We start from the raw sequence: 89,229 nt of genomic DNA on the forward strand, positions 1-89,229 counted from the left end.
GTGGCTGCGCCCTCAGGATTTTGAAAGTAAAGCGGCGCTGCATTCGAGAGTAAACCATATTCTTGAAAATTATGGAAACCAGGTGTTTTCCATCCTGTTCTCAATCAAATAAATGTATGACTAAATATGACCCACTACTTAAATGCTTTTTTTAATACAAAAAGCCAAACACCCATAGCGGTATCGTGCGCCCAATGCCCGAGTCGACATCGTCTTTGGCGACATAGGCATTCGGTATTCCTTCGATTTGTTTTTGCTGCTTGTTCTTGCCTCCTACCTCAAAGGTATAGATACCATCTACCAGAAAATCTGCTGCCTTACTTTGCCGTACCGTATGGCCCTGGACGAGTTGATTATTGAAAAAAGTTTGGCGTAAGTTTCCCTTATCGGGTTGGGAATGCGACAGAGCAAAGGAAAGGTTGGTATTATCCAGGTAGATCTTCTCGGGCTTTTGCAGCGTAGCCACGCTGATTCCTTCGGCGTGGAGCAGCCGGATCAGGCGGGCCTGTTCCAGAAAATGCAGGTAATTGTTTACGCTATTCCTATGGATCTGGCTTTTCTCGGCCAATTGGGTTAGGTTGGGCTTGAAGGGTACGTTTTCTGCCAGAATATACAGCAGTTGCAGCATTTTCCGGGCATTACGGATGTCAAAATCCTGTAACTCGGCCATGTCGTACTCCACAATCAGGCGAATGAGCTGCTGTACCCGTTGGGAGAAGCCTTCCGGGTCTTCCTTGTAGAATGGATAGTAGCCCGAACGGAGGTACGTCGCGAAATGCTGTAAAGGCTGGAAGCCCCCCGATAGTAGCGCCCTCCACGGCCGGGCTTCCGAAAGTATCTCCGACAAAGTGAACGGCTCCGCCTGCAGAATGCCTTCAAATGCCAGGTACTCCCGGTACGACATCCCCGGTAGCTCATACAGCAACGCCCGGCGACTCAGGTCAGCTTCCTGACGCGCTATGTCTATGATGGACGATCCGGTAAAGGCCAACTGCAGGTCAGGATAAAAGTCGTACAGATTTTTCAGGTGCTGTGCCCAATTGGGATACTTATGCACCTCGTCCAGAAACAATATTTTCCCACCCTTTTTATAAAAATCCGTAGCCGTTTCGACGAGTGAATGGGTGGTAAAGTACAGATCGTCCAGTGTGAAGTACGCCGCTTCGCTCGCTGATTTACCCAGAGATTTAAGCCTCTGCAACAGGAGGGTGGTTTTGCCCGTACCCCGTGAGCCTTTCACGCCAATTAAGCGATTGTTCCAATCGATCCTTTCGAATAAACCGCGTGTGAAACGCGTTTGGGTACGGTCAGTTAGTAATTCAGATTTCAGGAGCAGTTGTTCCATATATTGCACATTATAATGTGCAATATAGCTATCTTTATGCACATCTTACTATGCAATTATTATAATTTTGAGGACTATTTTCCATCAGTTAACAGAAATCATTCGTTTAGGTTAAATGAATAAATTCGCTACCAATCCCAGATCCAACTTCGCTTCCCTCAATCCCGCTGCCAGTCGGAGGGCAGCAGATTGACGAAACGGTCCTTGCCCAGGTCACCGACAATTTCGAAAGCTAGGGGCTAAACTTTTTGGATTACAGAATTCACAGGACATAAAGATACAATCCACTAATGCTACGGTGCGGATATTCATTCACGAAGTTTAGGTACAAGGTTTAGGTACAAGTAGAAAATGCTGGTGAAGCAGTTTTGCTTGTCTGATTGTACTCGGTTGGAATACAAAAATATGTACATAAAAAATCATGAAAACGGTTTCAGCCTATTTCCTTTCTCTCCTGGTATTAATTCCTTATTCCTGCACTAAACCGGCTGGTTCCGCAAATACAGATTCCCACAACCAGCCTAATAAAGTCGCCCTGCGGCAGGAAGTCAGTCAGTACGGCATTACTTGGACCTTTGACAAACCCACTCAAACCGGCCAGTTTATCACCGGCGACTGGTGGGTAGTAGGTCCGGTCAGAGTAGTAAAAATTAGCCCGGCTCCCGGTCCGGCGAAGGTTGATACGTCTGCCATAAAGATTAATCACTGGAACGATACCAGCCTGAAAAAGGACACAGCCATGCGCAACGGCTCCATGATTGTTTTGAAAGCCGGCTATACCCAGGGCTACGATTCCCGCAGCGGGTCTTTCCGCCAACATGACGCGATTACTCTCCCCCTGGACCTGGCTACCGATCGGTCGCTTATTTCTTCTATTAGTAATACTACGCTGCCCGTAGACCATTTCAATAAAGATTTGATGTGGGATAATGAAAAGAAAAGTCAGGTGGTGATGAAGGCCGCGGCGGTACTGACCTGTCTGGCGCAGGAGCCACCGGCCGACGCGTTTCGTCCGCCCTATGCCGGTACGGATAAACCCATTTTCAGAGCCCGAGATATTCAGTGGGACCTGCTGCCCCGGCTTCAACCGGCCGGGGAAGTACCTTTCTGGGAAGCAATTGAAAGGTACTTTCAGCGTCCCTGGATTGACCATATTATGAGCTGGTCGCAGCAGGAACTGGTACCCAACGAAAACCAGCCCCCTTACGGCCGCGAGTACGCCCGGTTGGTATCCATGTCCAGTCTGATGGTACTGCTGGATGTACCCCGCGAGCGGAAGGAAAAGCTAACCATTGAGCTAATCCAGCGGGGTATTGACCTCTATGGCATTGCTCAGGTGGGTGGGTATTGGAACGAAGGCGGCGGGCATTCAAGCGGCCGCAAGTGGCCCATCCTGTTTGCCAGTCTTATGCTGGACAATCCTGCCCTGGCGCAGCTACCCGAAACGGCCGTATTCCACGAAGATACCCAAACCTACTACGGGAAGGGCTGGTTTGGACAGACAGTACTGTGGCAGATGATTATCCACCACGGCAACCGGGAGCCTTACGAAGAGAAACAGCCGGAACAGTGGGAGAAGTGGGACAAAACCTCCGAGGGCTACCGTACCTGCTGCAACGCCTCCGCCTGGACCGGTACCGCCCTGGCTGCCCGCTATATGAAAGCCATCAAACTCTGGAACCACGACGCGCACTTTGATTATATAGAACGCTGGATGCGGGAAGACGACCCCTACGCCAGCGCCCGTGGTACCTACCCCCGCCCCAAGGCCGAAACTACTACCTTTGACCCGTTTGTAACGGCCATGTGGCGCGCGCACCGCGCGCAGGCACCCGAGCAGGAGAGGGCGGGTAATCCGCGAAAATGGGCATTGCAAGGCAAAAAGTGGGGCTGGGTGAGTAATCCGAAGTAGCTCTGGGAAATCAGGAATTTGAAATATAAATAGGGGGAGAAGTAAAACTTTCCCCCTGTTTGTATATGAGCCGTATCAGGTACCTTCTATTCTTTCTTTGTCAATAGCGAAGCCGCGCTTTCATCCACCATCCAAAGTACTTCCCCCTCCCGGGGCTGGATGAGCTGAGAAGGATACTGCTCCGGATTCCTTTCTCCTTCCAGTACTTCGTACAAGGCCCCGGCTTTGTTGCTGCCAAACGTCAGGAAACAAATGGTCTTTGCCTGGTTAATCAGCGGTGCCGTGAGGGTAACGCGGTACATCGACTGCGGCTCCAGGTAGTAGGCCTGTACCCAGCGTGACTGTTCGTGCAGTACCTCAGTACCCGGGAATAGTGAAGCCGTATGTCCATCGTCCCCCATGCCCAGCAGGATCAAGTCAAATCGGGGAGCTTCCTGACCGAAATGGTTCCGTAGAAGCTGCTCGTAATGCCGGGCAAACTCCTCCGGCTCAGTACCCCCGGCCCACATGGGATAAATCTGCTCCTGAGGAATAGGTACCTTACCCAAGAGAGTTTCCTGAGCCATTTTGGCATTGCTGCGGTCATCGGTCAGGGGTACCCAGCGTTCATCGCCCCAGAATACGTACGTCTTTTCCCAGGGTACCTGGTCCAGGTAGGGCGACTGTGCCAGCATGGTATGTAGCTGTACGGGAGAGGAACCTCCGGTCAGGGCCACGGTAAAACGTCCGTTTTGCTGCACCGCTTTTTGGGCAGTCTCGACAAAAAGCCGGGCTGCCGCCTCACTAAGCTGCTCCTTATTTTCAAATATCTTTAACATAGTTCTGCTTTAATGGGACATGGTTACCGTCCAGGTGTGACCGTCGCGGGCGATGAGTGCCTCGGCGTTTTCGGGGCCCCACATACCCGCCGCGTAGTTCGGGAACTCCAGCGACTGCCGCGAGCCCCAGGTGGCCAGAATCGGCGTAATTACCTCCCAGGCTACTTCCACCTGATCAGAGCGCATAAACAGCGTTGCATCGCCCTGCATGGCATCCAGCAGCAAGGTTTCGTAGGCCTCCGGCGACTGGGATTTGGTGGTGCCACCGTTGAAGTCGAATACCATTTCTGCCGGAGTCAGAGCCATTTCCAATCCGGTTTTTTTAGCCATAAAGCGCAGACGTATATCCATCTGCGGCTGAATATTGATGACAAGGCGGTTAGGTAAAATATTCTCCGACATCGTCGCCGGGAACGTCAGATGCGGCACCGGCTGGAACTGAATAGTAATGGAAGAACTCTTTTCCTGCATCCGTTTACCGGTACGCAAATAAAACGGGACTCCCTGCCAGCGCCAGTTGTCCAGGTAGAACTTCAAAGCCGCGTAGGTTTCGGTTCCGGAATTGGGATCTACGTCGGGTTCCTCGCGGTAGCCGGGTACCTGTTTCCCTTTCAGCCAACCTGGTCCGTATTGTCCGCGTACGGCGTACTTGCCGACTTCCTCGCGGGAGTACCTCCGGATGGCCTGCAGTACATCGACCTTCCGGTTGCGGATTTCTTCGGCCTCAAACGTCACCGGCGGCTCCATGGCCACCATGCAAAGCAACTGCAGCAGGTGGTTCTGAATCATATCGCGTAGCGCACCCGAGCCTTCGTAGTAGCCACCCCGGTCTTCGACCCCTACCTCTTCGGCTACCGTTATCTGCACGTACTCAATGTAGTTGCGGTTCCAGAGGGGTTCAAAAAGCGCATTAGCAAACCTGAGAGCCAGAATATTCTGGACAGTTTCCTTACCCAGGTAGTGATCGATCCGGTAAATCTGTGACTCCTGAAATGTACGGGTAAGTAGTTGATTCAACTCACGGGCCGTTTCCAGATCATGACCAAAGGGCTTCTCTACCACTATGCGGTCGTGAGATACGTCACTCGCAATGCCTACCTTGGCCAGGTTGACCGTAATTGGCTCAATAAAGTTGGGAGCAACCGACAGGTAAAATAACCGGTTAGCCCGCCCCCCCCACCCCTCTTCGAGTACCTTTATCTTTTCGGCCAGTTCCTCATAGGACGAGGGGTCATTAATGTTGGATTGCAGGTAATAAATGGAGCTACGAAAGGTTTTCCAGGTATCATCAGCAGGTGCCCCGCTGCGCGAAAATTCATTGAGCCCCTCCCGCAGGTGTTTCTGGTATCGGGCATCGTCGGTATCTGTGCGTCCCAGGCCAATCACCGCAAACTGCTCCGGCATCCGGCCTTCCAGAAAAAGATTGTAAAAGGCCGGAATCAGTTTCCGTTTGGTTAAATCTCCGGTCCCGCCAAAAATAACGGCTATGGTAGGTGCGGCTTTATTCGTTGAATTCATAGTACATCAAAAGAAAAAAATGGAGAGAAAGCCAGATCCCTTTCGGCGGGAGCCGCTCTGCTTAATTACTTATAACTACCACTCCGTATGGAAAATACCCTCCCTGTCTACCCGCTCGTAAGTATGGGCTCCAAAGTAGTCGCGCTGCGCCTGAATCAGGTTAGTAGGTAGTACTTCGGTACGATAGGCGTCAAAATAAGCCAGCGAAACCATAAAGGCGGGCATCGCAATTCCTTTGTCAATAGCCATTTTCAGGACGGCACGCATATCCTCCAGACGATCTAACAGGTCACTACCTACCTTCGGGTCAAGCAGCAGGTTGGGCAACTGCGGGTTCTGCTCGTAAGCCGACCGAATGTCCGACAGGCAGGCCGCCCGGATGATACAGCCCCCGCGCCAGATTTTAGCTACTTCCTGTAGCTGCAGTCCAAAATTATAGGCCTCAGAAGCTACTGTAAGCTGCGCCAGGCCCTGCGCATAAGTCGAAATCATGGCGAAGTAGAAGGCATTGCGCATTTGATTGACCAGCTCCTGCTGCTCCGTTTTAATATCTGACTGAAGCGCTTTATTGGGCAGTAGTTTAGAGGCTTCTACCCGCTCCTCCTTATATTTGGATATATCACGCATCAGTACCGCCATATCAATGGTTGGGATAGGTACCTGCAGGTCCATCGCGTTTTGGGAGGTCCATTTGCCGGTACCTTTGGAGCGGGCCCGATCCGAAATGACACTCACCAGACGCTGCCCGGTTTCGTCGTCTACTTTCTTAAGAATCTGGGCCGTAATCTCAATCAGAAAAGACTGTAGCTCCGACTGGTTCCAATCCTCAAAAACAGCCTGAAGTTCGTCGTCATTCAACCCACCTCCCCGCTTCAGCAGGTCATAGGCTTCGGCAATGAGCTGCATAATGCCGTACTCGATGCCGTTATGTACCATTTTTACGTAGTTTCCCGCCGAACCGCTACCCAGATAGGCCACACAGGGTTCGCCATCTACTTTGGCGGCAATGGCTTCAAACACCGGACGCAGCCGTTCGTAAGCCTCCCGGTTTCCGCCCGGCATCATACTCGGGCCAAAACGGGCTCCCTTTTCACCGCCCGATACGCCCATTCCGAAGAAGTGGATACCTTGTGCTTCCAACTCCACCACCCGGCGCTCAGTATCCGGAAAGTAGGAGTTGCCGCCGTCAATCAGGATATCGCCCGGCTCCAGCAGCGGCAACAGGCTGTCTATAACGGCATCGACCGGGTTACCCGCCGGTACCAGCATCATGATTGCCCGGGGCTTTCGGATCGACTGCACAAATTCTTCAATAGAGGTAGTACCACGGGCAGGTTTGCCTTCCCCGGCTTCGGCCTGCACGGCCGCGGCTTTCAGGGGGTCCAGGTCCAGGCCTATAACCGAAAAATCATGATCAGCGATATTGAGCATCAGGTTTCTGCCCATTACCCCCAGGCCAACCATTCCGAATTCGTACTGTAAATTTGCCATAATTAGAGCTTATAGTAGTGTTATATGTCTTTTGGTACTATGAGTAATGTACTAGTAGTGTTGTATAGCTATTGTTCGGGTGCTAAACTACTGCTTATACAACCTTTTTCCAGCAATATATCCCGGTTAAGGCAGCAGGATTAAAGAATCAGTTTAGCCTAAATTTCGTAACTACCTCATTTTCAATACCAAAAACAGCACCAGGTATATAATAAAAAGGCAATGGCTGCCGTAGCCATTGCCTCCCTAAACTTTATTCGAGCCCAAGTATAACTTTCAATTAATTCCTGCTCCACCCAGTACCTCCAGCTCCTGCCCTTTTTCGGGCATACCATCCAGCAGGGGCATGGCCCGGCCGATCAGCTCCCGTACGCCTTCTACTTTCAGGGAATTGTCGTGGTCTTCTTTGCTGTCCCACACTTCCGTTACCCATACCGCCTCTGCCTCCTTTGTATCGCGACTGACGAGGTACAGGTGGCAGCCCTTAGCCGTTGACACTAATTGGGCGGCTTCCAGTAGAATGGAGGCCAGATTATCCCCATTACCGGAAAGTGCCTTCAATTTTCCGTGGAGTCCGTATTTGTTGTTCATGTATTATTGATAATGGTTTTATCCGGAGCTAACCAGCAGCCCGATTCGTTTTGAAAGATACCAAAAGGGAGAAGGAGAAAAAACATTTGTAAAAGATAGCTAGTACCGGATTCACCAGTAGCCAGTGTACACTTTGTCCAAAATAAAAAATAAAGTGTAGTTATCAAGGCGTTACAAGACGCTTATAAAAAGACCCCTCCTCTGGTAATAGTAGAACCTTTTTTTGCTTTTCTTTTCCAGCAGGTGAAAGGTCAGGTAAAAAACAGAACGCCAGATGCAGCTACTCCCCATCAAAAAAACCCTGGACGAGAATCCGGAATTTCGGGATCATTCCGATTGCCAGCCGAACCTCCAGATATCGATTGACTACTTTGAACGGGTCGGCTATGATCCTCCCTGGATTGGATACTACGCACAGGTAGAAGATAAGCTGGTTGGAGCGGGAGGTTTTAAAGGACGACCCATTGGGGGTATCGTTGAGATAGACTACGGTACCTTTCCTGCGTATCAGGGACAGGGCTTTGGCACCGAAATATGCCGACAACTGGTACAATTGGCCTTACAAGCCAACTCCTCCGTCCGTATCACCGCCCGAACCTTACCCGAAAATTACGCATCGGCGGGTATTTTAAAAAGAAATGGGTTCAGCCTGCGGGGAACAGTCCATGATGAGGAGGACGGGGAAGTACTGCTGTGGGAGTACGCCGCTACACCCATCAGTGATTGACCTGGTGCTGGTCTTCGCCGGGTTTGAACACTTTAAAGAGAAAAAAGAAAGCCGGTACTACAAACAGCAGCCCCACAAACAGCGCGATCAGCAATTGAAAGAGGGTGGCATCGGGAGCAGTGGTATTATAAAAAGTAAGGTGATTGCCATTTTTTTCAACCAGCAGGACCGGATACTGAATAGCGAACCAGCCCACTATCACCAGCGCCACCTGCATACTGACAGCCGCCCGCAGAAACAGAATAATGGGGTGGTTTAGCAGGTAAAAAATAGCCGGTACCAGCAGTAGTACCCCCGTAAAAGCCGCGATACTAACCGGAGCGCTGAAAAACTCATCGAACAGGGGATGGTTTTCAAACTCGGCCGCCACAAATACCAGGATACTCATGACAAAGGTCAGGAGCATAAAGAACCGGGACAACCGCAGGTACCTTTCCCGCTCAATCGGTGATTTGGTTTCGCCAATCAGGAATATTGAGGCAATGTACCCAAACAGAAAAGCCGAAAACAAGCCCATAGCCAGGCAAAACAGATTGAACCAGGGCTGCACGTACTGTTCGTAAAAACTCCCAGTGGTTGAAACCAAATCCATTTTTCCCAGAATCATGGCTCCCAGCGTTACCCCCAGGAACACCGGCGTTATAAAACTGGATACTTTAAAGACAGCCGTATAGTACTTGTGGGTACCGCTGTGCCCGATGTCGTAGTGGCGAAAGGTAAAGAACGAACCGCGCAGCACTATCCCGATCAGAACGATCATGAGGGGAATGTGCAGCACGACGCTGATGGTAGAATACACCAGCGGGAAGGCGGTAAACAAGATCACAATAGCCAGGATCAGCCATACGTGGTTAGCCTCCCAAACGGGCGCGAGGGCTTTGGAAATAATTCTTTCGCCCTTTTTGCCCGCAAAGGTTTCCACGATACCGGCGCCAAAATCGGCCCCACCCAGGATGGTGTACAGAATAAAGGAAACGCCCAGTATAAGGATGATAATCTGCAGCATAGCTTACTCTTTGGGATTTCGGGCTGAGGGATAAAAATGGTCAACGGTTTCTATTTGCCGACGCATCATCCATACCAGCAGCCCGGTCAGCAGCAGGTACACCGCCGAAATAAGGTAGAAAGAATACTGCAACCCCGGCATAGCCGACACCGCGTCTTTGGTTTTCATGACGTTATAAATTATCCAGGGCTGTCGGCCTACTTCGGTGACGGTCCAGCCGGCTTCCACGGCAATAAAGCCCAGCGGCGTGAGAAAAGCGATGAATAGCAGCCACCACCGCCTGGACAGGTTATGCTTCCAGCGCCAGCTGAACACCAGAAACAGAAAACCCGCCAGCGCCAGCAATGTACCTATGCCAACCATTAGCTGAAAAGCCAGGTGGGTAATAAGTACCGGCGGGCGCTCGTCCGGCGGGAACTTGTCCAGCCCGGTTACCTCCGCGCCAAAATCGCCGTGCGCCAGGTAGCTGAGCGCGCCCGGTACATGAATGGCGTAGTCAACCCGCTGCTCCTTATCGTTGGGAATACCGCCAATAATCAGGTCGGCGGGTTTACTGGTTTTATAAAGTACCTCCAGCGCCGCCAGCTTGGCCGGTTGCCGCTCCGCTACGTCTTTGGCCGATATATCCCCGCTGATGGGTTGCAAAAATGCCGACACCGCCCCGAAGGACAGCGCTATTTTGACCGCCTGCCGGTGAAAGGTGTTTCCGGGATTTTTAGAAAGTAAAAAGGCATGTACCCCCGCTACCGCGAAGGAAGTAGCCACAAAAGCCGCCAGGGTCATGTGCAGGGCCTGCGAAAACCAGGCGTCATTGAACATCGCCGCTACCGGGTCAATATTCATTGCCTCTCCATTCTCCCAGCTAAACCCGGCGGGACTGTTCATCCAAGCATTGGCCGAAACCACAAATATACCAGACAGTACCCCCGATACCCCCACCACTACCCCCGACAGCCAGTGTACCCACTTATTGAGACGGTCCCAGCCGTACAGGAAAACACCCAGCGCGATGGCCTCAATGAAGAAAGCAGTACCTTCCCAGGAAAAAGGCATGCCGATGATAGGCCCGGCGTGCCGCATAAATCCCGGAAAAAGCAGTCCCAGCTCAAAGGAAAGTACTGTACCCGACACGGCTCCAACTGCGAAAAACAACGCCACGCCCTTTGACCAGGCTTTGGCGAGGTCCAGGTATACGGGCTCAGAGGTACGTATCCACTTCCACTCACTGAACGCCATCAGCACGGGCATGGTCATGCCAATGCAGGCAAACACAATATGAAAGCCCAGCGAAGTTGCCATCTGCAACCGGGCCGCCAATAAATCATCCATATCGATACATGAACATCAGTTCGATTATTAGCTATTTTCTACTAAGGTACGACCCCTCCGGGGCCAATTGAAATTTATTCTAATGAACTGAATTCAGCCCTTTCTACCTCTGACAATCCATACTACGGCACTACCGCAACCCCGCCTCCGCCAGCAGAATCAGCAAGGTACGCTGCATGGCCAGATAGGCCCTGTCATTGATAAACCACTCGTCCAGCGCATGCGCGCCGCCGCCTTTGCCACCCGCCCCAATGGTAATGGCCGGTACTCCTTTGGAGAACGGTGTATTGGCATTGGTAGAACCAACCCGCAGCGCCGGCTCCTGCTGTACCTGACGCGTAGCCGCAATGGCCCGCTGCACCAGGGCGTGGCTCTGGTCGAGGCTGCCCGACGGACGGTCCCCCACCAGCTTTACGTCCACGGTCAGGTCCGGACCCAGGCGCTTCATGGCGTTCTCTTCGCGCAGGGCCCGCTGTACCGCTTCCTGCAATAGTTTATCAATGCCCGCCAGCTGCTCCGGACTCTCCGAGCGCAAATCTACCTGCATCCACGACTCAAACGGTATGGCATTGACCGAAGTACCTCCGCCCACCATACCTACGTTGTAGGTAGTGCGTACACCCTGACGGGTAAACTTATCGGCTTCCTGCGTGAAGTAGTAAATGGCCCGGCCCAGCGCCCCGTGCGGATTCACCAGCCCAAACGCCCCCGACGAGTGCCCGCCCGGCCCCTTAAACGTCACCTCGTAGCGGTGTGAACCCAAACCCCGATGGGTAATGCTGCTGGCTCCCAGGCCGTCAATGGCGATGTAGGAGTCTATTTTCAGGCCGGGGGTGTCGAACAGTTTCTTAACGCCCCGCAGGTCGCCCAGCCCTTCTTCGCCCACGGTACCTATAAAAAGCACATCGGCCTCCGTTTCAATACCCGTCTTTTCCATCACTTCCAGTACCGTAAGTACCATCGCCAGCCCTTGCGTGTCGTCGCCGATGCCCGGTGCCAGCAGGGTATCACCCCGTTGCTTTATTTTTACGTCGGTTTCTTCGGGGAATACCGTGTCCAGGTGCGCTTCCAGTACTACGGTCTTTTTACCGGTTTTGCCCCGGCGTTTGGCTATGACGTTACCTACCTCATCCGTCCATACCGAATCGGCTCCGGCGGCGCGTAGCAACTCGGCGTATTTTCGACCACGTACCTCTTCCTTGAAGGGCGGCGCGGGTATTTCGGTCAGGGTGCGCAGGTGCTGTAGAGTCCAGGGTTCGAGTTGCTGAAAAAGCTGGAAAGCCTGCTGCACTTTGGGCTGCTTCGCCAGTGTCTGTATCTCCTGCGTATAGCGTTGAGCGGCCTGTACGGGTACTTCTTTGCCGGCTTCCTGGGCCTGGGTGGTAACAGGTACCAGACCGGCCATGAGCAGGCCCATGGCACCTATGCGAACTAGTTGATTCATTCGGGTTAATTGCTTGTCTGTTTTGCGATTTCAAGGTAAGGAGAAAGACAGTACATCCGACGCGGGCACGGGTCAAAAGTTGTTTACTACCGTTTCAGCCTAACCGGTACTGTACACAGGTACCTCTCTAAGAATCGTTTTTCACCACTCATACCTTTCCTGTTAAGTACCTATTTGGCACTGCGTATATTTGGTACGTAACACACTATCCCCTATCCCTATGAAAGCGATCATATGTCCCCGGTACGGCACTCCGGATGTACTCCAGCTCCGCGAGGTGCTTAAGCCAGTTCCCAAAGACAATGAAGTACTTATACAGGTACAGGCGGCCTGCATCAACTCCTGGGACTGGGATTTCATACAGGGTAAACCGCTCTTGTTTCGGCTCCTGTTCGGGCTGCAAAAACCAAAATACCCCATACTCGGCTGCGACGTAGCGGGGCGGGTAGAAACCGTGGGTAAAAACATAACCCGATTAAGACCGGGTGATGAAGTGTTCGGTGATCTGTCCGGCTGTACCTGGGGTGGCTTTGCCGAGTACGTCTGCGCCCCCGAGGAGGTCCTGGCCCTCAAACCCTCCGGGATGACCTTTGAGCAGGCCGCGGCCACCCCCCAGGCGGGTGTGCTGGCTCTACAGGGGCTACGCTACCGGGGCACTATTCAGCCGGGGCAGCGGGTCCTGATCGTAGGTGCTGGTGGCGGAGTAGGTACTTTTGCGATTCAGATGGCCAAAAACCAGGGGGCCGAAGTGACCGCCATAGACAGTACCGAAAAACTAGACCGGCTACGCTCCCTCGGGGCCGACCATGTGCTGGACTATACGCGGGACGATTTTGCCGATACACTAAATCTGGACGGCAGCCAGCCCTATGACCTGATCCTGGATGTGGTAGGTCAGCGTTCGGTTTTTAAGTACCTGCAAATCCTGCGTCCCGGGGGCCGGAGCGGCGGCTCCCGATACGTGATGCTGGGCGGTACTCCGGGACGAATTATCGGGGTGGCAAGCCTGGGCGTGATGCTGGCAAAACGGATCGGGCCGGGTACCCACATTGGTATTTTGGCGCACAAACCCAATAGGGCCGATCTGGATGAGTTAAGCTTCCTCTTCGAAACCGGACAGGTAGTACCGGTTATTGACCGAACTTATCCGCTCCACGAAGTACCCGACGCGTTCCGGTACTTTGGAACGGGGGAGGTGCAGGGGAAGGTGGTGATAAGGATGTAGTAATTGCCATTGAATCCAACTCATTAAAACTTCCACGAAGCGGCTCAGATTGAACTTATGGAAGGTTAAGTGAGGAAAATTGTAATTTATTGCGAACTTACCATTGCATAAGTATTACCTGAGTGCCACCACTAAGTAAAGGTCTGGCTAAAAAATACCCGGCGAATGGCCTGCTTATAAAACCCTAGCCCACATATAGTATCCTCTACAAATGAAAAATGAAGCCCACGCCAGAATAAAAATAAATCAGTTGCTCGAAGAGTCAGGGTGGAGGTTTTTCGATAGTGAAGTAGGGCCAGCCAACATCTGGCTTGAAAACCATGTAAAAATCACCCAATCTGAAATTGACGCCTGGGGCAATGATTTTGAGATGACGAAAAGTGGCTCTCTGGATTTTTTACTGGTTGATAATCATAATAAACCTATTTGCGTACTCGAAGCAAAAAAGGAAAGCCTGCACCCCCTGGTGGCCAAGGAGCAGGCCCGAAAATACGCAAATACCGTGGAGGCCCGCTTTGTAATCCTTTCCAACGGAATCGTCCATTATTTATGGGATATACAGAAGGGCAATCCGAAGCCCATCTATAAGTTCCCTTCCCCGGCAGAGCTGGGGGCCATTAAAGTATGGAAGCCCGACCGGAACGTACTAGCCCAGGAACCCGTAGGGATTGACTACATCGTAACCGTCCAGATGCCCGACTATGCCGTACGTCCCGAATGGAAAGGCAGCGTGGCCGCCAGCAGGGATTTCATCTGGGCCAATGGGTTGCGCTTCCTGCGACCGTACCAATTGAGCGCCATTCAGCATTTGCAAAATGCAGTACAGGAAGGCAAAGACCGGTTTCTTTTTGAAATGGCGACCGGAACCGGAAAAACGCTAACCTCCGCCGCTGTTATTCGCTTATTCCTGCGAACACAGAACGCCCGCCGTGTTCTGTTCCTGGTCGACCGCCTGGAACTGGAAGACCAGGCCTGGAAAGCTTTTACCAACTACCTCAAACCCGACTATAGTACCTTCATTTACAAAGAACATAAAAACGACTGGCAAAAGGCCGACATTGTCGTAACGACCATCCAGTCGCTGATGTCTAACGACAAATACCGGTACGAGTTCACTCCCTCTGATTTTGACCTGCTTATTTCTGACGAATCACACCGTTCCATTGCCGGTAATGCACGGGCGGTTTTTGAATATTTTCAAGGGTACAAATTAGGCCTGACTGCCACGCCCAAAGACTACCTGAAAGGGGTTGATCCCGATCAGGTAAAAGAAGACGACCCGCGGGAAATTGAACGCAGAATGCTTCGCGATACCTACGCTACCTTTGGCTGCGAAGGCGGCGACCCGACGTTCCGCTATTCGTTGCTGGACGGGGTAAAAGATGGCTACCTCATCAATCCCAAAGTACTGGATGCCCGGACCGAAATAACCACGCAACTACTTTCAGATAGAGGCTATGCGGTAGCCATACCTACCGAAGAGGGCGAAGAAACGGAAACCTTTGTGTCCCGTGACTTTGAAAAGAAGTTTTTTTCGGAAAAGACCAATCGCGTATTTTGCCAGACTTTTATAGAAAATGCCCTGCGCGACCCCATTACCCAGGAAATTGGCAAAAGCATTGTGTTTGCGGTTAGTCAGAACCATGCCCGAAAACTTACCGAGCTATTAAACGAGATGGCCGAACAGCTTTTTCCCGGCAGGTACCATTCCGACTTTGCCGTACAGGTTACTTCGCAGGTGGGCGAGGCCCAGCAGATGACCATTAATTTTTCCAACAACAACCTGAATGGAAAAACCTTCTGGCTGGAAGGGTACAAATCCGGTAAGTCGCGCGTATGCGTTACGGTGGGGATGATGACTACCGGCTATGATTGTACCGATCTGTTGAATATTGCCATGATGCGCCCGATTTTCAGTCCGGCTGATTTTGTACAAATAAAGGGCAGGGGCACCCGGAAACATACGTTTGAATATAGCTACAAAAATGAATTAGGGGAAGAAGAAACCATTCAGTACGAAAAAGAGGTGTTCAAGCTGTTCGACTTCTTTGCCAACTGCGAGTACTTTGAAGAGCGGTTTGACTACGACGAAAAGCTACACCTGCCCAAGCCCCCAAAAGGTGACGGCGCCGGGGGCAGCACGGGCGTAAACCTCGACAAGTACACCAGCCACCGCCTTGACCCACTGGCTACCCTCAAAGAAGAGCAGATTGGTTACGAAGGCATGAAGATTGACCGCATGCTCTTCAAAAAGTTTGAAGACCGTATCATCATGGACGACATCATTAAGAAGCATGTGGAATTGGGAAACTGGGAACACGTGATCAGTCACATCCAAAATGAGATTTTTGATAAACCAAACGAATATTTCAGCCTGGAAAAACTGAGAAAAGCGGCTAAAATTGACCGTAAAACCTCTATCCGGGAAGTAGTGGAAAAGATATTTGGCATTATCCCCCGATTTAAATCAAAAGATGAGATGCTGGAAGAAGAGTTTGATAAGTTCATTTCTATTTACCCTCCCCACGAAGACGTAAACCTGCGGGCTTTGAAGTACTTCTTTAAAGCGTACATCATAGACCAGGATATTCGCAAAATCATTACGGCCAAAGCCTTTCACGCCCTGCACACCCACCCTACTCTGACCATCTCTCAGTTTAAGGAGGTAGCTCCTGAATACCGTGAGGTAATACCCGTGTATATTAAGGATTATATTAACCTGGATAGATTTGCTGCCTGATGGAAGAAAAATTCAGGAACAAATACCGCATTGCTTCGGCCCGCTGGCAACAGTGGGACTATGGCTGGGATGCGGCCTATTTTGTTACGATTTGTACCAAAGACCGCGCCCCCTTTTTTGGCAATGTAGTGAACGGAAAAATGGTATTGTCCCCGGCGGGGGTTATTGCGGATGTGTTTTGGCACGAAATAAAAAATCACGCCCGGAATATTGAATTGGGAGAATTTGTGGTAATGCCCAATCATGTGCATGGTATTTTGATTTTGAATGGGAACGACCGAAACACCGACCGGTCCCAGGTTGACCAGGACAAAAACGATGAAAACATCAATATACCGGATAACGTGGATAATCCCGGTGGAAACGCCAATACCCCGGATAACGTGGATAATCCCGCCAATAACGGGGATGGAAACGACCAAAATGACCAAAATGACCAAAACGTAGAGACAAGGCATGCCTTGTCTCTACCATTATCATTATCATTATCAATACCATCACCATTACCACCATTGTCGTCACCACCACCACCCCCCTATTCACCACCACCGCCAACCGAAAACATAGGCCGGCAACGGTTTCAAAACCAGGGCAAAAACACCATTTCGTCCATCGTGGGGGGTTACAAATCGGCGGTGACCAAACACGCCAACCGCCTGGGGCTGGAAATGGCCTGGCAATCCCGGTTTCATGACCACGTCATCCGGGACGAACAATCATTTCGTACCATTTCTGAATACATTATCAATAACCCCCAAAATTGGTCAGACGACCGATTCTTTACCTAGAAACTATGCTGGATACCTCCACCAAAAAACGAATTGACGATTGCCGCGATATATTGGTAGGCAAACTACCCGACCCCAAAGCCCAGATAGAGCAGATCACCATTGGCCTCATATACAAGTTCATGGACGATATGGACAAAGAGGCCGTGGAACTGGGCGGAGAGGCCCGGTTCTTCTCCAGCTATACTGTACCTGACCCTGAGTACCCCAACGACCCGGCCCGGGAGGAAGCCCAGATCCAACGGATGAAAACCGCCTAACCATTTTCGTTTATGCCGAAGGTGGAAGGAGACCCGGCGGCTATTACCTCAGACACGGTACTCCCGGACCCGGCCAAGATAGTGGTGCTGATGAACCGGCAGTGCGCCCGCTCGGCGGAAGCCTTTATTTACTAAGCGAAGCAAAGCCGGAAGGTACTTACCCTGGGCGAAAACTCGGGTGGCTTCATGGGCTTTGGCAATGTCATGGAAAGCCAGACGCCCTGCTACCACTATACCCTCCGAAGTACTACCTTTAAGTACAAAAACCTATCGCAGTACGAGTACGTAGGCATTGCCCCGCATATCCGTCTATCTCCCAATCAGGACTGGCTGGCGGAGGCGGTGAGGGTGTTGGAGGGGAGGTAGGTTGGGGTGGTATTATGTTAATAGGTATATTGAAGAAGAGGAAATAAACCAAGAAATCTTAAGTTGAAGTGAAGCCAATAAGATTTATATTGCCTGAAAGAATTTATTGAAGCTGGGAAGATAAAAACATAAATCATAAAAAGTACACACTGGGAGAAACACCCGAAGCCATCCGCTACGGAAAAGCCTGACTTGCCCGAGGAAAGATGGTGAATAAGTTGTAGATACTGTTAAATTCCAAGAAAATTGACAATAACTATAATCTTTCAACCAAGATAAAAAATAAGCATACAATGCCATAGATACATTATTGAATCTTAACCTAGGTAATTACAAGAAATTACACAGTCTTATTAGCTAAATATATGATTATAGATTTTACAGAAATTCCAACTAGGAATTCAAAGTTTGGAAATCAAGATTCGTTTGAATTGTTTGCAAGAGATTTCTTTAAGGAACTAGGATATGAAATTATTGATGAACCTGGCAGAGGGGCTGATGGAGGTATGGATCTTAAAGTAATGGAAGAAAGAATAGGGGTTAGTGGAAGCAAAACTACTGTATATTGGCTAGTAAGCTGTAAGCATTATGCTCAATCTAATAATTCAATAAACCCTACAATTGAACAAAATGTATACGATCGAGTAATTAGTAATGGGTGTATTGGATTTATAGGATTTTATTCTACAATTGCTTCGAGTGGATTAAAAGATATTTTAAATGGAATTTCCAGTAAAATCGCATACCAAATCTTCGACTGTGAAAAAATCGAAAATAATGTTATTAGTAATCCTAAGATGAGGAATATATTTATAAGATTTTTCCCAAAATCTTATAAAAGGTGGATTGAGATACATATATATAAGGAACCTATAAAGCTCTTTTCATATTATTTAGATAATGAACACAAGCAGAAAAATGTTAGAATGATCTTAAATGAAATATATAGTACTACTGAAAGTATGATTTTATCTATTAGGCAACACAATAGCTTTGTAAGTTCATTAAATAATTCTGATAAAAGTTTATTAATTCATCCAAATTTAGCCAACTGTATAATGTTGGATGAATACCATCCAGACTTAAAAATAACTGGCAATTTAACAACAAATAAATTTTTAAGAATATCAAAAGATATAGAATTATATACAGGAGAAAATATTTTGCCGGATATTAATAGCTTCGGTGTTTCATTTAAACCAAATTTTTCAGCATTCTTTATTACAATAAATCATGTTGTATTTGACAATAACCAGCTATCTATGATGGAAGATGTATTTTCAAAACTTAAAGATATATTGGATTAAAATAAATAACCTTTACTTTCAAAGTTATTATTCCATTCAAATATGGTACAAAACATCCACCATGTTTTGAATTTTTAACTCTACCGCCCCCGTCCAATCCACTCAACCTCATTTATCATTAGGGTGTAGTTAGAGCATCCAATCACAACTAAAAAGGTACCTATGGAAGAGTACATGCTGATTTTCAGACACGAAAACGCGCAGAATCAGGTTTCACCCGAGCAGATGGAGGCCTAGATGAAGCAGACAATTTTGAAGAACATCGCCACCTTTGGGTAAGTGAGAAATGCTCGCGCAACTACTCCAAATCCACAAATAGTTCTGACCTCACCTTATGAAACTTTGCGTAGCCCAGACCCGTCCCTATAAAGGCGATATCCAAAGCAATATCGAAAGCCATAAAAAATGGATCGAACTGGCTCTCTCGTACGGAGCTGATACGATTATTTTCCCCGAGCTATCCATCACGGGATACGAACCGGAGTTGGCCGCAGCGCTGGCCATGAGCCCGGACGATAGCCGTCTGGATGTATTTCAGGAAATCAGCGATAGCCGGCAGGTGACCCTGGGCGTGGGAGTACCTACCCCGGCCCCGGCGGGTACCTGCATCAGTCTGGCACTTTTTCAGCCCAATCGGCCCCGGCAGCTCTACTCCAAGCAATACCTGCACGCCGACGAAGTACCTTACTTTGTGAGCGGCCCCAGTACTTCGGGGCTAGCAGGTACCCAGGGGGAAATAGCCCTGGCCATTTGCTACGAACTTTCGGTCCCGGAGCACGCGGAGGCCGCCGCCAAACGGGGGGCCGGTATCTACCTTGCCAGCGTGGCGAAGTCGGTGGAGGGGGTGGAGAAAGCGCATCAGCGGCTGGCCGAAATAGCAAGTACCTACGCCATGACGGTTCTGATGGCCAACTGCGTGGGGCACTGCGATAACTTTGACTGCGGCGGCCGGTCGGCCGTCTGGAATAAGCAGGGGGTACTTGTGGGGGAGCTTACTGGTACTGATGAAGGAATTCTTATTTTTGATACAGAGACGCAGGGAACAACAGAGCTAAGAGTATAAAGTACCTGCTTTGCCACTTCAATAATTATTAATTGAAATGTTCTCAATATAGAATTAGGTATCGGCTATTCCGGATAAAATGGGCCGACACTAAACAAATAAACGATTAGGGTATGAAACACCTGGAAACCCAATGGAAATCCCGTGACGGGCTCACGATTTTGGGCCAGGGCTGGGAGCCGGATGCCCAGCCACCTAAAGCGATAGTTTGTCTGGTACACGGTCTGGGTGAACACAGCGCGCGCTATGCCCACGTGGCGGAGGCCTTTGTCCGGGAGGGCTACGCGCTATTCGCGGCCGATACGCGGGGGCACGGCCGGTCCGAAGGGCCGCGCGGACATATACCCTCCATTGAAGCCGTCATGCAGGATATTGACGGACTCCTGGAACAGGCACGTACCAGCTACCCCGAATTGCCGCTATTCCTGTACGGGCATAGCCTGGGGGGAATTCTGGTCCTGCACTACGGACTCAAGCGCAAACCCGCTGTCCAGGGTGCCATAGTAACCAGTCCGGCCCTGCACACGGCCCTGGAACAACAACCCGCCAAGGTCATGGCCGCCAAAGTACTGGGTACCTTTCTGCCGGGGGTGTCCCTGCCCAGCGGCCTCGACCCCACCCAGATTTCGCGCGATGCCAGCGTAGTGCAGGCCTACACCAGCGACCCGCTGGTACACGACAAAGTAACCCTGGGGTTTGGCAAGATTATGATCGGGGTGAATCAGTGGACGCTGGAACACGCCCGGGAGTTTCCGCTTCCCCTCCTGCTCCTGCACGGCCAGTCCGACGCCATCGCCTTCGCTACCAGTAGTACCGAATTTGCCGCGTCGATGGGTGATAAATGTTCATTGTCCGTATACGAAGGTGCTTTTCATGAATTACACAACGAACCCGAAAAGAAGGAAGTATTCAGGACTATGACGGACTGGCTCGATACCCAATTGGGGAAATAATAATGGATCAAAATAAAATAAGTGCCTCATCGAAATCAGTTTGCATTAAACATTTACTATATCCCGACATAAGTAGTTAACTATCAGTAAAATAAAAACTAACGGCTATAAGCTAACAGCTACTTATATGATCAGGCCCTATACTCCCGCCGATAAGGAGCAGCTTATACACCTCCTGAAGCTCAACACGCCAACGTACTTCGACTCTTCCGAGGAGCAGGACTTTAGAGAGTACTTCGACCGGCATTTGGAAAGCTACTTTGTAGTAGAGGAGGATGGACAACTAGTTGGCTGCGGAGGCATTAACTACTTCCCCGACGATCGGCTCGCCCGGATCACGTGGGATATAATCCACCCCGACCACCAGGGCAGAGGCCTTGGCAAAGAGCTGACCTTATTTAGAATCAACGAAATCAGGAAGAACCCGGAGGTAGAGCTGGTCGTGGTACGCACCACGCAGCAGGCGTATCAATTCTATGAAAAGGGGGGCTTTCGGCTGGAAAAAATGGAAAAGGACTACTGGGCCGAAGGCTTTGACCTGTACTACATGACTCTGCCTCTGGCCGGAGGTACCCCCTGAAAGATTTTGGGTCAATTTATCGCACTTACTAAAATGAAATTTCCAGCATGAAACAGATAAGTACTTCCTGCCGCATTTTTATAACTCCGCACTAAATAAATCCCACATAGTCAGCAACTTTTAGTAATTTTAATCTACGGGTTAAGCCTGACCTCTTTTGCTCATCCTGACGGAAAAATACTTAGTACTTACCTATATACGTGGAGACCAGAGACCACCAAAAACGGGGCGCCACCGAAAAGCCTGACGAGTAGGAATCTAAAAACACACCAGTATGCCAAAGTATGTGATTGAGCGGGAAATTCCGGGAGCCGGAGATTTAACCGCGGAGCAATTGAAAGGGATTTCCCAAACTTCCTGCGGGGTGTTGAACTCCATGGGCCCCCATATCCAGTGGGTACAGAGCTACGTAACGGGCGACAAAATTTACTGCATTTACAATGCGCCTGACATCGACACGGTAAAAGAGCACGCCAAACAGGGCGGTTTCCCCGCCAACGCGGTCAATAAGGTATTCACGGTCATCGACCCCACAACGGCTGAGTAAGAACAAAATAGTGAATTCAGGTCTTGCCCAAACGGGCGCTTCAGGTAGGTTCACCACCCCGCTGAGGTGCCCGCTTATCTTTTTGTTCTCCTTCCAAAAGGTTAGCCACCGGCTGTTGGTCAGTCCGGTAACAGTCTGAAAATTCTTCTATATTTGCTGGCTAAAAAATATTTCATGAGAGCCCGGCTATCGCTTCTTTTCTTTTTTGGATACATCGGCTTTGCCCATAGCCAGTCGCCCCAGGCCGTAAAGGCCGTGCAGGACTATTCCCGGACTATTTACCCCACGCTGGACCGGCTCTACAAAGACCTGCACCAGACTCCCGAGCTTTCACTCCACGAAGAAAAAACCGCCCAGAAAATGGCGGCCGAGCTAAAGGCGCTGGGTTTTCAGGTTAAGGAAAAAATGGGGGCCCACGGCGTAGTGGGAGTACTTATGAACGGCCCCGGCCCGACAGTACTGATCCGGACCGACATGGATGCGCTGCCGCTGGAAGAAAAAACCGGCCTTCCCTACGCCAGTAAAGCTAGGGGCGTCAACGCCGCCGGTAACGAGGTCAATATCATGCACGCCTGCGGCCACGACATTCACATGACCGTGTTTGTGGGTACCGCCCGTACACTGGTGCAGCTAAAAAACCAGTGGAAAGGTACCCTGGTGATGGTGGCGCAGTCGGCCGAAGAGAATGGCCTCGGCGCGGACCTGATGCTCAAGGCGGGCCTGTTTGACTTTGCCCCGGTACCCGACTTCGCCATTGCCCTGCACGATAACCCGTTCCTGCCGGCCGGTACCATCGGCTACCGCGAAGGCCCTTTTATGGCCAGCGTGGACATGATGGACATTACGGTCTTTGGGGAAGGAGGCCACGGAGCCGCCCCGCATACCACCAAAGACCCGGTAGTACTCAGCGCCCAGATGGTCATGGCCTTCCAGACCGTCGTTAGCCGCACCCTCAACCCCATTGACCCGGCCGTGGTAACGGTGGGCTCCATTCACGGAGGTACCGTACATAATATCACCCCCGACGAAGTAAAAATGCAGCTGACCCTGCGTTCGTACAGTCCGGAGGTGCGGGAGAAAATTATCGAAAGCATCCGGCGCATCAGCACGAGTCTGGCGCAGTCGGTGGGGCTGGATAATTCTAAAATGCCCCAAATTTCCATTCGCGACCCGCAAACCCCCGCTACCGTCAACGACCCCACCCTGACCCGCCGGCTCATAGGCGTGTTCAGAACCCAATTCGGGCAGGATAAAGTAGTTGAAATGGAACCTTACATGGTTGGGGAAGATTTCAGCCGTTTTGATATGGACAAAAAGGTACCTATCTGTATGTTCTGGCTGGGTACCCTGGCCCCGGAAAGAATACAGGCGGCCAAAGCCAAAGGAGAACAACTACCTTCCCTGCACTCCCCTTTCTTTGCTCCCGTACCCGAGCCTACCATCAAAACGGGCGTTACGGCCATGAGCCTGGCGGCGCTGAACCTGTTTGGCAAGTAAAGTACTGGTAGGTTTCGGCCCCTGGCTACACACAGTTTTTAAAGTCCCGATATTAAAAAGTGACTACTGCTTTTAGGTTTCGCACCAACTACAACCCAATGAAAAAGTACTTTAAAATTAGTAATTACGCTTACCCTCTCCTCACATTGTTTGCTTTAGTACTTGCCCCCGCTGTTGCACCGGGCCAGGTCCGTCTCTCGCCCGATGAGTTGTACGGCCCCTTATTTAAAGACGTCCAGATGAGTCGCGTATTTCCCGACTCCAAGACCTTCCCCGACTGCATTCCCCTGTACGATGCGGCCCTGATTCTGGAAAAATACAGCCGCGCCAAAGGGCAGCCGGGTTTTGACCTGGCCCGGTTTGTCAGCGAAAATTTCAGCCTGCCCCCAACTCCTAACACGGGCTACGACAGTAATACCCAACTCAGCACCGCCGAGCACGTTCGGCAGCTGTGGCCGGTACTTACCCGCACGCCCGACGACCAGAAAGGAGCCGGTTCGTTGCTTCCGCTGCCCCAACCGTACCTGGTACCGGGTGGGCGCTTCCGGGAAATCTACTACTGGGACAGCTACTTTACTATGCTGGGCCTGCGGGAGTCGGGCCGGGGCGACCTCATCGAAAATATGCTTGACAACTTTGCCTACCTCATTGATACCTACGGGCATATTCCCAACGGCAACCGGGCCTACTACCTGAGCCGCTCCCAGCCTCCCTTCTTTTCGTTGATGGTACGCCTGTACAGTCAGATGAAAGGCCCCGCCGTACTGAGCAGGTACCTACCCCAGATGCAGAAAGAGTATAGTTTCTGGATGGAGGGTGCCGACGGCCTTTCGCAACCTTACAGGGCCCACCGCCGGGTGGTGCGGTTACCGGACAATGTAGTTCTTAACCGCTACTGGGACGACCGCCCGGCGCCGCGGCCCGAGGCCTACCGGGAAGATGTAGAACTGGCCCACCAGGCCGAAGTCAAAGGGGGTACCCCGCCGGAGAGTACCTACCGCAACATCAGGGCCGCCGCCGAGTCGGGCTGGGATTTCAGCAGTCGGTGGTTCCGCGACAGCAAGACCTTCTCCACCATCCAGACTACGGAAATCCTGCCCGTGGACCTTAACTGCCTGATGTACCACCTGGAAGCTACCCTGGCTGAGGCCTACCAGTTGAATAACCAGGGTGTGCTGGCCGGACAGTACCGCCAAAAGGCCGAAGCCCGGAAGGCGGCCATCCAGAAGTACTTCTGGGACCCGACCCGTACCTTCTACATGGACTACGACTTTGTGGCGCAGCAGTTCAGCAACGTATTCTCGCTGGCAGGTACCTACCCTTTATTCTTCGAAATAGCTGATCCGCGGCAGGCCCGGGAAGTCGGTCGGCATATCAAGATAGAATTTTTGAAGCCGGGCGGGGTACTAACTACCCTTAACCGCACCGGTCAGCAGTGGGACGCGCCCAACGGCTGGGCACCCCTGCAATGGGTTACCTTCCGGGCGCTCCGCAACTACAATATCAACGACACCGCCTTTAACCTCCGCGACAACTGGCTGAACCTGAACGAAAAAATATTTAAGAGTACGGGCAAGATGATGGAGAAGTATGACGTGTCCAATACTAACCTGGAAGCGGGCGGGGGTGAGTACCCTAATCAGGATGGTTTTGGCTGGACAAACGGTGTGTACCTGCGGATGAAAAACAGTAAGAAATAGGCCTGTAATAACCTTCTGCTCACTTTAGGCGTTTAAAAATAAAAAAACCGTTAAAGTGAACAGATTTAAGCCTATGCCATCCGACCCGTTCGGGCGAGCCAAAATACCCACTTCACTGGGACAAACTCAAACCTCACCCGATGAGTTGTACGGCAAGCTGTTCAAGGATGTGCAGACGAAGCGCATCTTTCCTGACTCCAAAACATTCGCTGATTGTATACCTCTTTGCGACCCCGTCCTGATTATTGAAAGGTACTTTCACCTGATGCACCGGGCCGACTTTGACCTGGATCGGTTTGTAAAGGATAATTTTCAGATACCCAAAGAAATTAAAATAGATTACCAGCCCGATCCCCGGCAGACTGTCGAAGAACACATTGAGGAACTCTGGTCAATTCTGACCCGGGAGCCCGGCGGACAGGAGCGGGGCGGCTCGCTGCTGGTACTACCCCGGACCTACGTAGTACCGGGCGGGCGCTTCCGCGAAATCTACTACTGGGACAGCTACTTTACCATGCTGGGCCTGCGGGAATCGGGCCGTGTTGACCTGATCAGGGATATGGTTGATAATTTTGCCTACCTCATTGATCGCTTCGGGCATGTTCCCAACGGAAACCGTACCTACTACCTGAGCCGCTCCCAGCCCCCTTACTTTTCGCTCATGGTAAAACTCCTTTGTGAAATAGAAGGAAACGAAATCCTGATTGAGTACCTTCCCCGACTACAGCGGGAATATGACTACTGGATGAACGGGATGGACCGCCAGGGTCACCCCCACACGGCCTACCGCCGGCTGGTGTACCTGCCGGAAGGCGTTTGCCTGAATCGCTACTGGGACGACCGCGCCACCCCCCGGCCGGAAGCTTATTTGGAAGATATTGAGCTGGCCCATGAAGCTACGAGGGAGTCGGAAGTAGATGATGCCGACGTTTACCGGCACATCAGGGCCGCGGCCGAGTCGGGCTGGGACTTTAGTAGCCGCTGGATGCGCGATGGCAAAAACTTTGCCTCCATCCACACCACCGATATCATACCCGTAGACCTCAACTGCCTGATGTATGACCTCGAATGTACCCTGGCCGATGCCTACGAACTAAAAGGGCAGTCGGAGATGGGTCTGCGGTTTACCCACAAAGCCCGGGTCCGGGCTAAAGCCATCCAGAAATATTTCTGGGACCCGGCCCGCAATTTTTTCATGGATTATGATTTCAGAGCCAAAGATTTTACCAAATCATTTACCCTGGCCGCTACCTATCCACTCTTTTTTAAGCTGGCAACCAACCGGCAGGCCCACTACGTTGACACCTACCTCCGGCTCAACTTTCTGCGTTCGGGCGGCCTGCTCACTACTCTCACCCAAAGCAGCCAGCAGTGGGATGTACCCAACGGCTGGCCCCCCTTGCAATGGACCGCTTACCAGGGCCTGCAAAACTATAATCTTAAACGTACCGCTGACCGCCTCCGCGACAACTGGCTGAACCTGAACGCCCGAACCTTTAAGCATACCCGGAAGATGCTCGAGAAGTACAACGTCATTGATACCCACCTCGAAGCCTGCGCGGGTGAATACAAACTACAGGAAGGATTTGGCTGGACGAATGGTGTATATTTGCAAATGAAAGTAAACCGGGTAAAAAGTCCCGTTCCCTCACTCCTATTTTAACCTAACCATGCTTTACGTCATTCATGCGTACGATTTTACGGACGAGCAGACGCTGGAACGCCGCCTGGCGGTTCGTCCCCAGCACCTCGACACCGCCCGCCGCCTCAAAGCGGAAGGTCATTTTGTCATGGGCGGGGCCTTACTCAGTCCGGAAGACAAAATGATCGGCTCGCTGATGGTCGTTAATTTTGAGGACGAAACTAGTCTACGGCAGTGGCTCGACCATGACCCCTATGTGCAGGGACGGGTGTGGGAGAAAATAGACGTAAAACCCTTCCGCGAAGCCCTGTTATGAGCAGCCACTTTATCTCCTCCGGGCTTGGCCTGGTTGCTTTCCTGGCTTTACTGGCTTCCTGTAGTACGACCAAAGACTCAACCTCGCAGACCGATTCAACGAGCCTGGCCCTGGACACCACCCAAATCCAGAATTCACCAAATGATTTTTATGCAATTCCCGGCGAAAAAGTAGGGAATGTAGGCCCTGAGTCCAGTGAGGAAAATCTTATTGCCATTCTGGGTACTGAAAATGTCCGGCGGGACACTATTTACATCGGAGAAGGTGAATACCGGATTGGTACTACCCTATTCAAAGGTACTTCCGACGAAGCCCAGATCCTGTGGCAGGATACGGTGAGGTACGCCCGTCCGGAGCTGGTTCGGCTTATTCCGGCCACCAGCCCCGAAAATTCGCAATGGCTGGTGGAAGGAGGCCTGCGGGTGGGGGCCACGCTCAGGGAAGTGGAGAAGCTCAACGGAAAGCCCTTTGAACTGTACGGCTTTGGCTGGGACTACGGCGGGACCGTTTCGGACTGGAAAGGAGGCAAACTTACCTATTCGACCAACGGCAAAACTTATCTTGGAGCAATTTTTGTTTACGATTACAACGAGACTGATCAGGATGCCGTTGCCGAGAACGTCATGGGCGATGCTACCTTTCTTTCCAGTAATCCGGCCATGCAACAGTTAAATCCACGCATATTTTCACTAGAAATTCGTTTTCGTTAATGATTGAGGCAGCGATTTTTGATATGGATGGCCTGCTGGTGGACTCTGAGCCCATCTGGCAGGAAGTAGCCATAGAAATATTTGAAACAGTAGGCGTACAGTTAACGGTTGAGATGTGCCAGGAAGGTACCGGACTCGGTACGGCCGACTTTGTAAAATTATTCTACGAACGCTTTCCCTGGGAAGGAAAAAGTCAGGAGCAGGTAGGACAGGAAATTATTGACCGGGGGCACGAGCGAATCGGGGTAGAAGCCCAGATCATGCCCGGAGCCCGGGAAACGGTCCGATTTTTTTACGAACGGAATATTCCCATGGCGGTAGCGTCGGCCTCTCCCATGGAGATAATCGAAACCGTGTTAAAGCGCCTGAACCTGATCGCCTACTTTTCCCTGTGGCATTCGGCCGTACTGGAACAGCGCAGCAAGCCGCATCCTGACGTGTATTGGAGTACGATAGAGAAATTAGGGGTAAAGGGCAGTCGTTGTGTGGCCTTTGAGGATTCGGGTAACGGGTTGCGTTCGGCGCACGCGGCCGGCATGCTGACTGTAGCTGTACCAGCTCCTTACGAATACGATGAACCGAAATTTGACATAGCCGATATAAAAATTCCGTCCCTCACCCATTTTAACGAGGATATTTTTAATACATTGGTACAAAAAATGCCACTTTCTGAACAACCATGAAACTTTCTCTATATCAATTAGATGCCTTTTCGGATCGTCTTTTTGCCGGTAATCCGGCCGCTGTTGTTCCCCTGAACGAATGGCTGCCTGCTGAGCTGATGCAGCAAATAGCCGCGGAGAATAACCTGGCCGAAACGGCTTTCTTTGTTCCTACCGAAAGTGGCTATCATATTCGTTGGTTTACGCCGGTTACCGAGGTTGACCTTTGCGGGCATGCGACTCTGGCCGCAGCCTATGTACTTTTTGAGGTTCAGGGGAAGGCGCAGAACGAAATCCTGTTTGATTCCCGAAGCGGTGAACTACGGGTACTTCGGAAAGACGGATGGCTGACGCTGGACTTTCCGGTGGATCATTTCCAGGTGGCGGTACCTCCTCCGGCGCTAAATGAAAGTATGGACTCAGTAGTACCACTGGAAGTATTTAAAGGAAAAACCGACTATATGGTGGTCCTGGAAAATGAAACCGAAGTACGGGAGCTGCGGCCGGACATCATTATTCTTTCCACCATTCCCGCGCGCGGTATTATTGTAACGGCCCCCGGCGACGAGGTTGACTTTGTGTCCCGCTTTTTTGCCCCCCAGTCCGGTATTGATGAAGACCCCGTAACCGGCTCGGCCCACACCACCCTGGTACCTTACTGGGCCAGGCGACTGGAAAAAACGCATCTGGAAGCTCGGCAGATCTCCCGGCGGGGAGGAGTGCTGCGCTGCGAACTCAACGGCGACCGGGTTTGTATCAGCGGGCAGGTAAGGCTGTACTTAACCGGAGAAATAGAAACAGAATAGGTACCCCATGATTCGTTACGTCGCTCAGGAGGGACCGCTCTCTCCGGATAGTACCAACGAACTTCTGCGTCTGCATTTTCAGATTTTTACCGGCGATACCCGGGAGGCCCTGGCGGAGGAAATCGCGCGGGCTGACTCTCTTTTTACACTTTTAGCCTACGACGACCAGCAACTGATCGGCTACAAGATGGGGTACCGTCGCAAACCCGGCCATTTTTACAGCTGGCTGGGCGGGGTACTTGCGGCGTACCGCAAGCAGGGCATCGCTTCCGGGCTAATGGTTCGGCAGCACGCGTGGTGTCAGCAAAGGGGCTACCATACCATTCGCACCCAAACCATGAACCGCTGGCGCGCGATGCTCATCCTGAACCTCCGTCACGGTTTTGATATAGTAGGCCTGATAGCTCCTGCGGAGGGGGAACCCAAAATTGTGCTTGAAAAAAAGCTGTAGTAAGTATATTTCCGTCCGGGCCAGAGCTAACTTTTCCTGACTTTTCCCCGTTGGGCCATCGACAACCCACCTATCACCAGCGCAGTACCCACGTACGTAAAAACAGTAATGGGTTCGTCCATGAGCCACCAGGCAAAAAAGAAACCGAACAGGGGGCATAGGAACAGCCACAACGAAGCCCGTACGGTGTCAAGCCGGAGCAGGTAAAACCAGCACAGCAGCGCCCCCGTCGAAACCGCCAGGCTCAGCCACAGCACCGATGCCCAGAACCGCTGGTCCCACTGCGTAGCCGAAAAATCACTGATCAGGGCCGTAAAGGGCAGCAGCATAATTCCCCCGATAGCTACCTGCCAGCCGTTAATGAGCAAATTGGGTAACTTCCATTGGATGGTAGCGTAGTAAACACTCGCCGCCGATACCGCCACCATACTTATCATTAACAAAACTACCCCTCCCATAGTAGTATAACTGTCGCGCAGGAGTGGATAGGTGGCAATACCCACGCCAATCATACCCAACAAGACCCCCAGCAACTCGGCGCCGGAAGGCTTACGTCCCAGCCACCAGACCGAGAGCAGAATAATAAGGAGGGGACTGGTAGCGAGGGAAAGGCTACCGATGCCGGCCGCAGTATATTTCATGGCATATACGTACAGTCCCAGGTAAAGCGTTGTGTTAAGAAAGCCAAATAAGGCCAGTTGGTACCATTCCCTGCCCTGAGGCAGTCGGTAAGATGAATCTGGCCGCAACAGGTAACTATAACCCAATAGTAATGAACCCGCTATAAAGAAACGTAAGTTAGCCAGTACGAGCGGCTCTGCCGACAGTACTCCAAACTTAGTAGCAACCGAAGCCGATGCCCAAAGCATTGCAAAAAGAAGACCGATGAAACTATTTTTCAATGAAAAGTGATCAGTTTGCCAAAAATACAAGGATCACTTTCCCTACCCAACCTTCTTTTTTATTTTTAAATATGAATCGTGAGAAAGCCTTGTTCAGGATATTAGTTTTTATACCCCTATTTTTTTCTTTTTCGTCTTTCGCCCAAAAAAGCTGGACGTATGATTTTAGCAATGAATTCGAAAGTGTAGAAGGTACCGCTCCCCCCCTGCGCCCCCTGGGCGAAAAAGGTAAGTTTGTGGAGGAATCGCTGCCCGAACTGGGAAATTCTACCCGTACCGTCTATCAGTTTGAAACAAACAACGGCCTGCAGTTTGACAACAAAGCTGCCGATGGTTTCCTGAGCCGCTCCTTTACCGTAGAAATATACTTTAAGCTAACCTCCCTCGATAGCTGGAAGAGGGTACTTGATTTCAAAAACCGGAAGTCAGACTTTGGCTGTTACATTCACCACGGCAAGCTCAACTTTTTTAACCTGGCCACGGGAGAGAAAGCCGCCGTGCAGCCCGACGAATACGTACACTACGTGTATTCGCGCCATGCCGAAACGGGTATGGTACGTATGTACGTTGACGGGGAGTCGAAGGTGGAGTTTAAGGATACGGACAAAGAAGGTATGCTGGATTCAGACCAGGTACTTAACTTCTTTTATGATGACCTGGTCGTAAACCACGAAGCGAGCGCGGGTTCGGTGGCCCTTATCCGGCTCTACGACGAAGTCATGACCCCGATACTGGTGCGGAAGAGTTTCCGGGAGCTTTCGCGGAAGCTCCCAACCCGAAGTACCACGGCCAAAACTACCAAAGTACCGGCTGCACCAGCTGTCACTACTCCGGTGGCTGGCACTATAGGTACGGAGGCGGGCCTGGTGGAAGTGACCGGAAAGGTGTACGATTCACGGAAAATGGATTTTCTGGGAGATGTGGATGTGATTGTGCGCCCTACCAACAGCGACTCTATTGTGGCCCGGACCAAGGCCATAAACGGCGAGTACCGCTTCAGGCTACCGGCGCTCGAAACCTACCGTATCACAGCTACTATGCCCGGTTATCAGGCTAAAAGTATACTGGTGCAGCCCAAAGCTCAGGGCGAACCCGTAAAAAGCCTGATAAATATGGCGCCCGAATTCTTTGACAAACCCATAGCTACCGTGCCGTTTGTGCAGAGTAAGGACAGCCTAATTGCCGAAGCGCGGGTACGCCTGGACTCCGTCGCGAGTTTCCTCCGAACCCGCCCCGACCTGAAAATCAATCTGGAAGGCCATACGGACAACGTGGGAGATTTTGAAAAGAACCTGTTGCTGTCGTGGCAGCGGGTCCTGATTGTAAAAAATTATCTGATTGAGGTGGGCATAGACCCCAACCGCATCGATGGCAAAGGCTACGGCCCTACTCGCCCCGCCTCCCATAATAATTCGGAGCCCTCGCGGCAGACCAACCGGCGGGTGGAAGTTTGGGCCACGCCTATAAAAAGATAGAGCCACCCCATCTGGGAGGTGGCTCTATACTGACTATTCCTAAACCCTTAACCTTTTTCTTCTTAAAATAACTAACTCATTTTACAGATTACTCTCCGCAGTGGGTACCACCAGTGGTGGAATTTCGGAGGTAACTGGTGTCAGACTGTTTAAGTCAAAATTCCAGATAAACCGGATTGAGTTAGCTGTCTTGTCTAAATTGCGTTTCCACTGTTGCGCTTCGGCATCCTTACGGCGTTGGAGCTTGTTGCTCAACTTAGACACCGCTTTGTTGAAAGCCTCACGTTGCTCAACGGGTACGCTCATTAGTCTGGAAGGCTTTTCGCCGTAGTATCCTACTACTGTTTCAATCACATTCCAGCTTTCCAAACGCGAAAAAGCAGTGAGCTCTTCCTTAATAAAGCCAACAAATTCTTTCTGGCTTCCGTTCGCAATTACATAAGCTTTTGTATTCGAATCTCTACTTAAACTATCAGAATATCCTTTTACAGGAGCTGCGCCGAGTACTACTCCGAATACAAGGGCAAAGATAACATTTTTTCTTAGACTTTTCATGGTATTGTTCAATTTGTGTTTCTGAATTATGAACGTACAAATATCCATAAAAAGTGCCACCTCAACAAGTACACGTATAGCCTCAAACAGAAGTTTATTCTGAATTTAGTTTTGATTTAACGATTCAAAAAGATACATATCTTTAATATTACAATTTAAACAGTATTTTATTTCGCTATTAAAGTAAGCCAACCAACATTCATTCTGTTTAGGAATAATGCAAAAATTCTTTATATAGTACAATCATTGATTAAAAATATTCATCGTTTGCTGTATCCCCATAGTACAAAAAGACGTAACTATGTCACCGGCACGGTCTAAAAACAGGGGTAACTCGTCCATTTCTTTATCTGTAAAGGGGTTAAGTACGTAATCGACCTGGCGGCCTTTGGGAAAGTCATTCCCGATTCCAAATCGCAGCCGGGGGTAGTTGGGTGTGCCCAGCAGTTCTTCGATATTCCGCAGGCCGTTATGCCCCCCGTGCGAGCCCTGGGGCTTTACCCGCAGGGTACCATAGGCTAGCTGCAGCTCGTCTACCACCACCAGCAGGTTATCGACCGGAATCTTGTAAGCGTCCATATAGTACCTTACTGCCTTTCCGCTCAGGTTCATGTAGGTAGTGGGCTTTATGAAGTGGAGCTGTCGCCCTTTGTGCTTCCACTCGGCGGTGTAGGCCAGTCGCTCAAACTTGAACCGAAAATCGTGCTGAGCCGCCAGACGGTCCAGTACCATAAATCCTACGTTATGTCGGGTAAAGGCATACTCAGGTCCTATGTTTCCCAGCCCGGCTATAAGGTATTTCATACAGGTTTATTTAATAGTAACTGTGGTCAGGATGTTTGCCGCAAAGGTAAGGTAAATCCGGTCGGGGGTACAGCATCTATTTACACTATAGATTAGGTACTTCCCTGGATTTCGCCTGGCAGGTACCTGTTTCAGCCCCTGAGGTTACTGCAAGAAACAAGCCTGAATTATCATGGTTATTATTTTTTTTCTAACTTAGCACCGTTGTCCAGGAAGATTTCTTACAACCCGGCCCGGCCTTACAACCGGGCATTTTTAATTAAAGTATCTCCCCTCCTCCCGTTGTTTTGGGTGGCAGCAGGGGCCCTGGATTGGCAGGTACACCGCCAATAGTTGATAGTTGAAACCCTCAAATTTCGGGAATTATACCAATGACCCAGAAACGACTCATATTAAGTAGCCCGCTGCTGGAAATAATGACCAGCCGGTTGTGCCAGCAACTCATCGAAAGCCACCAGGACTTTTCGGATTCGGTGGTGATGGGCCTGCAACCCCGGGGCATTTTTTTTGCCGAACGTATTGTAAAAGAACTCAGCCAGCGAATGGGGCAAATCATCCCGCTGGGGTACCTGGACGCCACCTTTTACCGTGATGATTTTCGTCGGCGCGAAGCGCCCCTGGTACCCAGCAAAACCCAGGTACCTTTCCTGCTGGAAAATAAAAATGTAATACTTATTGACGATGTAGTGGCTACGGGCCGAATGGTACGGGCCGCTCTGGACGCCATGACGGCCTTTGGCCGCCCGCAGCGCGTGGAGCTGCTGGTCCTGATTGACCGCCGGTACAACCGCGACCTGCCCATAGAACCCGACTACGTGGGTATGCGGGTAAACACCCTGGATACACAGCGCGTTCAGGTGGAATGGAGCGAACAGGGATTCGATGCGGACCGAATCTGGTTGGTAGATTAATTTAACGTGGGCTTTATGAAAGGAAATAACAGAATAAAGGGTATCTGGCTGCTAGGCTGGCTGGTGCTGGCGACAGCTTGTGAAAAACAGGAGTCGCGCCCGGCACTGACGGTACCTGCTACCTACAACGGCACGCAGTTCCGGTCCAACGCGGCCCAGGAACTGGCCCTGATTTCAAACCTGGAAAAGCTGGTGCTACTGGCGCGGCAGGGGCGTACCGGCAAGGAAGTAGGCGTAAGGGACCTGACGCTGGCCTTTACTATCAGTAGTCCTGCGCTCAAAAACTACGCCACCGAATACTACATAAACCTTCTGCAGGGGGGAGACAACTACCTGCGCAGGCTGGCCGATGCCTCCGGCAAGGTATATACACCTGGAGTACCCAACGGTGGTACCGGCGGGGTATATGGCAGGTACCTGTTCGATGCTAACGGCGTGGAGCCTGAGCAAATTATTGGCAAAGGACTGCTGGGCGCGGCCCTGTACAATTATGGATTAAGGCTTTATACCCAAAACCCCAACCTGAACAACCCGGCCACCGCCGACCAGCTGCTGGCGCTGTATGGAGCTGGCCCAACTTTTACAAACAGTAGTAACGCGGTCAAACACCAAGCCCCCGACCGGGCCGTGGCCGCCTACGCCGCCGAACGGGACAAAAATGATGGCAACGGCCTGTACAACCAGCTAAAAAACCACTTCCTGACCCTACAGGCAGCCTACGAAGCCGGTGCCGACTACCAAACCGAAAGAAACAAAGCTTTTGCGGATATACTGAATACCTGGGAACGGGTCCATGCCGCGACTGTTATCTACAACAGCCTCCGGATTCAGAGCCTGCTGAGTGTACCCAATCCGGATGAAAATACCCGGGCGGAGGCGCTGCACCTTTACAATGAAAACATCGGATTACTGAATGGATTCAGGACCGTACCCAACCTGCGCCTACAGGAAAACCAGCTGAACGAACTCCTTACGCTGCTGAACTTTCCGCCCACCGGCTCTCCGACGCCCTACCGGCTGCTGACCAGTACGGCGACTGAACTTCCTAAACTCACGCAGGTAGTAACCAGACTGAAGAGTATTTATGGCTTCACGGATCAGCAGATGGAGGATTTCGGTAAAAATTGGGTAGCGGAGCAAAACCGTTAACGACCAGCGGTAGTTTTTGCAAGAGTACTACCACCCCAACTACCTATATCTAAATGTCACCTAATACGGGCAAATTTCTGATTATTATCGGGCTGCTGATTGCAGTGGTGGGCGTGCTGTTTTATTTCTTCCACGACAAGCTGAATTGGATCGGCCGCCTGCCCGGCGACATTCGGGTGGAACGCGAGGGATTTCGGTTTTATTTTCCGTTGGCTACCATGTTGCTGTTCAGCCTGCTGCTGAACCTGATCATCGTTTTGATCCGGAAGTTTTTTGGGTAGATGCCTCCCCGGTTGTTTTGGCTTTGCCAATGTCTTCGGTCTTATACGCCAGCTTATTAATATAAAATACCTCCCGCGGCGTAGCTACCGTGGTTGCCTTTTCGTTGCCCAACTTCTGCACACCGTAGGCCAGGAAGTACTTGTCGTACCAGGCCGCCAGGCTGGCGTTATCGTTATAAAGTACCTTTTCGTTGTCAGAACTGGGTTCAAGATCAAATTTTTCACTTTCCACCACTACCTTTTCCCGCCGGATTACCTCAGTATGGATGCTGCCCTCCTGGGGGTAAGCCAGCACAAAATAGTCATCAACCCGGGTTAGCTGTACCATTTCCTGCAGTTCAAAACTTACCAGGTTCTTGATGGCGAAGCTGTTATCCCATTTGTACCGGCCGTTGCGGTCAAATCCACACACGATAGCGTGGGTATAACGGTAGCCGTCCAGCGACTGGGAGTACTGGCGGCTCAGGCCGTTGATCATGGGGGGGCTCGATGACTTGTAGTTAGGATAGTATACTTCGGCCACCAGCACTATTTCGTCTTCCGTCTGGATCAGGTTATGTACCAGCAGGCGGTACCGGAAGCGGTTTTCCTTGCCCATCGACTTACGCTTACCGAGGCGGTCCAGCATGCGCTGTTTTCGCTTGGGTTTCATGTAGTTGAAGAAATTCTGTAACTCCGAAAACTCAATAAACTGCGGTTCTTCGGGTTCGTTGTCCCGGATATGGGTAATGTAAAGCCCCTGGGAGAAAGGCGTACAACCTATAGAATAGTTGCCAATCAGGTACGAATTATCGTCGTTAAGCGGCACAATCTGCCCGGAAATCAGGCTGTTACGCGAATCGCTCAATGTTGTGTTTTTAAGCAGCTTTCCGTCATAGTTATAGGTATGGATGGAAAACTGGCAGTTACCCTTCCGGAACGCGTAGGTAATGACATTGATAATACCGTCCTGCTCGTTGATATCTATATTGTTGATCTCCATGTTGCGCTCGTACAGGCCCGGTAGTACGCGGGTAGTACGGTCAAAGAACGAATGAACCAGCACCACCGGGCGGTTGCGGTAGTAACCTGCTATCAGGGCTTTACTACCCAGAACTTTAAACTGGTGTACATCCACGTTAGCCAGCAGGTCGCCCCGGTGAAAGTCCAGCTCGCCCCTTTCCAGGTCCAGCTGCAGAAACATGTAGTGATCGGTATCGGGTTCGGCAAACAGCCAGTAGGCGTAGTACTGGCTCTGGTAGGCCATGACGGGTATGTAGCGGTAGTCCAGGCTATATTCCCGCGACCAGACGGGTTTCAGGTCGGTATCGTACTTGGCAAAAACCCAGTGTTCATTGCGGGTATGCGCAAACTCGTTGCGGCGAATCACCACCAGGGCTCCTTTTTCCCCTAACGAAAACACCTCATGCTGCTCTTCCAGGGTATTGGCAATGGATATTTCCAGGCGCTGGGCTTGTTCCAGCTGCGCCAGGGCTTTCTGGTACGAAAGGAGTAAAACCGGCAGCACAATCCAAAGCCCTATCGTCCGAATGTTAATTATTTTCATAGGAATGCCTGAACAGAATTTTCAGCGGAATCTATTCTTCTACCGAAATATACAAAATCTCACTGACTCCTAAACCCAAATTCCTGAATAAGGTTAGCATTGGGTTCGGCACAGACTTATTTTTAGCCTACTTTTGTATCTTGAAACGCTGTGCAGCAGTATAACGCATATAAATGCAACATCATGTTCCCGGGAGCATGAATCTTCCTTATTTCAATAAAAACAACATGACTATTGAAGCTACGCTGAAAAACAACATCCGTCAGGCTATTCAGGAATGTTTTCAGACCTCCGTGGAGGAAATAATACTACAACCTACCAAAAAAGAATTCGAAGGCTTCTATACATTTGTTACGTTTCCCTTGACCAAGCCGCTCCGCCGCTCTCCCGTCGAGATTGGAGAAACTATAGGTACCTACCTCACCGGGAACTCCTCCGTGGTCAGTAGTTATAATGTGGTTCAGGGCTTTCTGAACATCAGCCTCAGCAATAGTACCTGGTTGGACCTCTTACAAAAGATAAGTACCGACCCGGCTTTTGGTACCTTTCCGGCCAACGGGCAGTCGGTGATGGTGGAGTTTTCGTCGCCCAATACCAACAAGCCGCTGCACCTGGGTCACCTTCGCAACAACTTTCTGGGTAGTTCGGTGGCCCGTATTCTGGCGGCCAACGGCTACGAAGTAGTCAAAACCTGCCTGGTCAACGACCGGGGCGTGCATATCTGTAAGTCCATGCTGGCCTACCGCGAGTTAGGCGGCCACGAAACGCCCGAAACGGCCGGCCTGAAAGGCGACCATCTGGCGGGTAAGTACTACGTAGAATTTGACCGGGAGTACAAGCGGCAGATCAATGAGCTGGTAGCGCAGGGCATGGGCGAGGAGGAAGCGGCCAAAAAAGCCCCCTGGATACTGGAAGCCCACCAGTTGCTGCTCAAATGGGAACAGGGCGATGCCGAAACCGTAGCGTTATGGCGGAAAATGAACGGCTGGGTGTACGAAGGCTTTAACCAGACTTACGACAAAATAGGGGTCCATTTCGACAAGACCTACTACGAGTCAGACACCTACCTGCTGGGAAAGGATATTATTGATGAGGGCTTAAAGCAGGGCGTTTTTTATAAAAAAGAAGACGGCTCGGTATGGATTGACCTGACCGAAGAAGGACTCGACCAGAAGCTCGTGCTGCGCGGTGATGGTACCTCGGTGTACATTACCCAGGACCTGGGTACTACCGAATTAAAGTACCAGGACTTCCACAACGACCGCTATATATGGGTAGTTGGCAACGAGCAGGACTACCACTTCAACGTACTTTTTGCCATTCTGAAACGACTTGGCCGCAGCTACGCCGAAGGCTGCTACCACCTCAGCTACGGCATGGTAGACCTGCCCACCGGCAAAATGAAGTCACGCGAAGGTACCGTGGTGGACGCCGACGACCTGATCCGGGAAATGTACGAAACCGCCGAAAACCGCACCCGTGAACTGGGTAAAATCGAGGATTTTAACGGCGAAGAGGCCCGGCAACTGTACCACACGCTGGCCCTGGGGGCCCTTAAGTACTACCTGCTGAAAGTGGACCCTAAAAAACGGATGCTCTTTAACCCCGAAGAATCCATTGATTTTCAGGGACATACCGGACCGTTTATCCAGTACACCTACGCCCGGGTCCGTTCTATTCTGCGCAAAGCCGAGCAGTCAGGTATCCAGGCTCAGGTACCTGCCGACTACGCGGCAGTACACCCGGCCGAGCAGGAGGTTATCTTCTACCTGTCGCTGTACCCCGCACGGGTAAAAGCGGCCGGGGAAGAGTTTGCCCCCTCTATTATTTCGCTCTATGCTTTTGAACTGGCCAAGGTTTACAATCAGTTTTACGCCGAGTTGTCCATCTTTGCCGATCCCGATCCCCAGGCGGTGCAGTTACGGGTAGCTTTGTCGGCCGCCGTAGCCGAAACAATCCGTCATGCCATGGGGTTATTGGGCATAGAAGTACCGGAAAAAATGTAAGTAGTTGTCAGCTTATTAGTAGCTGCTTTTCTCCAGTCTGTGTCTGGAAGTACCGAATAAAAAACACCCTTAATCCCTTTGCCAACGATGCAGTTTGTTAAATCAGTTATCATTATGTTGTTTTCCCTGATTTCAGGATTTTTTGCTAATAAAAAGGAAATAAAATTGAGACCCCAGCATACCGTAGAAGCTCCCGCTACCCTATATGACTTCAAAATGGCTACCCTGATTGGAGAAGATATTATTGACTTTAGTAAGTACAAGGGCAAGAAAGTAGTCCTTATTAATGTCGCTTCCGAATGTGGTTTTACGCCCCAATACGCCGACTGGCAGGCATTCCACGAAAAGTACGGCAAGAATATAGTAGTACTGGGTTTTCCGGCCAACAACTTCGGCGGACAGGAACCGGGCAGTGAGCAGGAAATAGCTACCTTCTGCCAGAAAAACTACGGGGTAACCTTTCAGCTTTTTGACAAAATAAGCGTGGCGGGCAGTGACCAGCATCCGCTGTACAAGTGGCTGTCGACCAAAAGCCTGAACGGCTGGAACGACAAGGCTCCCAGCTGGAACTTCTGTAAGTACGTCGTTAACGAAAAAGGCCAGCTCACGCACTTCTTCGCCTCCGCCGTGAAGCCCACCGACCCTGAGTTTAAAAAAGCAGTAGGATTATAGTACCTTTAAAAGCTTACTGCCTACAGCCTAAAGCATATAGCCTCTGAAATGAACTCCTGGATTCATGCGGCCCGTCCGCGTACGTTGCCCCTGGCACTTTCGTGCATCCTGATGGGTAGCTTTCTGGCCGCCGGTCACGGGTTATTCAGCTGGCCGGTGGCGCTGCTGAGTGCGCTCACAACTATTTTTCTGCAGGTACTTTCTAACTTTGCCAACGACTACGGCGACGCTGTCAACGGCAAGGACACTGACCTGCGGCAGGGACCGCGCCGGGCGGTGCAGGCGGGCCAGATTACCGCCGGTGCTATGCTACGTGCCATTATTATATTTTCTGCGCTGTCGCTGCTGACGGGTTTAAGCCTGCTGTATTTCGCTTTACAGAATGCACCCGCCAATACGTTCTGGGTTTTTCTGGGGATGGGACTGGCCTGCATCGCGGCGGCTATTACCTACACCGCCGGTAAGCGTCCTTACGGCTACGTCGGGCTGGGCGACCTGTCGGTCCTTATCTTCTTTGGTTGGGTGGGGGTACTGGGTAGCTACTACCTGCACACGCTGGTTTGGAACTGGAACCTGTTTCTGCCCGCTACCAGCTGCGGGCTGTTCGCGGTGGCGGTTTTGAATATTAATAATATCAGGGATATTGAATCGGACCGGGCTACGGGTAAGAATTCCATTCCGGTCCGGCTGGGACGCGACCGCGCCGTGCGCTATCACTGGGCCATCCTGACGCTGGGTATGGGTTGTATTCTGATGTATACCCTCCTCAACTACACGCATTTTACCCAACTCCTGTTCCTGCTCAGCTTCCCGCTATTTATCCGCAACGGCCTGGCCGTATCGCGTCTCAGCAAGGCCAGCGAACTGGACCCCTACCTCAAACAAATGGCCCTCTCTACGCTCTTGTTCGTGGTGCTGTTCGGGATTGGGGTGGTGGTGGTGTAATAGCACTCCGCCGAATTTCTCCAACTGATTTTTATTTTTATGAGAAATAAACACCATCATCTCCATCCAGACTTCCTTTATATTAGTACAAGCGAAAGACTTACTTTGTTGCTTTTTCAACTTGCTCTGGTTGAAGTACCTGTACTTCAGCGCTTAGTTGCATGGTACTTTAATTAAGCTCTTCCCTAATCAGTCATATGCCCCGCTTTTACAAGGTATTTAACCGCCCGTCCCAAACGGATGGACGGTTTACGCCGGATACCGTAATATTGATACTATGAAAATGAATAAATACATGATTTACTTTCGGAAAATAATGGGTATGCTGTTACTGGTAACAGCCAGCTTTGTCGTTGCCAATGCGCAGGGACGAGTAACCCTTCAGGATCAACCCAACGCAACGGTTAATCTGGACGAACCCCTGGATCTGGAAGAAAGCATTGGTATTGCGCTGCGAAACAATCCCCAGCTCAAACAGGCCGAGCTTCAGGTACAGTCGAACGGAAACATTTACGAGCAGTCGAAGTGGCAGCGCTGGCCGAGTCTGAGTTTTTCGGCCTCGCAGGGCTTTAGCCTGGGCCGTAACGTTGACCCTTTTACCAACCAGTTTGTTCAGCAGAACATCGCCTTTAACAACTACCAGTTGGGCAGCAGCGTGGTGCTGTTCGGCGGCTTTCAAACGCAGAACACTATCAAGCAGAATAGTCTTACATTACAGGCCAGCCAGAAAGACCTGGCGGCCACCCGCAACGATGTCATGCTGAATGTGGCCCTGGGGTACCTACAGGTACTTAGCAACCAGGAGCTCATAGAAGTAGCTCGCCAGCAGGTAGAAGCTACCCGGCTCCAGCTGGAGCGTAGCCAGCGACTGGTACAGGCCGGCTCCCTGGCCGAAAGTGCTTTGTTTGACCTGAGAGCGCAACAGGCCAACGACGAACTGTCGCTGGTAAATGCCCAGAACAACCTGGAGTCGGCCCAACTCTCGCTCAAGCAAGTGATGAACCTGCCGGGCAACCAGGAAATCAGGGTGGAGCCCATGAACGTGGGGGACCCCAGCCTGCGGGCCTACGACGCCACGGTTCAGGAGATTTTTGAAACGGCCATCCAGAACCTGCCCCAGATGCAGGCGGCAAAGTTGCGCACGGCGGCCGCCGCTCAGGCCGTAGAAGTAGCCCGGGGTGCCCGGCTCCCTACGCTGCTATTGAACGGTGGTGTGAATACTGCCTACTCCAGCGCCGCCCCCCGCGAGCGTTTTGTGGCTGACGGTAGCGGTAGCCGTACCATGGAAGTACCTTCCGCCTCTCGCTTTATCATGACCAATGGAATACGGGTACCGGTCGTTGATGTCGTGACCATTCCCAACGGGGCCGTTCGTCAGTTTGGGTACTTTGACCAGTTAGACTTTAACCGCAACGCTTCCTTTAACTTTAGTCTGCGGGTACCCATATTTACCAATTACCAGACCAGGTACCAGATTTCAAACGCACGTATCCAGCAGATGAATACCGAGTACCAGGGACAAATTGTGTTGCTGCAGATTCGTCAGAATGTGGAGCAGGCGTACATCGACATGTCCAACTCCGCCAAGCGGTACGTGGCTACGCTCAATCAGGTACAGGCCCAGGCGGAAGCGTTCCGGGTGGCCGAAAGCCGGTTTGGCGTGGGTGCCATTAACTCGGCTGAATACAACATTGCCAAGGCCAACCTGGACCGTTCCAGAGCCAACCTGGTCCAGACCAAGTACGATTATGTGTTTCGTACTAAAATTCTGGATTTCTACATGAACCGCCCCCTGACCGAATAACGGGGCCGCGCATTACAGACTACTTTTCTTTTAACAACTTTTACCAATTGCGGGCTGCTTCGGCGCTCCCACCTTTATCTTTTTAACTTGTAAAATTATGGCTCGTAAATCTTCAAATCGTATATGGTGGATTGTGGGTGGAATCATGCTGGTACTGGTCACCGGGCTGGTCGTAGCCAAGCAGGTAGGCTGGATTGGACAGACCAAGCCCCTGGAGGTGGAGCTTTCAACCGTCAAACAAGCCGATATTATTGAGCGGGTCAGCGCCTCCGGCCGCGTACAACCGGAAGTAGAAGTCAAGCTCAGTCCGGACGTATCCGGTGAAATAATCGGCTTGTACGTGGAAGAAGGGGATTCGGTCGTGAAAGGTCAGCTTCTGCTCAAGATTCGCCCGGACAACTACGAATCATTGCTGGCGCGGGCGCAGGCCTCGGTCAATTCAAGCAAGGCTAGCTACGAGCAGGCCCGGGCCCAGCAGGCCCAGACCGAGGCCCGCCTCATCCGGGCCAAAGCCGACTTTGACCGTAACCGGAAGCTCTTTGAAGACAAGGTGGTATCAGCCGCCGACTTTGAGCAGATTCGGGCCAACTACGAGGTTGCCCAGCAGGAAATAGAAGCCGCCAAAGCCAACGTACAGGCGGCCCAGTTCAATATTCGCAGCGCCGAAGCCGGACTGAGAGATGCCGCCGAAAACCTCCGGAAAACGACCATTTTCGCCCCCGTAAGCGGCATTATATCGCTGCTCAACGTGGAAGTGGGAGAACGGGTAGTAGGTACTACCCAGATGGCCGGTACCGAGCTGATGCGCATCGCCAACCTTAATAATATGGAGGTAAGGGTGAATGTAAATGAGAACGATATTGTCCGGGTTGCCCTGGGCGACACCGCCGAAATAGACGTGGACGCCTACAGCTCCATCGACCGTAAATTCAGGGGAATCGTGACCGAAATTGCCAATACGGCCAGCGGACTAGCCGCTTCGGGGGCTGCTACCTCCACATCGGCCGATGCCGTAACGGAGTTTGAGGTAAAAATTAAAATCTTGAACGAATCTTTCCGCGACCTGATGGGGAGCCGGGGCAAAAAGACGTACCCTTTCAAACCAGGCATGACCGCCTCCGTTGACGTTATTACCGAACGAAAATCCAACGTGCTTTCGGTACCCATTGCCGCCGTTACAACCCGCGACACCACCGCCGTAACCCCGACCGAAGAAGAAAGGCCGCAGGCGGCTAACAACCAGCAAAATCAAGCGGCGCTCACCAAAGCAGTACCGGTTAAGGAAGTGGTGTTCGTCATGAAAGATGGAAAGGCGCAGCGGCGTGAGGTTACAACCGGAATAAGTGATTTTGAAAACATTGAGGTGGTTTCGGGAATTCAGGCCGGTGAGCAAGTGGTATCAGGCCCCTTCTCTTTGGTCTCTAAACGCCTCAAAGACGGCGATTTAGTAGAGAAAAAGAAACCGGAGGAGAAAAAAGACCAGAAAGTATCCAATGAAAACTAAAAGTAGAGCGTTGTAACTGTATAATTCGATTTAGTTTAGGTTAAGAAGATGGAAATCCTCGTGGCACTTGCCGCGAGGATTTTTCTTCTGGCCTCCGGCTCTCCCCCACTACTCTCCTTTTTTTACTCCCAAAGTACCTGTCTGTTCCCTACGGGTACTACCCTGCTCCTGGGTGTGGTTTCTTGCCTAAATTCCGCTGGCTCCGGACCTGATTCGCTACTTTTCTGGTAAGTTTTGGTAGATTTAACCCCAAAGCAACAGCAAACCGCGTATACCGTTTGAAATGGGTAAGATAAAAACCAGCTGGGTACTTTACCTTTCCATTCACCAGGACAAGTACCTATGAGCACTTCATCCCCTGAAAAAATTGCCGTCGTTGGTGGCGGAAGCTGGGCTACGGCCCTGGTCAAGATATTATGTGAACAACCCCAGGTGCAGATACGCTGGTGGCTGCGCAGTGCGGAAGACATAGCCCATATCCGCACCTACCACCATAACCCCAGCTACCTGAGCGATGTATACCTCTCCCCCAAAAAAGTAAAAGTTTGCGAAAAGCTCCGCGACGCCGTAAAGGGCGCTGACTATGTGATTCTGGCCATTCCGGCCGCTTTTGTACAGGAACCCATGCAGGAGCTTACTTCCGAGCACCTCCGGGGCAAGCGGCTGGTGTCGGCTATTAAGGGCATGGTACCCGACTGTAATCAACTCGTGACTGACTGGGTAGAGCGGGTATTTGAAGTACCTTTGGACGATATCTGTGTTATTGCCGGTCCCTGCCACGCAGAGGAAGTAGCGCTGGAGAAGCAATCCTACCTGACCATTGCTTCCACCGGCCAAAGCTGCGCCGAAGACTTCGCGCGGCTCATAACCTGCCGCTTCGTAACCGCCAACCCCCTCACCGACCTGTACGGGGTAGAGTATGCCGCCGTCATGAAGAATATCGTAGCGCTGGCCTGCGGTATTACCCACGGAATCGGGTACGGCGACAACTTTCAGGCGGTCATGGTAGCCAATGCCATGCAGGAAATCCGCCGTTTTGTGACGGCCGTAGACCCTCGGGAGCGGGACCTGAGCTCGTCGGCCTACCTGGGCGACCTGCTCGTAACGGCCTACTCGCAGTTTAGCCGCAACCGCCTTTTCGGCAATATGATTGGCCGGGGCTACAGTGTAAAGGCGGCTCAGCTGGAAATGAAAATGATTGCCGAAGGCTACTACGCGGCCAACAGTATTCATAGCATGAACAAAAACCACGGGGTCGACATGCCGATAACCGAAGCCGTGTACCGAATCCTGTACCAGCGCGCCGCCCCGGCCCAGGAAATGGAAGCCCTGAAGAAGTACTTAAAGTAAGGTAGCGGTCAACGCGAAAGGAAAAAGGCTGAACCCGAAACAAAAGAACCGCAAACAGAATTACTAATTCGGAGCTGGTCAGCTTGCGGCTACTCCGGTACCACTTTTACCATTTCTACCTGCTATGCCAAGTATCTTAGTCCGGGAGAGCGCGGACTCACAGCTCGTTGTTACGTTTTTTGATAAAGAACTGGTACCTGCCGACCATCCGCACTTTAAGGGCGACAAAAACGAAACCTGGTGGCCCACCGAAAAAGAACTCTGGCTGGGACTGGGCAAAAACCCCACCGCCACTACCGTTCTGAAAGCCACCCGGCTGCTTTTTCACAAACGCAAAGACCGCTGGCCCGGCCAGGTAGTACTCGACCTGCGCAACCAGCCCGCCGACTGGCTGGAAGCCGCGGTAAACGGTGCGCTGCTGGGAGGCTATTCGCTTCAATTATATAAATCTGAACCCAAACCCCTAAGTACCTTTTTCAGCGACAAAGGCGAGTTGGGCGTGCTGACCAGAGACGCTCCGGCCGATGCAGAAAAAAGGGTGCAAAAAGCCCAGGCGACCGCTCAGGTGCAGATGCGGGTGATGGACCTGATGAATGCCCCCGGTAACCGCAAGCCCCCCCGGGTACTGGCCGAGTGGGCGCTTGAGTCGGGCCGGGAACACGGCTACCGCGTAACTATTCTGGAAGAGGATGCCCTGCAGGCCATGGGCATGCAGGCGCTGCTGTCGGTAAGCAAGGGAAGTCCGGAGCCGCCGGTCATGATCCTGACGGATTATATACCCGAAAAATATGAAAAAACCGTAGCCCTGGTGGGAAAGGGTGTTACCTTCGATACGGGTGGGGTTTCTATAAAGCCTTCCACCAACATGCACCTGATGAAGAGTGACATGGGCGGAGCGGCGGCCGTACTGGGCGCGGTTGAACTGGCCGCCCGGCTCAAGCTGCCGGTACGGGTACTGGGAATTATTCCTTCGACCGAAAACTGCATAGATGGGGCCAGTACCAAACCGGGCGATGTGATTGATTCCTACGCCGGCAAAACCATCGAAGTCATTGATACCGACGCCGAGGGGAGGCTGATCCTGGCCGATGGCCTCAGCTACGCCGTTCGCCAATACAAACCCGATGTACTTATTGACCTGGCCACGCTAACCGGCAGCGTAGTACAAACCCTGGGGTACCACGCCGCCGGGCTTTTTACTTCCAACGACCAACTGGCTACCCAACTGAGCGGAGCGGCAGAAACGACCGGAGAAAAACTGTGGCGACTGCCCCTGTGGGAAGAGTACCAGGACGAGGTGCAATCGGATATTGCTGATGTACGTAACTTCCACGGCAAGCCACTCGCCGGCGCCATTGTAGCCGCCAAATTTCTGGAAGTATTTACCGACGAGCACCCGGCCTGGGCCCACCTGGACATAGCCGGAACCGCCTTTGGCGACCCCGAATTCACCCCCAATCGGGCGGGTACCGCTTATGGGGTGCGGCTGCTGCGGCAGTTTCTCGAAAATATGTAAGCCATGAAACAGCCTGGCCCGCTCCTGTTTTTCTTTCTGCTGTTGTCTTGACAAACAAGCGATTTTCGTTAGATTTGATAAAACGACAATTTAAAATCCTAAACTGAACTTAATCCATGCCCCGCCCACTCGCTTTCCTTTGTATTTCCACTTTTTTTAAAGGCAATGATTTTTTGAAAGCCTGTAAGGAAGCCGGTAATACGGTATACCTGCTGACGAACAAGAAGTTGCAGGAAAAACCCTGGGTACGTGACTACATCGATGATTTCTTTTACATGGAAGAAGACTCGGATGGTAGTTATAACCTGCCGGACGTTATAAAGGGCCTGGCCTATATGATGCGTACCCGGCCCGTGGACCGGATCGTTGCCCTGGATGACTTTGATGTTGAAAAGGCGGCCTTACTGCGGGAACATTTCCGGATACCGGGTATGGGCCAGACCACCGCGCGCTACTTTCGTGATAAGCTGGCCATGCGGGCCAAAGCCGCCGAAGCGGGTATACGCGTACCGGCATTTTCGTCGCTGTTCAACGATCAGGCCATTCACCAGTTTACCGAGCGTACGCCGGGCCCCTGGATGATAAAGCCCCGCTCGGAAGCTTCGGCAACGGGTATAAAAAAACTGCACACCACCGAGGAACTCTGGGACGTCATTCACAGCCTGGGTGACCGCCGCCACGAGTACCTGGTGGAGCAGTACAAGCCCGGGGAGGTATACCACGTCGACTCGCTTTCGATGAACGGCCGGGTTATTTTTATCTGGTCGAGCCAGTACATTGCGCCCCCTTACGACGTAGCCCACGGCGGTGGTATATTCCGCTCCGTTACGGTACCTTTCAATACCTCAGAGTCGCGGGCCCTGGAAACTATTACGGTAGATGTACTCAAAGCCTTTGGCATGCAGCACAGCGCTTCGCATACGGAGGTAATCCGCTGCCACGAAGACGGCCAGTATTATTTCCTTGAAACTTCTTCGCGGGTGGGCGGCGCGCACTTGTCTGATATGGTGGAAGCCGCTTCGGGCGTGAACCTCTGGTGCGAGTGGGCCAAAATGGAAACCGCCGTAGCCCGGGGAGAAAGCGACCGGTACAAGCTGGCCCCAACCCGTAATGAGTATTCGGGTATTATTATTTCGCTGGCCCGTCAGCAGTGGCCCGACCTGACGCCTTTCAGCGCCCCCGAAGTAGTTTGGACCATGCAGGAAGAGCACCACGTTGGCTGTGTAGTCCATTCAAAAAGCCGGGAACGGGTCATGGAGTTACTGGACAATTATTCACAGATTATCCAAAACGAGTACCATGCCTCCGCTCCTGCACCCGAGCGGCCTACGCATTAGATTTTCCCGGAGTACCGTTATTTCTTGTACAGGACCGGGGAGAGGTACTTTAAAGTTGTGTAGCGTTAGGAAAGCACTCCACCCCTACCGGCGGGCTGAAAACCCAATCATGGGCGGCTGGTTCATAAACTCCGTCCAGTACGACTGCTTCTCAGGCAGGGATTCCTGCGGATTCAGAAAGGGCCCCTCCCATTGAAAGTCACGCAAACCGGCCGCGGCGAATGCCTCCGCGTAGGTAGGCGCGGGCAAAAAGAAATTGTCAAAACTAAATTCAGTACCGTCGGGATTGAACATACGGTACTTGATAAAATCGCCTTCTTTCCGCTCCTTGGGCGTTTCCTTTACAAAACCGTACTTGCGGTAGGTACCATAAAACAGGGGCGAGTTCATGGGATTGTCGTTGAAGCCAATGTACCGGCCGCCGGGTTTCAGGTGGGTATATACTACCTGGCAAAACTGATTCAGCTCTTCCCGGGAGCGGGCGTAGTTAAGCAGGTACATCCCGACTACCACATCATACTGTTCCCCCAAATCCAGGTCAAGTACATCATGTACCAGGTACCGGCACCCGAGTGGCTCGGCCCGTTCTGAGTCATCGGCCAGAGCAATCATTTCGGCGGATAAATCGACCCCCACTACCTCCTTAGCACCTTTAAGCTTTAATTTTCGCGAGTAAATCCCTTCCCCGCAGGCGAGGTCAAGTACCCGCAAGCCCGTCAGGTCACCGGCTAACTTAAAAAGGGTGTACTCTTCAATTTGTTTACGGAAATCAAGTTGCTTGGAATCACGGTATTCCTGGGCAATTCGGTCGTAGGAGTTGGCGTCCATGGAGTGGAAGTGGTGTAAGGTGGAAAAGAGCAGGCGTTGAGGCAGAAAGATACTATTTTCTTTTAAATTATTATTCTTCAATAAGATACCTGCACAAAAAAAACACAACGGGTACCTGCCATTCAGGTACTAGTTATGTTTTTCCAACCCTAAAAAATTAGTCTGCTTTATTGAATTTAAGCGTAATGCGGGTTACCTGCGGGTAGTCGTATGCGGTACTCTGGGTTTTCATTTCGAAGGAATCTTTAAAAACGCCAACCGGAGCTATGGTCCATTCGCCAGCGGTGGCGGTGGCGTCCGCCGCACCTACCTGAATGGTTCCGCTGGCGGAATCAATGCGCCAACGGAGCAGCATAGGCTCGGATTCGCCTTTAAAATTTCCCACAAAAATGCCGTCTTTCCTGAACTGTACCGTTTCCATGTGCCGGCCAAAAGTAACGTTGCCAAAGCTTTCTATCATTTTTCCGTCCTTAAAGCTGAGGGCGTCATTGACGTAAATCTCGCTAAGTACCCAGTCCGGGGCGGACAGAAGCCGGTCCCTGGCCTCCTGCGGACTATCCGCAGCCTGCCGGCAGGCCGGGAGTACCAGGGCCGAAATCAGCAATGAAACAAGTAGGGAAGTCAGGTACTTAACCGGCATGGTCGCTATTGGTGATGGTACATCACAAATATACGTCAGTTTCAGTATTCTACCGTTCCATCGGAATTATACATGGTAAGGACCATAAAGAAAATCAGAGCCCCGATTACCAGACCGGCAATGCCGCCAAACCAAAGGAACTGAACCGCCTTTAGAGTAGCAAAAAACAGGGAAAGAACCAGGCCAACCACGTACCAGCTGGACATGCAGCCGATGAAGGCAAAGCCGAAGCCCTCGAAAGCGCTTCTTAGTTTATTTTGTGTGCGCATCATGAAATAGAGGAGGGTCAAACGAGTTAAATCGCGATTCAAATGTAATGAGTCTTAGTAACTATTTTTAGTTGTAAATTAGATTTAATTAAATTTTAATTCGCTTATAGTCAGAGCCTTTATGTAACCGGAAGCCTCATTCGTTACTTTCTAAAAATTGAATGGAAGATTCATCGCTTCCGAGTACCAGGTACTTGTTGTTTTTACCGGCGCCGGTCGGCTGTTGCCGGCCCCATGGTTATAATCCGGGTGTTCGTGGCTTTGTCAGGAAGTATATCTTTCAAAAACTACTACTATGCTATCCTCAAAGAAATTATACCTTCTGATAATCAGCACGATAATCCTGACCTGGGGACAACCTCTGCTGGCACAGAAGGCTTCCGAAAAGAAAGAATGGACTTCACTATTCAACGGAAAAGACCTGACGGGCTGGGACATCAAGATTGCGGGTCAGCCCCTGAACGACAACTACAAAAACACCTTCCGCGTGGAAGACGGAATGCTGAAAATTGAGTATGACCAGTACGAACGCTTCAACGAGAAATTTGGGCATTTGTACTACAACAAGCCGTATTCACACTACATCCTGCGCTTTCAGTACCGCTTTGTCGGGAATCAACTGGCGGGTGGCGCTTCCTGGAACGTCCGAAACAGCGGCGTCATGCTGCACTCCCAGTCGGCGCAAAGTAACTCCATCGGGCAGGACTTTCCGGTTTCCCTTGAGTTACAGTTACTCGGTGGACTGGGGGGCGGCGAAAGACATACCGGTAACCTGTGTACTCCCGGTACTATTGCCCACGTCGACGGAAAGCTCAACCTGAATCACTGCATTAACTCCAAGTCCAAAACCTTCCACGGCGACCAGTGGGTACAGGTAGAGGCGGTCGTACTGGGCGACTCGGTTATTCACCATATCATTGAAGGCGATACCGCGCTTACTTTTACGCGCCCCATGGTGGGGGGAGGTTTTGTCAGTAAAGATTACGACTGGAAAACTGCCCACATCGACAACGGCGATTACTGGATGCAACGGCAGAATACCCTACTGGGCGAAGGGTACATAGCCCTACAGGCCGAAAGCCACCCGATTCATTTCCGCAACATAGAGCTCCTGGACCTCAAAGGCTGCATGGACCCGAAGGCTTCCAACTTTAAGTCCTACTACCAGAAACCGGATAATTCGCTCTGCGTGTACGGCAAAAAATAACCCGAACGTACCTGACTATATACTAATTCAGCTATGAAATCTTTACTGGCCTTCTTCCTGCTCCTGAGTAGTCAACTGCTGATGGCCCAAAGTACTACGCCCGACAGCCTGCCTACGGTACGCGGCTTTTGCATTGCTGCTCCTACCCCGGCCGAACACGCCCGCTTCCTGACATTTATTGAAAAGGAACTGGCACCACGGGGCGTCAATACACTGGTACTTCGGGTCGACTACAACTACCAGTTCAAGTCGCGCCCCGAGTTACGGGACGCCAACGCGCTGTCGGAAGCGCAGGTGAAGCAGATGGCCCAGCTTTGTAAGAGGTACAGCATTAACCTGATTCCCCAGATAAACCTGCTCGGGCACCAGTCCTGGGCGGGTACTACCAACAACCTGCTGCGGGTATACCCTCAGTTTGACGAAACGCCCCACGTAACAATGCCCGCCAAGTACGCATGGCCCAATCCGGACGGACTGTACTGCAAAAGCTACTGCCCCCTGCACCCGGAGGTACACGCGGTAGTATTTGATTTGGTAGATGAAATCATGGACGCTTTTGAGGCGAAGGCGTTTCACGCCGGTATGGACGAAGTGTTTTACATTGGCGATGACAAATGTCCCCGCTGCGGGGGCCGGGATAAAGCCGAGCTTTTTGCCGGAGAAATTACTAAAATCCGGAATCATCTGGCTCAAAAGGGCCGTCGGTTGTGGATATGGGGCGACCGCCTGCTGGATGGCAAGGCTACCGGCCTTGGTATGTGGGAAGCAAGTATGAACAATACCCACCGGGCCGTAGATTTGATACCTAAAGATGTGGTAATCTGTGACTGGCACTATGACCGCGCCGAACCCACGGCCGCTTACCTGGTCATGAAAGGGTTTGAAGTGATTACCTGCCCCTGGAATAAACCAGCTGTGGCCACGGCCCAGTACGAGGCTTTCAAGGATTTCAAGGCAACGGCCAACCCGACGCTGGCTTCCCGCTACCTCGGCCTGATGCAGACGGTATGGTCGGGAGCGGGTAACTTCATGGATGTTTACTATGGTACCAAAACAACCGACGAACGCCAGAAAGGGCCGGTCGACAGCTTTGTACAACTATTTCAGGTTATGAACACCAGCAAATAGCTCCATTTCCGTTAGATCCAAAAAAGACCTGCTTTTCGGGTAAAAAACGGAGTTTAGCCAACTCAAGGCAAATACCTGCCTACCCCTTCATGGTCCGGATAAGCGCAATTTCAATGAGCAGAAACGCCAGGGCTGCGTACAGGAAGTACTTCCAGAGGCTGGTACCTACATTCTGCTGTTCAAACTCCCGCGCAAAGGCCGAGTCCTCAATTTTGTCAAATACCTGTACATTTTTCTGTCCGGCAAATGCCGCCCGCAGTTCGTCGGGACTGTAGTAGTCGAGCTTTGACTCGCTGTTGTCGTGGTTAAGCGCCAGCAGTTGCTCCACTTTATCGTCCCGCACCAGCTCGTAGTAACCGGCGTCAACGGCCTGGTCGCTGCTGAGCTGGTTACTCTTCGGTAGCTCAAGTACCAGTTGGTTCCCGTTGAGCCTCTGTATTGGTATGATTTCGGCTTTGTTCCGGCGAAGTTTATAAATAGCGTTGGGAGCCGGATTGTTGACCGAGAGCGCAATGGTATTTTCGTCAAATGAATAGGCCGTCCGTTGCGCACGCACGCTGGTGGCAGCCAACTTGTACATAACCGGCACAAACAGCGCGTGCTGGGCTACATTGCCGTAAGACGCTCCCAGCGGAGCGCCAAACAGATACAGTTGGCCCTGGCCCGCGGTAGACTGAGACAGGTAGGGCTGCCCGCTGCGCAGTGCCAGCAGTACATTACCGCCCCCGCTCCACTGCCAGGTAGTTGCGGCCGAAGGCAGATTAAGGTTAGTTTCCTGCCGCACCGACTCTTCAAAAACATCGCTGAAGAAGGGGGTATCGCGGTTGGGTGGGCTCAGGGGTACCGGTTGCGGGCTGGCCTCACCCCGGGCTACCACGCTGCGGACACCCAAATTCCCCAGGAAGCTCCCGTAGGTACCTCCATCGGGGTTGCTCGGTGGAAAAACGGCCATAGTACCCCCCTTTCTAACAAAGTCTTCCAGGGCGGTGCGCAGCGAGCCCGATGGCTGCTCCATGCCTTCCAGCACCACCAGGTCGGCGGTGCGGAGCTGGCCTACGTCAACATTTTGTACGCTGAAACTCTGGGTCCGGAACAGGCTGTCGTTCTGGTATACGTTTTCGATGTAATTGCCCCCGCTCCGCTGCCCGTACAGGTGGACAATCCGGATGACCGGGGAAGCGTTCAGAACAAAGTAGTGGTCGTTGTCAAACGTCACCGGAAAATCGTCAAAGGAAATACGGCCCTGCTTGTAGCCCCGGCCTTTCAGGCTGAAATTGAACCGGGCTGTGGCCGAGCCGTTGGCCGGTACGTTTACCGAAGCGGTTGAGGTCTGGGTATTGTCCAGGTAGAGTTTTACCACCATATTTTTGGCGGCTTCGGTACCCGAGTTACTTACTTTTACAAACAGGATATTATTCTGAAGCTCCCGGATAAACGGCGTATTAAGCCAAACCGAATCTACAAATACGTTTTTCTCGGGGGCAGCCTGTACGGGTACTATAAACAACCGGTTGGTGGAGTCAATGGCTAGTTTGGACAATTCACCCACGGTACTTTTCTGAAAATCTGACACCCAGAAAAGCTGGTTTTGGCCGGCGTTTCGGTGCTGGGCCATCAGGTTTTCCTGGCGGCGGTACACGTCGGTCAGGGTACGGGGGGTATGGGACAGGCCAATGGTGGTCAGGCGATCCCGGATTTTATCAGACGGGCTTAATCCCTGCTCCTGGGCCGAAAAATCGTTAGTAACCAGCTGCATGGAGGTAGCGTTCTTGAATACGCCCATCAGGTCACTCAGCCGTCCGGTGGCTATATCGAGGTACCTTTTGTTGTTCAGCTCGTTCTGCATGCTGTACGAGTTGTCGAGATACAGGCTGGTAACGCCCCGGCGATCCACGCCGACATTGCTCTGGCTGGGCAGGAAAGGCTGCGCAAAAGCCAGCACCAGACAGGCAACAGCCAGTACCCGGGCCATCAGAATCAGCCAGTGCTTCAGCTTCCGGAACGAGCTTGTCTGGGTTTCGACGGCTTTCAGGAAGGCGACATTGGTAAAATAGACGCGCTTGGTACGACGAAAATTGAAGAAATGAATAGCAATGGGTACCGACACCGCCAGCATGCCCCAAAGAAAAGACGGGAAAAGAAAACTCATTCGGATGGTTAGGTTTATTTGCGAACCCTGAAGAAATGGGGGTGTCCGTCTCGATTATCTTCCGGGTCTACGAGTACTAACGATATACCAAAGTCACAAAGTACGCCAAACTACCTAAACCACTTTTATTTAAGGAGTGTTTCGGCTAAGTCGGCGGCTTTTTCCTAACTTTGCAGTCATTTTGTACCGAAGAATCAGGAACTACCCTGGAGCGGGAAGCCTTTTGAGCCAAGGCAGGGTTTGAGCGACACTTTTTAAAATTTATTATAACTAAGATTATGGCCAAAGTACCGGTAAATAAACACCAACCTATGTACCAGATGCCGTCCAATCCGGCGGCTGTTAAAACCAAAAAATACGCCCTTGACACCAAGAAGTACATCAGCCTGGCCATGCGGCATTTTATCAAGACGCAGTGGAAGTGGGTATTTGTACCCCTGGCTTTAATCCTGGTCAATGCTATCCTGGGTATTACCGGCGTGTACCCCAACATCTGGATTTACGTGACTATTATTGTTGGCGTGGTGCTGTACCTGCTTTTCTGGGTTATTCAGTTTACGGGTATCACCCAGCTGGCGCAGTACAAGCCACTTTTTGAAAAGTACCAGTATGAGATTGACAACCGCCAGATTCTGATGAAGATGAACCAGAAAGAAGGCGGCGTTATGAAATGGGACCAGATTCAGGAGGTATATAAGGACAAAGACGCATTTGTGCTGGTCATATCGCGCGGTCAGTTTTTGTACCTGCCTTACAACATTTTTAACACCGAGCATGACCTGAAAGTGATGGAGCGAATTCTGAAACAAAAAGAATTCCTGAAAGACTAAACGACACCACATTCTTCCGCAAAACCCGGCCCCGAGCCGGGTTTTGTTTTTATGGCCCCGCCCGACGGCCCGCTGCACCCGCGGCATAATTTTTAAAGGGTACTCCTTACGTATAGTATCTTGTACTCTGGCTTCGGGTCAATCCCAGCGGTACAGGGGGAAAGTAGTGTTTGGGCCTAAATACACCAGTATGAAAGATTTCCCCATTGCACTTACCTGCTTTAGTTTCCTACTCCTATCACTGGGACTACTATTCAAGAAACTGAAGAAGTCGATTATCAGTGAACCTATGGTGGCCATGGCGGCGGGAATACTACTAAGCCCACAGGTATTTGGGGTTATTGATATGACAAAGTGGGGACCATTTGAAAGAATTATGGTAGTGGCCAGTCAGCTTACTATCAGCATGGCTTTAATGGCTACGGCCTTTCGGGTACCAAAAGGCTATTTAATGGCTAATAAATCGTTGCAATCCGTGCTGGTGCTGGGCGGTATGCTGGCCATGTGCGGTATTTCAACGGTTATCGTACACTTTATCTTTGAGCTCGACTGGCTGCTGTGCCTGCTCATTGGGGCCATTATCACGCCCACCGACCCGGTAGTTGCCTCCACGATTGTTTCGGGTGAAACCGCCCGCAGGCTTCTTCCCGAACGCGTTCGACACGCTATTTCGTTTGAATCGGGAGCCAACGACGGAATGGCTTACCCGCTGGTGCTGTTACCCCTGCTGTTCATCCAGCAACCCGGCGAGGTCTGGACCGACTGGTTGCTGAAATCCATACTCTGGGAAACCGGCGGAGGATTACTGTTTGGATTACTTATAGGTTTTGCGGCGTCCAAAGCCCTGGTGAAGGCCAAGGCGGCGGGTTGGATGGAAGAAACCTCCCTGTTGGCGTTCTCACTTTCACTGGGGTTTTTTGTATTGGGTGCCCTTGAGATAATGCACTGCAACGGGATTCTTGGCGTTTTTGCCGCCGGGTACGTTGCCAACCATGTGCTGGACACCGATGAAGATATTGAGCAGGAAGAAATTCAGGAGGCCATGGAGCGCATTTTTACCATTCCCATTTTTGTCCTGTTTGGCCTGATCCTGCCCTGGCACGAATGGCTGGCGCTGGGTTGGAAGGCGGTAACGCTGGTAGCCGGTATACTACTATTCAGGCGCTTGCCGGTTCTGTTCGCGTTAAAGCCCTTTCTAAAAAAACTCACCTTTGCCGATATTGCCTTCATTGGCTGGTTCGGGCCCATTGGGGTGGCGGCATTGTTTTATTCTGTACATACCCTGGAAGTCATTGGCCTGCATATCGTGTGGGTACTGGGTAGCCTGGTCATATTTGGTTCTACCGTAGTACATGGCCTTACGGGCTACCTTTTCGCTAAATTTTACTATAGCAAAACCACCGGCTGAACCAGGCGCCTTTTCCAGAACCAATAGTTCCGGTTTTAAACTTTCTGCACCTCCTGCCCGGCAGGTACTCTTTGCAAGGCATACTTTTTTTAAGCAGGCTACTGTACCTTAATTTGAGACAAGTCCATGCCTATCATTGGTAATATCATCAAAAAAGCAATTGAACTCACGGATACCTTGTCCGATGAAGTATCACCCCAGGAGGCGCAGGAAGAAGTACTGAGAAGTCTGCTTAAAAAAGCGAAAAACACGGCTTTTGGCAAACATTATGGGTTTGAAGAAATTCTGTCCAGCGATAACCCTCAAAAGGAATTTGCCCGTCGGGTACCTTCCCACGACTACGATAAAATGGCCCGTGAGTGGTGGAATCGTGTTTTGGCGGGGGAGGAAGACATAACCTGGCCCGGCAAACCTGACTATTTCGCCCTTAGCTCAGGCACTACCAGCAACAGTAAACACATACCCGTCACCGACGATCTACTAGCCGCCATTCGTAGTACGGGCATCCAGCAAATTCTGAGTCTTTCAGAATTTGACCTGCCACCGTCCTTCTTCGAAAAGCAAATTATGATGCTCGGGTCAAGTACCCATCTGAAAGAGAAAGACGGCCACCTGGAAGGTGAAATAAGCGGAATCAGCGCCAGTAACATTCCGTTCTGGTTTGATATTTATTACAAGCCGGGGAAAGAAATCTCAGCCATTGATGATTGGGATACCCGGATTCAGCGCATCGCCGAGAAAGCCCGGGACTGGGACATTGGCAGCCTGTCGGGTATTCCGGCCTGGATTGAACTGATGCTCAAGCGGGTTATTGAGTACCACGGGGTTAAAAACATCCACGAAATCTGGCCTAACCTAATGGTATATACCTCGGGAGGTGTAGCGCTGGACCCTTATAAGAAGAGCCTGGAGAAGCTGCTGGCCCACCCGCTCGTATATATTGACACCTACCTGGCCTCCGAAGGTTTTCTGGCTTTCCAGAGCCGACCCGATACCAAGTCCATGAAGCTGTCGCTGGAAAATGGCATTTACTTTGAGTTTGTTCCGTTTGAAGAAAAGAATATGCAGGACGACGGAACGGTCCATCCTGACGCCGAGGTACTTACCATTAACGAAGTAGAAGAATACAAAAACTATGTACTCTTAATTTCAACCGTGTCGGGTGCCTGGCGGTACATGATTGGTGATACGGTACAATTTACGGATAAAGCCCGCTGCGAAATTGAGATAACCGGTCGTACCAAGTTCTTCCTGAACGTGGTAGGTTCTCAGTTGTCGGTACATCAGATGGAAAAGGCCATTAGTCACCTGAACGAAAAGTACACGATTGACATCAAGGAATTTATCGTAGCGGCTGTACAGCGCAACGGGGAGTACATCCACCACTGGTACATGGGCTGCGACGAATGCTCTGACAACCAGGAGGTAACCAAAACCCTGGACGAATTCCTGCAGGAACACAACAAGAACTACAAGGTAGCCCGGAGCAAAGCACTCAAAGGAGTGGAAGTTACGCTCATCCCGTCGGATGTTTTTTACGACTGGAGCGAAGCGACCAAGAAAAAAGGCGGACAGGTAAAGATACCCCGCGTTATGAAAGAAGAGCAGTTTCTGGAATGGGAAGAATTCGTTAAGAGCAAATCAGCTACGTTCTGATTCGGCGGTAGCCTCGGCTTCTTCTACCAACAACATAATATCGTCCGGCGACAGGTACAGTCGCCGGATTTTTCTTTTGTACTTTTTGGAAATTTTGGCGTGGTCCAGAATAAAATTCTTGGTAGCGATGAGCTTACTGGCCAGCCCGCGCTCAACGGCAAACGTATCCGCTGCCCGCTCTGCTTCCATGATGTACTTCCGGGAAAGAGAGTACCCGATTCCAAACTTTACCATGTCCAGGGTACTTCGGTGCAGGTAGTCCATTATATGGCCCAGTTCATGACCAATCCAGCCAATGAGGACATCCTGGGGTAACGTTTCAATTTTAATTTGCTCACCACCCAGCCGTAACCAACGATTCATCCTGATGACATAGCTCCGCTCCGAACGGACTTTGTGCATAGTACCTATCCTGGGCTGCGCCAGCATCACCGAATTTCGGATGCCCCGGCTAAAAACAAAATCTATGGGTACTTCCAGTAGTTCCGGGTAGTAGGAAAGCGACAGCAGAATCACGTATCGCAGCTGTTCGGGAATTTCTTTATTCTTTGCGTAGATGTTTAATTCGTTTTCCTCAACAATAGTACCTCCACCGGAGGCACCACTACTTGTTTTATCTGTCTGCTGATAATCCATTTCCAAATATTTGATGGTACTTCAATTCTCCCCTTTAACCCACAAAAACCACACCACCGCTTATCCGGCGCAACTGTTCCGCTGGGGTTATCTTTTGTAAAAGATATAGTCGGTGGGTAGTGGCTCGAGGCCGTGCGCCCGGAAGTCGGTGGCGATTTGGGAGCGGTGGTAGGTAGTATGATTGACAACATGGAAGAGAATATCCTGAATCGTATTCTGGAAGGCTTCGCCCTTGCTGTTGGTATAGCTCACGAGGGTGTCGAGGGCCCGCTCATTCAGTATCTCGGTGGTCTGCTGATAGTTGTCTTCGTTCAGAGCCAGCATTTCGCTCAGGGGTAACTCCTGCCATACGCCTACCGCGGGTGGCAGGCCCAGTATCCGCTGGTTCCAGATATGGTGCGCATCCAGCAGGTGACTCAGCAACTGCTGTGACTTGCCCAGGTCGGCTTCGGTAGTAACGTTCAGCTTCTGTACTAGTTGGGTGTTATAATGATTGGTGTATTGGAACAGGTTTTCAAAAAATTCTTTCATAAGTAGCTGCTCTTTTTGATTCAGGTAAATCTTTCCCCGCCCAGTGGCTCGTGGTTGTGCAGGATTACGACCAATAGTAGTAAAAAAATTTTAAGTATTCATCGACAGAATAGAGCTATCCGTCGTCACAATAGGCGAACTGGCAGATTAGTACCCTTAGGCAGGCACTAAATGGTTAAACTTTGTAGCAGGCGCTTGCTCTAACCTCCAAGCAACTAAACCGAACCATGAATAAAATTCCTAAACTCTTACTATTTGCAGCAGGACTACTTCTATCCACACTGGTACCAGTACATGCTCAAACTCCCACCTACAAAGTAACGGGTGCTATTCTTGATACCACCGACCGCAGCGCCATTGTTGGGGCCTACGTAATGGTTACCCAACCGGGCGACACCACCGCGGCTCCCAAAATAGTAGCGACCGACGTAAACGGTCGCTTTGAAATCGGGGGACTGGCCAACCGACGCTATCAGCTTAAAGTAAGCTACCTGGGCTACCGCGATTTCGTACGCTCCATCCGGATTCGGGACGGGGACCTGAACCTGGGCGATATTTTACTCTCCGAAACGGCCTCTAACCTCAAAGAGGTCAATGTGGTGGGGCAGGTGCAGCAGTCTCAGCAAAAAGGAGATACCACGCAGTTCAACGCGGCAGCCTTTAAAACCAACCCCGACGCTACGGCCGAAGAACTCATCCAGAAAATGCCCGGTATAACCGTACAGAATGGTCAGGTGCAGGCTCAGGGGGAGGCGGTACAGCGCGTTTTGGTTGACGGTAAGCAGTTTTTCGGAGAAGATGCTACCCTGGCACTGCGCAACTTACCGGCTGAAATCGTGGATAAAATAGAAGTATTCGACCGCCAGAGCGACCAGTCACAATTTACGGGCTTTGACGACGGCAACGCCCAGAAAACCATCAACATCGTTACCCGCGCCGACCGTAATGCCGGTCAGTTTGGGAAAATATTTGGCGGTTACGGCTCCGACGACCGCTACATGACTGGTGGCAACCTGAATATCTTCAACAAGAACCAGCGCATCTCCATCATTGGTCTTTCCAATAATATTAACCAGCAGAACTTCGCTTCGCAGGACCTGGCCGGTGTGCTGGGTAGCTCCGGTGGGGGCGGCGGCGGTGGACGCGGGGGTCGTGGCGGAGGAGGTGGCGGCGGCTGGGGAGGTGGCGGTAACGCCGGTAACTTCCTGGTGGGTCAGCAAAACGGTATTACCAATACCAACGCCTTTGGCCTGAATTACACTACTACTTTGGGCAAGAAACTGGAAGTAACGGGAAGCTATTTCTTTAACCGGTCCAGCAACGCCAACGCCCAGGCCACCAACCGGGAGACCTTCCTGAGTAATTCGACGGGAAATCAGATGTACCGGGAGAATAGTAATTTTGCCAATACCAACATGAACCACCGGGTTAACTTCCGGTTTGAGTACACACTTAACAAAAACAACTCTATCATATTTACCCCCGGTCTTAACTGGCAGAACAACGAGTCGGCTACCCTGCGGACGGGTGTTACTACCCTGGCGCCTGCCGGTACTATACTAAACCAGACCAACAATACCCGAACTAACGAAACGGCCGCGTTTAACTTTACCAACAACCTGCTCTGGCGTCACCGCTTTGCCAAGGCCGGCAGAACGCTGTCCATGAATATCTCCACCAACTTCAACGACCGGAACGGAGAAGGCAACCTGTATGCGCTCAACCAGTTTTATAATTCCAACCGCATCCCGGGCGACACCATCGACCAGCAATCGTTTAATGAATCCAGAAACGTACGGATGGGCGCGAACCTTAACTACACCGAGCCGCTGAGTAAGCTCATCCAGCTGCAGTTGGGCTATAACGTTTCGCTCAGCAACAGCGATTCAGAGAACCGTACTTTCAATTATGTAAACAGCGAAGACCAATATGCCCGACTGGACACGCTGCTTTCCAATACCTTTGATAACCAGTACCTGACCCACCGGGCGGGCCTAACGTTACGGGCCAATAAAAAGAAATTTACCGGAGCGGTAGGGGTGGAACTTCAAAATGCCGGACTGTACAGTCAGCAATTGTTCCCCCGCTTTAACGAGGTAGATCAGACGTTTACCAATGTGCTACCCAACGCCTTCATGATGTACCGCCCCGGGGAAGGCAAAAACCTGCGGTTGTTCTACCGTACCTCTACCAACGAGCCTTCCATTACGCAGTTGCAGAATGTGGTTAACAACAGCAATCCGCTGTTCCTGACGGCCGGTAATCCCAATCTGCAGCAGGAATATACCCACCGGGTTAACCTGCGATATTCTTCTTCCGACGCCAAGGCGGGACGTAACTTCTTTGTATTCGGCTCGCTCAACTACATCAACAACAGCATTACCAACTCAACTTTTGTGGCCCAGCGCCCCGTCGTACTTCCCAATGGACTGCAACTGGAGCAGGGCGCTCAGCTAACTACCCCCGTGAACCTGGATGGTGCCTGGAACTCACGCGTCTTTGTAAATTATGGCTCTCCAATCAAAACTCTTAAGGTCAATGTCAACCTCAACAGTGGGGTCAACTACAACCGCAGCCCGGGCCTGATTAATAATCAGCTGAATGTATCAAACAACTACGCCCTGTCGCAGGGAATAGTACTGAGCAGCAACATCAGCCCCAGGCTTGACTTTACCCTGTCCTTTAACGGAAACTACAACATAGTACGTAACAGTATCCAGCCGCAGCTCGACAACAACTTCTTCTCGCAGCTCAGCTCGGCCCGCATTAACTGGATATTCGGTAAGGGATACGTATTCCAGACCGACATCAATAATCAGTCCTACCGCGGACTGGGACAGGGCTTTAACCAGAACTTTACGCTCTGGAACGCCAGCCTGGGCAAGAAATTCATGAAGGATAACCGCGGCGAGCTGAAACTGACCATGTTTGATATTCTGGCGCAGAACAACAGCATCAGCCGTAACGTCACCGAAACCTTCGTGGAGGACGTGACCAGCCGGGTACTGACCCAGTATGGTATGCTTACCTTTACCTACACCCTCCGCAACTTCGGTAAAGCACCGGCTCCCGTCCCCCGGCAAAATCGGGACGAATTCCGGGGACCGGGTGGAGAAGGTCGGCCCGGTGGCTGGGGTGGGCCGAGAGAGTGAGTGAGGTAGTGAATGAATGAGTTGAGAGTCTATGAGTTCATGAGATAATTTCGGAGGTACGTAGTTCCCCCTGATAAGTACTTACAATTTTTTTACACCAATTCAACTAAGAAAAGAGCCGCTACCGGATATCCGGTAGCGGCTCACTTTTTAAAATAAAGCTATTACTGCGCATTGAAGTACCTGCGGAGTTTCTGCTGTGTTAAACAATTTTGTCAGGTAATATTGAGGAATAAAAAGGATAAATTCGAGAAAAAGTACTTTAAGTAGAATATTCCTTTCAAACTCCTTACCGGATGAATCGCCGCACTTTTCTTCATAACTCATTTGCTGCCGGCCTAACGCTGGCTGGGGTACCTGCTATGAGCTTCTGGCCCGAAGAGGACTTCCCGGTCCAGCGAATAACCGATGGCAGTCACTACTGCTGGTTTGGCTACTACGACAAGCTGGCCACGGACCCCACCGGCCGCTACGTGCTGGGACAAAGGGTCCCCTTTGAGGGCCGCAGCCCCGAAGCCGATGACCTGCTCAGCATCGGGATGATTGATTTACAGAACGCTAACAAATGGATAGAACTGGGTACTTCCCGCGCCTGGGGCTGGCAGCAGGGATGTATGCTTCAGTGGGTACCCGGCTCATCGGAAGAGGTCATCTGGAATGATCGGAGTTCGCCTGGCCGGGCCACGCCTGGCGGGTACGTGAGCCGCGTGTACAACATCCGCACTAAAAAGCAGAGGACGCTCCCGAAGGCCATCTACGCGCTGGCCCCCAACGGCCAGTTTGCGGTAGGGACAGAATTTAACCGCATCCAGAACCTGAGGCCCGGCTACGGCTACGCCGGGGTACCTGACCCGCACGAGGCGGAAAAAGCCCCCGCCGAAATTGGCCTCTACCGCATGGACCTCAAAACCGGCCAGAGTAAGCTCCTGATTTCCATCGCTGACATGGCCAACACTCCCCACCAGGGAGAGTCGGTGGCAGATAACTGGCACTGGTTCAACCACCTGCTGGTGAGCCCGGATAGCAAGCGGGTGGAGTTTCTGCACCGCTGGCGCAACGTACTGGAAGACCGGCAACGTATGGCCACTTCCAATTTTGTAACCCGGATGGTCACGGCTCAGGTAGACGGCAGCGACCGGTACATTGTGGACCCTTCGGGCAATTCATCGCATTTTGTATGGCGCGACCCGGAGCATCTGCTGGTCTGGACAAAACCGATCGGCAAGGAGTGGGGTTTCTGGCTACTGAAAGATAAAACGCAGGAAAGTACCCACATCGGTGCCGAAAAAATGCCCATCAACGGCCACAATACGTACGTACCTAACACCAATAACGAATGGGTATTGAATGATACATATCCTAATAAGGAGCGCGTCCAGACCTTGTACCTCTACCACATCCCGACCGACCGGCGGGTAGTGCTGGGTAAGTTTTTGTCGCCTCCGCAGTACAAGGCCGAGTGGCGCTGCGACCTCCACCCCCGGTGCGACCAGGCGGGGACAAAGGTGTTTTTTGACTCCACCCATGAGAAACTGGGGCGACAGATGTACTGCCTCGACATAAGCAAGATTGTCAGACAAGGATAACAACTACAACCAGCAATGAATCAGGAAACATCCCGTAGGGATTTTATAAAAACGGCCGGGCTGGGTATGGCCGGGGCTGGTATCGCAGGTACTTTACCGGCTACCCCAACACCCGGACAAGCCCCCAAAAAGAAAGTAGAGCTGGCCATTGCGACCATTACCTGCGATGGCTTCGGGGACCTGAATTTTGAGAGAGCCTTTGAGGTCATCCCCAAACTTCCCTACAAAAACGTGGAGTTTAACTGCTGGTACGCGCGAAACCTCACCCCTTCGGGCATCCAGAGTATCAAAGATCGCTGCAAGCAACACAAACTAACGCCCGTATGTGTACAGGGTAGCTCTTTCGGGGCGCAGGGAAATATAATAAAAGATGTAACCCACAAACTCTGGAACATGGAAGCCGCCCGGCAATTGGGCTGTAAACGGGTGAAATTTACCGGAGCGGGTCGCGGTAGTGAGGGAGGACTGGATGCCGTCATTAAAGTATTGAAAGAACTGGCCCCCGCCGCCGAAGAAATGGGTATGTTGATATTAGTAGAAAACCACGCCAACAACAACCTGGAAAACATTGAAGACTACGATAAGGTGTTTAGTGCCATAGCTTCACCCAACGTAGGAATGTGCATGGACAACGCCCACTTTAACGGGGCTAACGTAGACCTTTTTAAAGTAGTTGACCGGTTTCACTCCCGCATTTTGCACATTGACCTGAAAGATACCGAGCGAATGGGTATCCATAAAGTAGTGCGGTACGGCGAAGGGGTTACCGACAATGCCGGTGTCGTGGAAAAGATGCTCGCCCATGGTTACGAGGGGTACCTGCTCATTGAAATGGCTCCTCCCCAAAACCAGGATACGCTCGAAGCTGATTTAATGAAAGCATATACCCTATTTAAGAAATATGAAAAGTAGCAGGTTCAACTCCTTGTCTGCGCTGGCGGCCACGACTCTCCTCCTGCTGGCAGGCCTGCACTTTTCATTTCGACTGGAAGAAAACCCACCAACCTCTGTACCTGACCAGCCGCGCGTTCTGGATAACCGGCTCGAGCTAACCCTTTTTGCCGAAAATCCGGACATTGTCACGCCTATTGGTATTGCCGTTGATAGTCTGAACCGGCTTTTCGTACTCGAATCGCACACGCATCAGCCACCATCGGGCTATACCGGTCCTAAGGGCGACCAAATCAAAATTTTTATGGATGAAAACGGCGATGGAAAGCCCGATAAAACCTCGGTCTATGCCGAAGGATTAAAGGAAGGTGTCAATCTGGCTTTTTCACCTGAGGGGTACCTCTATGTTGTTACGTCTAAGGCCGTATGGGTACTGTACGACCGGGATGGAGATGGCGTAAGTGAGGAACGAAACAAGGTACTTGAACTGGTCGAACCGGCTTCTGTGTACGCCCACGCGGCCTTGCTGGGCATTACTTTTTCCAGTGACGGCTGGTTGTACCTGTCACGGGGCAATACCAGTGGTGCTTCCTGGAAAATGGCAGGTACCGACGGCGCAACGCTCAGTGGCTACGGAGACGGGGGTAATATAGTCCGGTCACGGCCGGATGGCTCGCAGTTGGAAGAAGTTGCCACGGGTTTTTGGAATCCCATGGACCTTAAGTTTTCGGACAAAGGACACTTACTGGCGGTTGACAACGACCCGGACAGTCGCGGCCCTAACCGTCTGGTGCACGTAGTACCGGGCGGCGACTACGGCTACAAGTCGTTGTACGGGGGAAGCGGCATACACCCCTATCTGGCCTGGAATGGCGAGTTACCGGGTACCTTACCATACGCCGTTGGGTTGGGAGAAGCGCCCTCCGGCTTGCTTAATGCCAGCCTGTCCTCCCTTCCTCCCGACTACCAGGGACAGCTGCTGAGTAGTATCTGGGAAGAGAGCCGGATTGTACGAATAAACCTCCAGGCCCGGGGCGTATCGCTGACCGGGAATACGGAAGTACTAATTGAGGGCGGACCTGAGTTTCGGCCGGTAGCCTTTGCTACCGATAGTCAGGGCGCTATTTACTTTACCGATTGGGTACTTCGCGACTACCCAAACCACGGCCGGGGCCGGATCTGGAAATTAGCGACCCGGAAAAACGAGCCACAACAAGTACCCCGCCGTTTGTACGCGCCATTTCTACCCAATCCGGAAGGAGATCCTTTGAAAGAAATGTATGCTCTGCAATCACCCAAGCAGTTTGAGAAACTAAAAAAAGCCTTACAATCTGCCGATCCTTTTCTCCGGCAGGCGGCAACGCGGGTACTTTCCGGGCCCGAATACCATGAGGTCGCTCTCGGAGCCGTCCGGGATGCCGATGCTGAGGTACGGCTGGGAGCGCTGCTGGCGCTTCAGCAGTCGGGATACCAGCCCGCCCAGGAAGTCATGCTGCAACTACTTACTGATAAAGACGAACGAATTCGGCAACGAACTCTGGTATGGGTAGGTCAGGCCGGTATGGCGCCACTCCTCACCCAGCTCGACCGGGCTCTGAGCATAGGTATACCTTCCCCGGCTTTGTTTGAAACCTACCTCGAGACCATCAGCCACCTGGATCCTGTTTTCATCAGAGAATTAAAGAACCGCTCGCAGCCATACGCCAAGTCAATCAAAAGGTCGCTTCTGCCCCAGTTCATGGAGCAATTTGTCCGGGATGGCTCCCGTCCACCGGCTTTACGTGCCCTGGCTGTTAAGATGCTCCCACATCCGGAGCAGCAACTCGACCTGCTTACCTCCCTTCTGAGCCAGGAAAAAGCGCCCGAGCTACTACTGGAAGTAGTGAGGTCACTGGCCACAATAGCGGCTCCTGCCGCGGCAGAACGGCTTTTACAGGTAGTCTGGCAGCCGGCCATGCCGGTACAAGTCCGGTCTGAAGCCCTGTTAGCACTGACCAGACAGCCAACTGACCATTCGGCGCAGGTAGTACCCCTACTGAATTCCCCTTCTCCGGACCTCCAGCTTGAGGCAGTCAGGTACCTGCGGGCTTATTCTACTACCCCGGCGGTTCAAGAAGCCCTGCGGGCTAAGCTGACCGCTACTACCAGCAAAACCCCGGAACCCCTCAGGCAGCAACTGACACTGGTGCTATCGGCCCCGGCTGCCGGACGGCCCGCTTCCTACGAGGATTGGGAAAAGAAATTGCAAACAGCGGGGGATGTGCAGCGCGGACAACAGGTATTTTATTCGCTACAGGGCATGTGCTCTTCCTGCCACGCGGTACAGGGCCGAGGGGGCGACCTGGGCCCCGACCTGACCCACGTAGGTAAGTCCAAGTCCCGCGCGCAGCTGATTCGCTCCATCCTGCGGCCATCGGCGGAGATTACTCCCGAGTGGCAGGGCTGGTATATCAGCCTCCATACCGGAGAGTACTATCAAGGAAGACAAATTGACGTGGGAGAAAAAAACATTGAACTCTATACCCAAGGCACCGGATTTACTGATTTCGCAAAAAAGAACATTAAGGAATACGGAATGATAAAAAACTCCCTCATGCCCGATGGTCTGGAAAGTCAGTTGAGTGTCAGCGACCTTCGGGATCTGCTGACTTTTCTGGAAGCTGATAAAAAATAATTCCTCGCCGGGCGGGTGGTACTACGGTAAAAAAGTAGGGAAATGAAAGTACCGAAGCAGAAATTGAAATGAAAAACTTTGTACCTTGTCCGTCGAAATTCCTCTCTCTGCCAATAAACCTGTCTTTGACAAGACACCCTCTTAGTCCCATCCAGCAGGTCTAAGTACTTCTTTTTAAACTATTCCCATTTGTCAGCAGGTTTAGTTGGGACAATACATGGCAAAAAAAATTTTCCGTACACTTATTTCATGCAAGACGTTGATCTGACCAGTTGCGACCGCGAACCCATTCATATTCCCGGTAGCATACAATCCCACGGTTTTCTGGTGGCCGTACAAAAAGACACCTACCTAATCAAAAAGGTCAGTAGTAATGTAGGTGATTACATAGGCACTACCGCCGCCGCGCTCATTGATCAGCCCATTCAGCACCTGGATTCGTTCATTGCCTCTACGGTTCCCGGCTCAGCCCTGGAAGAACTGCTTAACGTGGGTCGGCGCAACCAGTCGTACGAGTCCCTGAGTCCCCAGCAGATGCAGGTAGCGGACCAGGACATGAACCTGATCATTCATGCTTCGGGCGAGTACATAGTACTCGAATTTGAGCCCCGCCTGACCTGGATGGATGTACTGGATTATCAGAAACTCATTACGCGGTCGTTACAGGAAGTACAGGGCGCACCTACGCTGCAACTGCTCCTGGACCGGGCGGCCAAATGGGTAAAAAGTATTACGGGCTTTGACCGGGTCATGGTGTACCAGTTTATGGAAGACTGGCACGGCGTGGTAGTGGCCGAGCAAAAGGAAAGCCATCTGGAAGCTTTTCTGGGCCTGCACTATCCGGCTTCGGATATTCCCAAACAGGCGCGGCAGCTTTACCTGCGCAACCTGGTCCGGCTCATTGCTGATGTTTCCTCCACCAGCGCCCGCCTCTACCCCGACGAAAAACCCGGTAGCGACATACTGGACCTGTCCGACTCGGTACTTAGGTCAGTTTCCCCCATCCATATTGAATACCTCAAGAATATGGGGGTCATGGCCAGTATGAGCATTTCGCTGGTTATCAATGGCAAGCTGTGGGGGCTCATCGCCTGCCACCATTACTCGCCGCGCTTTGTCGACTATCCGGCCCGCACTACGGCCCGGTTTATCAGCCAGATTCTGTCGGCTACGCTGGAACACCACCGCGGCGAAACCGACAGCGAATTTGCCAACCAGGTACTTTCGACGGGTCAGCAGCTCTTGATTCAGATGACCAAGGACTGGGACGTGGCCGAGGGGCTGGTGGGCCGCAAAGATACCATTCTGCAACTCACAAAGGCTTCGGGTGCCGCGCTGGTATTCGAAAACAAAGTATACTTACTGGGTACTACCCCTACCGAAGAAGAAGTGCGGGCGCTGGTGAAATGGCTGGGGACCCTGCAGGTTGACAATTTTTTCCAGACCGATCACCTGCCCAACCAGTACAGCCCGGCGCTTGCCTATAAGGACAAAGCCTCTGGCCTGATGGTGGTGGGGCTGTCACCTATTCTGGAAGAGTATGTACTGTGGTTTAAGCCCGAACAGATCCAGTTGGTTAGCTGGGCCGGTAATCCGGAAAAAAGCGTAAGTGGCCACGAAGAAGACGGTACCATACGGCTTAGTCCCCGCAAGAGCTTTGAGAAATGGACGCAGGAGGTAAAGAATACCTCTCTGCCCTGGGAAGACGTTGAAATAGCGGGCGCGCTGCGGCTCCGCGAGGACATCCTGCACGTAATTACCCGGAAAGCTAACGAGATCCGTCGGCTCAACGAGCAGCTGAAGCATGCGTACGAAGAGCTGGACGCCTTTAGTTATACCATTTCGCACGACCTGCGTACCCCGCTTACTACCCTGAAAAGCTATACGGAAATCTTACTGGAAGACTTTGGGGAAGAACTGGATGAAGAGGCCAGGCAAATTATTGATCGCATACTCCGGTCAGCCGACCGGATGGGGCTGCTCATCCAGAATGTACTGGGGTACTCACGCCTGTCGCGGTCGGAAATCAACAGGCAGGAAATTCCGATGCGCCCGGTGATTGACACGCTGCTGGAAGACCTCCGGGTAGCTATCACTACCCACCAGCCTTCCGTCCAGATTGGTACTACCCCACCACTCTACGGCGACCCGACCATGATCGGGCAGATATTTGCCAATGTTATTTCCAATGCTTTTAAGTACTCGGTTTCGGCGAAAGAACCGCGCATTGAAATAAACGGGAAAGTAGAGGGCGAAGAAGTAATTTATGCAGTCCGGGATAACGGCATCGGCATTAATATGGGCCAGGCCAGCAAAGTGTTTGACCTCTTCAAGCGGCTGGACAATACTGGCTCCATCGAAGGGAACGGCGTAGGAATGGCCATTGCCAAGCGTATTGTAAACCGCCACAACGGACGAATCTGGTTTCAGAGCAAAGAAGGGGAAGGCACTATTTTTTACGTAGCCTTACCGGTAAAGAAGCCCGCCGAGGTTCCTGCCAATTCTAACTAATTTGTTACTATACACATTCCTGAAATGAAGAAAGTAGATATTCTGTATATTGAGGATAACCCGGATGATGTGTTGTTTTTTGAGCGCATTCTGAAGAAGATTGATGACAGCCTTACTTTTGAAGTAGCCGGGTCGGGTACCGAGGCCATATCCATGCTCAACGGAGAGAACAGTGAGTCTATTCGGCCCCGCCTGGTACTGGTAGATATGAACCTGCCCGGCCTGAGTGGTGTTGAAATAGTACGTTCGCTGCGACACACTCAGTCGACCCGTCACCTGCCACTGGTTATTTTCAGTACTTCTGACTCCCCCACCGACATCAGGAGTTCTTACGAGGCGGGAGCCACGGGGTACCTGGTCAAATCCGGCAGCTACAAGGGCCGTACCCAGCAACTCGACCACGCCCATAAATTCTGGATTGTGAGTAATCAATATTTCTAATTTAACTAAATGAACCCACTGCACGCCCAATTAAAATCAGCAACCGCAACGCTGCACGACAAGACGGAAAAGGCGCTGTTTGTAGAGGCTATTGTCAGCCACCAGCTCAGTCGGGAGCAACTGACTACCATACTTTTGGCCCAGTACCAGTTCAATTGGGCCCTTGAGCAGGCTGTGCAGTCCATTGAAGTACTTCGGCAGGAGTACCAGGCCCATCATCGCTATAAGACTGACTTGCTACGGGCCGACCTGGCAGAACTGGGTACTCCGCTACCGGATGAAGCGCCGGCCTGGGATATTTTTTCAGAAGCCGAGTTATTTGGAGCCTGTTATGTAGCCGAAGGCTCGACCCTGGGCGGAAAAATAATCAGGAAACATTTAACGCAGTCAGCGCAATTAAATGGACTTTCATTTCATTATTATAGCGTATACGGCACCGACGTAGGACCGCAGTGGAAACTATTTCTGACCTTTCTTGATTATCATTCCCAACGGCTTCTGCCTGCCGAAGTAGTACTTGGCGCGCAGAAATCCTTTCATTTTTTATTACAGGCTGTACAGGAAGTACGTGTTTAAAGACTACTTCGGGCAGTTCATATCCACAACATCAATCATCATGGCTACCATTCTGGTTTACGAAGACGACCTCCATTTACAGGAACTCCTGGTTCAGGTTGTGCGTAAAGATTTTAAAATATTCATTGGACAAAAGCCGCATCAGCTCAAAGAAGAGGTACAGGAAACCGGAGCTTCGTTAATCCTGCTGGATAATATGCTGGAACCGGCGGAAGCCAAAGAGATTCTCAGAGAGTACCGTTCTGAAATTGATTCTCCCGTGCCGGTAGTACTCTTCACGGCGAGCGCGCAGGGAGCAAGTATTGCCGAGTTTATCGAAGCGGATGACTACATTGCCAAACCCTTTCAACTTCTCGAACTACGGGCCAAACTCAGGAAACTGACGCAAAAGAAGTAACACCTCACAAGTACTTCGTCCCTACTTATTGGGTTTAAGTACCTTATTTTTTATCGGTAAATGGTATGATGAGCTTCTCTCCCCGCTGGGCAACATCCTTTTGTTTTCCATTGGCCTGCATGAGAAGTTCTTTGCTGATCCCGTACTTCCCGGCCACTACCCGCAGTACATCGCCGGGCCCTACGGTATGTATGGCCTTCACCCGTACGTTCAGCCGGGTTACGCCCGACTTTAGGTCCGTTGCACTTACATTCGGATTTAGTGACTGCAGGGTTTCCGGCTTGAGATTATAACGATTGGCGATACCGAAGAAAGTTTCCCCGGCTTTTACAGTATGCGAAGTAGAAGTACCGCCAATATCGGCCGCCCTGGATGCGGCAGGTTTAGGTGCGGGAGCCGTTTCGACCGGGGGCGCTGGGGCCGGTGCGGTTTCGGGAGTTCCCTCAGTACTTGCTTCCGGCTCGGGGAATGACTCCTTCACCAGGCTGGAATCGATGCGCTCGGGCTCGGCCAGAATGGGGTCAGTATTGGACACAAGAGGCGAAACACTGCTGGTGGTATCAGGTACTATATTGGTCAGCTCTTCTGAACCGGACGTGTCGTCAGCAATGTACTCGTAGCCTACAAACAATAGACCCAGTACTATCAGGACCAGTACCACCAGGGTAATCAGGGGCAGGTTCGACGTCTCGGTAGGTCTTACATTTTGCTTCTTTGGACTTTCTTCTTCCATTGTACTACGGGTTTACTACTTCTGAAAATTGGAAATATACGTTTCTTCTGTACTTGTAACGAATGTAACGGTTCCGTTGTATCAGTCCCTTTACTTTTTCAGCTGGGCATTCATCTCCGCTACCTTGCTTTTCAGCTCTTCCTTGTAGGTATCAAGCCGGGCCGCTACTTTTTCATCCTGACTACCCACAATCTGAGCCGCCAGGATACCGGCGTTTTTGGCCCCGTTCAGGGCTACCGTAGCCACGGGTACCCCCCCTGGCATTTGTAGAATAGACAGTACCGAGTCCCAGCCGTCAATAGAGTTGCTGGACAGAATAGGTACCCCAATGACGGGCAGGGACGTCAGCGACGCCACCATACCCGGCAAATGGGCTGCCCCGCCCGCGCCGGCTATTATGGCCTTGAAGCCCCGCTGCCGGGCAGTCCGGGCGTATTCAAACATTCGGTCGGGTGTCCGGTGAGCCGACACGATTTCCATTTCGTAGGGTACACCCAGTTCGGTCAGGGCGTCGGCCGCTTCCTGCATGACCTTCCGGTCCGAAATACTTCCCATTATTATTCCAATCATATTTTTACGAGCTATATGCTGTAAGCCGAAAAGACGCAAGATCTTGCGTCTCTACATTCTTTTCCTTTTATTCTTTTCTCCCTTCCTCCTCCTTACTAACCACCCTTATGCTCCGCTTCACCAGCTCCACTTTTTCTTTCAAAGAGTCCAGGTCGGTATCCATGACGGTAACGTGGCCCATTTTGCGGAAGGGTTTGGTTATGGCTTTCCCGTACAGGAAAGGAAAAACTTCTTCCGTGGCCAGCAGGGTTTCCATACCTTCGTAGTAGGCGGGGCCGGTATGGCCATCTTCGCCCAGCAGGTTCACCATGGCCGCCGGGCCGTAGGCGTGGGTACTACCCAAAGGCAAATCCAGAATAGCCCGCCAGTGCTGCTCAAACTGCGAAGTGGCGTTGGCCCGTATGGTATGGTGGCCGCTGTTGTGCGGCCGCGGAGCCACTTCGTTAATAAGTACCTCCCCCCCCTTTGTGACAAACATTTCAACCGCCAGCAAGCCTACTATCCCAAAAGCATCGGCCACCTGACGGGCCAGTTGCTGGGCCTGCTGGTCTACGCTTTGGTCGAGCTGCGCGGGCGCGAAGAGGTACTCTACCAGGTTTAGTTCAGGATGGAACGCCATTTCTACCGTCGGGAAGGCAAGTACCTGGCCCGAAGGACGGCGCGCGACAATAACCGCTATTTCCTTTTCAAAGGGAACCGCCTTCTCAAGTACCCCCGGTGCGTCAAACGCTTTATGAAAATCATGGGCCGAACTGAGGCGCTGTACGCCCCGGCCATCGTACCCGTCGCGTCCTAATTTGTGAAAAGCCGGCAGAAAATCGGCATGCTGCTGTACATCTTCCCGGTTTTCGGTCAGTATGAAATCGGCGGTAGGTAAGTTGTGGTCCCGGTAAAACTGCTTCTGTATACGCTTGTCCTGAATCTGCCGGATTACCGACGGCTGCGGATAAACGCGCTTGCCCTCCTTTTCCAGCACTTCCAGCGCCTCCACGTTTACTTTTTCTATTTCGATGGTAATGACGTCCAGCGATTTTCCAAAGTTGTATACAGTGTCATAGTCCTGCAGGGAGCCGTGTACAAAGTGGGGGGCAATGCGGCTACAGGGTGCCTCCGCGTCGGGATCAAGTACATGAATATCCAGATTCCAGTCAACGGCGGCCTGTAATAACATCAGGCCTAACTGACCACCACCTAAGATACCAATTCGGGATGAAAGCATGCGGCTAAAATGGGCTTTTTGCAAAGTTGGCAGAAAAACGCCAAACATAAAATCTTAATCGGAGCCATTTCACAAGGAATGTAGCCGGAGTGGCTCGTCAAAGCATAGAAAGGCCCAAAAGCGGGTCGGCCTGGGCCGCTGCCGGGCTACAAACCATTTTGCCGGAGTGGCAGCGTAATTAAAAACTGAGCCCCTTCTCCTTCCCGGCTGATGGCTTTGATATTTCCCTTGTGCTTTTCAATGATTTTCTTGGTAATAGCCAGTCCTATGCCTGAGCCCTCAAATTTATCTTTCGAATTCAGGCGTTCAAAAAGAGAAAAAATCTTTTCGTTGTACACTTTGTCAAATCCGATTCCATTATCCGAAACCGTAATACAGCACATGGGCTCGGCGGCTTCCGGGTCGGTTGCATTGACTACTTGTTCAGGAAAACAACTGGTAATTCTGACTTCGGGCGCCTGCCCCGCTTTGGAAAATTTAATGGAGTTACTGATCAGATTCTGAAACACCTGTTTTATCTGTCCGCGATTTACCTCCATCTCCGGCAGATCTTCTACTACTATCGTCGCTTTAGTTTCGCTGATCACTATTTCGTAATCTTCCCGAATCTCCTCGATAATATCCGCCAGGTTGGTCAGGATAAAGGTATTGGTATTGGTTGAAAGCCGCGAGTAGGTCAGGATATCAATAATCAACGCCTTCATCCGGCTCGATGAAGAAATTATCTTATCCAGAAAAATAAGGCTTTCCTCCGACAGATCCTCCTTATTCCGGAGCATGGTGGAGAAAATCAGAATCTTGCGGAGTGGCTCCTGCAGGTCATGCGAAGCAACGGAAGCGAACTGCTGCAGGTCATGATTACTTATTTCAAGTTCGACGTTGATTTCTTTAAGCCGCTCATTGTTCTGCTTGAGCAAGGCCTGCGTTTCTTTCTGAAAGGTAAGGTCGGTAAGAATGACGCTCAGGGCTTTTCCTTCGTCGAGTTGCAGGGTAGTAACCGAAAGCTGACAGGGAATCTGTCCGTCACCACTGATGATACTTAGCTCGGCTTTACTGTCTTTGACCCAGCCATTGCTGAATACCTGCTGGTATATTTCTTTACAGTTGTCGGGAATGAGTGATTCGAATGACATACCTACCACCCTGGAAAGAGGCAGACCTATCATGGAGGAAAACATGGAGTTGCTGTAAAGAATAATGCCCTCCTCATTGAGCGTCACCGCCCCCTCGTTCATTTTTTCAATAAATACGCGGTAGGTCTGGTCGGCCGTTTTCAGGGTGTATAGCTGGGGTTCATCATTTTCCCCTTTGACCACGAGGGCGTCAACCTGCCCACTACGAATAGCATCAATGGTTTCATTTGCCTCTTCCAGTTGCGTAAGAAGCTCTTCATTCTCTTTCACCAGCTGCTCGTAGGTCTTTGGTGTGCTCATCAAAACTTATAATGAAATACCTATGCCTTTAAGTACCTTTTTAGTGTCTGACATGTCTCCAATCAGTCTTTTTTCGGGCAAAGGCAAGCTTTTAATCAAAAGGGGTAAAGCAATAATCTGTTCTTTTTCGGCTAGTCCTTTTTCCTGGTAAACATCTATGATTTCCAACGAATAATTTTCTTTTATATACGTATCACAAATCTTTTTGAGATTTGTGACCGCACGAAGAGAATTGACCGAAGCTCCCGTAATGAATAAACGCAGAACAATCTGTTTATTTTCTCCTTCGCCATCTTCGGACTGCTCTATATCTGTTGATGAATCGTTCATTCCATTTTTATTGCAGGCCGAATATTTAATCCAACCAATACCTTCTCTTCGTTGGAAAGATCACCAATAATTTTTCGGATTGGTTCGGGTACTTTTTTGACCAGAGTAGGAATTGCAAGAATCTGATCGCCCTCGGCGAGTTGGGGGTGTTCAAGCAAATCAATAACTTCTATAACATATTTGTCCTTCAAATGTTCTTCGCAGTACCTTTTGAGATTGGAAAGTGCAGTTACGGATTTAACCGTCTTTCCTGCTATGTACAGTCTCAGTTCCCATATTTCTTTATTTTCTTCCATGTAGATAGGTTTGGATGGATCTAAAAACAGACTCCTTTATTTTACTGTGGGTCCCGGCTGCGCGTAATGTCCTGGCGGTTTTTTTCTAAAACCTCCTTTCTCAACTCCTCTTCTATATACGTCTTGTTAAGTTCTTCCTGAAGGGATTCAAACTCTTCGTTCAGGCTGGTAATTTTTGCCTCGAGTACGCTGCGCTTTCTCTCTATCTCCCGGTCTTTTCTGGTAACGGCGTGGTCCCGAAGCGCGTAATCGGCCTTTTCGAGCAGTTGCTGGGCTTCCCGGGCCGAGCCGGTCAGGACGCCATCCGGCCCCACGAACACATCTACCAGGTTCAGGCCGTTATCTGAAATAACAAATTCCCTTACCTGGTTGGAATGCTTCATTCCCCTGGACTTCATTACGTGCATACCCCGATTACGTTCGCCGTTGAACTCTATTTCGCGGATCAGCAGCCAGGAATCTACAATTGAGGAAACCGTTTCGTCGGTCTGCTCGGATATTATTTCCTTGAAAGAAAGTGCGGTAAACATAACGGTAATCTGCTCTTCCTGCAGGAAATCAATGAGACGGATCAACAAACTCTTTACCTCGCTGGCCGAACCGACCGTTACGAGATTGGTGATCGGGTCCAGAATTACGACGCTGGGCTTGAATTCTTTGACCAGTTTATGGATAACCAGCAAGTGCATTTCCAGCCCGTTGAGGGTCGGGCGGGACGCGTGAAACCAAAGCAGGTCTTTGTCAATATGACTCTGCAGATCCATACCTACCGAGTTCATGTTCCGGATAATCTGCCGGGGCGACTCTTCAAAGGCAAAGTATAAGCAACGCTCGCCCCGCTGACAGATTTCATTGGCAAAACTGCCCGCAACGCTGGTTTTGCCCGTACCGGCGGTACCCGATACCAGTATACTGCTTCCCCGGAAAAACCCTGCGCCGCCCAGCATTTTATCCAGGGAAGGAATTCCGCTGGAAATCCGTTCGGTGGAGACGTTGTGGGACAAAGAAAGGGAGGTAATGGGCAGTACCGATATTCCTTCCTCGTCGATCAGGAAGGGGTACTCGTTGGTACCATGCACGGAGCCCCGGTACTTGACGATACGGAGTAAACGCGTTGAAATTTTGTTGGAAACCCGGTGATCCAGCAGAATCACGCAGTCAGACACGTACTCTTCCAGTCCCTGACGGGTAAGGGTACCCTCCCCTTTTTCCCCGGTAATGATAGTTGTGACGCCTTTGTCCTTTAACCACCCGAACAGCCTCCGCAGCTCAGCCCGGAGAATGCCCTGATTGTTAAGTCCCGAAAACAGGTTTTCGATGGTATCAAGTACTACCCGTTTGGCTCTAATACTGTCAATAGCGTATCCTAGTCGGATAAAAAGGCCGTCGAGGTCATACTCTCCGGTTTCCTCGATCTCGCTCCGCTCTACCTGAACGTGATCGAGCTTAATGAGTTTTTCCTGCTGCAGCCGTTCCAGGTCAAAACCCAGGGAAGCCACATTGATGGTCAGTTCATCCGTTCTTTCTTCAAATGACATAAAGACCCCGGGCTCATTAAATTTTAAGGCGCCGTGTACCAGAAACTCCATGGAAAAAAGGGTTTTACCGGAGCCCGCAGCGCCACAAATTAGCGTGGGTCTTCCTTTGGGCAGGCCTCCTTCTGTAATTTCATCCAGTCCGGTGATACCTGTTGGTGCCTTTGGTAAAGAGGGTAGAGAAGGTTTTCGTTGGGTAGTACTCATTAATAAAGCCAGTTTTCGAAAAGGTACTCAAACTATCCTGTCAGATAATAATAGCAATTAATTATATAACTGAGTTTATATCCAAATGTTAATAGGACTGTGTCAAAGACTTTCCGGGTGCCTGCTGAACCAGATACTACTACGAAAGGAAGCGGGCAGCCAATTGACCACCAAGGGAAGAAAACTCCTGAAAGCTGCTGGGCTTAATAAGAAAACTGCTAATACCCACCTGATAGGCTGACTCAATAAGCGCCTGGGTAGAGGAGGTGGAAATCATGACTATGGGAATGGCATTGGTCCTGGAATCTGCCTTGAGGGCCAGGGCGGTTTCCAGTCCGTTCATTTTCGGCATATTCATGTCCAGAAGAATCAAGGCAGGCGAGCCTTTTTCGTTTTGCTGGATCAAGCTTAGTAGCTCGAGGCCATTTTCGGCCTCCACTACCTCCAGCGGTACGCCCGTTTGCTCCAGGGCCTGCCTGATGAGGTACCTGTCATCCTGGTCATCGTCTACTAGGTAAATCGTCTTCATGCCGGTACGGGAGTAAGGGCAGGGATAATTCTAACCAGAAGCGTAAACATTGCCTTCATAGGTATACGGGTAGTGGAGTAGATACTGTACAAAAATAAATACCAGTAAATATAAGGACAAAGTAAGCAGATTTTCAACATCTGAGCCGGACTCAGCCGCGGCCTTCCTTCAAAAGGATTTTAGGAAACCCTAACCTCCCGGCTAACAACCGTTTGGTTTTTCAAATTAAAGCCCCATTTCGTGCGGCTCGTACTCAAACCGCCGGGCTGAGTAAGGACGACTTCAACGACCTTATCTGGCTACTGAAATAACTCCCTTTAATTCTCATAGATTGATTGGTTAATGATTTAAAGCGGAGGCTCCTTGTCCTCCGCTTTTTTGCCGGTTATTCTTACATTTACAAATCTCCCTTCCTACCCTTACTCGCTATGAAATACCTGCTCTATCTCGTTACCCTGCTGCTGGCTCTTCCCCTGTTGGCCCAGCCGAGTGCAGCCCAGCCGGGTGCGGCCCAACCGAATGCAGCCCAACCGGGTGTGGGCCAACCCAAGCATGTGATTGTCATTGGCATTGATGGCCTTAGCCCCGATGGTATTCAGAAAGCCACTACTCCGGTACTGGATTCGCTGATGCGGACAGGAGCCTATTCGTTTACGGCCAAGGCGGTGTACCCTTCGTCGAGCAGTCCCAACTGGGCCTCTATGATAACCGGTACCTCCCCTGCGCACCACGAAATATGGTCCAACAAGTGGAAACGAAGCGACATCGCCGACCTCAGCTACTGCGGTGGTGCCAAAGGCCAGCTATTTCCGACTATTTTTAGAGTACTTAGAGAAAAAATGCCGCAGGCTACCATTGCAACTTTCTACGATTGGGATGATTTTGGGCGACTGCTGGAAGACGACGTATGTACAGTCAAGGAAGACCGGACCGGGGAAGACGACACCGCCAAAAGAGCCGCGGCCTACATCACCGACAACAAACCCGCTTTTACCTTCGTCCACGTAGACCACTTCGGGCACGAAATAGGACACGGTACGCCCGCCTACTACGGAGCGGTAAGCAAGGCGGATTCGTTGATTGGGCAAATTATGAATGCTGTTCGGAAAGCCGGTATTTCCAACGAAACGGTGGTAATCGTCACCGCCGACCACGGCGGTATCAACAAGGGACACGGCGGTACCAGTCCGGCCGAAATGAACATTCCCTGGATTATTTCGGGAAAAGGAATCCGGAAAAATGTGCAGCTTAAGCAGCCAATTGATACCTTTGACACGGCCGTTACGGTGGCGCATCTGTTCCGGGCTACCACCCCCACCTGCTGGACGGGCAAGCCGGTACTTGAAGCGTTTATGGGAAATGGCCGTTAGTTATCAGCCTTCCCCGTGGCCCATTAAAGCACAAAAAAGCCTAAAGCATATAGCCTACGGCTTAAAGCCAAAACTACCATGACCCAAAGTACCCTCCACGAAATCCGGGCCCTATTCGAACAATACGGACAGGAACCCTACTACGGCGAAGACGTGTCGCAGTTTGAACACGCCGCCCAGGCCGCCGAGCTGGCCCGTAAAGCGGGCTACGACGCGGAGGTACAGCTGGCGGCTTTTCTGCACGACATCGGGCACATGCTGCCGGTACACAACGAAGCCGAACTGATGGAAGGCTACGGCCGCCGCGACCACGAAGGCGTAGCCGCCGACTGGCTCCGCGAGCGGGGCTTTTCGGAGCGGGTTGGGGTACTGATTGAAAATCATGTCAACGCCAAAAGGTACCTGACCTGGAAGCAACCGGAGTACCTGGCGGCTCTGTCGCACGCCAGTATGCAGACACTGAGCTTTCAGGGCGGCCCCATGCAAATTGAAGAGGCGGAAGCCTTTGAGCAGAACCCGGACTTTGACCTGATCATCAGGATGCGCCGCTGGGACGAAGCCGCCAAGATGCAGGACTACCCCACGCCGGACCTGAACCACTATCTTGATATGATACGGAAGTACCTGAACAATGATTGAATGAGAGATTGAGTGAATGAGCGAGTCTTGAATAGCAAGCACCATAGGAGCGGTACCTTTCGAACACTGGTAAGGCTGATTATTGAATTATTACTTGTACTGACAGCAGAAGCATTTTTAAGCCCCGGAGGGGCGACTGATTTTGTAACTCATGAAAAAAATACTACTACCCTTACTCCTGACCCTACCCCTGGCTACTACTCAGGCGCAAACCTGGGTAGCCAACACCCCCGCCGGGACCAGCTATCTGAAAATAGACCGGGAAGGTACTACCACCCTACCCAACGGGCGCTACATTACCCCCACCGGCAGACAGCTTACCGTGGCCCCGCACCCGTACGGACTGGCGCTAAGTGCGGATGGCAGTGTAGCCGTTACGGCTAACTCGGGTATTAACCCATTTTCCATCAGCATTATCCGGGATGTACTGGGAGCCAATCCCGCCATACAGCAGGTACCCGAAGGGGCCAAAACCGACAACGGTATTCTGGAAGCCTGCTTCATGGGCCTGGCCATCACGCCCGATAACCAGTCGGTGTACGTAGCCGGTGGCGAAACCAACCAGATTTTCCTTTTTGACCTAAAGACGGGAAAGAAAAAAAGTACTATCAACTGCGCCACCAAAGCCAACGGCATCAATTACTACCACGGCTACATCGGCGACATGGTACTTACCAGGGACGGAAGTACCCTCTACGCCGTGGACCAGATTGGCTTCCGGCTGCTGGTCATCGATACCAAAACCCAGAAAATCCGGCACAACATACCTACCGGCAGGTACCCTTTTGGGCTGTGCCTGTCGCCCAACGAGCAGCGGGTATACGTAGCCAATGTGGGGGTATTTGAATACAAACCCTTTACCGACCTCGACCCCAATAACCTGAAAGAAACCGCCCACACCTGGCCCGCTACGAAGTACGGTTCCAGAGAAATGGTGGAAGGAGTAACCGAAAAAGGGGTACCTGCACTGGGTGATCCCAACGCGCCCGAAGCATTTTCGGTATGGAGCTACGAGTTGAGCAATGGCCAGCCAAAGGTGAAGTCTAAAATCAAAACGGGTATTCTGGTGGGGCAAATGGTCGAGGACTTCCCGGCCGTGGGGGGCAGCAGCCCCAACTCCCTAGCCGCTACCGACCGTTACGTGTTCGTGAGCAACGGCAACAACGACTGCGTTTCGGTCATTGACATGGAAAAAGACACCGTAGTCAACACCCTGTTCCTCAACCCTGAGCCCCGGCTGGGTCAGCTGCGCGGACTGATTCCCTTTGGTGTAACGGTATCACCGGATCAGCGCCGTCTGTACGTAGCCGAGGCCGGCATCAACGCCGTAGCCGTGGTAGATATACCTACCCAGAAAGTATTGGGTCATATCCCGACGGGCTGGTTTCCGTCTAAATTAAAAACCAGTCCGGATGGCAAAAAACTCATTGTAGCCAACGCCAAGGGCTTCGGCAGCGGTCCCAACGGCGGACAGAACTTTGTACTCGGCCCTGATGGCAGCTACATCGGTAACCTGATGAAAGGTACCGTGTCGGTGCTGGATATACCGGTCGACAGCGAACTACCTGCCCTGACGGAGAAGGTAAAAAACAACAACTTCCGGTTTAGCCAGGTCAGGGCAGCCAGCCGCCGAAATCCTATCCCTCCCTTTCCGGGTGCCTACGAGTCGCCCATCAAACACATTGTATTTATTGCCAAGGAAAACCGGACCTACGACGAGGTATTCGGACAGCATCCGGGTGCTAACGGCGACTCGACCATTGCCCGCTACGGCCTCCGGAAAGACTTTGTAAGTCGCGACAAGCAGCGTTCGGTACAAAATGGCGACATCATGCCTAACCACCACCAGCTGGCTCGTCGGTACGCCATGTCGGACAACTACTACTGCGACTCCGACGTATCGGCCGATGGTCACCGCTGGCTGGTAAGTACCTACCCCAACGAGTGGGTAGAAACGGGTACCGCCGCCGCCTACGGCGGTCGTCGCAGCCTCCGCGATACGTCCAGCGCACCCGGTAACCTGGCTTTCTACGGTTCGGCCGGCAGTATTTATCCCGAAGACTACAACGAGGCCGGCTCGATGTGGGAGCACTTGGAACGCAACAAGAAGGATTTCTTCAACTACGGCTTTGGGGTTGAAATGGCCGCTGCCTACTCCGACAGTACCATGAAGTACATCGGCGAATTATACACCGTCAACTACCCCCTGCCGGCCCCGCTGTACGATAAGTCGTCGAAGGTATTCCCGACCTACAACATGGCCATCCCCGATCAGTTCCGGGCGGATGTTTTTATGAAAGAGTTTAAAGAAAAATGGATGGATGCTAACAAGCCGCTGCCCTCAGTCCTGACCCTGATGCTGCCCAACGACCACGGTACCCGCGAGCGTCCGGCGGCGGGTTTCCCCTTTACCGAAAGCTATATGGCTGATAACGACCTGGCTTTGGGCCGCACCATCGAGTTTCTTTCGCGCACGCCCTACTGGAAAAACATGATGATAGTCGTGACCGAAGACGACCCCCAGGGCGGCGTAGACCATGTGGACGCGCACCGCAGTCTGCTGATGGTCATTTCGCCCTACGCAAAGAAAAACTACGTGGGCCACCAGCACTACAGCTTCGGCAGTATTTTCAAAACCTTCTGGCACGTGCTGGGCATCCCGTACCTGAACCAGTACGACGCGACCGCCTCCGACATGAGCGATCTGTTTACGACCGAACCTGACTTTACGCCTTACAATGCCGTGGCCATTGACCCGCGGATATTTGAACCCCAGAAAGCCCTCACTCCATTCGACGAAAAATTTGACTGGAAAGCCTTCGCTGAATCCGAAGAAATGGACCGTACCGAAACCATGCAGAAGCGCCGCGCCGAAGACGACGAAGAACTCAAAAACAAGCCGGAGAAAAAGCCAAAGCGGAAGGTACGGGTCATTAAAAAGAAGAAAATGGAAACGCCAAGGGATTTTTAAGGCATCTCACTTTTCACCTCATCCCGCGCGGCGGCCGCCCTGCCCCTTTTCCTTTAAGGAGAAGGGGTGTCTTTTGGAAAAGTACTTCTAGTAAACTAATGATTTGGAATATAAATTACTCAACCTTTCTCTTTCTTAAACCTCTTATCTGCAAAAGGCTCTTCCCGGCGCTCCGCCCAAACAGGCTATGCTTGGGACTCCCCACCACCTGGGAAGAGTAGATTCCCGTATGCCCGGAAAACAGGTAGGCGGTCACGCAGGCGATGCCTATAAAAACGCCGCTTTCGATACCGAATAGCTCGATACCCATGAGAGTACAGGCAATGGGCGTGTTGGTAGCTCCCGCAAAGACAGCCACGAAACCCATGCCGGCCAGCAGCGCCACCGGAAGCGGCATAAACAGAGCCAACGCATTACCCAGCGTAGCTCCGATAAAGAACAACGGTGTTACTTCTCCCCCTTTAAATCCTGCGCCCAGAGTAAAGGTGGTCAGCAAAATCTTTATCAGAAAATCGTACGGAGGTAAAGGTTCGTTGAAAGCCGCCACGATGGTAGGAATACCCAGACCGATGTACTTGGTAGTACCCATCAGGTAAATTACCACTGCCAGAACTGCACCGCCTGCCACCGGTCGGAGGGGAGGGTACTTGATGCTGGCTTTGAATCCATCCCCAAAAAAATGAACAATGATAGAGAAAATCAGGGCCGTCAGGCCAAACAGGATGCCCGCTCCAACCGCCCAAAGCAGGTACACCGGCTCCATACCGGGTATATCGGCAATAAAGTAGCGGGTATGCTCCATCTGCCACCAAAGACAGGTATAATCAGCAATGACGGCAGTCAACAAGCTGGGAAAAAGGGCTTCGTACCGCAGGAATCCGATGGCAAGTACCTCCAGCGCAAACACCGTTCCGGCCAGCGGCGTACCAAACACCGAAGCAAAACCCGCACTGATTCCTATGACCAAAAGTACCTTCCGGTCGCGGTTTTTTAGACGAAACCATCTCGTAAACTGGTCGGCGATGGCACCGCCCATCTGCACAGCAGTACCCTCCCGACCCGCCGAGCCACCAAACAGGTGCGTAACCAAAGTACCAAAAAGAACCAGCGGAGCCATTTTAAGCGGAATAATCTGGCGGGGGCTGTGAAACTCTTCCAGCAGTTGATTATTCCCTTTGACCACATCCTGACCCAGGTAGTGATAGCTAAGGCCAATAATAAGGCCACCCAGCGGTAGTAGCCAGATAATCCACCCATTGGCTTCCCGATAGTTGGTGACCCAGTCGAGCGACAGAAGGAAAAATGCCGAAGCCGAACCGGCCAGTACCCCAACCAGGGCCGAAATGAAGAGCCACTTGACAACAAATAATAAATAGGACGTTTGCTCAAAGGAGCGAAGAAGGAATTTTACTTTGGTTGAAATCATGGTAAGGTGCCCGGTAGTATAGGTATACAGATAGTCTACGAAGACGGTAGTCATTCAGTAGGCGCCATCATTCCCAGACATTAATCCGGGACGTTTCCAGGCAGACACCATTGCCTTGGTGGTAAAAATAAAAACTGGCTCTAAATAAATGCATATTTGGCCTAATAAATCTGAGGGAGAGGCCGCTTTACTACTTTGAAGCACCAAAAACCTGATTCACCAGCAAGACCTCAGATAATATTTAAAATATTCGTAATTTTAAATTAAAACGGTAAGCCCGCTCCTCATGAACTTTCTCAACCAACTCCGCCAACGCAACACCTTATTGTACTACGCCGGGCTTGTTCATCTGGTGGCAGCCGGCTTTTCCCTTTTTCTTATTCTCTTCAGCAATCAGCAGCTTCTGGGCATCAACGTTTGGATAAAGCCTTTTAAGTTCATGATTTCGGTGGGCATTTACTTGTTTACCCTTGCCTGGCTCACCGGTGATATACCCAACAAACGCTACGTCCGGCTTTTCTCGTGGCAGATAATTATTTGTTTTGTAGTTGAAATGGGAGCTGTCATCGGGCAGGCGGCCCGGGGATTGAAATCACACTACAATACAGATTCAGCAGAAGGAGCTATTATTTATGCCCTGATGGGAATCTTTATTTTATATAATACCATTCTGGTCATAACTCTGACTTACCGTTACTTTCGGGGCCGCTTTCCTCAACTTTCCCGCCCCTACCTATGGGGGGTACGGTTAGGACTGCTGCTTTTCCTACTGGGTAGCGTGGAAGGCATGTACATGTCCAGCCAGACGGGTCACACCGTTGGCGCGGCCGACGGCGGTCCCGGCCTGCCCCTGCTCAACTGGAGTACCCAGTACGGCGACCTGCGGGTAGCGCACTTCATCGGTCTGCACGGCCTGCAGGTACTTATGCTGTTGGGAGCCTGGCTCGGTAGCCGGTCCGGGACTCGCCAGTCCGGGACTCGCCAGTCCGGTACCCGCCGGGGTACCTACTGGGTAGCAGGTACCTTTGCGCTCATGCTGGCCTTTACCATCCTGACCTACTGGCAGGCCATCCGGCAGCTACCGCTGATTTCATTTTGGCAGTAAGCTTTATGCCATAAGCTGTAAGCATTCTGTTAACTATAAATCCTCCATGTCAGTGTAGAAACAGCGCTTTGTAGTCTTTTGTACTAAAATCCTTACCCATGCGCCTCTTTCTCGTATCCCTGTTCCTCCTCTGCGGCCTGCGTCTCGATGCCCAATCCGTCAGTACTACCAAACCATGGACCCAGTGGTGGTGGATGGGCAGCGCGGTGACCAAAGAAGACATCACTACGCAGTTGCAGCAGTTGGCGAAGGCCGGTATGGGCGGTGTTACTATTATTCCCATCTACGGCGTTAAGGGCTATGAGCAGCAATTCATTCCGTATTTAAGCGAGAAGTGGCTGGACGTGATGCAGCATACGGTGCGGGAAGGAAAGCGGCTTGGAATGGGTGTAGATATGGCTACCGGAACCGGCTGGCCCTTTGGTGGTCCCAACGTCAGTAAAGACCTGGCGGCCCAGCAGTGGAAAGTTGTAAATGGAAAATTTGTGGCCGAACCTACCCGCCAGCAGGTGAAACGCTCCGCCCCCGGTGGCGAAGGCCTGGTACTGGACCCATACAGTGCCGGAGCCATGCAAAAGTACCTCTCCCGCTTCGACTCAGCTTTTGCCCAAACTAAAGTTCGCCCCCGCGCCATGTACAACGACTCCTACGAAGTGTACGGTGCCAACTGGTCCGGTGATTTTCTGGCAGAATTTAAAAAGCGCCGCGGCTACGACCTGCAGCAGCAAATCCCCCAGTTTTTAGATACAACGGGCAGCGTACCAGGTACTTTGGTAAGAGTAGACTACCACCAGACCCTGGCCGAACTCCTGCGGGAGCGCTACGCCCGTCCCTGGACTGAGTGGAGCCGCCAGCATGGCTTCGTAACCCGCTACCAGGCCCACGGCTCGCCCGGCAACCTGCTGGACCTGTACGAGGAAGCCGACATACCCGAAACCGAAGCGTTTGGTACCAGTAAATTCCCCATTCCCGGTGTTCGTATTGACCCCGATTACGAAGTAGACCGATTTGGTACTCCCCATCCGCTGGCGATGAAGTTTGCCTCGTCGGCGGCGCATTTTTCGGGCAAAAAACTCGTGAGCTCCGAAACGGCTACCTGGCTGGCCAATCACTTCAAGGTAGCGCTGTCGCAGGTGAAGCCGCAGGTGGATGAGCTTTTTACGGGGGGCATCAACCATATCTTTTTTCACGGCACCAACTACTCCCCCGCTAGGGAAGCCTACCCCGGCTGGCTGTTCTATGCCTCCACCCACTTTGGTCCTACCTCCCACTTCTTTGAGCACTTGCCCCTGCTCAACGGGTACATCGAACGGTGCCAGACACTACTCCAGAACAGTCAGCCAGACAACGACGTACTCGTGTATTTCCCGATTCACGACCTGTGGGCCAAACCGGCCAAATCGTCGGGAGGAGTTCATCTGCTGGAAGTACACCACGTGGACCGCTGGCTGCTTCAGCTTCCTTTCGGCCAGCTTACCGAGCAACTCTGGCAACAGGGCTACGCCTTTGATTTTGTGTCGGATGCACAGCTGACGCGTCTGAAGGCTGATAAAAACGGGGTACTTAGCTCGGGTAGTACTACCTATAAAACCTTACTTATTCCGGAAGGTACCTACCTGCCCGAAGAAACACTGGACCAGTTGAGCCGATTGGCAAAAGCAGGAGCAAAAATCATATTCGCCGGACAGGTACCTGCTTCCCCCACCGGTTTTCACCAGCACGAGCAAAGCCAGCAGCGATTTGAGGAAAAGCTGAAAGCACTGCAAGGCACTACTTCTCAGGTATTTTCAGGTACTAACTGGCAACAGTCGCTGAATCAATTTGCCAAGCGGGAGACATGGGCGGAGCAGGGCCTGACCTTTATCCGTAAAAAACAGAACGGAAGTACCCTGTACTTCATCGCTAATCTGAACGACAGGTTCAAAGAAGGGTGGATAAAGCTGGCCAATCTGAAAGGTAGCATTGAAAAGTACGACCCGCTCACCGACCAAACTACGGTACTCCCCGGCCGCACTACCGCCGGACAGCCGGAAGTATACCTGCGGCTGCTACCGGGGCAATCCTGCTTTTTGCGGGAAGCCCGGTCGAAGCAATCCGCCCCGGCTCCCGTTACCAACCAGCAGGTACACGCGTTGACGGGAGAGTGGAAGCTGGATTTTGTAAAGGGGGTACCTTCCCTGCCCGCTTCGGCTACCCTACCTGCCCTTACCTCCTGGACCACCACATCCGACTCAGCCGGGTACTTCACCGGCACCGCCCGCTATACCCTCAGCTTTGATGTACCCGCTTCGGTTGTTAAAAGTAAGGGCGTAACCCTGGACCTGGGCGATGTACGGGAAGTAGCCGAAGTTCGCCTCAATGGCAAACCGGTAGGTACCGCCTGGTCGGTACCTTTCCGGCTGGAACTACCCGAAGGTATTTTGAAAGAAAAGGGAAATCTGCTCGAAATAGAAGTTACTAACCTCTCCGCCAACTACATGCGGCTGGTGGATAAGGTATCGCCGGGCTGGAAGAAATTTTACGACATCAACATCGTGGATATTCAGTACAAGCGCTTCGACGCATCCAAATGGGAGCCTATGCCTTCGGGGTTGCTGGGGCCGGTGCGGTTGTGGTGGTAGTTGGTTAGAATAACTATCAGTCCTGCAAAAAAAATTCACTTAGCTTAGAATATGTTTTGGATTGAATAAAACCAATAAAAGGAGTCAGTCGTTAGCTTGTTGAATCTCACCTCAAACAAGCTAAATGAAAGAGAATTTCTCTGAAATGACTGACTCCTGCTGGCAATTTGTCGAAAAAATAATT

78 protein-coding genes and 1 riboswitch are annotated in these 89,229 nt (G+C 51.5%); of the genes, 51 read left to right on the plus strand and 27 right to left on the minus strand.

Translation table 11 applies throughout. From position 1 onward, the window contains the following. Nucleotides 1–151: 151 nt before the first annotated feature. Nucleotides 152–1,345 carry an ATP-binding protein gene (locus VGN67_RS01630; RefSeq protein WP_327485017.1) on the minus strand — a complete coding sequence of 398 codons (1,194 nt, stop codon included), beginning with the start codon at nt 1,343–1,345 and terminating at the stop codon, nt 152–154. A gap of 421 nt (nt 1,346–1,766) precedes the next feature. Between VGN67_RS01630 and VGN67_RS01635 the strand changes: the two genes are divergently transcribed. After that, nucleotides 1,767–3,257 (plus strand): hypothetical protein, encoded by a 1,491-nt coding sequence (locus VGN67_RS01635; protein WP_327485018.1) that lies wholly within the window; start codon nt 1,767–1,769, stop codon nt 3,255–3,257. Nucleotides 3,258–3,343: 86 nt separating this feature from the next. Here the strand turns inward: VGN67_RS01635 and pgl are convergent, their stop codons facing one another. The 4 genes from pgl to VGN67_RS01655 all read right to left on the minus strand — a co-directional run bounded on the left by pgl (nt 3,344) and on the right by VGN67_RS01655 (nt 7,675). Further along, nucleotides 3,344–4,075, minus strand: a complete 732-nt coding sequence (pgl, locus tag VGN67_RS01640; protein WP_327485019.1) for a 6-phosphogluconolactonase — start codon at nt 4,073–4,075, stop codon at nt 3,344–3,346. Nucleotides 4,076–4,084: 9 nt separating this feature from the next. Then, nucleotides 4,085–5,593, minus strand: coding sequence for a glucose-6-phosphate dehydrogenase (gene zwf, locus VGN67_RS01645; RefSeq protein ID WP_327485020.1), 1,509 nt, complete (start codon nt 5,591–5,593; stop codon nt 4,085–4,087). A gap of 75 nt (nt 5,594–5,668) precedes the next feature. Further along, the gene (gndA, locus tag VGN67_RS01650) at nt 5,669–7,084 is read right to left on the minus strand and encodes an NADP-dependent phosphogluconate dehydrogenase (protein ID WP_327485021.1); all 1,416 of its coding nucleotides are present in this window, start codon (nt 7,082–7,084) and stop codon (nt 5,669–5,671) included. 276 nt (nt 7,085–7,360) lie between these two features. Beyond that, nucleotides 7,361–7,675: an antibiotic biosynthesis monooxygenase family protein gene (locus VGN67_RS01655; protein ID WP_327485022.1), complete on the minus strand. Its 315-nt coding sequence runs from the start codon at nt 7,673–7,675 to the stop codon at nt 7,361–7,363. Between the two features lie 274 nt (nt 7,676–7,949). On the opposite strand from VGN67_RS01655, the gene VGN67_RS01660 reads away from it, so the two are divergent. Next, nucleotides 7,950–8,402 carry a GNAT family N-acetyltransferase gene (locus tag VGN67_RS01660; RefSeq protein ID WP_327485023.1) on the plus strand — a complete coding sequence of 151 codons (453 nt, stop codon included), beginning with the start codon at nt 7,950–7,952 and terminating at the stop codon, nt 8,400–8,402. On the opposite strand, the gene VGN67_RS01665 is transcribed toward VGN67_RS01660, so the two are convergent. The 3 genes from VGN67_RS01665 to VGN67_RS01675 all read right to left on the minus strand — a co-directional run bounded on the left by VGN67_RS01665 (nt 8,392) and on the right by VGN67_RS01675 (nt 12,181). Beyond that, entirely contained in the window at nt 8,392–9,408 is a 1,017-nt protein-coding gene (locus VGN67_RS01665; protein ID WP_327485024.1) for a cytochrome d ubiquinol oxidase subunit II, read from the minus strand. The two genes, VGN67_RS01660 and VGN67_RS01665, sit on opposite strands and share 11 nt — an antisense overlap. Before the next feature lie 3 nt (nt 9,409–9,411). Next, nucleotides 9,412–10,737, minus strand: a complete 1,326-nt coding sequence (locus VGN67_RS01670; RefSeq protein WP_327485025.1) for a cytochrome ubiquinol oxidase subunit I — start codon at nt 10,735–10,737, stop codon at nt 9,412–9,414. Nucleotides 10,738–10,867: 130 nt separating this feature from the next. Continuing rightward, a complete protein-coding gene (locus VGN67_RS01675; protein WP_327485026.1) occupies nt 10,868–12,181 on the minus strand; it encodes a M20/M25/M40 family metallo-hydrolase in 1,314 nt (437 codons plus the stop codon). A 220-nt stretch (nt 12,182–12,401) separates the two neighbouring features. On the opposite strand from VGN67_RS01675, the gene VGN67_RS01680 reads away from it, so the two are divergent. The 19 genes from VGN67_RS01680 (at nt 12,402) to VGN67_RS01770 (ending at nt 29,794) form a co-directional block, all read left to right on the plus strand. After that, nucleotides 12,402–13,406, plus strand: coding sequence for an NAD(P)-dependent alcohol dehydrogenase (locus tag VGN67_RS01680; RefSeq protein ID WP_327485027.1), 1,005 nt, complete (start codon nt 12,402–12,404; stop codon nt 13,404–13,406). A gap of 211 nt (nt 13,407–13,617) precedes the next feature. After that, on the plus strand, nt 13,618–16,146 hold the full coding sequence (locus VGN67_RS01685) for a DEAD/DEAH box helicase family protein (protein WP_327485028.1): 2,529 nt from the start codon (nt 13,618–13,620) through the stop codon (nt 16,144–16,146). Beyond that, a complete protein-coding gene (locus tag VGN67_RS01690; RefSeq protein ID WP_327485029.1) occupies nt 16,146–16,934 on the plus strand; it encodes a transposase in 789 nt (262 codons plus the stop codon). Before VGN67_RS01685 ends, VGN67_RS01690 begins: the two co-directional genes overlap by 1 nt. Nucleotides 16,935–16,939: 5 nt before the next feature. Then, nucleotides 16,940–17,194, plus strand: a complete 255-nt coding sequence (locus tag VGN67_RS01695) for a hypothetical protein (RefSeq protein ID WP_327485030.1) — start codon at nt 16,940–16,942, stop codon at nt 17,192–17,194. A gap of 12 nt (nt 17,195–17,206) precedes the next feature. Further along, entirely contained in the window at nt 17,207–17,329 is a 123-nt protein-coding gene (locus VGN67_RS01700; protein ID WP_327485031.1) for a hypothetical protein, read from the plus strand. A 51-nt stretch (nt 17,330–17,380) separates the two neighbouring features. Then, a complete protein-coding gene (locus tag VGN67_RS01705) occupies nt 17,381–17,560 on the plus strand; it encodes a hypothetical protein (RefSeq protein WP_327485032.1) in 180 nt (59 codons plus the stop codon). A gap of 365 nt (nt 17,561–17,925) precedes the next feature. Beyond that, the gene (locus tag VGN67_RS01710; protein ID WP_327485033.1) at nt 17,926–18,867 is read left to right on the plus strand and encodes a restriction endonuclease; all 942 of its coding nucleotides are present in this window, start codon (nt 17,926–17,928) and stop codon (nt 18,865–18,867) included. A 334-nt stretch (nt 18,868–19,201) separates the two neighbouring features. Beyond that, nucleotides 19,202–19,930, plus strand: a complete 729-nt coding sequence (locus VGN67_RS01715; RefSeq protein WP_327485034.1) for a carbon-nitrogen hydrolase family protein — start codon at nt 19,202–19,204, stop codon at nt 19,928–19,930. Nucleotides 19,931–20,043: 113 nt separating this feature from the next. After that, nucleotides 20,044–20,883 (plus strand): alpha/beta hydrolase, encoded by an 840-nt coding sequence (locus tag VGN67_RS01720; protein WP_327485035.1) that lies wholly within the window; start codon nt 20,044–20,046, stop codon nt 20,881–20,883. Between the two features lie 127 nt (nt 20,884–21,010). Next, nucleotides 21,011–21,463 (plus strand): GNAT family N-acetyltransferase, encoded by a 453-nt coding sequence (locus tag VGN67_RS01725; RefSeq protein WP_327485036.1) that lies wholly within the window; start codon nt 21,011–21,013, stop codon nt 21,461–21,463. A 274-nt stretch (nt 21,464–21,737) separates the two neighbouring features. After that, nucleotides 21,738–22,010 carry a DUF4242 domain-containing protein gene (locus tag VGN67_RS01730; RefSeq protein ID WP_327485037.1) on the plus strand — a complete coding sequence of 91 codons (273 nt, stop codon included), beginning with the start codon at nt 21,738–21,740 and terminating at the stop codon, nt 22,008–22,010. A gap of 174 nt (nt 22,011–22,184) precedes the next feature. After that, the gene (locus VGN67_RS01735) at nt 22,185–23,507 is read left to right on the plus strand and encodes an amidohydrolase (RefSeq protein ID WP_327485038.1); all 1,323 of its coding nucleotides are present in this window, start codon (nt 22,185–22,187) and stop codon (nt 23,505–23,507) included. A 98-nt stretch (nt 23,508–23,605) separates the two neighbouring features. After that, entirely contained in the window at nt 23,606–25,207 is a 1,602-nt protein-coding gene (gene treF / locus VGN67_RS01740; RefSeq protein ID WP_327485039.1) for an alpha,alpha-trehalase TreF, read from the plus strand. 55 nt (nt 25,208–25,262) lie between these two features. Then, entirely contained in the window at nt 25,263–26,870 is a 1,608-nt protein-coding gene (treF, locus tag VGN67_RS01745; protein WP_327485040.1) for an alpha,alpha-trehalase TreF, read from the plus strand. 7 nt (nt 26,871–26,877) lie between these two features. Continuing rightward, nucleotides 26,878–27,165 carry a YciI family protein gene (locus VGN67_RS01750; RefSeq protein WP_327485041.1) on the plus strand — a complete coding sequence of 96 codons (288 nt, stop codon included), beginning with the start codon at nt 26,878–26,880 and terminating at the stop codon, nt 27,163–27,165. Next, nucleotides 27,162–27,875 (plus strand): hypothetical protein, encoded by a 714-nt coding sequence (locus VGN67_RS01755; RefSeq protein ID WP_327485042.1) that lies wholly within the window; start codon nt 27,162–27,164, stop codon nt 27,873–27,875. The genes VGN67_RS01750 and VGN67_RS01755 overlap by 4 nt, the downstream gene beginning before the upstream one ends. Next, the gene (gene hxpB, locus VGN67_RS01760; RefSeq protein WP_327485043.1) at nt 27,875–28,558 is read left to right on the plus strand and encodes a hexitol phosphatase HxpB; all 684 of its coding nucleotides are present in this window, start codon (nt 27,875–27,877) and stop codon (nt 28,556–28,558) included. The genes VGN67_RS01755 and hxpB overlap by 1 nt, the downstream gene beginning before the upstream one ends. Continuing rightward, nucleotides 28,555–29,343 (plus strand): PhzF family phenazine biosynthesis protein, encoded by a 789-nt coding sequence (locus VGN67_RS01765; RefSeq protein WP_327485044.1) that lies wholly within the window; start codon nt 28,555–28,557, stop codon nt 29,341–29,343. The genes hxpB and VGN67_RS01765 overlap by 4 nt, the downstream gene beginning before the upstream one ends. A 7-nt stretch (nt 29,344–29,350) precedes the next feature. Next, nucleotides 29,351–29,794 carry a GNAT family N-acetyltransferase gene (locus VGN67_RS01770; RefSeq protein WP_327485045.1) on the plus strand — a complete coding sequence of 148 codons (444 nt, stop codon included), beginning with the start codon at nt 29,351–29,353 and terminating at the stop codon, nt 29,792–29,794. A 26-nt stretch (nt 29,795–29,820) separates the two neighbouring features. Here VGN67_RS01770 and VGN67_RS01775 read toward each other — a convergent pair whose 3' ends face one another. Further along, complete coding sequence (locus VGN67_RS01775) at nt 29,821–30,696, minus strand: DMT family transporter (protein WP_327485046.1); 876 nt, start codon at nt 30,694–30,696, stop codon at nt 29,821–29,823. Between the two features lie 71 nt (nt 30,697–30,767). Between VGN67_RS01775 and VGN67_RS01780 the strand changes: the two genes are divergently transcribed. Then, nucleotides 30,768–32,171 (plus strand): OmpA family protein, encoded by a 1,404-nt coding sequence (locus VGN67_RS01780; protein ID WP_327485047.1) that lies wholly within the window; start codon nt 30,768–30,770, stop codon nt 32,169–32,171. An 81-nt stretch (nt 32,172–32,252) separates the two neighbouring features. On the opposite strand, the gene VGN67_RS01785 is transcribed toward VGN67_RS01780, so the two are convergent. Further along, nucleotides 32,253–32,726 (minus strand): hypothetical protein, encoded by a 474-nt coding sequence (locus tag VGN67_RS01785; protein ID WP_327485048.1) that lies wholly within the window; start codon nt 32,724–32,726, stop codon nt 32,253–32,255. A 243-nt stretch (nt 32,727–32,969) separates the two neighbouring features. Further along, nucleotides 32,970–33,530: an aminoacyl-tRNA hydrolase gene (gene pth / locus VGN67_RS01790; RefSeq protein WP_327485049.1), complete on the minus strand. Its 561-nt coding sequence runs from the start codon at nt 33,528–33,530 to the stop codon at nt 32,970–32,972. Nucleotides 33,531–33,901: 371 nt separating this feature from the next. On the opposite strand from pth, the gene pyrR reads away from it, so the two are divergent. Genes pyrR through VGN67_RS01805 form a run of 3 tightly spaced genes read left to right on the plus strand, consistent with a single transcriptional unit; the run spans nt 33,902 to nt 35,871 of the window. Then, nucleotides 33,902–34,441 carry a bifunctional pyr operon transcriptional regulator/uracil phosphoribosyltransferase PyrR gene (pyrR, locus tag VGN67_RS01795; protein WP_327485050.1) on the plus strand — a complete coding sequence of 180 codons (540 nt, stop codon included), beginning with the start codon at nt 33,902–33,904 and terminating at the stop codon, nt 34,439–34,441. A 15-nt stretch (nt 34,442–34,456) separates the two neighbouring features. Further along, complete coding sequence (locus VGN67_RS01800; protein WP_327485051.1) at nt 34,457–35,590, plus strand: hypothetical protein; 1,134 nt, start codon at nt 34,457–34,459, stop codon at nt 35,588–35,590. 53 nt (nt 35,591–35,643) lie between these two features. Further along, a complete protein-coding gene (locus tag VGN67_RS01805) occupies nt 35,644–35,871 on the plus strand; it encodes a DUF2905 domain-containing protein (RefSeq protein WP_327485052.1) in 228 nt (75 codons plus the stop codon). Here the strand turns inward: VGN67_RS01805 and VGN67_RS01810 are convergent. Continuing rightward, nucleotides 35,840–37,417, minus strand: coding sequence for a hypothetical protein (locus tag VGN67_RS01810; protein ID WP_327485053.1), 1,578 nt, complete (start codon nt 37,415–37,417; stop codon nt 35,840–35,842). The genes VGN67_RS01805 and VGN67_RS01810 overlap by 32 nt on opposite strands. A 227-nt stretch (nt 37,418–37,644) precedes the next feature. Between VGN67_RS01810 and argS the strand changes: the two genes are divergently transcribed. The 8 genes from argS (at nt 37,645) to VGN67_RS01850 (ending at nt 48,551) form a co-directional block, all read left to right on the plus strand. After that, complete coding sequence (gene argS, locus VGN67_RS01815) at nt 37,645–39,423, plus strand: arginine--tRNA ligase (RefSeq protein WP_327485093.1); 1,779 nt, start codon at nt 37,645–37,647, stop codon at nt 39,421–39,423. Nucleotides 39,424–39,588: 165 nt separating this feature from the next. Next, nucleotides 39,589–40,095, plus strand: a complete 507-nt coding sequence (locus VGN67_RS01820) for a glutathione peroxidase (protein ID WP_327485054.1) — start codon at nt 39,589–39,591, stop codon at nt 40,093–40,095. Between the two features lie 48 nt (nt 40,096–40,143). Further along, entirely contained in the window at nt 40,144–41,040 is an 897-nt protein-coding gene (locus tag VGN67_RS01825; protein ID WP_327485055.1) for a 1,4-dihydroxy-2-naphthoate polyprenyltransferase, read from the plus strand. Nucleotides 41,041–41,317: 277 nt separating this feature from the next. Then, the gene (locus VGN67_RS01830; protein ID WP_327485056.1) at nt 41,318–42,844 is read left to right on the plus strand and encodes a TolC family protein; all 1,527 of its coding nucleotides are present in this window, start codon (nt 41,318–41,320) and stop codon (nt 42,842–42,844) included. 97 nt (nt 42,845–42,941) lie between these two features. Further along, nucleotides 42,942–44,348, plus strand: a complete 1,407-nt coding sequence (locus tag VGN67_RS01835; RefSeq protein ID WP_327485057.1) for an efflux RND transporter periplasmic adaptor subunit — start codon at nt 42,942–42,944, stop codon at nt 44,346–44,348. Between the two features lie 342 nt (nt 44,349–44,690). After that, nucleotides 44,691–45,698, plus strand: coding sequence for an NAD(P)H-dependent glycerol-3-phosphate dehydrogenase (locus VGN67_RS01840; RefSeq protein ID WP_327485058.1), 1,008 nt, complete (start codon nt 44,691–44,693; stop codon nt 45,696–45,698). A 124-nt stretch (nt 45,699–45,822) separates the two neighbouring features. Beyond that, complete coding sequence (locus tag VGN67_RS01845; protein WP_327485059.1) at nt 45,823–47,214, plus strand: leucyl aminopeptidase; 1,392 nt, start codon at nt 45,823–45,825, stop codon at nt 47,212–47,214. A gap of 116 nt (nt 47,215–47,330) precedes the next feature. After that, nucleotides 47,331–48,551, plus strand: a complete 1,221-nt coding sequence (locus tag VGN67_RS01850) for an ATPase (RefSeq protein WP_327485060.1) — start codon at nt 47,331–47,333, stop codon at nt 48,549–48,551. A gap of 84 nt (nt 48,552–48,635) precedes the next feature. Here the strand turns inward: VGN67_RS01850 and VGN67_RS01855 are convergent, their stop codons facing one another. The 3 genes from VGN67_RS01855 to VGN67_RS01865 form a co-directional block, all read right to left on the minus strand. After that, nucleotides 48,636–49,379, minus strand: coding sequence for a class I SAM-dependent methyltransferase (locus VGN67_RS01855; protein ID WP_327485061.1), 744 nt, complete (start codon nt 49,377–49,379; stop codon nt 48,636–48,638). A gap of 157 nt (nt 49,380–49,536) precedes the next feature. Further along, nucleotides 49,537–50,019 carry a hypothetical protein gene (locus tag VGN67_RS01860; protein WP_327485062.1) on the minus strand — a complete coding sequence of 161 codons (483 nt, stop codon included), beginning with the start codon at nt 50,017–50,019 and terminating at the stop codon, nt 49,537–49,539. A gap of 41 nt (nt 50,020–50,060) precedes the next feature. Beyond that, nucleotides 50,061–50,291 carry a hypothetical protein gene (locus VGN67_RS01865; RefSeq protein WP_327485063.1) on the minus strand — a complete coding sequence of 77 codons (231 nt, stop codon included), beginning with the start codon at nt 50,289–50,291 and terminating at the stop codon, nt 50,061–50,063. 292 nt (nt 50,292–50,583) lie between these two features. Here VGN67_RS01865 and VGN67_RS01870 point away from each other — a divergent pair, with 292 nt between their 5' ends. Then, the gene (locus tag VGN67_RS01870; RefSeq protein ID WP_327485064.1) at nt 50,584–51,495 is read left to right on the plus strand and encodes a DUF1080 domain-containing protein; all 912 of its coding nucleotides are present in this window, start codon (nt 50,584–50,586) and stop codon (nt 51,493–51,495) included. Nucleotides 51,496–51,528: 33 nt separating this feature from the next. Next, complete coding sequence (locus tag VGN67_RS01875) at nt 51,529–52,623, plus strand: family 20 glycosylhydrolase (RefSeq protein WP_327485065.1); 1,095 nt, start codon at nt 51,529–51,531, stop codon at nt 52,621–52,623. 79 nt (nt 52,624–52,702) lie between these two features. Here the strand turns inward: VGN67_RS01875 and VGN67_RS01880 are convergent, their stop codons facing one another. After that, nucleotides 52,703–54,772, minus strand: a complete 2,070-nt coding sequence (locus VGN67_RS01880; protein WP_327485066.1) for a BatA domain-containing protein — start codon at nt 54,770–54,772, stop codon at nt 52,703–52,705. A gap of 278 nt (nt 54,773–55,050) precedes the next feature. Between VGN67_RS01880 and VGN67_RS01885 the strand changes: the two genes are divergently transcribed. From VGN67_RS01885 to VGN67_RS01895, 3 genes are all read left to right on the plus strand, one after another. Then, nucleotides 55,051–55,602 (plus strand): YcxB family protein, encoded by a 552-nt coding sequence (locus tag VGN67_RS01885; RefSeq protein ID WP_327485067.1) that lies wholly within the window; start codon nt 55,051–55,053, stop codon nt 55,600–55,602. 190 nt (nt 55,603–55,792) lie between these two features. After that, complete coding sequence (locus VGN67_RS01890) at nt 55,793–57,010, plus strand: cation:proton antiporter (RefSeq protein ID WP_327485068.1); 1,218 nt, start codon at nt 55,793–55,795, stop codon at nt 57,008–57,010. A gap of 126 nt (nt 57,011–57,136) precedes the next feature. Further along, nucleotides 57,137–58,666: a GH3 family domain-containing protein gene (locus VGN67_RS01895; RefSeq protein WP_327485069.1), complete on the plus strand. Its 1,530-nt coding sequence runs from the start codon at nt 57,137–57,139 to the stop codon at nt 58,664–58,666. On the opposite strand, the gene VGN67_RS01900 is transcribed toward VGN67_RS01895, so the two are convergent. After that, a complete protein-coding gene (locus VGN67_RS01900) occupies nt 58,652–59,302 on the minus strand; it encodes a hypothetical protein (RefSeq protein WP_327485070.1) in 651 nt (216 codons plus the stop codon). The two genes, VGN67_RS01895 and VGN67_RS01900, sit on opposite strands and share 15 nt — an antisense overlap. A gap of 87 nt (nt 59,303–59,389) precedes the next feature. Continuing rightward, nucleotides 59,390–59,833 carry a DinB family protein gene (locus VGN67_RS01905; RefSeq protein ID WP_327485071.1) on the minus strand — a complete coding sequence of 148 codons (444 nt, stop codon included), beginning with the start codon at nt 59,831–59,833 and terminating at the stop codon, nt 59,390–59,392. 227 nt (nt 59,834–60,060) lie between these two features. Here VGN67_RS01905 and VGN67_RS01910 point away from each other — a divergent pair, with 227 nt between their 5' ends. The 8 genes from VGN67_RS01910 to VGN67_RS01945 all read left to right on the plus strand — a co-directional run bounded on the left by VGN67_RS01910 (nt 60,061) and on the right by VGN67_RS01945 (nt 72,061). Further along, on the plus strand, nt 60,061–62,985 hold the full coding sequence (locus VGN67_RS01910) for an outer membrane beta-barrel family protein (RefSeq protein ID WP_327485072.1): 2,925 nt from the start codon (nt 60,061–60,063) through the stop codon (nt 62,983–62,985). 296 nt (nt 62,986–63,281) lie between these two features. After that, the gene (locus VGN67_RS01915) at nt 63,282–64,571 is read left to right on the plus strand and encodes a hypothetical protein (protein WP_327485073.1); all 1,290 of its coding nucleotides are present in this window, start codon (nt 63,282–63,284) and stop codon (nt 64,569–64,571) included. A gap of 15 nt (nt 64,572–64,586) precedes the next feature. Beyond that, nucleotides 64,587–65,483 carry a TIM barrel protein gene (locus VGN67_RS01920; protein ID WP_327485074.1) on the plus strand — a complete coding sequence of 299 codons (897 nt, stop codon included), beginning with the start codon at nt 64,587–64,589 and terminating at the stop codon, nt 65,481–65,483. Continuing rightward, nucleotides 65,473–68,136, plus strand: a complete 2,664-nt coding sequence (locus VGN67_RS01925; protein ID WP_327485075.1) for a PVC-type heme-binding CxxCH protein — start codon at nt 65,473–65,475, stop codon at nt 68,134–68,136. Before VGN67_RS01920 ends, VGN67_RS01925 begins: the two co-directional genes overlap by 11 nt. Nucleotides 68,137–68,385: 249 nt before the next feature. Continuing rightward, nucleotides 68,386–70,647 carry an ATP-binding protein gene (locus VGN67_RS01930; RefSeq protein WP_327485076.1) on the plus strand — a complete coding sequence of 754 codons (2,262 nt, stop codon included), beginning with the start codon at nt 68,386–68,388 and terminating at the stop codon, nt 70,645–70,647. 24 nt (nt 70,648–70,671) lie between these two features. Next, a complete protein-coding gene (locus VGN67_RS01935) occupies nt 70,672–71,088 on the plus strand; it encodes a response regulator (RefSeq protein WP_327485077.1) in 417 nt (138 codons plus the stop codon). A gap of 9 nt (nt 71,089–71,097) precedes the next feature. Further along, nucleotides 71,098–71,664: a biliverdin-producing heme oxygenase gene (locus VGN67_RS01940; RefSeq protein WP_327485078.1), complete on the plus strand. Its 567-nt coding sequence runs from the start codon at nt 71,098–71,100 to the stop codon at nt 71,662–71,664. 40 nt (nt 71,665–71,704) lie between these two features. Next, on the plus strand, nt 71,705–72,061 hold the full coding sequence (locus VGN67_RS01945) for a response regulator (protein ID WP_327485079.1): 357 nt from the start codon (nt 71,705–71,707) through the stop codon (nt 72,059–72,061). Nucleotides 72,062–72,104: 43 nt separating this feature from the next. Here the strand turns inward: VGN67_RS01945 and VGN67_RS01950 are convergent, their stop codons facing one another. The 8 genes from VGN67_RS01950 to VGN67_RS01985 all read right to left on the minus strand — a co-directional run bounded on the left by VGN67_RS01950 (nt 72,105) and on the right by VGN67_RS01985 (nt 78,913). Beyond that, a complete protein-coding gene (locus tag VGN67_RS01950; protein WP_327485080.1) occupies nt 72,105–72,794 on the minus strand; it encodes a LysM peptidoglycan-binding domain-containing protein in 690 nt (229 codons plus the stop codon). A 90-nt stretch (nt 72,795–72,884) separates the two neighbouring features. Then, nucleotides 72,885–73,364: a 5-(carboxyamino)imidazole ribonucleotide mutase gene (gene purE / locus VGN67_RS01955; protein WP_327485081.1), complete on the minus strand. Its 480-nt coding sequence runs from the start codon at nt 73,362–73,364 to the stop codon at nt 72,885–72,887. A 67-nt stretch (nt 73,365–73,431) separates the two neighbouring features. After that, nucleotides 73,432–74,583, minus strand: coding sequence for a 5-(carboxyamino)imidazole ribonucleotide synthase (locus VGN67_RS01960; RefSeq protein WP_327485082.1), 1,152 nt, complete (start codon nt 74,581–74,583; stop codon nt 73,432–73,434). Nucleotides 74,584–74,729: 146 nt separating this feature from the next. Continuing rightward, the gene (locus VGN67_RS01965) at nt 74,730–76,016 is read right to left on the minus strand and encodes a sensor histidine kinase (RefSeq protein WP_327485083.1); all 1,287 of its coding nucleotides are present in this window, start codon (nt 76,014–76,016) and stop codon (nt 74,730–74,732) included. A 6-nt stretch (nt 76,017–76,022) separates the two neighbouring features. After that, on the minus strand, nt 76,023–76,346 hold the full coding sequence (locus VGN67_RS01970; protein ID WP_327485084.1) for a circadian clock KaiB family protein: 324 nt from the start codon (nt 76,344–76,346) through the stop codon (nt 76,023–76,025). Next, nucleotides 76,343–76,642, minus strand: coding sequence for a circadian clock KaiB family protein (locus tag VGN67_RS01975; protein ID WP_327485085.1), 300 nt, complete (start codon nt 76,640–76,642; stop codon nt 76,343–76,345). Before VGN67_RS01975 ends, VGN67_RS01970 begins: the two co-directional genes overlap by 4 nt. Nucleotides 76,643–76,683: 41 nt before the next feature. Further along, nucleotides 76,684–78,384 (minus strand): circadian clock protein KaiC, encoded by a 1,701-nt coding sequence (kaiC, locus tag VGN67_RS01980; RefSeq protein ID WP_327485086.1) that lies wholly within the window; start codon nt 78,382–78,384, stop codon nt 76,684–76,686. Between the two features lie 139 nt (nt 78,385–78,523). Next, nucleotides 78,524–78,913: a response regulator gene (locus tag VGN67_RS01985; protein ID WP_327485087.1), complete on the minus strand. Its 390-nt coding sequence runs from the start codon at nt 78,911–78,913 to the stop codon at nt 78,524–78,526. A gap of 428 nt (nt 78,914–79,341) precedes the next feature. Between VGN67_RS01985 and VGN67_RS01990 the strand changes: the two genes are divergently transcribed. The 3 genes from VGN67_RS01990 (at nt 79,342) to VGN67_RS02000 (ending at nt 83,893) form a co-directional block, all read left to right on the plus strand. Continuing rightward, entirely contained in the window at nt 79,342–80,283 is a 942-nt protein-coding gene (locus VGN67_RS01990; RefSeq protein ID WP_327485088.1) for an alkaline phosphatase, read from the plus strand. Between the two features lie 78 nt (nt 80,284–80,361). Beyond that, nucleotides 80,362–80,922, plus strand: a complete 561-nt coding sequence (locus tag VGN67_RS01995; protein WP_327485089.1) for a phosphonate degradation HD-domain oxygenase — start codon at nt 80,362–80,364, stop codon at nt 80,920–80,922. Nucleotides 80,923–81,073: 151 nt separating this feature from the next. Next, on the plus strand, nt 81,074–83,893 hold the full coding sequence (locus tag VGN67_RS02000) for a bifunctional YncE family protein/alkaline phosphatase family protein (protein WP_327485090.1): 2,820 nt from the start codon (nt 81,074–81,076) through the stop codon (nt 83,891–83,893). A 115-nt stretch (nt 83,894–84,008) separates the two neighbouring features. On the opposite strand, the gene VGN67_RS02005 is transcribed toward VGN67_RS02000, so the two are convergent. Continuing rightward, nucleotides 84,009–85,319: a voltage-gated chloride channel family protein gene (locus tag VGN67_RS02005; RefSeq protein ID WP_327485094.1), complete on the minus strand. Its 1,311-nt coding sequence runs from the start codon at nt 85,317–85,319 to the stop codon at nt 84,009–84,011. A 51-nt stretch (nt 85,320–85,370) separates the two neighbouring features. After that, nucleotides 85,371–85,443, minus strand: a riboswitch (Fluoride riboswitch). Nucleotides 85,444–85,605: 162 nt separating this feature from the next. Here VGN67_RS02005 and VGN67_RS02010 point away from each other — a divergent pair. Together VGN67_RS02010 and VGN67_RS02015 are read left to right on the plus strand one after the other, a co-directional pair. After that, complete coding sequence (locus tag VGN67_RS02010) at nt 85,606–86,424, plus strand: hypothetical protein (protein WP_327485091.1); 819 nt, start codon at nt 85,606–85,608, stop codon at nt 86,422–86,424. A gap of 98 nt (nt 86,425–86,522) precedes the next feature. Further along, the gene (locus tag VGN67_RS02015; RefSeq protein ID WP_327485092.1) at nt 86,523–89,045 is read left to right on the plus strand and encodes a glycosyl hydrolase; all 2,523 of its coding nucleotides are present in this window, start codon (nt 86,523–86,525) and stop codon (nt 89,043–89,045) included. Nucleotides 89,046–89,229: the final 184 nt, after the last annotated feature.

Source organism: Telluribacter sp. (genome assembly GCF_035998675.1).
Lineage (GTDB): Bacteria > Bacteroidota > Bacteroidia > Cytophagales > Spirosomataceae > Telluribacter.

Coding starts and splice junctions, on each gene's coding strand:
- VGN67_RS01630 (WP_327485017.1), bottom strand. CDS start 1,345: ATGGAACAACTGCTCCTGAAATCTGAATTACTAACTGACCGTACCCAA.
- VGN67_RS01635 (WP_327485018.1), top strand. CDS start 1,767: ATGAAAACGGTTTCAGCCTATTTCCTTTCTCTCCTGGTATTAATTCCT.
- pgl (WP_327485019.1), bottom strand. CDS start 4,075: ATGTTAAAGATATTTGAAAATAAGGAGCAGCTTAGTGAGGCGGCAGCC.
- zwf (WP_327485020.1), bottom strand. CDS start 5,593: ATGAATTCAACGAATAAAGCCGCACCTACCATAGCCGTTATTTTTGGC.
- gndA (WP_327485021.1), bottom strand. CDS start 7,084: ATGGCAAATTTACAGTACGAATTCGGAATGGTTGGCCTGGGGGTAATG.
- VGN67_RS01655 (WP_327485022.1), bottom strand. CDS start 7,675: ATGAACAACAAATACGGACTCCACGGAAAATTGAAGGCACTTTCCGGT.
- VGN67_RS01660 (WP_327485023.1), top strand. CDS start 7,950: ATGCAGCTACTCCCCATCAAAAAAACCCTGGACGAGAATCCGGAATTT.
- VGN67_RS01665 (WP_327485024.1), bottom strand. CDS start 9,408: ATGCTGCAGATTATCATCCTTATACTGGGCGTTTCCTTTATTCTGTAC.
- VGN67_RS01670 (WP_327485025.1), bottom strand. CDS start 10,737: ATGGATGATTTATTGGCGGCCCGGTTGCAGATGGCAACTTCGCTGGGC.
- VGN67_RS01675 (WP_327485026.1), bottom strand. CDS start 12,181: ATGAATCAACTAGTTCGCATAGGTGCCATGGGCCTGCTCATGGCCGGT.
- VGN67_RS01680 (WP_327485027.1), top strand. CDS start 12,402: ATGAAAGCGATCATATGTCCCCGGTACGGCACTCCGGATGTACTCCAG.
- VGN67_RS01685 (WP_327485028.1), top strand. CDS start 13,618: ATGAAAAATGAAGCCCACGCCAGAATAAAAATAAATCAGTTGCTCGAA.
- VGN67_RS01690 (WP_327485029.1), top strand. CDS start 16,146: ATGGAAGAAAAATTCAGGAACAAATACCGCATTGCTTCGGCCCGCTGG.
- VGN67_RS01695 (WP_327485030.1), top strand. CDS start 16,940: ATGCTGGATACCTCCACCAAAAAACGAATTGACGATTGCCGCGATATA.
- VGN67_RS01700 (WP_327485031.1), top strand. CDS start 17,207: ATGCCGAAGGTGGAAGGAGACCCGGCGGCTATTACCTCAGACACGGTA.
- VGN67_RS01705 (WP_327485032.1), top strand. CDS start 17,381: ATGGGCTTTGGCAATGTCATGGAAAGCCAGACGCCCTGCTACCACTAT.
- VGN67_RS01710 (WP_327485033.1), top strand. CDS start 17,926: ATGATTATAGATTTTACAGAAATTCCAACTAGGAATTCAAAGTTTGGA.
- VGN67_RS01715 (WP_327485034.1), top strand. CDS start 19,202: ATGAAACTTTGCGTAGCCCAGACCCGTCCCTATAAAGGCGATATCCAA.
- VGN67_RS01720 (WP_327485035.1), top strand. CDS start 20,044: ATGAAACACCTGGAAACCCAATGGAAATCCCGTGACGGGCTCACGATT.
- VGN67_RS01725 (WP_327485036.1), top strand. CDS start 21,011: ATGATCAGGCCCTATACTCCCGCCGATAAGGAGCAGCTTATACACCTC.
- VGN67_RS01730 (WP_327485037.1), top strand. CDS start 21,738: ATGCCAAAGTATGTGATTGAGCGGGAAATTCCGGGAGCCGGAGATTTA.
- VGN67_RS01735 (WP_327485038.1), top strand. CDS start 22,185: ATGAGAGCCCGGCTATCGCTTCTTTTCTTTTTTGGATACATCGGCTTT.
- treF (WP_327485039.1), top strand. CDS start 23,606: ATGAAAAAGTACTTTAAAATTAGTAATTACGCTTACCCTCTCCTCACA.
- VGN67_RS01750 (WP_327485041.1), top strand. CDS start 26,878: ATGCTTTACGTCATTCATGCGTACGATTTTACGGACGAGCAGACGCTG.
- VGN67_RS01755 (WP_327485042.1), top strand. CDS start 27,162: ATGAGCAGCCACTTTATCTCCTCCGGGCTTGGCCTGGTTGCTTTCCTG.
- hxpB (WP_327485043.1), top strand. CDS start 27,875: ATGATTGAGGCAGCGATTTTTGATATGGATGGCCTGCTGGTGGACTCT.
- VGN67_RS01765 (WP_327485044.1), top strand. CDS start 28,555: ATGAAACTTTCTCTATATCAATTAGATGCCTTTTCGGATCGTCTTTTT.
- VGN67_RS01770 (WP_327485045.1), top strand. CDS start 29,351: ATGATTCGTTACGTCGCTCAGGAGGGACCGCTCTCTCCGGATAGTACC.
- VGN67_RS01780 (WP_327485047.1), top strand. CDS start 30,768: ATGAATCGTGAGAAAGCCTTGTTCAGGATATTAGTTTTTATACCCCTA.
- VGN67_RS01785 (WP_327485048.1), bottom strand. CDS start 32,726: ATGAAAAGTCTAAGAAAAAATGTTATCTTTGCCCTTGTATTCGGAGTA.
- pth (WP_327485049.1), bottom strand. CDS start 33,530: ATGAAATACCTTATAGCCGGGCTGGGAAACATAGGACCTGAGTATGCC.
- pyrR (WP_327485050.1), top strand. CDS start 33,902: ATGACCCAGAAACGACTCATATTAAGTAGCCCGCTGCTGGAAATAATG.
- VGN67_RS01800 (WP_327485051.1), top strand. CDS start 34,457: ATGAAAGGAAATAACAGAATAAAGGGTATCTGGCTGCTAGGCTGGCTG.
- VGN67_RS01805 (WP_327485052.1), top strand. CDS start 35,644: ATGTCACCTAATACGGGCAAATTTCTGATTATTATCGGGCTGCTGATT.
- VGN67_RS01810 (WP_327485053.1), bottom strand. CDS start 37,417: ATGAAAATAATTAACATTCGGACGATAGGGCTTTGGATTGTGCTGCCG.
- argS (WP_327485093.1), top strand. CDS start 37,645: ATGACTATTGAAGCTACGCTGAAAAACAACATCCGTCAGGCTATTCAG.
- VGN67_RS01825 (WP_327485055.1), top strand. CDS start 40,144: ATGAACTCCTGGATTCATGCGGCCCGTCCGCGTACGTTGCCCCTGGCA.
- VGN67_RS01830 (WP_327485056.1), top strand. CDS start 41,318: ATGAAAATGAATAAATACATGATTTACTTTCGGAAAATAATGGGTATG.
- VGN67_RS01835 (WP_327485057.1), top strand. CDS start 42,942: ATGGCTCGTAAATCTTCAAATCGTATATGGTGGATTGTGGGTGGAATC.
- VGN67_RS01840 (WP_327485058.1), top strand. CDS start 44,691: ATGAGCACTTCATCCCCTGAAAAAATTGCCGTCGTTGGTGGCGGAAGC.
- VGN67_RS01845 (WP_327485059.1), top strand. CDS start 45,823: ATGCCAAGTATCTTAGTCCGGGAGAGCGCGGACTCACAGCTCGTTGTT.
- VGN67_RS01850 (WP_327485060.1), top strand. CDS start 47,331: ATGCCCCGCCCACTCGCTTTCCTTTGTATTTCCACTTTTTTTAAAGGC.
- VGN67_RS01855 (WP_327485061.1), bottom strand. CDS start 49,379: ATGGACGCCAACTCCTACGACCGAATTGCCCAGGAATACCGTGATTCC.
- VGN67_RS01860 (WP_327485062.1), bottom strand. CDS start 50,019: ATGCCGGTTAAGTACCTGACTTCCCTACTTGTTTCATTGCTGATTTCG.
- VGN67_RS01865 (WP_327485063.1), bottom strand. CDS start 50,291: ATGATGCGCACACAAAATAAACTAAGAAGCGCTTTCGAGGGCTTCGGC.
- VGN67_RS01870 (WP_327485064.1), top strand. CDS start 50,584: ATGCTATCCTCAAAGAAATTATACCTTCTGATAATCAGCACGATAATC.
- VGN67_RS01875 (WP_327485065.1), top strand. CDS start 51,529: ATGAAATCTTTACTGGCCTTCTTCCTGCTCCTGAGTAGTCAACTGCTG.
- VGN67_RS01880 (WP_327485066.1), bottom strand. CDS start 54,772: ATGAGTTTTCTTTTCCCGTCTTTTCTTTGGGGCATGCTGGCGGTGTCG.
- VGN67_RS01885 (WP_327485067.1), top strand. CDS start 55,051: ATGGCCAAAGTACCGGTAAATAAACACCAACCTATGTACCAGATGCCG.
- VGN67_RS01890 (WP_327485068.1), top strand. CDS start 55,793: ATGAAAGATTTCCCCATTGCACTTACCTGCTTTAGTTTCCTACTCCTA.
- VGN67_RS01895 (WP_327485069.1), top strand. CDS start 57,137: ATGCCTATCATTGGTAATATCATCAAAAAAGCAATTGAACTCACGGAT.
- VGN67_RS01900 (WP_327485070.1), bottom strand. CDS start 59,302: ATGGATTATCAGCAGACAGATAAAACAAGTAGTGGTGCCTCCGGTGGA.
- VGN67_RS01905 (WP_327485071.1), bottom strand. CDS start 59,833: ATGAAAGAATTTTTTGAAAACCTGTTCCAATACACCAATCATTATAAC.
- VGN67_RS01910 (WP_327485072.1), top strand. CDS start 60,061: ATGAATAAAATTCCTAAACTCTTACTATTTGCAGCAGGACTACTTCTA.
- VGN67_RS01915 (WP_327485073.1), top strand. CDS start 63,282: ATGAATCGCCGCACTTTTCTTCATAACTCATTTGCTGCCGGCCTAACG.
- VGN67_RS01920 (WP_327485074.1), top strand. CDS start 64,587: ATGAATCAGGAAACATCCCGTAGGGATTTTATAAAAACGGCCGGGCTG.
- VGN67_RS01925 (WP_327485075.1), top strand. CDS start 65,473: ATGAAAAGTAGCAGGTTCAACTCCTTGTCTGCGCTGGCGGCCACGACT.
- VGN67_RS01930 (WP_327485076.1), top strand. CDS start 68,386: ATGCAAGACGTTGATCTGACCAGTTGCGACCGCGAACCCATTCATATT.
- VGN67_RS01935 (WP_327485077.1), top strand. CDS start 70,672: ATGAAGAAAGTAGATATTCTGTATATTGAGGATAACCCGGATGATGTG.
- VGN67_RS01940 (WP_327485078.1), top strand. CDS start 71,098: ATGAACCCACTGCACGCCCAATTAAAATCAGCAACCGCAACGCTGCAC.
- VGN67_RS01945 (WP_327485079.1), top strand. CDS start 71,705: ATGGCTACCATTCTGGTTTACGAAGACGACCTCCATTTACAGGAACTC.
- VGN67_RS01950 (WP_327485080.1), bottom strand. CDS start 72,794: ATGGAAGAAGAAAGTCCAAAGAAGCAAAATGTAAGACCTACCGAGACG.
- purE (WP_327485081.1), bottom strand. CDS start 73,364: ATGATTGGAATAATAATGGGAAGTATTTCGGACCGGAAGGTCATGCAG.
- VGN67_RS01960 (WP_327485082.1), bottom strand. CDS start 74,583: ATGCTTTCATCCCGAATTGGTATCTTAGGTGGTGGTCAGTTAGGCCTG.
- VGN67_RS01965 (WP_327485083.1), bottom strand. CDS start 76,016: ATGAGCACACCAAAGACCTACGAGCAGCTGGTGAAAGAGAATGAAGAG.
- VGN67_RS01970 (WP_327485084.1), bottom strand. CDS start 76,346: ATGAACGATTCATCAACAGATATAGAGCAGTCCGAAGATGGCGAAGGA.
- VGN67_RS01975 (WP_327485085.1), bottom strand. CDS start 76,642: ATGGAAGAAAATAAAGAAATATGGGAACTGAGACTGTACATAGCAGGA.
- kaiC (WP_327485086.1), bottom strand. CDS start 78,384: ATGAGTACTACCCAACGAAAACCTTCTCTACCCTCTTTACCAAAGGCA.
- VGN67_RS01985 (WP_327485087.1), bottom strand. CDS start 78,913: ATGAAGACGATTTACCTAGTAGACGATGACCAGGATGACAGGTACCTC.
- VGN67_RS01990 (WP_327485088.1), top strand. CDS start 79,342: ATGAAATACCTGCTCTATCTCGTTACCCTGCTGCTGGCTCTTCCCCTG.
- VGN67_RS01995 (WP_327485089.1), top strand. CDS start 80,362: ATGACCCAAAGTACCCTCCACGAAATCCGGGCCCTATTCGAACAATAC.
- VGN67_RS02000 (WP_327485090.1), top strand. CDS start 81,074: ATGAAAAAAATACTACTACCCTTACTCCTGACCCTACCCCTGGCTACT.
- VGN67_RS02005 (WP_327485094.1), bottom strand. CDS start 85,319: ATGATTTCAACCAAAGTAAAATTCCTTCTTCGCTCCTTTGAGCAAACG.
- VGN67_RS02010 (WP_327485091.1), top strand. CDS start 85,606: ATGAACTTTCTCAACCAACTCCGCCAACGCAACACCTTATTGTACTAC.
- VGN67_RS02015 (WP_327485092.1), top strand. CDS start 86,523: ATGCGCCTCTTTCTCGTATCCCTGTTCCTCCTCTGCGGCCTGCGTCTC.